Below are 114,153 nucleotides of genomic sequence, written 5' to 3' on the forward strand. Positions count from 1 at the left end.
TCGCGCCGCGTTCGCCCGCCGACCGGCGGACCCCTTTCGTACGGCACAATTCCCTGACAGTCGACATGACTTGAGGGAAGGGCGAGATTTCCGTGGCGGTGCAGGAGGCTCGGCAATGCGGTGGTGACTGCGGTCCCGGTGCGCGGAACGGCCACCGGCGCGCGGTGGCGGAGTTCCTGGCCAAGCGCGACGGGCTCGCCGCCGGGGAAGGGCTGCCCGCCGCCGTCGCGCACTCCGCCGGGGCGTCCCGCCAGTGGGTGTCGGACGAGCTCACCCAGTCCGCCCGGGCGCTCGCCGAACACGGCCGGGAGGCCGGGCAGGCCTGGCCGGGCGCGGTCTGGCGGGCCACCCTCGTGAGCGTGTGGGGGAGCGTCGCGGTGCTGGCGCTCGTGGAGGCCTTCACCGCGATCGGCGCGGGCTGGTCCCACGCCCGGACCGCCGGGCTGGTCGCCGCGCTGGTCGTGGCGGTCGCGCTGACCGGCGCGGGGTGGCTGCACCGGGCGCGCGGCGGACTGCTCGCGCCCGTCGTCGGCGAGGACAACCGGCTCTCCACCTCGCGCGCGGTGGCCGCCGCCTGGGTGCTGCTGGTGGCCTTCACGGTGCTCCTGCTCGCGGTACGGCTGGCCGGGGCGTCCGGGGCGAAGGAGCGCGACGCGCTGGTCGAAGGCCTAGGCCTGTCCCGTGGCGCGGGCCTGCTGGCGGTGGTCGCGCTGGTCAGCGCGGTGACCGTGGTGGTGCGCCGGGTGGTGGCCGTACGCATCGCGGGGCAGCGGCTCCAGAAGGTGCGCGCGGAGCGGCCGCGCGCCGCCGACCTGCTCACCGACGACGCCGGGCGCGGCAGCTTCGCGGACGTCCAGTACGTCCTGGTCTCCACGGTCGCCGTGCTGTTCGCCGCCGTACGGCTGGCCCGGCGGCCCGACCGGCTGCCCGATCTGCCGTGGGCGCTGGCCTTCCTGGTGGCCGTGTCCGCGCTGACGTACTTCGCCGGGAAGTACGCCGAAGGCGGTCGTCCCGTCGTGCTCTCGGTGGTCCGGGCGCGCGAGGCGGGCGATCTGGACGCGCCGATCCGTACCGGTGACGACATCGAGATCCGCGGCGCCGGATTCGTGCCGCCCGGAGCGGGCACCCCCGACCGGCTCGCCCGGATGGTCGTGCGGATCGGCGCGGTCCATGTCCATGTGCCGCTGATCCCGGTCACCGGCGGCTTCGCCAACCCCAGCGACACCGTGCTCACCGTGCCGGTCCCGGTGGACGTCGAGCCGGGCCGGGTGGAGGTGCGGGTGGTCACGGCCGCGGGCGTCGAGACGAACCGCGTCGTCATCGACGTCACCGGCGACTGACCCCTCGCTGGACCCGGATCACCGACCGCGACCCGGATCACCGACCGGACCATCACCGACCGGACCGGCACCGCCACCCACCGAAACCAGTTGAGGCGTGAACCGGTTGAGCCGTCCGCCCCTTCCGTACGTATGGTCAGGTGACAGGGGTTACGGAAGGCGGGAACGGCGATGGCACACGGAAATCTCACCCGGACGCGAGGCGGAGTGGCCACCGGCGGGGGCCTGCGGGGCCTGAAGGAGACGGCCGGCAGGTACGCGCTGCTGCCGCTGCGCGTCTTCCTCGGCGTCACCTTCGTCTACGCCGGGTTCGACAAGCTCACCGGCGGCACCACCACCCTCAAGGCGAGCGGCCCCGGCTCGCTCGGGGAGCTGATGCACTCGGTGCGCGACAGCTCCGCGATCCCCGCCCTCGTCGACCTCGCCCTCAAGAGCCCGGTCGGCTTCGGATACGCCATCGCCCTCGGCGAGATCGCCGTCGGACTCGGCATCCTGGTCGGCCTGTTCGGCCGGCTCGCGGCGGCCGGCGGCGCGCTGATCTCGCTGAGCCTGTGGCTGACCGTGAGCTGGGCGACCACGCCCTATTACTACGGCAACGACCTGGCCTATCTGATGGCGTGGCTGCCGCTGGTGCTCGCCGGGACGCCGCTGCTGTCCGCCGACGCCTGGCTGGCGTCGCGGCGCCGCCTGCGCACCTCGTAGGCGACCCAGCTGGCGAGCCCGGCCAGGCCGAGGCCGCCGCAGACCAGCGGGATCACCACGTACCAGGGTGTCTGCCACTCGTCGGCCGCGTCGCCCGCGAACAGGACGGCGGTCGCCAGCATCACCGTTCCGATGATCAGGCGGCCGGGGCGGAACTCATGACGCGGCACGGTCCACCTCCGCCTGGCCGATGGAGACGTGCAGATCGAGCTCCAGGGTCCCCGCCGGTTTCGCGCCCGCGGGCGGCGGCAGGGTCACGGTCTTCTTCTGGTTGGGCTGGATGTCGACGTCCTCCGGCTTCTCCGTCGGCAACTGGACGTCGCCGACACCGACCACGATGTGCGCCTTCACGGTCGCGCCCAGCGGCACGACCACCTTGAGCCGCCCCGCGCCGACCTCCGCGCGCGTCTTCACGCTCTGCCCCACGGGCACCACGACCTTGCTGAGATCGAGGGTGCCCTCGCCCGAACCCAGCGCGTACGACGGCTGTACGTCCGCCGCCGCGGCCGGGGTCCAGTCGGTCCTGGTCCACTGGGTCGTGATGGTCTTGGGCATCGCCGAGGCCCCGGCGAGCAGGGCGGCCGTGAGCACCGCCAGGAACAGCGTGCCGAAGCCGGTGCGCCCCACGAACGCGCTGATCACCAGGCCGAGGCCGAACACCACCAGGGCCGCAGTGAGGCCGATCTGGAGCGCGGTGCCCAGCGGCTGGTGGTCCCAGGCGGCCGCGGTGCCGGCGCCGCCCGCGAGCAGCGCGAGCAGGAAGACGAACCCGCCGATGGAACGCGGGCCCCGGGTGGCCCGGTCGGCCGCCTTCTTGTCGCGGTCCTTCCTGGCGCGCGCGCCGGCGCCGAACGCGGGCACCGCGTCGGCGCCCTCGGCGCCCCACAGATAGCCGGTGCCGACCGGGCCGGTGGTGCCGTCCTTGACGATCGGGTCGCGCCACCAGGAGGGCGAGACGGGTGTGGGCGGCGCCTTGGTCTCGGGCGGGGCCGCTCCGGGGCCGAAGGCCGGGGCGGCCCCGGCCGCCGTCTGGGCGGCCGCCGGGTCCGGCGGGGCGTCCGGGGGCATGACCGAGCGGCGCTGGGACCAGACGCCGATGCCCGCGACCGCCAGCGTCAGCAGCGAGGCGAAGCTCATCACCGAGCCGTTGCTCAGCATGGTCAGGAAGATCCCGCAGCCCGCCAGCGCCATCAGCACGGCGGCGAGGGCCGGGCCCTCCACCCGGCCGGACAGCAGCCGCCGGGCCTCGTTCTCGTCCTCGTCGTCCAGCGGGAGCAGCAGCCAGGCGAACCCGTAGAAGACCAGGCCGAGGCCGCTGATGACGGTGAGCACGCCGAACGCGATCCGGAAGATCACCGGGTCGATGTCGCAGTACCGCCCGAGCCCGCCGCAGACGCCGCCGATCACCTTGTTGCGACCGCTGCGGCGCGGCGGCAGCGCGGCGGGCGCCGGGTCCGGATCCGGGTCCGGCGGCGCGACGGGGGTCTCGGTCGGCTGAGTCATGACTCCATGGTGACGGGCGGTGCGCGGGTCCGGCACCCGTCCTGACCCTGGCCTCTCCCTGAGATTGCCCCTGATGCGGAGCCGGGGCCTCCCCCGGGCGGGGGAGCACGGCTCCCCCGTGCGGGGATCGCGGATCAGGGGCGTCCTGGGGGCTTACCCTGATGCCCGCACCCGCACGGCCGTGTGACGATCGGTGCATGCCAGTCGCCGCTTCCCGAACCGTGCCCACCGAGGCCGACGAACCCCCCGTGCGCAAGCTCTACCGCTCGGCCGAGGGGCGGATGCTCGGTGGCGTGGCGCGCGGTCTCGCCGGACACCTCGGGCTGCCGGTCGTCTGGGTGCGGATCGTCTTCCTCGGCCTGTTCATGATCGACGGCCTCGGGGCGCTGCTGTACGCGGTGTTCTGGTTCGTGGTCCCGCTGGGCCTCGGCGGTACGGCCGCGGAGCCCCGCTCGGCGTTCGAGGTCAGCCCCGACGGCCGCAGACGGCTGCGCAAACCCGACAAGGGCCAGGTCGTCGCGCTGATCGCGCTCTGCGTCGGCGCGGGGATCTTCGCGAGCAATGTGAACGTGGGCGGCTGGGCCAGTCCGTACATCTGGCCGACGCTGCTGGTCGGCGCCGGAGTGATCCTGGTGTGGCGCCAGGCGGACAACGCACGGCGGGCCCGCTGGACCGAGGGCGCCCGGCGGCACCGGCTGCTGCCGGTGGCCCGGGGGCTGGCCGGGGTGGCGCTGGTCGGCGCGGGCTTCACCGGGTTCGTGGTGGTGCGCGGCTCGGCGGCCCAGCTCGGCAACGTACTGACGGCGGCGCTCGCGGTCATCGCGGGCATAGCCCTGCTGGCGGGCCCCTATCTCGTCCGGATGACCCAGGACCTCTCCGAGGAGCGCCTGATGCGCATCCGCGCCCAGGAGCGCGCCGAAGTCGCCGCCCATGTGCACGACTCGGTGCTCCACACCCTCACGCTGATCCAGCGCAACGCGGAGAACGTGGGGGAGGTGCGCCGCCTCGCCCGGGCCCAGGAGCGCGAGTTGCGCGCCTGGCTCTACAAGCCGGAGGGCACCGGCAAGGACGAGTCGGAGGAGCCGGAGACCCTGGCCGAGGCGGTGAAGAAGGCCGCGGCCGAGGTGGAGGACAAGCACGGAGTGCCGCTGGAGGTCGTGGTCGTCGGCGACTGCCCGCTCGACGAGCGGCTGTCCGCACAGATGCAGGCCGCGCGCGAGGCGATGGTGAACGCCGCGAAGTACGGTGGCGAGGGCGGCGCCGTCCAGGTCTTCGCGGAGGTCGAGGGCCGTACGGTCTTCGTGTCCGTACGGGACCGGGGCCCCGGCTTCGATCTGGACGCGGTGCCGGACGACCGCATGGGCGTACGAGAATCGATCATCGGCCGGATGCAGCGCAACGGCGGAACGGCGAGGCTGCGTTCGGTGCCCGGTGGGGGCACCGAGGTCGAGCTGGAGATGGAGAGGGCGGACGGATGACGACGGAGCAGACCCAGGGAGCCCAGGGCGGTGCCGAGCGGCGGGTGCGGGTCGTCCTGGTCGACGACCACCGCATGTTCCGCACGGGAGTCCAGGCGGAGATCGGCCGTACCGAGGAGACGGGCGTGGAGGTCGTCGGGGAGGCGGCCGACGTGGACCAGGCGGTCACCGTCATCACCGCGACCCGGCCGGAGGTCGTCCTCCTCGACGTCCACCTTCCGGGCGGCGGCGGGGTGGAAGTCCTGCGCCGTTGCGCCTCGTTGATGGCGGCCGCGGAGAATCCGGTGCGCTTCCTCGCGCTGTCCGTCTCGGACGCGGCGGAGGACGTGATCGGGGTGATCCGGGGCGGCGCGCGCGGCTACGTCACCAAGACGATCACGGGGACCGACCTGGTCGACTCGATCTTCCGGGTCCAGGAGGGCGACGCGGTGTTCTCGCCGCGGCTGGCGGGCTTCGTCCTGGACGCCTTCGCGTCGACGGACGCGCCGCCGGTCGACGAGGACCTGGACCGCCTCACCCAGCGGGAGCGGGAGGTGCTGCGGCTGATCGCGCGCGGCTACGCGTACAAGGAGATCGCCAAGCAGCTGTTCATCTCGGTGAAGACGGTCGAGTCGCACGTCTCGGCGGTGCTGCGCAAGCTCCAGCTGTCCAACCGGCACGAGCTGACGCGCTGGGCGACGGCGCGACGGCTGGTCTGACGGGGGCCCGAGCGAACCCCGGGGGGCGGGGTGGAACCGAGGTTGTCGGAACGGCGTCAATTCTCAACGTGCGCTCCTTGCACGGTAGTTGCGATGCGAAGGTGATCGTCGGACACGGGGAGGGGTCGGCCATGGGCTTCGACGAGGAGTGGGCGTCGAGCAAGGCGGCAGCGGCGCGGGAGCCGGGGGGTACGCGGCTCAACGGGGCGTACGACGGGCCGTTCCCGCCGTCGGGTCCGGGCGGTGACAAGGACCTGAACTCCAGCGCCGCGCGGAAGAACACCGCCGCCAACGACATCGAGACCGACTTCGAGCCGCACACGAAGACGGCCGGTGCCTGGGCGGACGAGGCCAACGGGACGGCGGTCAAGGCGTTGGCGGGCTGGGCGACCGCGGCCGGGCTGACCAAGGCCCAGGAGACCTGGGGGAAGTCGGTCACCGCGTTACTCGGCCGGCTGGCCGGGGAGAAGTCCGCGCTGCGCGGCACGGCGGGCTACTTCCAGAAGAACGACCTGGGCGTCGGCAACGACTTCGGGCCGCTCATCAGACCGTCCTCGCTCAGCCAGTTCTCGCCGCCGCCGCACGCGTAGGAGTCCCGTGATGCTGACCTACGAACTGATCATGAAGACGGACTTCTCGCAGCTCGCCACGGTCGCCACCAAGTGGGACGATATGGCCGGGGAGCTCAAGAAGCTCGAGGAGCGCTACAAGACCCAGGTCCAGAACGTGAGTCTGGACGGCACCTGGACCGGCCAGGCGTCGCAGTTCTCCCGGCCGAACTTCGCGGCGACGCACACGCAGTACGTCTCCGCGCAGACCGAGGCCAAGGCCGTCGCCTCGCTGCTGCGCGAGGCCCAAGCCCAGTTCGTGGACCTGAAGAAGAGAGTGGAGTCCGCGCGGGACGACGCGGTCAAGGCCGGGATGAAGGTCTCCGAGACGGGCGCCGCGACCTTCGACTACAGCAAGGTCAGCGCGACGGAGGCGGACGCGGTCCGCCACGACCCGGGCCTGCGCGCCACCGAGAACTCGTGGTCGCAGCACATCGCGCAGGCCGTGACGGCCATGAACGACGCCGACCAGGGCGTGAAGATCGCCTTGGAGGCGGTCGGCGCCGACATCGATATCTTCGACGAGACGAGGAACGGCTTCAACGCCAGGGCCAGCGGCGACGTGGAGTACTACGAGGCCAAGGCCATGATCCCGCTGGCCGAGAAGATCAAGGACGGCGACAAGCTGTCCCCCGAGGAGCTGGCCCAGGCGGAGTCGCTCCTCCGGGACAACTCCCACGACAAGGTCTTCACCCAGACCGTGCTGCAGAGCCTGGGCCCGGACGGCGCGATGAAGTTCACCCGGCACGTGAACGACTGGTCGCTCTCCGACAAGTCCCACAAGGCCGACTACGCGGCCCTGGAACGCGGCTTCGCCATGTCCCTGGCGACGGCGACGACGGTCCCGGGCAAGGTCGCGGAGATGCCGCCGGGCTCGGCCAAGTACAACGAGTGGCTGAACAGCCCCGACGGGACGTTCTACAAGGGGTGGATGGAGGGGATGGCGAAGGCGGGGACCCACAACTACGGGAAGAACGACCGGCCGCTGCTCGGCTACCAGCTCCTCACCACGCTCATGCAGAAGGCCGACGGCCCGTATGACGATCAGTATCTGAACGCGCTGGGCGGCCAGATGATCGCGGCGGAGCGGGGCGAGAAGTACAGCATCTTCGGCACCTGGGGCGCCGACTACAAGGGCGTCACCCCGGACCCGGTCGACGCGCTGCTCGGCGTGATGAGCAAGAACCCGGACGCGGCGACGTTCTTCTTCGACCCGGCGGACAAGACGGGCGCGGACCACCTCCACTACCTCGCGGGGCACGGGAAGGACACCCGCCACTGGCCGCAGCACATGGTGTCGGGCGGGGTGGCCACGAAGACCGACGACCTGCTGGACAGCCATGCCGGGCTGGGGCTCGCCCTGGAGGCCGCGGCGACCGGGCACCCGCCCTTCGACCCGAACCGGGACCCCTGGCCGGTGCCGACGCACACCGAGGCCCAGGCGCGCGTGATGAACGGGATCATCGGCACGCTCGACCAGGGCACCAGCACCGAGGTCCACAAGAACATGCAGGCGGCGGTGGCCAAGGCGCTGGCCGAGTACACCCCGGACACCCACCAGATCCTCGGCAACGCGGGCGGCGGCTACATCCGCGGGATGCACGACGGGTTCTGGGTGGACGACCAGGGGATGGCGCACCTGGCCACGTCACCGGACAAGCTCGTGCACGTGATGCGGGGGCTCTCCGAGGATCCGGCCGCGTACGCGGACCTCAGCAAGACGGAGCTGCGCTATCTGGACCAGGAGCTGGCCAAGCTCCCGAAGGGTGCCGGCCCGCTCGACCAGAACGACCTCATCGCCAAGTCGGGCAACGCGCTGGGCACGTACACGGCGATCCGCGAGGACGTGCTCAACGACGGTCGGGTGAACGCCTATTCGTCGGCGGACTGGAAGGCGAAGGTGGCGTACCACGTCATCGGCGGAATCGTGACGCCGATGACCATCCCCACGGCCGGGGGCGGGTCGATCGTCGTCGGAGACGCGATGCAGCGCGGTGTGGACACCCTGGCGTGGATGTGGGGCAACGAGATGAAGGCGGGCGCGGACGCCGAGGCCAACGCGAAGATCTCCGACACCTTCCTCAACGCCGACACCCAGATGCGTACGGTGGTGAACACCTGGGGGGAGGACCGCTACGGCACCGGTGACCCGGAGGCGCGGAAGCTGGTGGACGAGTACATCCGGCGTATGCACGACAGCCACACCACCGGCCTGTCCCAGGCAAAGGGCTATCTGACCGACACCACCAACTGACGCAGGACGCCACGGAGCCGTGACAGTGACGAACTCGCAAGCGCCGTCGGTACGGAGCGGGTCCCGACGCCCTCCGGCGCGGGTCCTCGCGGCTGTCGCGGCCGTCGTGGTGCTCGCCGCAGGGGTGGGGGCCTGGCTGGCCGTGCGGTCCGACGGCGACGCGCGGCCCTCGTGCGCCACCGTCGGCGAGGACCCCCGCATCCAGAAGGATCTGGCTCCCGGCGACACGAAGGACATGAACTGCCGGGAGCTGGCGGCCGCGTTGAAGAAGGCGGCGGCCTCGGACGGCTCCGGCCGCCACACCCTCGCGCAGGCCGGGGTGATGCGTGACCTCGTCAACGCGCTGGACGACGACTTCCGGGACCGCGCCGGGGCGGACATCGCGGCGCCCTTGCGGGAGACGGTCGCGGAGCTGCTGGCCGACTACTCGACGGACACGCACACCATGCTCGTGCGCTACTCCGATTCGACGGCCTATCTCCATCACGCGGGACGAAACGGCGGCCCGTGGCGCGACGAGAAGGGGGTCGTCCGCATGCCGGTGGACAACCAGTCGCTCATCCTGGTCATGCGGGCGGTCTGCGACGACCCCGCCGCGTACGCGACGCTCCGCAAGGCCGAGACCGGGCGCTCGGCGGAGGATCTGGCCCGTATCACCAGGACGTCGGCCGGGGAGTCGGTGACCGTCCCGGTCGGCGCCGCCGCCACCGCGCTGGGGCTGCTCGACGCCATGGCGGACGAGACCCTCGCCTCCCTCTCGAAGAGCGAGGCGGCCCGGTGGAAGGCGGACGTGATGACGGGCTTGTCGGACGGGAGCGGTGAGGTGCCGGCGTTCTCCGCCGATCCGGCGGGGCACATCGCCCGCACCTGGGAGCGTGGCACCGCCGGCCGCGGCTACCCGGCCCTGCTCGGGCAGACCCGGGACATGGTCGCCGTCCTGGCCCGGGCGCGTGGCCGTACGGACGAGTCCCTCGCGGAGCCCCTGCGGGAGGCCACGGCCTCCAGCGGCAGGGTCGGGCGGGGCTGGCTGGACGACGCGCTGATCAACATAGGTTCCCGGCCCAAGGGTCCCCGCACCTAGACCCCCGGCGGACCAGTCGGCGACGGCCTGGCGCTGCGGCGCCGCCGACTTCTGGCTCAGCGGCGTCGTGCAGGGCCCGGTGGCCGCGGAAGCAAGCACCAGGAAAGTAAAGGCCTAGCAAAGCGGGGCAACTCCAGTCGGCGCAACCGGCTCTTCCCCGGCGTGATGAGCCTGACCGGTACCCCCTTCCTGCTGACCGCCGTCGTCGTGGCGGTGGCGGCCCTGCTGCTGCCCCTGTTCCTGTGGAGCAGGATCGGCGGGCCGGCCGTGGTGCGCGGGGCCTCCCGGCTGCTCATGCTGCTGTTCGCGCAGTTCACCGCCATCCTCGTCGTCTTCGTGATGGTCAACAACGCCAACGGGCTCTACGACACCTGGGACGACCTGCTGGGCACCGGCAACCACGTCAACGCCGCCCCCGACCTCGGCCCGGACGGCACCGGCGGCAAGAAGGCCGCCTCCGCGCCCAAGGTCAAGCAGACCTTCAAGGAGTACAAGGGCAAGGTCGGCAACGGCGTCATGAAGACCACCCTCAAGGGCGCGATCTCCGGCGTCGAGGGCGACGTGGCGGTCTGGCTGCCGCCGCAGTACAACGACCCCGCGTACAAGGACAAGACGTTCCCCGTGGTCGAGCTGCTGCCCGGCTACCCGGGTTCCATAGGCGCCTGGTTCGGCTCGCTGCACACCCAGCGCCAGCTCACGCCGATGATGCAGCGCGGCGAGGTCGCGCCGTTCATCCTCGTCTCGCCGCGCACCACGCTCCTGGACGGCCGCGACACCGGCTGCGCCAACGTGCCGGGCACCGTCAACGCCGACACCTGGATCAGCGTGGACGTACGCAAGATGGTCACCGACAACTTCCGGGCCGCCACCGGGCCCGAGGGCTGGGCCGTCGCCGGATACTCGGCGGGCGGCCACTGCGCCGCCAAGCTCGCCATAGCGCACCCCGACCGCTACCGCGCCGGCGTCGACCTCTCCGGCTACAACGACCCGGCCGCCGAGGGCGCCTCGATCACCGCGCACGACCCGAAGCTGCGCCGCGAGTCCAACCCGCTGTGGATCCTCAAGAACGCCAAGACCCCGCCGCACACCTCGCTGTTCGTCTCCGGCGACCAGGGCGACGGCTACAACGACGGCCTGGCGCTGAAGAAGGCCGCCAAGGCGCCGACCACCGTCCACGTCGTGCGGCTGAACGGCGGTGGCCACCGCAGCAGCGTCTGGGAGCACCAGGTGCCCGACGTCTTCCGCTGGCTCACCAAGGAGCTCGGTCAGGCGGGCCGGGTCGCGCCCGCGAACGGCATCTGATCGATCGGCGCGATCCGCACCGGCGCCCCCGGGTGTGGCGCGTGGATCATCTGGCCGCCGCCGATGTAGAGCCCGACGTGGCTGATCCCCGAGTAGAAGAAGACCAGATCGCCGGGGGCGAGCGCGGAACGGGCCACCCGGGGGCCGGAGTTGATCTGTGTGTACGTGGTCCGGGGCAGCGCGACGCCCGCCGCGCCCCAGGCCGCCTGGGTCAGCCCCGAGCAGTCGAACGAGGACGGCCCGGTCGCGCCCCACACGTACGGCTTGCCGAGCGCGGTGTACGCGTACGCCACGGCGGCCGCCGCCCGGCCGCTGGGGGCCGGGAGCAGCCCGGCGGGGGCCGCGGGCGCACCGGGCCCGCCGGGGCCGGAGGAGCGGCTGGCGCGGCCCGGAGCGCTCGCGTCGGCCCGGTCGCCGTCCTCGCCGTCGTACGCCGCACGCTGCTCAGCGGTCAGCTGCGCCAGCAGCGCCTGCGCCGAGTCGATCTTCGACCTGATGGTCTCCTTCTGGCGCCTGAGCTCGGCCTGCCTCTCGCGCAGCTCGCCGAGCCTGCCGTCGGCCGCGGTGTGCAGCCGCTTCAGCTCGGCGAGCTGCTTGCGGACCCCGGCCACGGTGTTCGCCGTCCGGTCCCCGGCCCGCTCCTGGAAGGCCGCGTCGTCCAGGTACCGCTGCGGGTCGGACGACAGCATCAGCTGGAGCGCGGGGGCGACCCCGCCGGTGCGGTACTGGGCGGTGGCGATCGAGCCGAGCGCGTTGCGCGCGCTGTTCAGCCGGTCGGTCTTGCGCGCGGCCTCGTCCTGGAGCGAGGCGACGGACTTCTGGGCGTCGTCCGCCTTCTCCTTGGTGCCGTTGTACGCCTCGGTGGCGACCTCCGCGTCGTGGTAGAGCGCGTCCACCTTGGCCTTGACCTGGGCCGGGGTCAGGCGGGGCTCGGCGTGGCCGGAGCCCTCGAAGGCGGTGGCGGTGGCGGCTCCGGCCAGTGCGAGGGTCGCCGCGGTGCGGGCGGCGGGGCCGGTGAGCGGGTGCTGCCTGGGCTTTCGGTGTGCAGCCACTAGGGCCTTCACGTCCTTCCGTGCACATCCGGCGACGGACCGCACAGGGGGGACGGCCCGCCGCCGGATCTTTCGGCTTGGCGACCGATGACCGCCCTTGAGGGGGCGGCGATGGGGAGTCGGTCACCTGGGGGAGGACGCTAAACCTGGGTGACACGGGGGAGTGAAGCAAAGCAGTGAAGTGTTCTGTTCCGGCGCTCAAGTGACCGTATGCGACCGGTCGGCCGTCGAGCGGGCCCGCTTCCCGATGCCGGTGTGACCGAAGAGCCGGACGAGAGCACCTGCCCGCCGGGCCGTGATACGGGGTGGCTAGGCTCCCGGATCATGGACGTACTCATCAATGTCTTCGTCGCCCTGCACATCATCGGCATCGCCTCGCTGCTCGGAGGCTTTCTGACCCAGATGAAGGCGATGGGTGCCGGGACCGCGCGGTTCGTGCCCGCGATGCTGCACGGCGCGCTGACGATGCTGGTCACGGGCGTCGCCCTGGTCGGCCTCAACCAGGCCGACGACCACTCCGTGAACACCGCCAAGATCGGTCTGAAGCTGGCGGTCCTGGTGGTGATCCTTGGCCTCGTCTATGTGAAGCGGGACGACGAGAAGGTGGAGAAGGCGCTGTTCGGCGCGGTCGGCGGCCTCACCGTGGCGAACATCTTCATCGCGACGCTGTGGACGTGAGGCAGGCTCTGAGGCGCGCCGACGGCTACGCGGGGCGCACGCTCCCGTAGATCGGCATGTAGTAGATCGACTCCTCGCGCACATACGCACCCGGCTTCGGCGCGTGGATCATCATCCCGTTGCCGATGTACATGCCGACGTGGCTGATGTCGTCGTAGAAGAAGACCAGGTCACCGGGGCGCAGCTCGGACGTGGCGACCCGGGTGCCGACCTTCACCTGGTCCCAGGTGGTGCGCGGCAGATCGACCCCGGCGGCCTTCCAGGCGGCCTGGGTGAGGCCGGAGCAGTCGTACGAGGACGGCCCGGTCGCGCCCCACACATACGGCTTGCCGATCTGCTCGCGGGCGAACGCGAGCGCCTTGGCGGCCTTGGTGGAGGCGGACGGGGTGCCGGTGCCGGTACCCGGCGTCGTCGGAGGCTTCTTCGCGGCCTCCGCCGCCTTGGCCGCCTCGGCGGCCTTGCGGGCCGCCTCCTGCCGCGCGGCCAGCTCCGCCGCCTTCTTCCGGGCCTCCTCCTGCTTCTTCTCCTCCAGCGCCGCGAGGCGCGCCTTCTCCTGCGCGGTGAGCGTGCCGAGCAGCGTGCGCGCGGCCGCCAGCTTCGTCTGTACGTCCTGCTTGCCCGCCCGCAGCGCCTCCTGCGAGGCGGTCAGCCGCTCCAGACCCCGGGTCGCCTCCGCGCGCTTCTTCGCGATGCCCGCCCGCTCGGTCTCGAAGTCCCGCAGCGCCTGCTCCTCGCGGCCGGTCAGCTGCTTCATCAGGTGGTTGCGGTCGAAGAACGCCTGCGGGTCGTCCGCGAGCATCAGGGTCACGGTCGAGGCCATGCCGCCGGTGCGGTACTGCTCGGCGGCGTAGTTGCCGAGGGCCCGGCGGGTGTTGTTCAGCCGGGCGGTGCCCCGGGCGACCTCGTCGAGCAGCCCGTCGACCTTCTCGCGCTGGTCGTCGGTGGCCTCCTTGGCCCGGTTGTACGACTCGGTGGCCGTGCCCGCCTGCCGGTAGAGGTCGTCCACCTTGCGCTGGACCTCCTCGACCGTCGGCTTCGGCCTGCCCGGCGCCGCGCCCGCGCTCTGGGCCAGCAGGCTCACCGAGGCGAGCGCGGCCGTGGTGATGCCTACGGCGGGAGCGGCCGTACGAATGCGGGTGCGCGGCTTGCGGTGCGTGGGCAAGGCCGACACCTCCTTCCGGATCGTTCCGGACGGGGGCGGTCCCCGGACGGGTGCGTTCCCCGGTTGAGGCGGCACGCTAGCCAACTCGCGCGGCCGCTGGGAAGGTTGATGTCCGACAGGCCCGATACGTTCCCGTGACCTTTACGCTCCGTAGTCGTTGGGTCGTCTCTCCGGAGGCGGCAGCGCGCTGTCAGAGCGGGGTCCTAGACTCGGGAGACGATGAGCAGCCTCTTTGACGACAGCTTCCTGGCGGACCTCCAGCCCTCCGAGGAGGAGCACCCGCCGCCGCCCGAGGACGGCCCGGTCCGGGAGGAGGTGCCGGACGACCTGTTCCAGGGCCGTTTCGACGCACTCCCGAGCCGCGACGCGTACTACCGGGACGGCGCCCCGCGCCCGGTGGTCGACCCGGCGACCCTGCTGGAGGGGCTGAACGAGAACCAGCGCGCGGCCGTGGTCCACGCCGGTTCCCCGCTGCTCATCGTGGCCGGCGCGGGCTCCGGCAAGACCCGCGTGCTCACGCACCGCATCGCCCATCTGCTGGCCACCCGCGGCGTCCACCCCGGCCAGATCCTCGCGATCACCTTCACCAACAAGGCCGCGGGCGAGATGAAGGAGCGCGTCGAGCAGCTGGTCGGCCCGCGCGCGCACGCGATGTGGGTGATGACCTTCCACAGCGCCTGTGTGCGGATCCTGCGCCGCGAGTCCAAGAAGCTCGGCTTCACCTCGTCGTTCTCGATCTACGACGCGGCCGACTCCAAGCGCCTGATGGCACTGGTCTGCCGCGACCTCGACCTCGATCCCAAGAAGTTCCCGCCGAAGTCCTTCAGCGCCAAGATCTCGAACCTGAAGAACGAGCTGATCGACGAGGAGACCTTCGCCGGCCAGGCCGTCGACGGCTTCGAGAAGACCCTGGCGCAGGCGTACGCGATGTACCAGGCGCGGCTGCGCGAGGCCAACGCGCTGGACTTCGACGACATCATCATGACGACGGTCCATCTGCTCCAGGCGTTCCCGGACGTCGCCGAGCACTACCGCCGCCGCTTCCGCCATGTGATGGTCGACGAGTACCAGGACACCAACCACGCCCAGTACACGCTGGTACGGGAGCTGGTCGGCCCGGCCGGGCAGGACGAAGCGCCGGGCGAGCTGTGCGTGGTCGGTGACGCCGACCAGTCGATCTACGCCTTCCGGGGCGCCACGATCCGCAACATCCTCCAGTTCGAGGAGGACTATCCGGACGCGACGACGATCATGCTGGAGCAGAACTACCGCTCCACGCAGACCATCCTCTCCGCCGCCAACGCGGTCATCGAGCGCAACGAGAGCCGCCGCCCCAAGAACCTGTGGACGGACGCGGGCGCGGGCGCGCGGATCACCGGTTACGTGGCCGACACCGAGCACGACGAGGCGCAGTTCGTCGCCGACGAGATCGACCGGCTCACCGACGCGGGCGACGCCAAGGCGGGCGACGTCGCGATCTTCTACCGGACCAACGCCCAGTCCCGTGTCTTCGAAGAGATCTTCATCCGGGTCGGCCTGCCGTACAAGGTCGTCGGCGGCGTGCGCTTCTACGAGCGCAAGGAAGTCCGAGACGTCCTCGCCTATCTGCGCGTCCTCGCCAACCCGGAGGACGCGGTCCCGCTGCGCCGGATCCTCAACGTCCCCAAGCGCGGCATCGGCGACCGCGCCGAGGCGATGATCGACGCGCTGTCGCTGCGCGAGAAGATCACCTTCCCGCAGGCGCTGCGCCGCGTCGACGAGGCGTACGGAATGGCGGCCCGCTCGGCCAACGCCGTCAAGCGCTTCAACCAGCTCATGGACGATCTGCGCACCATCGTCGACTCGGGCGCGGGCCCCGCCGTCGTCCTGGAGGCGGTCCTGGAGCAGACCGGCTATCTGGCCGAGCTCCAGGCCTCCACCGACCCGCAGGACGAGACCCGGATCGAGAACCTCCAGGAACTCGCCGCCGTGGCCCTGGAGTTCGAGCAGGCGCGCGGCGAGGCGGAGGGCGCCGACACCGCCGCCACCCCCACCCTCGCCGAGTTCCTGGAGCAGGTGGCGCTGGTCGCCGACTCCGACCAGATCCCGGACGAGGACGAGGAGGGCTCCGGCGTCATCACCCTGATGACCCTCCACACCGCCAAGGGCCTGGAGTTCCCGGTGGTGTTCCTGACCGGCATGGAGGACGGCGTCTTCCCGCACATGCGCGCGCTCGGCCAGGTCAAGGAGCTGGAGGAGGAGCGCCGCCTGGCGTACGTGGGCATCACGCGCGCCCGCGAGCGGCTGTATCTGACGCGCTCCTCGATGCGCAGCGCCTGGGGCCAGCCCTCGTACAACCCGCCGTCCCGGTTCCTGGAGGAGATCCCGGCCCAGCACCTGGACTGGAAGCGGACCGGCCCGATGGCCGCCCCGGCCGGTCCGGTCTCGGGCAAGGGCCTGGGCGGGGGCGCGGGGCTGTCCTCCTCGCGGGCGCGCTCGGGACCCTCGGGCTTCGCGACCCGGCGCACCAGCGACAAGCCGGTGATCGCGCTGACCATCGGGGACCGCGTCACCCACGACCAGTTCGGTCTGGGCACGGTGGTGTCGGTGACCGGCTCTGGCTCGGACGCGCAGGCCACGATCGACTTCGGCGACGAGCGCCCCAAGAAGCTGCTGCTGCGGTACGCGCCGGTGGAGAAGCTGTAGCGGCCGAGGGACCGTGCCGGCCGGGAGGCCGCAAATCGTTTCTCTCCCGGCGCCGTGATGGGGCTCGGCCTAGGTCGGGTCGAGCCCGTGCCCGCGCAGCCACGGCAGCGGGTCTATCGGCGACCCGCCGCCGGGACGCACCTCGAAGTGCAGATGCGGACCGGTGGAGTTGCCCGAGTTGCCCGAGTACGCGATGACGTCACCGGCCTTGACCGGCCCCGACCGCAGCTTGGTGCTGGAGAGGTGGCAGTACCAGGTCTCGGTGCCGTCGGCGGCGGTCACTATGGCCATGTTGCCGTAGGCGCTGTTCCACTGCGTACGGATGGTGCCGTCCATCGCCGACATCACCGGAGTGCCGTACGAGACCGGGAAGTCGATGCCGGTGTGCACCGACATCCAGTTGACGCCCGCCTGGCCGAAGTACGCGCTCAGGCCCCGCTGCGCGACCGGCAGCAGGAACTTGGGGCGCGCGGCCTCCTTGCGCGCGGCCGCCTCGGCCTTGCGCTGCTTCTCCGCGGCCTGGCGGGCCTTGAGGTCGAGACGTTCCTGCGTACGGCTGGCGCGGTCGGCGAAGTTGCCCGCCTCCGCGCTGAGGTTGGCGAGCTGGGTGTCCAGCTTGCTGTTGGCGGCGACGGGCTTGACCGAGGACGGGTCGGAGGCGGTGACCGCCGTGGCGTCGTCCTTGGCCTCGCCGCCGAGCCCGCTGACGGACGCGGCCGCCACCCCGGCGACCCCCATCACGCACACGGACGGCACCGCGACGGTGAGCAGCGCGGACCGCTTGGCCGGACTGCGCCGACGGCTGCGGCTGCCTCCGGCGGGACGGCGGGGGGTGACGGGAGCGGCGGCGGCCAGGGGTTCGGCCGCGGGCCGGTCCTCCGACTCCCCTTCGGGGAGCGGCGTTTCGGGCTCGTCGGACTCCAGGTCGAGCGCCGGGAACTGGGCGGTGCTCTCCGCCGGGACCTCGACGTGCTCGTGCTCGTTCGCGTTCTCGTACGCCGGCTCGTAGCTCTGCTGCTGCTCGTACGCCTCGACGCCGACGTTCCAGGCGGCCGTGTTGTACGTCCCCGTCTCGTCGTAGGCACCCGCCGCGTACCCCGCGCCGGGCACGGTCCACTGCCCGGTCGTGTCGTAGGCGGCGCCGTACGCGGACGCGGTGGTCTCGAACTGCCCGGTCTGCTGCGCCTGGTTCCAGGCGCTGGCGTCCCACTGCCCGGTGACATCGGGCCCGGCCGACTGGGTCGGGATGGTCCACTGCCCGGTGGTGTCGTACGAGGTCTGCTGATGCTGGTACTGCTGCGCACCGTAGGCGTTCCACTGGCCCGTGTCGTACGTACCGGTGTGATCCGTGTCGTAACCGCCGGGCAGAGCACCGAAGAGCGGGTCGGTGTTGAGGGCGCCGGTGGCGTCCGCCGTGGAATAGCCGTCGTATCCGGCGTATCCGGCGTGGGCGTGCTGGTCAGTCACCAACTTCTCTCTCGCCTCGGCAACAGGACCTGGGTCCGGGGGCCCTGGGGAGGGGCTCCCGTGGGGGAAGCAGTGGCGTGACTGTACCCGGCGGTACGCGACAGCGACAATCTTCCGCAGGTTTTATTGGATGAGGAAACGGGCAATCAGCGTCTTTCGGCGGACTGCGGGCAGAGGCTTGGTCTTTCGTTCGAGAATTGTTCGAGAAAATGGGCGCTGAGCGGCCGATTCGGAGCCTCAGGCATCGGTAGATGCCGGTAGGTGGTGCCGGTAGGTGTCGGCTGCTCAGGCGACCGAGAACGCGCCGCGCGCGTCGGTCCCCTCCTGCTCCTGCGCCTTCTCCACGGTCAGCGCCTGACGTATGCCGGTCGCGACGGCCGGGTGGACGGGCAGCGCCAGGTGCCCGATCCCCGACACCCGTACGTTCTGAACGGTCAGATCGGGGTGGTCGATACGGGCCGTCTCCACCGGGACCATCAGCGTGTCGAGGTCGCTCCAGAAGCTCACGAACCGCGTCCGGCAGCCGGGGGCGGGCCGGTGCAGCTCCTCGACGACGTCGGAGCCGGGGCACATCTGGCGGACGATCGGGTGCGCGCTGATGAGCTGCGCCGAGCGGGTGCCCGCGTGCGGGGTGCCGAGCGTGACGAGCGTACGGACGCGGGCGTCGCCGCCCAGGCACTGGACGTAGTAGCGGGCGATCAGACCGCCGAGGCTGTGCCCGACGATGTCCACCTCGGCGTGTCCGGTGCGCGCGCAGATCTCCTCTACATGGCGGCCCAGCAACTCGGCGGCGGCGCGGATGTCGCAGGTCAGCGGCGAGTAGTTGAGCGATTCGAGATGGCGCCAGCCGTGCCGGGACAGCGTGCGGCGCAGCAGGACGAAGACCGACCGGTTGTCGATGAAGCCGTGCAGCAGCACGACGGGCGGCCGGGCGCGCCCGGCCGTGGGCAGCTGCGGTGGCCCTTCGGGGCGGGGTCCCTGCGCTCGGCCGCCATGCCCGAGGGGTAGAGGACGAGATGCCCGGCGAGGACGGCGAGCTCGAGCGCGGTGGCGCGCAGCATCGCGGCGGATACCCAGGCGCGGCGCAGACACAGCGGCAGGAGCGGAAAGAACTGCACGGACGACCTCCCGAACGGCGCGCCGGAAGGACGACTCTGTCCCCCGTGTGCCCTCATGGGGCGCCCCCGCGAAAACGCGCTCGTCCGGAACGCCGTGGGCCGGACCTCCGTGCTGTGCGGCTGACGGCACGGTGGTCCGGCGCCTCACGGTGGTCCGGCGCCTTCAGAGCGGCTCCCCTTGCGGCCGACCCCGCTGGTCCGGCCGACGGGCGGCGGACAATCGGGTACGGCGACGCAAAACGAACATGTCCCACCGTGTGATTTCCCCCTCCCCGGACACCGCGAAACTGCGGCGTGCGCGATGCTGTAGATAACGTTCGTTCACTTCAGTTCGTCCACTTCAGTTTGTTCACCTCGTGTGGAGGCAGTGATGGGTGTTACCGGTCCGATCCGCGTGGTGGTGGCCAAGCCGGGGCTCGACGGGCACGACCGGGGCGCCAAGGTCATCGCCCGGGCGCTGCGCGACGCGGGCATGGAGGTCATCTACACGGGCCTGCACCAGACGCCCGAGCAGATCGTCGACACGGCCATCCAGGAGGACGCCGACGCGATCGGCCTCTCCATCCTGTCCGGCGCCCACAACACGCTCTTCGCCAAGGTCCTGGAACTCCTGAAGGACCGCGACGCGGAGGACATCAAGGTCTTCGGCGGCGGCATCATCCCCGAGGCGGACATCCCCCCGCTGAAGTCCCTCGGCGTGGCCGAAATCTTCACGCCCGGGGCGACGACGACGTCGATCGTGGAGTGGGTCAACGCGAATGTGAGGGAGGGGGCGGGGGCGTAGGTTTTTGCCCGGGGTTCGTCTGCGGGTGTGTGGTGGGCTGGCCGCGCCGTTCCCCGCGCCCCTTTTCGGCCCGGGGTTCGTCTGCGGGTGTGTGGTGGGCTGGTCGCGCAGTTCCCCGCGCCCCTTTCGGCCCGGGGTTCGTCTGCGGGCCGGTGGTGGGCTGGTCGCGCCGTTCCCCGCGCCCCTAACCCCTCTTTCGTCTGCGGATCGTGGTCGGTTGCTCGCGCCGTTCCCCGCGCCCCTGGGGGTGCGGGCGGCGGGCGGTTGCGAGGGCGGAGCCGAGCATTTCAGGGGCGCGGGGAACTGCGCGACCAGCCCCCACCGGGGCCGCAGACGAACGGGGGCCGGGGCGCAGCCCCCGGGGGAGTCACGTCAGGGGGCCGTCGAGTTCGGCCAGCATCAGCCCCCGCAACCGCAACGTCCCCACCAGCCGCTGAAACGCCTCCGCCCAGTAACCCCCCGCCCCCGGCGACGCCCCCTCCTCCTCCACCGGCACAGCCGTGAGCGCATCGAGCCGCCCCGCCTCCTCCGGAGACAGGCACCGCTCCGCCAGCCCCATCACCCCGCTGAAGCTCCACGGATAGCTGCCCGCGTCCCGCGCGATCTCCAGCGCGTCGACGACGGCCCGCCCCAGCGCCGTCGACCACGGCACCAGACACACCCCCAGCAGCTGGAACGCCTCCGACAACCCGTGCGCGGCTATGAACGCGGCGACCCACTCCGCCCGTTCCTCCTCCGGCAGCGTCGACAGCAGCTTGGCCCGCTCGGCCAGCGACACCGTCCCCGCGTTGCCGCCCGGCGGGGCGGAGGGGACGCCCAGGAGCGCACGCGCCCACTCCGCGTCCCCCTGCCGCACCGCCGCCCGGCACCACGCCGCGTGCAGCTCGTCCCCCCAGTCGTCGGCGACCGGCAACGCCACGATCTCCCGCGCCGAACGCCCCCCGAGCCGCCCCGCCCAGCCTCCCAGCGGCGCAGCCTCCACCAACTGGCCGAGCCACCACGACCGTTCGCCTCGCCCGGTCGGCGGCTTGGGCGCAACCCCGTCGCGCTGCATCCCCGCGTCGCACTCGTGCGGTGCCTCCACCGCTATCCGCGCCCCGTCCCCGTCTCCCGACCGGTCGAGCGCGACGCACGACGCCGCCCGCGCCGCCATCCGCCCGGCCAGCGCGGACGCGGGCAGCGCCGAAAGCAGCTCGGCGGCCGTGGCCCGGACGTTGCGGCTGCGGTCGGCGAGCGCCCGCTCCAGGAACGGCTCGTCCTCCGCGCCGAGCCCGGTCCGCAGCGAGTCGAGGAACATCAGCCGGTCCTCCGCCCGCTCGGCCGCCCACGTCGTGGCGAGCAACTCGCGCGCCGCGCCCGGCTCGTACGCCCGTACCGCCGCGAGCACCGCCACCCGCTCGGCGAACAGCCCCTCCTCCCACAGCCGCCGCACCGCCTCGGTGTCCGAGGCCTCGGGCAGGACCGCGCTGCCGGACCCGCCGCGCAGCGCGAACCGCCACTCCGGGTTCAGCCGGGCCAGCCACGTCCCGCGCGGCCCGGCGAACGTCAGCGTCTGCGGCCGCAGATCCGTACGCGCCCGGGCCGCGTCCAGCAGCGCGGGCAGCAGGGCGGGCGGCGCCTTGAAGCCCCGCTCGGCCGCCGCGCTCAGCCACTGCGGCAGCAGCTCCGCCAGATCCGGCGCGGCCCCCCGCCGCCCCCCGGCGTGCGCCGCCGCCGAACGGTCCGCGAGCAGTTGCCCGAGCCGACGCCGCGCGGCCTCCGGCAGCTCCGCCCGCCCGTCGTCCGGCGCCCTCTCGGGCCGTACGGGCGCGGGTGCGGGCAGCAGTCCCGCCCGGCGGCGGACGGTGTGCAGCGCGGCTTCGTCGAGGAGCGCGGCGGGCTCCCCGGCGGCGGGCCGCCGCTCGGTGCCGAGCAACGCGGCGGTGACGAGCTCCTCCCAGGAACCGCCCCTGCCCCCGGCCTTGGCCGCCTCCCTGTGCCCGGTCACGGCAGCGGACATCGTGGCCCTCCCTCCGTCATACATATGCGCAACCTCCGTCACAGCGGCCCTCGAAACGGCAGCCGTCGAACCTGCTGTCCTCGAAACGGCAGCCCTCGAACCCGCACCCCGCGAACTCGCCGTCCTCCATCCCGCACCCCTCGAACCCGCACCCCTCACAGCAGCCGCACCGCCTCCGCCTCGCCCTCCGCCCAGCCCGCCAGCGGCGCGAACCCCCGGTGGCCGCACTCGCCGAACACCGTCACCGGGCCGCCGCCCGACAGCGCGACGAGCTTCCACAGGCCCGCCCGGTCGGCCGCGCCCGGGGCGACGGGGAGCGCCAACTCGCCGTCTCTGTCCGCGAGTTGCCACCCAATCCCGCCACCGCCCTCGCCCGGCGGCACCGGTATCACCCCGCTCAGCGTCACCGGCCACGCGTCCAGCCACGGGTCGTCCCGCAGTGCCCGTCCGTACCGCTCCAGTGCCTCGGCCGTCGTGCCGCCGGGCGGCGGGCCCCCGGCCGGCAGCGGCGCCCCGAACCGTTCGCCGAGCGCGGCACGCAGCTGTCCGCCGCCCGGGTACGGCGTGAGCTCGGCGTCGATCGCCAGGCCGACCGGCAGGGCGAGCTCGGGCGCCCGGCCCGCCGCGCCGAAGTCGAGCAGCATCGCCGAGCGGCCCGACTCCCGTCCGTACAGCCAGATCCGGCGCGTGGTCAGCTTGGCGTCGGCCGTGTCGTACTGGGCGAGGACCTGCCAGAGGTCCCGCACCGGCGGGCCCTGCGGTGGCGCGGGCACCCCGACCCGCGAGCGGACCGTGGCGGCCAGCGGCTCCGGCAGCCCCTCGCGGCCCAGCCAGGCCCGGTCGAGCAGATGCAGCAGCGCGCACTCCTCCAGGAGCCGCACCGGCCAGCCCGGCCCGGAGCCCGGTATCGACCCCAACTCCCTTACTCTGCCCGCAAGTCCAGGCGCCTGCGCGTCGACCATGCGGGCGGCCGTCTCCTCCCACAGCCCGTACCCGGGCCGCTCGGCCGCCGCCAGGCCGCCGCGCAGCAGGTCCTCCAGGCGCTGCTCCAGCTCGCTCGCCCCGGCCGTGACCCGCTCGGCGCGTTTCTCCGCGCGGCGCCGGGCCGCCTCGGGATCGGCGGTCCTCGCCTCGGCGGGACCCGCCGCCCCGCTCTCCTTCTTCTCCGCGCGCTCACGCCGCCCGCGCAGCCACTGCTCGGCCCAGCCGGGCACCTCGCCGTCCGCGACGGCCGGCACCGCCCGCTCGTCCGCCGACCAGAGCAGCAGCAGCCCCAGCGCGTGCTTGCACGGGAACTTGCGGCTCGGGCAACTGCACTTGTATCCGAGCCCGCCCGTGTCGACCACCGTCTGGTACGGCCTGCTGCCGCTGCCCTCGCACAGGCCCCACACGCTCGTGTTGTCGCAGCCGCTCTCCGACCACGGCCCGGCCGTGCCGAGCCTGCTGCCCGCCTTGCGTGACGCGGCGTCAGGAGCCAGAGCCAGCACCTGTTCCGCCGTCCAGCGCACCCCCTGCTGATTCATGGTTCCGAAGGTAGATGCCCCCACTGACAATCGCCCTGACCTGCGCTTTCCTCCTCGCCGAGGTCGATTGTCAGTGGCGTGGTGCACGGTGGAGTCACATCGGGTCGACTGATCTGGAGGGGGATCCATGACCGTGTCCGAAATCAACTCCGCGGGCGTCGGAAGCGGCGTCGAGGGAGCCGCCGCCGAGGCCCTGCGCCCGCACGCCGAGCACGCGTTCGCGCATGAACTCAAGGCGCTGGCGGCCGCCGACGACCGGCCCAGGCCCGCCCGTTGGCAGCTCTCACCGTGGGCCGTCGCCACCTATCTGCTCGGCGGCACCCTGCCCGACGGCACGGTGATCACGCCGAAGTACGTGGGTCCGCGCCGCATCGTCGAGGTCGCGGTCACCACGCTCGCCACCGACCGGGCGCTGCTGCTGCTCGGCGTCCCCGGCACCGCCAAGACCTGGGTGTCCGAGCACCTCGCCGCCGCCGTCAGCGGCGACTCCACGCTGCTGGTGCAGGGCACGGCCGGCACCCCGGAGGAGGCGATCCGGTACGGGTGGAACTACGCGCAACTGCTCGCGCACGGCCCCAGCCGGGACGCCCTGGTGCCCAGCCCCGTCATGCGGGCCATGGCCGAGGGGATGACGGCCCGGGTCGAGGAGCTCACCCGTATCCCCGCCGACGTACAGGACACACTGATCACGATCCTGTCGGAAAAGACGCTGCCCATCCCCGAGTTGGGCCAGGAGACGCAGGCGGTGCGCGGCTTCAACCTCATCGCCACGGCCAACGACCGCGACCGGGGGGTCAACGAGCTGTCGAGCGCGCTGCGCCGCCGCTTCAACACGGTGGTGCTGCCGCTCCCGGCGACCGCCGACGAGGAGGTCGACATCGTCTCGCGCCGGGTCGACCAGCTCGGGCGTTCGCTCGACCTGCCCGCGGCCCCCGAGGGCATGGACGAGATCCGCCGGGTCGTCACCGTCTTCCGCGAGCTGCGGGACGGCGTCACCGGCGACGGCCGCACCAAGCTCAAGTCCCCTTCGGGGACGCTCTCCACGGCCGAGGCGATCTCGGTGGTGACGGGCGGTCTGGCGCTCGCCGCGCACTTCGGCGACGGCGTGCTGCGCTCCGGCGACGTGGCGGCGGGCATCCTCGGCGCGGTCGTCCGCGACCCGGCGGCGGACCGCGTCATCTGGCAGGAGTACCTGGAGACGGTGGTGCGCGAGCGCGACGGCTGGAAGGACTTCTACCGCGCCTGCCGCGAGGTGTCGGCATGAGCGTCCTGTCCCCGGCCGCGCCGGACGCGGCCGTGCCGGACGCGGCCGTGCCGCCCGGCCCCTGGCTGCTCGGTGTGCGCCACCACGGGCCCGGGTCGGCGCGGGCCGTGCGGGCGGCGCTGGACTCGGCGCGGCCCCGGGCGGTGCTGATCGAGGGTCCGCCCGAGGCCGACGGGCTGCTCGCGCTCGCCGCAGACCCGGACATGCGGCCGCCGGTCGCGCTGCTCGCCCATGTGGTGGACGACCCGCGCCGGGCCGCGTTCTGGCCGATGGCCGAGTTCTCCCCGGAGTGGGTGGCGCTGCGCTGGGCCCTGGACGCGGGCGCGGAGGTCCGCTTCATCGACCTCCCGGCGGCCCACTCCCTGGCGGCGGGCGACGAACACCCGCAGGGCGAGCCGGAAGACGACAGCGCTGCACAGGACGAGCGGCCCGCCCTGCGGATCGACCCCATCGGCGTGCTCGCCCAAACCGCCGGATACGACGACCCCGAGGCCTGGTGGGAGGACGTCGTGGAGCACCGCGACGGCACACCGGGAGCCGATCCGTACGGCCCGTTCACCGTCCTGGGCGAAGCCATGACGGCGCTGCGCGAGGCGTACGGGGACGGCGGCCACGCGCGCGACCTGATCCGCGAGGCTCATATGCGCCAGCAACTGCGCGCCGCCCGGCGCGAGTTCGGGGACGACGTCGCGGTGGTGTGCGGGGCCTGGCATGTGCCCGCGCTGGCCGAACGGACCACGGTGGCCGCCGACCGCGCGCTCCTCAAGGGCCTGCCCAAGGTGAAGGCCGAGCTGACCTGGGTGCCCTGGACCCACCGCCGCCTGGCCCGGCACAGCGGCTACGGGGCGGGCATCGACTCGCCCGGCTGGTACGGGCACTTGTTCGGCGCCCCCGACCGGCCCGTAGAGCGCTGGATGACCAAGGTAGCCGGGCTGCTGCGCGAGGAGGACCGGCAGGTCTCGTCCGCCCACGTCATCGAGGCGGTACGGCTCGCCGGGACGCTCGCCGCGATGCGCGGCCGTCCCATGCCGGGCCTGACCGAGACGACCGACGCGGTGCGGGCGGTGATGTGCGAGGGCTCCGACGTGCCGCTCGCCCTCGTCCAGGACCGCCTCGTCGTCGGCGATGTGCTCGGCGAGGTCCCGGACGCGGCCCCGGCCGTCCCGCTCCAGCGCGACCTCACCCGCGCCCAGCGCTCCCTGCGGCTCAAACCGGAGGCGCTGGAGCGGGAGCTGGAGCTCGATCTGCGCAAGGAGACCGACGCCGCGCGCAGCCGGCTGCTGCACCGGCTGAGCCTGCTCGGCATCGGCTGGGGCGAGCGGTCGGCGTCCCGGGGCAGCACCGGCACGTTCCGGGAGAGCTGGCGGCTGCGCTGGGAGCCCGAGCTGTCGGTGCGGGTGGCCGAAGCCGGGGTGTGGGGCACCACCGTCCTGGCCGCCGCCACCGCGCGGGCCGAGTCGGAGGCCGCCGGGGCGACGGTCCTGGGCGAGATCACCGCGCTGGCCGAGCGGTGTCTGCTCGCCGAGCTCTCCGACGCGCTGCCGGTGGTGATGCGCGCGCTCGCCGACCGGGCCGCGCTCGACACGGACGTCGCCCACCTCGCCCAGGCACTGCCCGCCCTGGCCCGCACGCTGCGCTACGGAGACGTGCGGGGCACCGAGACGGCCGCGCTCGGGGAGGTCGCGACCGGGCTCGCCGAGCGGATCTGCGTCGGACTGCCGCCCGCCTGCACGGGCCTGGACGCGGACGGCGCCACCGAGATGCGCCGCCGCATCGACGACGTCCACACGGCCATGGCCCTGCTCCCCGAGGCGCCCGAGGGGCCGACGACCCTGCGGGACCGCTGGGCGTCGGTCCTGACCAGGCTGGCCGGGCGGGACACGGTGGCGGGGGAGATCCGCGGCCGTGCCGTCCGCCTGCTCCTGGACGACGGACGGCTCGACGATGCCGAGGTGGAGCGCCACATGGGCCTGGCGCTCTCGGTGGGGACACCGCCCGGCGACGCGGCGGCCTGGATCGAGGGGTTCGTCGGGGGCGCCTCGGGCGGCGGGATGCTCCTGGTCCACGACGAGCGGCTGCTCGCCCTGGTGGACACCTGGCTGACCGGCGTCCCGGCCGACGCCTTCATGGACGTACTGCCGCTGCTGCGCCGCACCTTCTCGGCGTACGAACCGGGTGTGCGCCGCACCCTCGGCGAGCTCGTCCGGCGCGGCCCCGGCACGGCGGGCCCGGCCCCGGCCGACGCGGGCGCCCCCGGCTTCGGAGCCGGGCTGGACGAGGAGCGCGCCGCCGCCGTGGAGCCGCTGCTGCGGCTGCTGCTCGGCGCGAGCACCCACGGCCCCGGCACCCCGCCGGACCCGTCCGACGATCCGGCATCCGACCACCTGGCAGGAGTGGGGAAGTGAGCACAGAACAACTCGATGCGGCCGCCGGGGAGCGGCTGCGGCGCTGGCGGATGGTGCTCGGCGGGGAGCAGGGCGCCGACGGCACGGGATGCGCGCTCGCCGGGCGCGACGCCGCGATGGACGGCGCCCTGTCCGCGCTCTACGGCGGCTCCGCCGGGCGCGGAACGTCGAAGGAGCGAAGCGCCGGGCTGGGCGCCTCCGCCCCGAGCGTCGCCCGCTGGCTGGGTGACATCCGTACGTACTTCCCCAGCTCGGTCGTCCAGGTGATGCAGCGCGACGCCATCGACCGGCTCGGGCTCTCCGCGCTGCTCCTGGAGCCGGAGATGCTGGAGGCCGTCGAGGCGGACGTGCACCTGGTGGGCACGCTGCTCTCGCTCAACAAGGCGATGCCGGAGACCACCAAGGAGACGGCCCGCGCGGTCGTCCGCAAGGTCGTCGAGGACCTGGAGAAGCGGCTCGCCACCCGGACGAAGGCGACGCTGACGGGCGCCCTGGACCGTTCGGCGCGGATCAGCCGCCCCCGCCACCGGGACATCGACTGGGACCGCACCATCCGGGCGAACCTGAAGAACTACCTGCCGGAGTACGACACGGTCGTCCCGGACCGGCTGATCGGGTACGGGCGGGCTGCCCAGTCCGTCAAGAAGGACGTCATCCTCTGCATCGACCAGTCCGGCTCCATGGCCGCCTCGGTCGTCTACGCCTCGGTCTTCGGCGCGGTCCTCGCCTCCATGCGCGCGATCGCCACCCGGCTCGTGGTGTTCGACACGGCGGTCGTCGACCTCACCGACCAGCTCGACGACCCGGTGGACGTGCTGTTCGGCACCCAGCTGGGCGGCGGCACCGACATCAACCGCGCCCTCGCCTACTGCCAGTCGCAGATCACCCGTCCTGCCGACACCGTCGTCGTACTGATCAGTGATCTTTACGAGGGAGGGATCCGGGACGAGATGCTGAAGCGGGTGGCGGCGATGAAGGCGTCCGGAGTGCAGTTCGTGGCCCTGCTCGCCCTCTCCGACGAGGGCGCCCCGGCCTACGACCACGAGCACGCGGCGGCCCTGTCGGCCCTGGGAGCGCCCGCCTTCGCCTGCACCCCCGACCTCTTCCCGGAGATCATGGCGGCGGCGATCGAGAAGCGGGCTCTGCCGATACCGGACCAGGTCTGAAACCCGGTGCCGGGGTCGGCCTCCCGGCTGGGGGGCCGGGGGTTGTCCCCCGGGAGATGCAGCATGGCGGCGGCGATCGAGAAGCGGGTGCTGCCGATACCTGACACGCTGTGAGCAGGTGATCTGTGACAGGTATCACCGCTCCGGTGTGATCTGCGATTTAGGGAGCTCGCTCTGGCGGGGATAACCTGCGAGACGGACATGCCGCGTACCCGGCCACCGTGTACGCCTCCCTCAGTGACAGCGCCGTCACGTTGCCCTTCGCGGCACGCCCACGCAGAAAACGAACCGCGAGACCACTGAAAAGGGACGGACGCGCGTGGACCTGTTCGAGTACCAGGCGAGGGACCTCTTCGCCAAGCACGGTGTACCGGTGCTGGCCGGTGAAGTGATCGACACGCCTGAGGCAGCCCGCGAGGCGACCGAGCGGCTGGGCGGCAAGTCCGTCGTCAAGGCGCAGGTGAAGGTAGGCGGCCGAGGCAAGGCCGGCGGCGTGAAGCTGGCGGCGAACCCGGACGAGGCCGTCGCCCGGGCGACGGACATCCTCGGCATGGACATCAAGGGCCACACGGTCCACAAGGTGATGATCGCCGAGCTGTCCCCGGAGATCGAGGCGGAGTACTACGTCTCGTACCTCCTCGACCGCACCAACCGCACCTTCCTGGCCATGGCGTCGGTGCAGGGCGGCATGGACATCGAGGAGGTCGCGGAGAAGACCCCCGAGGCCCTCGCGAAGGTCCCGGTCAACGCCGTCGAGGGCGTGAACATCGAGAAGGCCCGCGAGATCGTGGCCCTGGCGAAGTTCCCGGCCGAGGTGGCCGAGGGTGTCGCCGAGGCCATGGTGACCCTGTGGGAGACCTTCGTCGCCGAGGACGCGCTCCTCGTCGAGGTCAACCCGCTGGTGAAGACCAAGGACGGCCGCATCCTCGCGCTGGACGGCAAGGTCTCCCTCGACGAGAACGCCGAGTTCCGCCAGCCGGAGCACGAGGCGCTCGAGGACAAGGACGCGGCCGACCCGCTGGAGGCCGCGGCCAAGGCCAAGGGCCTCAACTACGTCAAGCTCGACGGCGAGGTCGGCATCATCGGCAACGGCGCGGGTCTCGTCATGAGCACCCTGGACGTCGTCGCGTACGCCGGTGAGAACCACGGCGGCGTGAAGCCGGCCAACTTCCTCGACATCGGTGGCGGCGCGTCCGCCCAGGTGATGGCGAACGGCCTGGAGATCATCCTCGGCGACGCGGACGTCAAGTCCGTGTTCGTCAACGTCTTCGGTGGCATCACCGCCTGCGACGAGGTCGCCAACGGCATCGTCCAGGCGCTGCAGCTCCTCGCCGACAAGGGCGAAGAGGTCACCAAGCCGCTGGTCGTGCGTCTCGACGGCAACAACGCGGAGCTGGGTCGCAAGATCCTGTCGGACGCGAACCACCCGCTGGTCCAGCGCGTGGACACCATGGACGGCGCGGCCGACAAGGCCGCCGAGCTCGCGGCTGCGAAGTAAGGGACGAGGGAAACCAGAGCCATGGCTATCTTCCTCAACAAGGACAGCAAGGTCATCGTCCAGGGCATGACCGGTGCCACGGGCATGAAGCACACCAAGCTCATGCTCGCCGACGGCAGCAACATCGTCGGCGGTGTGAACCCGCGCAAGGCCGGCACGTCCGTCGACATCGACGGCCACGAGATCCCGGTCTTCGGCACGGTCGCCGAGGCGATGGAGAAGACCGGCGCCAACGTGTCCGTCCTCTTCGTGCCGCCGGCGTTCGCCAAGGCCGCCGTGGTCGAGGCGATCGACGCCGAGATCCCGCTCGCCGTGGTCATCACCGAGGGCATCGCGGTCCACGACTCCGCCGCCTTCTGGGCGTACGCGAAGGCCAAGGGCAACAAGACCCGCATCATCGGCCCGAACTGCCCCGGTCTGATCACGCCGGGCCAGTCCAACGCCGGCATCATCCCGGGCGACATCACCAAGCCGGGCCGTATCGGCTTGGTCTCGAAGTCCGGCACGCTGACGTACCAGATGATGTACGAGCTCCGTGACATCGGCTTCTCGTCGGCCGTCGGCATCGGTGGCGACCCGGTCATCGGCACCACGCACATCGACGCGCTCGCCGCGTTCGAGGCCGACCCCGACACCGACCTGATCGTCATGATCGGTGAGATCGGCGGCGACGCCGAGGAGCGCGCGGCCGACTTCATCAAGGCCAACGTGACCAAGCCGGTCGTCGGCTACGTCGCGGGCTTCACCGCGCCCGAGGGCAAGACCATGGGCCACGCCGGCGCCATCGTCTCCGGCTCCTCCGGCACGGCCCAGGCCAAGAAGGAGGCCCTGGAGGCCGCGGGCGTCAAGGTCGGCAAGACGCCGACCGAGACGGCCAAGCTGGCGCGCGAGATCCTCGCGGGCTGACCTTCCGGTCGGTAGTTCTGTACGCGCGTGGGCCCGCACCCCTGAACGGGGGTGCGGGCCCACGCGCGTGTCACGGGGCTCAGCGGAACTCCGGGACCAGCCGTTCCGGCCCGTGGGCGGGCTCTTCGAGCAGCTGGCGGTGGAGCTCCACGTCCTCCTCGCCCTGCCGCTGCGGGCCGCTGTTGAGCGGGACGTCGCCGATGCGCTGGCCGGGGGCGATCGGCGGGATGTAGTGGGTGGGCGCGTGGGAGAGCGTGAAGGCCGTCGCGCCGACGATGACGGCGGTCAGGGTGACGGCGGCGCGCGTCCAGACCCGCACGCGCCGCTCGCCCCCGGTGCGTACGCGCCGGGGGCCCGGAAGGCGGGTCACGGCCTGGGGCCCGGCGAGGGCGAGTTCGCCGATGCGCCGCCGCAGCAGTGCGGACAGCGCCTCGGGGGTGGCGGCCGCGGCGAGCTCCGGTACGCGGACGGCGACGGCCTCGCGGGCGTGCAGCAGCCGGTTCGCGGCGGCCGGGGTGCTGGCCTCGGTCTCGGCGGCGGTCTCGGGCAGGTCGAGGCCGAGGCCGTCGTAGAGCAGGAGGGTGCGGCGGTACCGGGGCGGCAGGTCGAGCAGCGCGCGCAGCAGCGTACGGAGCTCGGGGTCGGCCGGGGGATGGTCGGGGTGTTGGTGCGCGCGGCGGAACCGGTGCCAGGGGGAGAGGGCGTACTCGTGCGCCGCCGCCCGCAGCCAGCCCGCCGGGTCGGGGTCGGTGGCGACCTCGGGCCACCGCTGCCAGGCGAGGTGGAAGGCGCGCTCGACGGCCTCCTTCGCCAGCCGCCGCCGCCCGGTGAGCAGATACGTCTGCTGGACGAGGGCGGTGGAGTGGGCGGCGTAGAGCGCGTCGAAGGCGTCGCCGGGGGTGTCGAAGACGGGGCGTGGAGGCGGGGGTTCCGCGGCGGCCGGGTCTTCGGGCACCTCGTCCGGCTCTTGCGGCTCCTCCGGCTCCTCCGGCTCCGCGGGCGCGTCGGCGGCTGAGGGAACCGGCGCCGGGGCGTGGGCGTGGGCGTGAGCCGGGTCGTGGCGGACCGGGGCCGTGGCCGGGGGCTTGGCGGCGCGCTTCGCGGCGGACCGGGGGCGGCGGGTGCTCAGGGGCTTGGCGGGCGCGCTGGGTTTCACCCGGGTGGTGGGGGCGCCGGGCCCGACGTCCGCGTCCGGGGCGGGCGGGGCTCCGCCGGGGCCCGTGCCGGACCGTTCCTCCGGGGTCGGCAGGGGCGGCGGCGACATGGCGGCACCGGTGTCGGACGTGCGCTCTGTCATGAAGGGCTCCCAGAACTCCCCGCGAAGGCCGAAACGGCCGTACCGCCCGCAGCCTTACCCCGGGCGTAAAAGTACATAAACGTATATTGAGCGACACGGCGGGCATTTTCGCCTTACGGGGAGAAAGCGCGTGTCGTTGGCAGCATGGCGGCGTGACACAAGTGACCGATCGCGGCCTGACGTTGCCTGCGGCCCAGGGCCGCTCGTCCGTGCTGGCCACCTGCGTGCTGCGCGGGGCGATGGCGGCCGGGCTGGGACTCGGCGTGCTCGCCGTGCTGGTGACGGTGGTGTGGATCAGCTCGCCGTACCCCGACAGCGGCCCCGGCGGCGCGCTGCGCGCGGCGGCCTCGATGTGGCTGCTCGCCCATGGAACGCGGCTGGTCAGACCCGACACGCTCAGCGGGGTGCCCGCGCCGGTGGGGATCGTGCCGCTGCTGCTCGTCGGGCTGCCGGTCTGGCTGGCGCACCGGGCGGGGCGGGACGCGCTGGCGTACGGCGAGGAGCCGGAGTACGAGGAGGGGGCGGAGGACGACGACGGGCAGCCGCCGTTGCCGCCCGCCTGGCTCCCCTTCGCGGCGGTGACGGGCACATATCTGCTGGTGGGCGGGGCGGCGGTGCTGTACGCGTCGGACGGGCCGCTGCCCGCCGCGCCGCTGAGCGCCGCGCTGCATCTGACCCTGGTGGCCTCGGGCGCGGTGGGCGCCGGGCTGTGGAGCGCGTACGGCCGTCCGCGCGCCCCGCTGCCGCGCTGGGCGCCCGCTGCCGTACGTCGGCTGCTGGTCCATCGTCGTACGAATGCGGCTGTACGAGCCGGGTCGGCCGGGGTTGCCGTGCTGCTGGCGGGCGGGGCGCTGCTCGCCGGGACGGCGCTGGTGTGGCACGCGGGTGCGGCCCAGGACGCGTTCCTGCGGCTGGCGCAGGACTGGCCGGGGCGGCTGGCGGTGGTGCTGCTGGCGCTGGCGCTGGTGCCGAACGCGGCGGTGTGGGGGGCGGCGTACGGGCTGGGGCCGGGGTTCCTGCTGGGCACGGGCGCGGTGGCGACGCCGCTGGGGGTGGCGGGCACGCCCGCGGTGCCGCACTTCCCGCTGCTGAGCGCGTTGCCGACGGAGCCGCGCGGAGGCTGGCCGAGCTGGTCGGCGGTGGTGCTGCCGGTGCTGGCCGGGCTGGCGGTCGGGTGGTGGACGGCGCGGCGGGCGACGGGCGAGGAGGAGGCGTGGGGGCGCGGGGAGACGGCGCTGACGGCGGCGTACGGGGCGGCGGCGTGCGGAGCGGCGCTCGCGCTCCTGGCCGCGCTCTCGGGCGGCCCCCTGGGCACGGAACGCCTGGCGGCGCTGGGCCCGGTGTGGTGGCGCACGGGCGGGGCGGCGCTGCTGTGGACGGCGGCGGTGGGGGTGCCGGGGGCGCTGGTGCTGCGGTGGTGGTGGGGGAGGGCGGTGACGTCCGATGCGCCTGGGGGTCGGTGGTCGCGCTTTGTCCGGTGGCGCCGGAAGGGCGAGGCGGTGGTGGATGCGGTGTCCGATGCGCCTCGGGTTCGGTGGTCGCGCCTCGCGTGGTGGCGGGGGAGGGGCGAGGCGGTGGCGGGTGCGGGGTCCGATGCGCCTCGGGTTCGGTGGTGGTCGCGCCTTGCCCGGCGGCGGCGGAAGGGCGAAGTGGTGGAGCGGGGGGAGGTCGGGCCGTACGACTTCCTGCCGGTGGGGTCGTGGCACGACAGCGGGGCGCGGGAGGTGCGGTGGGCTGCGCTGCGGGAGGCGTCGGGGGGCCTGATGCCGGACATCGCGCCCGGGGCGACTGTGCCGCCGGGGGACGTGGTGCCCGGGGTGGACGTGGCGCCTGGGGCGGACACGGTGTCCAAGGCAGACGTGGTGCCCAAGGCGGACGTGGCGCCCAGGGCGGAGGACCGGCCCGAGGTCGTCGTGTTGCCGGAGCCGGGCGGGCTGGTCCAGGCGGAACCGGATGCGCCGGAGGTGCCTGCGTCGGGGGACGGCGGTGACCCCCGGCCGGAGAGCTCACCCCTCCCCGCCCCGGAGGACGAGCCCCCGGCGCCCCACTAGCCACGCCCGCCCGCCCACCCGCCCGCCCGTTCAGCGGGGTTGGAGACGCCCGGGCCTCTCGTGGTGGGTCGCCCACCGTCGGCGTCTGCGGCCCGCCTGCGATCCTCCGTCGCGACCGCCCCGTGCGTCAGCCCTTCGGCGCCGCGCCGACCGCCCGCCCCGGCCCCCTCAACACCTCACCCCCACCTACTCCTTCACCCCGAACAACGGCTCCAACGGATCCGGCAGCAAGTCGTTGCACGCCAGGGAGCCCGTCTTCGTCAGGGCGTCGTCCACGCACGTGTAGTAGTCGCGGTACACGATCTGCATCGTGAACGTCGCCGCCACGATCGACAGGGACAGGATCGCCGTCACCAGGCCCGTCACCGCCGCCGTCGTCTGGGGCTTGGCGGGGGGCGGGGGCGGGGCCGACGCGGGGTGGGCCGGGGTCGTCTCCGGGGGCTTCGGCTTGGCGCGGAGGGAGCTGATCGCCCAGTACAGCGCCAGCGAGCCGAGCAGCAGCGCGATCTCCGTCATGTCGAACAGGGCGAAGAAGAACGCCCACATGCCCGAGAGCAGCGCGTAGCGCGCCCGGCGCTGGGCCGGGTCCGTGGGGTCCCAGCGCAGGGCGGGGCCCGGCGGCGGGTTCTGGCCGGGTCCGGGGGCGGAGCCGCGCTCCGGGTCCTCGGGGCGGTTGCCGAAACCACCCTGGCCGGGGCCGGGCTGGCGGCTGCTCCACTGGCTGCCCCAGGGGGACGAGCCGTCCGCCGGGCGGCGCGGCCGCCACGGCTGGTCCGGCCGACCCTCCGGCGGCGGCGCGAACGGGTTGTCGTCGGCGGGCGCCCGGTCCGAGCCCCCGCCGGCAGCCCCGCCAGCAGGGCTCTTCCCAGCGGAGTCCCCGTCAGCGGAGCCACCCCCGGTGGTGCCTCCGCCCGCAGAGCCCCCACCGGCGGTGTTCCCGCCCGCAGAGCCCCCTCCCTTGGAGCCCTCGGCGCTCCCGGCGCCCCCCGCACCCTCTCCCCGCTCCCCTTCTCCCCGCGCGTCCCGCGCGCTCCCCGCGTGCGGCGGCTGCGTCGAAGGATCCGTCGAAGACTCCGTCGAATCCGTCGTCGCGGGGGACTGCGCGGGGGACTGGCGTTCTGCGAACGGCTGGTCGCGTCGGTCCGGCATCTGGTGAACGTCTTCCCCTCGGACCCCTGGCCAAGGGGGTCGCATTCGTCGAGCATCCAAGCCGAGTGCCGAACGGCTCCCCGCGGGTTCCCGCGCGGGAGTCCGGCCGGGCTCCCGGCGTGCTCATATCCGTGCTCATGTCGTCGTCGCGGCGCCGTCCGGGGACCGCGCCTCCCCAGACGCTACCTGCCGGGCCTGCCCCCGTCCCGTGGGGGCGGTTCGGTGTGCCGGTATCGTTGCTGACGGTCGGCGCATTCGTAGGGTTCCCCGTATCGAGGGGGGCGACTCGTTCGTACGACCATACAAAGGTGCGTCGCGGGCGGTGTTCCGACCGGGCGCCAGGCCCCGCACGGCGGGGCGGACCGCACGCACCGGCACAGACCCACCACGCCTCACCCCGTACGCGAGAAAGGGCCCAGCCGTGGCCTCCCCGCCCCCCGCCGCCGCGCCGGCACGCCTCGTCGTGCTGGTCTCCGGATCCGGTACGAACCTCCAAGCCCTGCTCGACGCCATCGCCGCCGACCCGGACGGGTACGGCGCGCGGATCGTGGCCGTGGGGGCCGACCGGGACGGTATCGCCGGGCTGGAGCGGGCCGAAAAGGCCGGTCTGCCCACCTTTGTCTGCCGGGTGAAGGATCACCCCACCCGGGACGCCTGGGACCTCGCGCTCGCCGAGGCCACCGCAGCGTACGCGCCGGACCTGGTCGTGTCCGCGGGTTTCATGAAGATCGTGGGGAAGCACTTCCTCGCCCGGTTCGGCGGGAAGGTCGTCAACACGCACCCCGCCCTGCTGCCCAGTTTTCCCGGCGCCCACGGCGTCCGTGACGCCCTCGCGTACGGCGCCAAGGTCACCGGTTGCACCGTCCACTTCGTCGACGACGGCGTCGACACCGGCCCGATCATCGCCCAGGGCGTGGTCGAGGTCCGGGCGGACGACACGGAGGACGCGCTCCACGAGCGCATCAAGGAAGTCGAGCGAAGGCTGCTCGTCGACGTCGTGGGGCGGCTGGCCCGCGACGGATATCGCATTGAGGGACGAAAGGTTCTGTTGCCGTGAGTAGCAAGCGGGAGATCCGTCGCGCGCTGGTCAGCGTCTATGACAAGAGTGGTCTTGAGGAGCTGGCCCGGGGGCTGCACGCGGCCGGGGTCGAGCTGGTGTCCACCGGGTCGACGGCCGGGCGCATCGCGGCCGCCGGGGTGCCCGTCACCAAGGTCGAGGAGCTGACCGGCTTCCCCGAGTGCCTGGACGGCCGGGTCAAGACGCTGCACCCGCGCGTGCACGCCGGGATCCTCGCCGATCTGCGCCTGGACTCGCACCGCGAGCAGCTGGCGGAGCTCGGCGTCGAGCCGTTCCAGCTCGTCGTGGTGAACCTGTACCCGTTCAAGGAGACCGTCGCCTCGGGCGCCTCCGCCGACGAGTGCGTCGAGCAGATCGACATCGGCGGGCCCTCGATGGTCCGGGCCGCCGCCAAGAACCACCCGTCGGTGGCCGTCGTCACCAGCCCCGAGCGGTACGCGGACGTGCTCGCGGCCGTCGAGAGCGGCGGCTTCGACCTGGACGCCCGCAAGCGTCTGGCCGCCGAAGCGTTTCAGCACACCGCCGCGTACGACGTGGCCGTGGCCTCCTGGATGACCAACGTGTACGCGCCGGAGGACGGCGCCGCGCTGCCCGGCTTCCTCGGCGGGACCTGGGAGCGCAAGTCCACCCTGCGCTACGGCGAGAACCCGCACCAGGCCGCCGCTCTCTACACGGACGGGCAGCCGGGCGGCATCGCCAACGCCGAGCAGCTGCACGGCAAGGAGATGTCCTTCAACAACTACGTGGACACCGAGGCGGCCCGGCGCGCCGCCTACGACCACGACGAGCCCTGTGTCGCGATCATCAAGCACGCCAACCCGTGCGGCATCGCGGTCGACGCCGACCTCGCCGCCGCCCACCGCAAGGCCCACGAGTGCGACCCGCTGTCCGCCTTCGGCGGGGTCATCGCGGTCAACCGCCCGGTGACGGTGGCCATGGCCGAGCAGGTCGCGGAGATCTTCACCGAGGTCATCGCGGCCCCGGCGTACGAGGACGGCGCGGTCGAGGTCCTGGCGCGGAAGAAGAACATCCGTGTCCTCAAGGTCGACGGCACGCCGCACCAGCCCGGCGACCTCAAGCCGGTCTCGGGCGGCGCCGTGCTCCAGCAGACCGACGTGTTCCAGGCCGAGGGGGACGACCCGGCGAACTGGACGCTGGCCACCGGCGAGGCGCTCTCCGAGGCCGAGCTGAAGGAGCTGGTGTTCGCCTGGAAGGCGTGCCGGGCGGTCAAGTCCAACGCCATCCTGCTCGCCAAGGACGGCGCCTCGGTCGGCGTCGGCATGGGCCAGGTCAACCGCGTCGACTCGGCCAAGCTGGCCGTGGAGCGGGCCGGCGAGGAGCGCGCGCGGGGCTCGTACGCCGCCTCGGACGCGTTCTTCCCGTTCCCCGACGGTCTGGAGATCCTGACCGCCGCGGGCGTGAAGGCGGTCGTGCAGCCGGGCGGTTCGGTCCGCGACGAGCTGGTGGTCGAGGCCGCGAAGAAGGCGGGCGTGACGATGTACTTCACCGGCACGCGCCACTTCTTCCACTGATCGCATACGCGAAAGGCCGCACCCCGGGTGCGGGGTGCGGCCTTTCGCGAAGTGGTTCAGTAGCGCGGGCGGTTGAACCAGGCGCTGCCGTCCCGGGTCATCATGGCCGCCGCCATGATGCCGCCGAAGGAGATCCACAGGAGCGCCCAGATCAGCCCGCCCGAGGAGTCGTTGTTGGCGGACCCGACCAGGGCGAGCACGCCGACCACGGCGCCCAGGATGCCGTAGACCATCGTCGTGATGCGGACGCCCTGGCGGCCCCTCGACAGCCGTACGCCGAGCGTGATCGACAGCGCGGACAGGCCGAGGAAGAGCAGCGCGACGACGACCATGATCCCGGCGGCGGCGTGGCCGATGTCACCGAACGGGGTGTCACCGAAGGTGTCGTCCGACTTGTTCGACACGTCGTTGGCCGCGGCGCCGATGAAGAGGAACACGATGCCGATCAGCACCTGGACGGCGCCCACGATGAACAGCAGGACGCGGGCGGTCTGCATCAGGCCCGGCATCTGCGGCGCCATCATCATGCCGCCGGGGTAGGCCGGGTAGCCCGGCTGCTGCTGCGGGTAGCCGTACGCCTGCTGCGGGGGCACGCCCTGGGGGGCGGCCGGGTAGCCGTAGCCGGGCGGCGCCTGCGGCGGCGGGGGTGCCTGGCCGTACGGGTTGTTCGGGTCGCCGAAGCTCATGGCGGGATTCCTCCGTTGTTCCGTGCGGGGACGACGCGGCCCGAGCGGAGGAAAGGTGATGTGTGAGCGGTTCGCCCCCCGGCACTGCCCGCGGTACTGCACGGATCATCGTTCTAAACGAGACATAAGTTTGTCCAGCCGGAAGCTGGATGTGTTGTGCAAGTGCAACTTGGGCGATCATGAGTCGCCCTGGAAGAATGGGAAACATGACCGCCCAGATTCTCGATGGCAAGGCCACCGCCGCAGCGATCAAGTCCGATCTGGCCGTCCGCGTGGCGGCCCTCAAGGAGAGGGGCATCCACCCCGGTCTCGGCACCGTCCTGGTCGGTGAGGACCCCGCCAGCCAGAAGTACGTGGCGGGCAAGCACCGCGACTGCGCGCAGGTGGGCATCGCGTCCATCCAGCGCGAACTGCCCGCCACCGCCACGCAGGAGGAGATCGAGGCGGTCGTCCGGGAGCTGAACGAGGACCCGGAGTGCACCGGCTACATCGTCCAACTCCCGCTCCCCAAGGGCATCGACGAGAACCGCATCCTGACCCTGATGGATCCGGCCAAGGACGCGGACGGGCTGCACCCGACCAACCTCGGCCGCCTGGTGCTCAACGAGCCGGGCCCGCTGCCCTGCACGCCGTACGGGATCATCCAGCTGCTGCGCAAGCACGGTGTGGAGATCAACGGCGCCGAGGTCGTGGTGATCGGCCGCGGTGTCACCATCGGGCGCCCGATGCCGCTGCTGCTGACCCGCCGCTCCGAGAACGCCACGGTGACGCAGTGCCACACCGGCACCCGCGACCTCGCCGCCCATCTGCGCCGGGCCGACATCATCGTGGCCGCCGCCGGGGTGCCGCACCTGGTCAAGCCCGAGGACGTCAAGCCGGGCGCGGCCGTCCTCGACGTCGGCGTCAGCCGTGACGAGAACGGCAGGATCCTCGGCGATGTGCACCCCGGTGTCACCGAGGTGGCGGGCTGGATCTCCCCGAACCCCGGCGGCGTCGGTCCGATGACCCGCGCCCAGCTGCTGGTGAACGTCGTGGAAGCGGCGGAGCGCGGCGTGGCCGCGAGCTGACCGGAAGGGACCGAGGCATGGACGCCGATACGAGTACGGGGGACGGCGGCACCGGCGGGGGCGACCCCGCGGAGCCGCCGCCGAGCGGCGCCCAGCCGTCCCCGGGGGCCGGGCCGGCCCTGAACGGGGCCGGGCCCGCCACGAGCGGCCACGGCGGCCCGGCCGGGGCCTCCCCGAACGGGTCCTCCCCGAACGGGGCCGTGGCCGCAGCCACTCCCGCTCCCCGCAAGGCCTCCCGGCGCTTCCCCTCGGTCACGCGGGACACCGCTCGGCCCGAGGGCGGCGGGCGGGCCGCCTCCGGGGCCTCGCCCGCGCCCGCGCGCCAGTGGCCGCTGCTGACCGTGCTCGGGTCGACCGGGCTCGGGCTGCTGCTCGTCTCCGTGGACCTGTTCCGGGTCGGGCTGATCGTGATCGGCCTGGCCCTGCTGGCGGGCGGTGTGCTGCGCTGGATGCTGCCGTCGGTGGGCATGCTCGCGGTGCGCTCCCGGTTCACCGACATCACCACGTACGGCGTGATCGGCGTGCTGATCGTGCTGCTCGCGCTGGTGGCGCAGCCCCGGCCGTGGCTGGACATCCCGTTCCTGGAGGACGCGGTCCGGTTCACCGTGCGCTGAGCGTGGCGCGGGGCGCGGGTGAACGCCCGCGCGCCCCGGCGCGTACACCCGTACGTAAAACAGAACGGCGCCCGTCCTCTCCCCCGTGGGACGACGGGCGCCGTCTGTCCCCCGTGGACGTAAGAGTCATGGACGCGCCAAGGTCGCTACAAGGGAAACCGGAGGCCTGTGGCGCGGAGGTGACCGTTCCGCAACTGTGTGTGCGTCGGGCAACAGCCGGCCCCGGCCGACGGGGGCCTTGGTGACGGCACCCCCCGCCGATGGGAGGATGGGGGCGGAACAGGGGCCAAGGGTGTGTTGGGGGCGGCACCGGTCTCGGGGGCACATCGGGCACGTATGGGGGGACAAGGGGGAAGCACATGCCTCGCTGGAAGGCGCTGCCGGAGGAACTCGACCCGCAGGTGAGGGAGTTCGCGAGCCAGCTGCGCAGGCTGGTCGACCGCAGCGGACTGAGCCTGGCGGCGGTCGCCGACCGCACCGGGTACAGCAAGACATCGTGGGAGCGCTATCTGGGCGGGCGGCTGCTCGCGCCCAAGGGCGCGATCGTCGCGCTCGCCGAGGTCACCGGCACCAATCCCATCCATCTGACCACCATGTGGGAGCTCGCGGAGCGCGCCTGGAGCCGCGCCGAGATGCGCCACGACCTGACGATGGAGCAGATCCGGATATCCCAGGCGCGGGCGGCGCTCGGCGAGTTCGGCCCGGCCCCCGGGGGCGGCGGGCCGCAGACCCCGGTGGCCCAGCGCGCCGCCGAGCCGCTGCCGGCCGCGCCCCGGCCGTCCGGGCTCGGTGTCCCCATGGCCGAGCCGGGCGCGGGCCGACGCGTGCCGCCGCAGGGCCCGGACCGGGGTCCGGGCGGCGGGGGCGGCCCCGGGACCGGCGGGCGGCGCAGACTGATGATGTTCGTGGCGGGCGTCGTCGGCGCCCTGCTCGTCATCGCCGCGGCCGTGCTGCTCACCGATCTGGGTGGCGGCGACGACACGGCGGCCCCGAAGCCGTCGGTCACCCCCACCACCTCCGCGCCCTCGCTGCCCGCGGGCGTGAAGTGCGTACGCGACAGCTGCACCGGCCAGGACCCGGAAGTGATGGGGTGCGGCGGCGCGTTCGCCAAGACCGTGTCGTCCGCGAAGATCGGCGCCGCGCTGGTCCAGGTCCGCTACAGCCAGACCTGCCAGGCCGCCTGGGCCCGCATCCAGCAGGCCGCGCCCGGCGACAAGGTGACGATCGGCGCGGGCACCACGGCGGGCGGGTCCGGGACGGTGGACGCGGACAAGGAGGCGTACACCAAGATGCTCGCGGTGGACGGCCCGGAGTCGGCGAAGGCGTGCGCCACGCTCGTCTCCGGCAAGAAGGGCTGCACCGTACGGCAGTGACCCGGCCGGAGGACGGGGTGAGGCGTCCCACAGGGGGGTGGGGGTTCGAGGTGGCCGGGGTCGGATAGCCTGACCGCTGGATATCTCTTCACGTCAAGATTCAGTTCGGGTTCCCCCCTGGTGAGCCCGGGGGAGCGCCGAGCCGGACCTTGACGTGAAGAGATAGCCGGAACTAGGGGCCACCCCCCACCACCTGCTGTTCTAAACGGAGATCGCCATGACCCGCACTCCCGTGAATGTCACCGTCACCGGCGCGGCCGGACAGATCGGCTACGCGCTGCTCTTCCGTATCGCCTCCGGTCACCTGCTCGGCGCGGATGTGCCGGTCAACCTCCGTCTCCTGGAGATCCCGCAGGGCCTGAAGGCCGCCGAGGGCACCGCCATGGAGCTCGACGACTGCGCCTTCCCGCTGCTGCGCGGCATCGAGATCACCGACGACGCCAACAAGGCGTTCGACGGCGCCAACGTCGCCCTCCTGGTCGGCGCCCGCCCGCGCACCGCCGGCATGGAGCGCGGCGACCTGCTCTCCGCCAACGGCGGCATCTTCAAGCCGCAGGGCAAGGCCATCAACGACAACGCGGCGGACGACATCAAGGTCCTCGTCGTCGGCAACCCGGCCAACACCAACGCGCTCATCGCGCAGGCGGCGGCCCCGGACGTCCCGGCCGAGCGCTTCACCGCGATGACCCGCCTCGACCACAACCGGGCGATCTCGCAGCTCGCGAAGAAGACCGGCGCGGCCGTCTCGGACATCAAGCGTCTGACGATCTGGGGCAACCACTCGGCCACCCAGTACCCGGACGTCTTCCACGCCGAGGTCGCCGGCAAGAACGCCGCCGAGCTCGTCAACGACGAGGCGTGGCTGGCCGACACCTTCATCCCGACCGTCGCCAAGCGCGGCGCCGCGATCATCGAGGCCCGTGGCGCGTCCTCGGCCGCCTCCGCCGCCAACGCCGCCATCGACCACGTGTACACGTGGGTCAACGGCACCGCCGAGGGCGACTGGACCTCCATGGGCATCCCGTCGGACGGCTCCTACGGCGTCCCCGAGGGCCTCATCTCCTCCTTCCCGGTCACGGTCAAGGACGGCAAGTACGAGATCGTCCAGGGCCTGGAGATCAACGACTTCTCCCGCGCCCGCATCGACGCGTCGGTGCAGGAGCTCAAGGAAGAGCGCGACGCGGTCCGCGAGCTCGGCCTCATCTGAGCCCGGCACGTGCCGGCCGGAGGCCGGCCGACCCCACGAAGCCTGTGAGGCCCCCCGGGGCCGAGCAGTGCGAGCGGGGTCATCAAGGATCGGCGCGCGACGCGGTCCGCGAGCTCGGCCTCATCTGAGCCCGGCCATCCAGTAACTCCGAGCCTCGGCTCACCCATCACCCCCGGCAGCCCCACCAGGCCGCCGGGGGTGGTCTTTTTGGCGTACGACACGGAGGGTGCGCCTCCTCTACGCTGTGGCCTCCGTCACAGGCAACTCGCCTGTGCGCGTGGGGAGTTCGCTCATCGGGGGGACCGTTGACGCAGACCTACCTGCCGCAGCAGCCGGGCCCTCCCGGGCCCGACGGCCGGGCCGGTCCGAGGGCGCCCGGCGCGAGCGAGGCCACCCGGCTGCTGTGCGCCGGCACGTACCAGGACGCGGCCTTCCGTGACGCCGTCATCGACGAGCTGTACGTCCACGAGGAGCGCATCGCCGCCCCCTCGCTCGGCATCGACGCGGCGCGCGTGCTCGCGCACGCCCTGCGCGCCCGGCGCCTGGAACTCGGCTGGTCCGCCGCCATCGTGCTGCTGTGGATCGTGGCGGTGCCGCTCACCCGGTGGATGATCTTCTACTACCTGCCCGCGTTCCAGCTCCTCACCCTCGCCTCGACGGTCAGGAGGGCGGGCACGCGGACCACCTGGATCCGCCGGGCGGCATCCTGGTGCCTGCGCATCGGCGGGTGGGCGTTCTTCGTCTGGGTCATGTGGGTGCTCCTGGTGCCCGCCGTGCGGGGCGGCGCGCCGGACCTGGCCGGGGTCCCGGAACCGGTCGGCGAACACGCGGCGGGCGCGGGCCGCATCGAGGCATGGGTCACCCTGGTGATGCCGCTGATCCTCGCGTGGGCCGTCGGCATGCGGCACGGCCAGCTCACCAAGGCGCTCACCGAGGACCTCTCGCGGTCCCGTTTCGGGGAGGCGGCCGCCGATCCGGCGGAGGCGGACGAGGGGTTCCGCTTCCAGCGGCTCTCCCGGCGCATCCGGGCCGAGCAGCACGCGCCGCTGGTGCTCTACCACGTGAGTTCGCCGTTCTGCGGGGCCGGAGCCCCGTACGAGCCGTGGTCCCTCTCGGTCGAACTGCGGCCGGGCAAGGACCGGGAGCCGGACCCGCTCGACAACAGCGCGATCCTGCGCCGGATCGTCCCGCTACTGGAGGCGCTGCGCGTGCCCTCCCCGCACGGCTCGCCGGAGCTGGCGGCGGCGGTCCGGGACCGGCTGCGCGACCTGGAGCTCGACGAGATCGTGTTCCTGCCGGTGGAGGGCCTGCCGTCGCGCGCCGACGCGCCGTACACCCGGCAGGCGTTCGCGGACCACCGCGCCCGCGCGATCGAGGAGGGCGGCGAGACCCGCCGCCACTTCCTGCGGATCCGGGTCGGGGGCTGGGGCGAGGGGATCGTCACCACCGTCTACGTACGCGTCCACACCCAGGGCGGCATGCTGATGCTGGAGGTCGCCCCGCATGTGCTGCGGCCGGTCAAGCGGGCGTACGAGGACGCCGACCGGGTCGCCCTGCGCTACCGCCGCAACAGCCGCTTCGGCAAGGCCGCCTGGGCGCTCGCCCACACCCCGGGCGCCGGATCGCAGGCGCTGGTGACGCTGGGGCACGGGATCGCCGCGCTGTGGCGCCTGGCCACCGGCGGCTACGGCAGGGCGCTGCCGGAGGGGCCCAGCAGAGCGGTGCGCGAGCTCGGCGCCGAGACCGACGCCTCGCTCTTCCAGGAGATGGACGTCAGCCGCTATCTGAAGTCGATCCAGGACCGGGTGGCCAACGGCGTGCGGCTCGCGCTCCAGGAGGCGGGCTGGGAGACGGACGAGTTCGTCCAGAAGATCGTCAACGTCGCCGAGGGGGCGACGTTCATCGAGACCGCCAAGGGTGCCATCGCGATCGGCAACCGCAACACGGTGATCAATCGAACGGACAGCGCGAGAACGGGAGACGGACGTGGCAACGGATGACGGGCAGGACAAGCGGCCCGGCGGGATCAGCATCGGCAGTGTGGTGGGCGCGATGGCCATCGGCGACCACAACACCGTGACCAACCATCAGGGCGGCGCGCCGGACGACCCCGTACAGGCAGAACTCCTCGAAGCGATAAGGGAGTTGCGCACCGACCTCGCCCGGGTCGTCGCGGGCGAGCGCACCCGGGCGCTGGACGGCGCGGCGGCCGACGCGGAGGCCGAGATCGCCTCGGCGGGCGCGGCGAGCCCGGGGCGGCTGGCCCGGCTGCGCCAGGCGCTCGCCGACGCGGAGGGTTTCACGGGCGTCCTCGCCTCGGCGGCCGCCGTCGGCCGGACGGTCGCCACGCTCCTGGGCGGCTGAGCCATGAGCGCACGAAGCGGTGGGGGCGCCCACTGGAACGACGAGACGCAGAGCTGGGAACAGGACGAGCCGCCGCCGCGCCGGGGCGCCGGGGCGGCTCCCCGGCCACCGGATCGGCCCGCGGGCCCACCCCCGTCGCCGCCGATGTTCGGGCCGCCGCCGGAACCGCCGTACGTCGCGCCGCCCTGGCTGAGCCCGGCGTCCGGGCCGCCGCCGGGGGCGTACCACGACGCGGAGACCCAGGGGGCGTACGAGCTGCCGCGCGATCCGGCGCACCCGCCCCCGTACGCGCCGCCGGTGGACCCGGGGCGGCGCAGACAGCGGGCGATCGTGGCGGCGGTCGCGACCGCCGTCCTCGCGGGCGGGCTGGCGGGCGGCTGGCTGATGTGGGGCCGGGACGACGGGAGCGGGGGAACGGCGCGCGCCTCCTCCTCCGCGTCGGTGCCGGGGAGCGACTCCGGGACACCGACGGACAGCGCGACGGACACGGCCACGGACACGCCCACCGGGACGCCCTCCGAGACGCCCACGGAGACGCCCACCGACAGCGGGTCGCCCGATACGAGCACCGCAGCCGTGCCCGACGGCTTCCGCCGGGTGGAGGATCCCCTCGGCTGGAGCGTCGCCGTACCGGCCACCTGGACCCGCACCGAGGAGCGCAGCAGCGCCCTCTACCGCTCGCCCGACCAGCGGTATCTGCTCCAGATGTTCCGCCTCACCGAACCCGGCATCACCCCGTACGAGGCCCTGCGCATCACTTCGCACAACCTCGCCTTCAACCGCGGGTACGACGAGATCTCGCTGCGCCGGATGACCGAGGTGACCACCACGGACGCGGCCGAGCTGGTCTACGCGTACAACCGCACCGTCCAGACCGACCGCATCCAGGGCATCGCCCGCTCTTTCGTCGCCGCGAACGGGGTGCCGTACACCGTGCTCGTGTACGGCCCCGACGAGGACTGGCCCGCCCAGCTCGGCGTCCTGAACAAGGTGCTCGGCACGTTCACGCCGAACTGAGAGGGGGTTCGGGCTCAGCCCGCGTGCAGCTGCTCCGCGATCTCCCGTACCGCCTTCATCGCGCGGCGCTGGAGACCGGGGCCGAACGTGACGCGGGAGGCGCCCAGTTCGCCCAGGCGGCGCGGGGTCGGGCCGTCCGCGAGCGCGACCTGGTTGACCGGGGCCGGCACGGCGGCGGCGATCTTCGGCAGATGGTCGGCGGGCGCCCCGTACGGGTAGACGCAGTCGGCGCCCGTCGCCACATACGCGCGCGCCCGCGCGATCGTCTCGTCCAGGTCGGTGACGCCCTCGATGTACGTGTCCACGCGCGCGTTGATGAAGAGCCGGTTCCCGGCCTCCGCGCGCACCTCCGCCAGCCAGTCGGCGTGCCGTGCCGGGTCCTTGAGGGCGCCGTCGGCCGAGTCCTCCAGGTTGCAGCCGACCGCGCCGGTGTCGAGCAGCCGGGCCACCAGCTCCTTGGGGGCGAGGCCGTAGCCGCCCTCGACGTCCGCCGAGACGGGCACGGAGACGGCCCGGACGATCCGGGCGACCGCCGCGAACATCTCGTCCCCGGGTGTCTCGCCGTCCGCGTAACCCAGCGAGGCGGCGACCCCCGCGCTCGGCGTGGCGAGCGCTTCGAAGCCGGCCTCCTCGAAGGCCCGGGCGCTGCCCGCGTCCCACGGGCCGGGCAGGATCAGGGGGTCGCCCGGGGTGCGCCCGTGGTGCAGGGCGCGGAAGGAGGCGACGGGGGTCAGCTGTGCCATTCGGTCTCTCCGGGTGCGGTGCGGCGGGCCACCATCAGCCGGTTCCAGCTGTTGATGGCGGTGATCGCGGCGATGAGATGGGCCAGTTGGGTCTCGTCGAAGTGCTTGGCCGCCTGCGCGTACAGCTCGTCGGGAACGAAACCGTCGGTCAGGACCGTTATGCCCTCGGTGAGGGCGAGGGCCGCGCGCTCCCGCTCGCTGAAGCGGTCGCCCGCTTCGTGCCAGGCCGCGACGAGATCGAGCCGTCCCTCGGTCTCGCCGTGGTCGCGCGCGAGGTCGAGGTGCATGTCGAGGCAGAACGCGCAGTGGTTGAGCTGCGAGGCGCGGACCATGACCAGCTCCGTCAGGGTCGGGTCGAGCGCCTTCTTGGCGGCCGCGCTCACGCCCGCCAGCGCCCGGTAGACCTCCTGCGGAACCTGCCAGGCGCGGGCCGTCACTTGTACATCCCCGGGGTGTAGTGGCCCGGGGTCATCCGGGTGGTGACGCCGAAGCGGTTCCAGGCGTTGATCACCGTGATCGCGGCGATCAGATGGCCCAGCTCGGTCGCGTCGAACTGCGCGGCCGCCTTCGCGTACACCTCGTCCGGCACGAAGCCGTCGGTGAGGACGGTGATCGCCTCGGTCAGCTCGATCGCCGCCAGCTCCTTCTCGGTGTAGAAGTGCTGGGACTCCTCCCAGGCGCTGAGCTGCACGATCCGCTCCACCGACTCGCCCGCCGCGAGCGCGTCCTTGGTGTGCATGTCGAGGCAGAACGCGCAGTGGTTGAGCTGCGAGGCACGGATCTTGACCAGCTCGTGGATCACCGGGTCGACCCCGCGCCCGGCCGCGGCCTCCAGCTTGACCATGGCCTTGTAGACCTCGGGGGCGGCCTTGGCCCAGTGCAGCCGGGGGGCCTGCTCGGCCGCGTAAGGCGCTTCCTTGCCGTCCTTGCCCTCGTCGCTCTCGCCCACCGTGTTCCCGTTCGTCGTCATGGCAGTGACGGTACGCCGCACATGTCACACGGGTATGGTCCATTTTCATGGTGGAATCCTGGGCCACTTCTTCCGGAACTCCGGCCGAAGTCTTCGGTGTCGACCTCCATGTGGAGGTGGGCGCGGGAGGGCTGCGGGCCGGCCTCATGGACGCGCTGCGCGAGGCGGTACGCGGCGGCCGGCTCGCCCCCGGCGCCCGGCTGCCCTCGTCGCGCTCGCTCGCCGCCGACCTGGGCATCGCGCGCAACACGGTGGCCGACGCGTACGCCGAACTCGTCGCCGAGGGCTGGCTCACCGCCCGCCAGGGCTCCGGGACCCGGGTCGCCCAGCGGACCGCGCCGCGCCGCCCCCAGCCGACCGGCCCCCGGCAGTCGGCGCGCCGCACCCCGGCGTACAGCCTGATCGCGGGCAGCCCCGATCTGGCGTCCTTCCCGCGTGCCGAGTGGCTGAAGGCGTCCCGGCGGGCGCTGACGGCCGCGCCCCACGAGGCCTTCGGCTACGGCGACCCGCGCGGCCGCATCGAGCTGCGCACGGTCCTGGCCGACTATCTGGCCCGGGCGCGCGGGGTCCACGCGGACCCCGAGCGGATCGTCGTCTGCGCGGGCTTCGTGCACGGCCTGATGCTGCTGGGGCGGGTGCTGCGGGCGCGCCGGGTGCGGGAGGTGGGCGTCGAGTCGTACGGCCTGGACGTGCACCGGAACCTGCTGACCCGGGCGGGCCTGCGCACCCCGCCGCTCCCCTTCGACGAACACGGCACGCTGACGGCCGACTTGGGGGCGGCGAAGGGGCTGGGGGCGGTGCTGCTGACCCCCGCGCACCAGTTCCCGGTAGGGGTCGCGCTGCCGCCGGACCGGCGCGCCGAGGTCGTCGACTGGGCCCGGGCCACGGACGGGCTCATCCTGGAGGACGACTACGACGGCGAGTTCCGCTACGACCGCCAGCCCGTGGGCGCGCTCCAGGGACTGGACCCCGACCACGTCGTCTACCTCGGCACGGCCAGCAAGTCGCTGGCGCCCGGGCTGCGGCTGGCGTGGATGGTGCTGCCGGAGCGGCTGGCGGGGGAGGTGGCGGAGGCGAAGGGGGACGTGGACTGGTCCTGCGGCGCGCTGGAACAGCTGACGCTGGCGGAGTTCGTGTCCTCGGGGGCGTACGACCGCCATGTGCGCGGGATGCGCCTGCGCTACCGGCGCCGCCGGGACCAGCTGGTGGCGGCGCTGGCGGCGCGTGCGCCGGAGGTGCGGGTGAGTGGGATCGCGGCGGGGCTCCACGCGGTGCTGGAGCTCCCGCCCGGCACCGAGCGCGCGGTGATCCAGGCCGCGGCCTGGCAGGGCCTGGCCCTCCAGGGCCTCTCGGCCTTCCGCCACCCGCGCACGCGGACGGCGCGGGACGCGCTGGTCGTGGGGTATGCGGCGCCGACGGAGAGTGGGTGGGCGGGGGCGCTGGATGCGCTGTGCAGGGTGTTGCCGTAGGGCGGTGGGGGCTGAGGTGGTCTCCCGGGGGCTGCGCCCCCGGACCCCGTCTGCGGGGCCTGCGGCCCCTGCACCCCGCTTCGTTCGGCTGCGGACCGTGGGTGGCTGGTCGCGCAGTTCCCCGCGCCCCTTTCTTGCCCGGAGTTCGTCTGCGGGCCGTCCCCGACTGGGCGCGCAGTTCCCCGCGCCCCTGGGGGGTGGGGTCCGTCGGGGGTGCCGTGGGGATCGCCCCGCAGGGGCGCATTTAGGGGCGCGGGGCTGTGACACTTGCGGCTCCGCCGCGTGGGCGCGAGCAACCCAGCACGGTCCGCAGACGAAGGGGGGCCGGGGGCCGGGGCGCAGCCCCGGGCCACTACACCGCGTCCACTTCCACCGGCGCCTCCCCGAACCGCGCCAGCGCCAACGCGCCTGCCACGGCCACCGCGAACCCCGACACCGCCAGCCACCCCAGGCCGGGGCGTGTGTGGTCGCCCAGCCACACCACCCCCGCCAGCGCCGGGCCGATCGTCTCGCCCAGCACCATCCCGGCCGTGGCCGTCGTCACCGAACCCCGCTGGAGCGCCGACGTCAGCAGCAGGAACGCCGCGCCCCCGCCCAGCAGCAACGCGTACAGCGCCGGATCGGCGAGGTCGAAGGAGTCGATGAGCCGCACCGCGACCTCCACCACCCCGAACCCGCACCCCGCCCCCAGCCCGAGCACCAGCGCCCGCGCCCGTCCCGGCAGCCGCCCGGCGACCGCCCCGGCCAGCAGGATCGCGGCCGCGACCGCCAGCAGCGCCCAGGGCAGCGCGGCGGGCCCGTCCTCGTGGCCCTCCTCGCCGGAGGCGAGCCCCAGCATCGCGAGACCGGCGCAGACCACCCCGACGGCCGCCCACTCCGTACCGGACAGCCGCACCCCGAGCACCCGCGCCGCGACCACCGCCGTCACCGCGAGCGACGCGGCGAGCGCCGCCCCGACCGCGTAGATCGGGACCGCCCGCAGCGCCACGATCTGGAGGACGAAGCCGAGCCCGTCGAGCCCGAGCCCGGCGACGTAACGCCACTGCCGCACCGCCCGCAGCAGCAGCGCGGGATCGACCCCGGCATCCCCGGACCCCGAGGCCGACGCCGCCCGCGCCGCGACGGCCTGCAGAACGGTCGCGGTGCCGTAGCAGACCGCCGACCCCAGCGCGCAGATCATCCCAAAGAGCACAGACGGACTGTAGTGGACGGCAGTTCAGGGGGCTGGAGCGAACGGATTCCGCTTCCCGGACGGCCGGGAACTAGGGTGTGGCCGGATCACGTCCCAGACATACGTACGAGATCACGAGGGGGAGGCCCGCACATGCGCAGATTCCGGTCCACAACGGTGGTGCTTGGCGGCATGGGGGTGCTCGCCGCCACGCTGGCGGCCTGCTCCCACGAGCCGGACCGCCGCTGCGTCGACCCCGTCTCGCACAAGGAACTCCCCAAGTACGAGTGCAAGAGCGGCGGCAACGGCTCGTACTACTACGGCGGCTACGTCCGCAACGGCATCGTCTACGGCGGCTCCTTCAGGTCCGGCTCCGGCTCCGGATCCAGCTCCTCCGGTACCTCGGGTTCCGCCGCCTCCTCCGGCTCCTCCGGCGGCGTCGACCGGGGCGGCTTCGGCGGCCACTCGGGCTCGGGCGGCGGCTGACCGATGCAGCGGCACCGCATCGACCCGCGCCCCGGCTGGCAGCAGACCGTCGAGGCCCAGGGCCTGATCTACCCCCTGACCCGCTACCCGGACGGCTCGCTGCGCCCGTACTGGGACGAGAGCGCGTACTACTCCTTCACGCTCCCCGAGGTCGAGGCGCTGGAGGAGGTCGTCGAGGAGCTGCACGGGATGTGCCTGGCGGCGGCCGCGCACATCGTCGAGCGGAACCGTTTCGCCGACCTCGGCATCACCGACCCGCGCCTCGCCGCCCGGGTGGCCGAATCCTGGCACCGACGCTCCGAACTCCCGTCGATCTACGGCCGCTTCGACCTTCGTTACGACGGTATGGGCCCGGCCAAGATGCTGGAGTACAACGCCGACACCCCCACCTCGCTGGTCGAGGCCGCGAGCCCGCAGTGGTTCTGGATGGAGGAGCGCTTCCCCGGCGCCGACCAGTGGAACTCGCTCCACGAGCGTCTGATCGCCGCCTGGAAGCGGCAGGCCCCGCTGCTCCCGCCCGGCCCGCTCCACTTCGCCCACTCGGACGACGACGAGCTCGGCGAGGACCTGATGACCGTCGCGTATCTGCGCGAGACGGCGGAGCAGGCGGGCATCGAGACGGCGGCGCTGTCGGTGGAGCGGATCGGCTGGGACGGTCTGACCGGCCGTTTCGTCGACGACCGCCTCCGGTTCATCCGCAGCTGCTTCAAGCTGTACCCGTGGGAATGGCTGACCACGGACCGGTTCGCCCCGCACGTCCTGGAGACCCTGGACAACGGCGGCGGCACCGGCAGCACCTGCTGGATCGAGCCCGCCTGGAAGATGCTGCTCTCCAACAAGGCGCTGCTCGCCGTCCTGTGGGAGCTGTTCCCCGGCCATCCGAACCTGCTCCCGGCGTATCTGGACGGCCCGCGCGAGCTGGCGCACACCTGCGGATACGTCTCCAAGCCGCTGCTCGGCCGGGAGGGCGCCGGGGTCGAGATCCACACCCCGGGCGCGCCGCCCGTCCTGCGCGACGAACCCGCCTGCTACCAGGCCCTCTCCCCGCTCCCGGACTTCGACGGGAACCGGGTCGTCCTCGGCGCCTGGGTCGTCGAGGACGAGGCGGCGGGCCTGGGCATCCGCGAGTCGGCCGGGCCGGTCACGGACGAGTACGCGCGCTTCATCCCGCACGTGATCCGCTAGCGGGGGCCGGCAGGCGGCTACTCGGCGATGTAGTCGCGCAGCGGCGCGGGCTTCAGCCCCGCCGCGTCGGCCGCCGCCAGCACCCGCGTCAGGTCGGCCGTCACCGTGTCGTTGAAGTGCAGCAGCACGATGTCCCCGGCCTTCAACTCGGGCGTCGGCGGCGTCCACTGCCCCCAGGTCGTGAGGTCGTACGTCCAGGTCACCAGGGCCTTGGCCCCGCAGGCCCGGGCCATGGTCCGGGTGGTGTCGTCGTACGCCCCGTACGGCGGACGGGCCAGCCGGGGCCCGTCCCCGAACTGTGCGAGGTGCGCGTCCCGCGCCCCGCACAGCTGCGCCCGCTGGCCCGCCGCGTCGAGCGTCGTCAGGTTCGGGTGGTCGACCGTGTGGTTCTCGATCCGCGAAGGCCCGTGGTCGAGGAGCGTCCGGAAGTACCCGGCGTCGTACGAGTACGCCCCCGGCAGCACGAACAGTGAGGCCGGCACCTGCCGTTCGAGCAGCAGCCGCTGCGCGGCCGGGTCGTGGTTCCAGCCGTCGTCGATGGTGATGAAGACGATCGGCTTGTCGGTCCGGACATGCGTGACTACGGGCACCGGCTCGGGCCAGTCCGCCCGCGCGGGCCCGGCCGGCCCGGCGAGCACCAGCAGGGGAACGAGCAGGGCGAAGGCGGCGCGGGCCACGGAGGCGATGCGCGCTGTGCGGGGTCTCGGCATGGCCGCATCATTGGTCTGGACCATCGACCTTGTCAACGGCCCTGCCGCAGAAGCCGGTTGTGCCGGTGGCCGACCGAGCCCCGCATGACCCGCCCGGGACTACTCCCGCGCCAGCACCGCCCGCAGCTGGTCGAGCCCCCAGTCCAGGTCCTCCTTGCTGATCACCAGCGGCGGGGCGATCCGGATCGTCGAGCCATGGGTGTCCTTGACCAGGACGCCCCGGTCCATGAGCTGCTCGGAGATCTGCCGCCCCGTCCCGTACGACGGGTTGATGTCGACACCCGCCCACAGGCCGCGCCCGCGCACCGCCTCGACCGCGCCGGTGCCGGCCAGCAGCCCCAGCTCGTGGTGCAGGTGCTCACCGAGCTCGGTCGCCCGCTGCTGGTACTCACCGGTGCGCAGCATCGCGATGACCTCCAGACCGACCGCGCACGCCAGCGGGTTGCCGCCGAAGGTCGAGCCGTGCTCGCCGGGGCGGAACACCCCGAGCACCTCCGCCGAGCCCACCACCGCCGAGACCGGCACGACCCCGCCGCCGAGCGCCTTGCCCAGCACATACAGATCGGGCACCACATCCTCGTGCTCGCACGCGAACGTCTTCCCGGTCCGGCCGAGCCCCGACTGGATCTCGTCCGCGATGAACAGCACGTTCCGCTCGCGCGTCAACTCCCGTACGCCCGGCAGATATCCGTGCGGCGGCACCAGCACCCCGGCCTCGCCCTGGATCGGCTCAAGCAGCACCGCCACGGTGTTCTCGGTGACGGCCGCCGAGAGCGCGGTCAGGTCCCCGTACGGCACGATCTCGAACCCCGGGGTGTACGGCCCGTAGTCCGCGCGGGCCTCCGGGTCCGTGGAGAAGCTGACGATCGTGGTCGTCCGCCCGTGGAAGTTGTTGGCGGCGACCACGATCTTCGCCATCCCGTCCGGCACGCCCTTGACCCGGTACCCCCACTTCCGGGCGGTCTTCACGGCCGTCTCGACGGCCTCCGCCCCGGTGTTCATGGGCAGCACCATCTCCTTGCCGCACAGCTCGGCGAGCTGCCCGCAGAACTCGGCGAACCGGTCGTGGTGGAACGCCCTCGACGTGAGCGTCACTCTCTCCAGCTGCGCCTTGGCCGCGTCGATCAGCCGGCGGTTGCCGTGCCCGAAGTTCAGCGCCGAGTACCCGGCGAGCATGTCGAGGAAGCGGCGCCCCTCGACATCGGTCATCCACGCGCCCTCGGCCGAGGCGACGACTACGGGCAACGGATGGTAGTTGTGCGCACTGTGAGCCTCGGCAGAGCGGATGGCGTCCGATGTAGTAGACACGGGGTCTCCGTTTCATCGTGCGGCGTGGGACTGGGGTAACGCCAGTTTCCCTCGTCGCTCGGATGCTGGACGAGGAAACCTTGATTCTCGGCGCGCCCGTTAGGGTGGGTGGTACGTACGGCGACTGGCGCACGGGGAAGCGACCCCGGGGGAGCCGTACGTGACATGCGCACGAGGTGCCGCCCGCCTGGGCACCCGGGACCACGACGGACCCCGGAGGACGCCATGAGCCTGCCCCTTTCCCACCCGGCCCTTTCCGCCACCGACCCCGAACTCGCCGCGCTCGTCGCCGCCGAGGAACGGTTGCAGTCGGACACCCTGCGGCTGATCCCCAGCGAGAACTACGTCTCGCAGGCCGTCCTCGAAGCCTCCGGCACGGTGCTGCAGAACAAGTACAGCGAGGGCTACTCGGGGCGCCGCTACTACGAGGGCCAGCAGAACATCGACCTGGTCGAGACGCTCGCCGTGGAGCGGGCGAAGACGCTGTTCGGCGTCGAGCACGCCAACGTCCAGCCCTACTCCGGCTCGCCCGCCAACCTCGCCGTCTACCTCGCCTTCGCCGAGCCCGGCGACACCGTGATGGGCATGGCCCTCCCCATGGGCGGCCACCTCACCCACGGCTGGGGCGTCTCCGCGACCGGCAAGTGGTTCCGCGGCGTCCAGTACGGCGTACGCCACGACACCGGTCTCATCGACTTCGACGAGGTGCGCGAACTCGCCCTCAAGGAACGGCCGAAGATCATTTTCTGTGGCGGCACCGCCCTTCCCCGCACCATCGACTTCGCGGCCTTCGCGGAGATCGCCCGGGAGGCGGGCTCCGTCCTGGTCGCCGACGTCGCGCACATCGCGGGCCTGATCGCCGGTGGCGCCCATCCGTCCCCGGTCCCGCACGCGGACGTGATCTCCACGACCACCCACAAGACCCTGCGCGGCCCGCGCGGCGCGATGCTCATGTCCCGCGAGCAGCATGCCAAGGCCATCGACAAGGCCGTCTTCCCCGGCCTCCAGGGCGGCCCGCACAACCAGACCACCGCGGCGATCGCCGTCGCCCTCCGCGAGGCGGCCCAGCCCTCCTTCCGCGACTACGCGCAGGCCGTCGTCGCCAACGCCGGGGCCCTCGCCGAGCAGCTCCTTGCGCGCGGCTTCGACCTGGTCTCCGGCGGCACGGACAACCATCTGATCCTGATGGACCTCACCCCCAAGGACGTCCCGGGCAAGGTCGCCGCGAAGGCCCTCGACCGGGCCGGGATCGTCGTCAACTACAACACCGTCCCGTACGACCCGAGGAAGCCGTTCGACCCCTCGGGCATCCGGATCGGCACCCCGTCCCTCACCTCCCGCGGTCTCGGTACGCAGCACATGGCGGCCGTGGCCGACTGGATCGACCGGGGCGTCACCGCGGCCCGCACCGGCGACGAGGACGCCCTCGCGGCCATCCGCGCCGAGGTGGCCGAGCTGATGGCGGCGTTCCCGGCGCCAGGGCTTCCGACGGACTAGGGACCAGGGACTAGGGCCTGTCGGCGCCACCGCCCCAGCCGTCTCCGCCTTCCCGGTCGTCCACGTCCCGCAGTTCCTGGCGCGGCCCCTCGTCGCCACTTCGCCAGTAGGTGGTGACGGTGGCCGGGAGGCGGGTCGCCCACGGGCGTATGAGCAGGGCGAGTGCGGCGCCGACGGTCAGGCCCGGCAGGGCCCACCACCAGCCGGTCGTCGCCGAGTCGGAGACGCTCTTCCCGACCGTCACCGTCCCCGTCGCCGTCTCTTCCTGCCCCTGCCCCTGCTCTTGCTCCTGCCCCTCCTCCGGCTCGGCCGGTGGTGTCGTCCACTGCTGTGGTGCCACCCCGGGCGAGCCGCCGGCGGTGGCCGGGCCCATCACCCCCAGTTTCTTCAGCAGCGCCCGCAGTTCGGCGGGGTGCTGGGCGCGGTGCCAGCAGCCGTTGTAGGTGCGGGGGAGGTCGGCCGCCGTGTGTATCCAGACCGTGGTGGTGTCGTCGCTGGTGAAGACGCGGTCCAGCCTCCAGGGGGCCATGTCGTGGGCCAGCCACGTCACATTGATCTGGCGGGAGTGCATCGCCGCCTCCAGCGACGGCGGGCGCTCCTTCTGGCCCTGGTTCGGCTGGCCGAGCAGGGTCATGAGCGTCGAGTAGTCCGCGTCCGAGTGGTAGCGCGCGGCCGTCTGCTCGCTCTCCGGCGACACGATCAGCACGCTGGTCGGGCCACCCGCGTGGGCGGCCGGGGCGGCCGGCAGCCCCAGTGCCAGGGCCACGGCGAGGGACAGGAACCCCCGCACCACGGACCCGCCGCGCCTGCGCCCGCCCGGGCCCCGGCCCCGTACCGCCGAACCAGTCCCTGTCGTCCCCGCCCCTGTCGTCCCCGTCCCCGTCGTTCCCGTCTCTGTCGTCCCCGTCCGTACTCCTCGCCACCGCATGGGATCCCCCCAGCCGCTCCCGGTACGGGCCCTCCGTACCGCGTCACTTCTGGTACACCGCCCGAGGCGCCGGGGTTCCCGGTTTCAGGGGGTCGAATTCGCGATCTCCTGTGCCCGGGACTTCGACGACACGCCCTCAAGGCGCAGGGTCAGCTCGCCGCGCGCCCGCCAGACCAGCGTCGGGCCCGAGGTCCGCACCACCGGCTCGTACGGCCTGCCCTCCTCGTCCTGGAGGAGCATCCGCAGCTCATGGGGCTCGCCGAACCACAGCGCCGAGTCGTCGCCGTGCACCCGCGCCGACTCCCACGGCACATGGATCGTCTTGTAGAAGAGCGGGGCGGGTGTAGCCCGGAACTCGTCGACGCGGATCGTCCGGCCGCCGTCCGGGTGCCAGCACACCGACAGGATCCGGCGGTCCGCGGACACCGAGGCGCCCGCCGGTTCGCCCAGTGCCGACGGCAGCAGCGGGTCGAATCCGGCCCGCGCCGCCGCCTCCAGCACCGAGAGCGGCCCCGCCCCGTCCGCGCACTCCGGCGCCCCGCCGCCGGGCGCCCCGGCGCGCGTCGCCGTGGGGTCGACCCGGGCGGCCACACCGCCGAAGCCGAACCAGTCCGCCACCGCCGCGCGGACCGGGGGAGTGAGCACGAGGATCACCAGCAGGCCCGAGAGCGCGGCCGCCAGGGCGCGCCAACGGCGCCGGGCCCAGGCGCGGGCCCGTGCCCACCGGCCCGGCGGCTCGGCCACCGGCACCGGCACGTGCTCCGCGAGGATCCGGGCCAGCACCCGCTCGGCCATCGACTCGCCGTCCACATCGGGCACCCGTATGCCGCGGCCCAGCGCCCGCAGCTCCTCCGGCAGCGACGCCCGACCAGGGGTGTCGCCCGCCTCGCGGCGGTCGTCGGCGTCCTCACTCATGCTCCTTCCCACCTCCTCCCAGGACGTCCGGCGGCAGGATCCGGCCCAGTTTCCGCAGCGCCCGGTTGAGCCGGGACTTCACCGTGCCGCGCGCCCAGCCCAGCGCGGCCGCTGTCTCCGCCTCGTCCATCTCCAGGAGATAGCGGCAGGTCACGACCTGGCGGTGCTCCTCGCTCAGCTCGTCGAGCGCGGCCGTGAGCTGCGCGCGGCGCTCCTCCTCGACCGCGGCGACCGCCGGGTCCGCCGATTCCGGTATCAACGGCTCGGCCTCCGTCAGCGCCGCCTCCCGGCCCGTGGCGGCGCGGTGGCGGGCCGCGGAGCGCACTGTGTTCCTCGTCTCATTCACCACGATCCGTATCAGCCAGGGCCGGAACGGCGAGCCGTCCCGGAAGCGGCCCAGCGTGCGGTACGCCTTGAAGAACGCGGACTGCACCACGTCCTCCGCGTCCGCCCCCGCGCCGAACGCCGCGGCCACCCGCAGCGCCGGGGCCGTGTGGGCGCGCACCAGCTCGGCGTACGCCTCCGCCTCCCCGGCGCGTACGCGTGCGATCACCGCGGCCTCGTCGACGTCGATCCGGCCCCCCTCCCGCGTCCTCACACCTCACATACACCGCCCGCCGCCGATCGGTTCCCACTCGTTCAGGACACGTTCCCGGCGTTCCGGGCGTCCCGGTGCCCGCGCCGACTCGTTCGTCCGGCGTCCCCGATGCGGTCCTGAACCCGGTCCTCGATCCGCTCCTGAACCCGGTCCCGGATCCGGTCCTCGAAGCGTTCGTGGGTTCGTCCCTGGAGCCATGCGCCGGTTCGTATCCACAACCGTTTCCGAGCTGTCTGCGCCACCTGAGAGAATGATGAGCATGGCCTCTGATCGTCTCCGCGTGCTCTCCGGAATCCAGCCCACCGCAGGCTCGTTCCACCTCGGCAACTACCTCGGCGCGGTCCGCCAATGGGTGGCGCTGCAGGAGTCCCACGACGCGTTCTACATGGTCGTGGACCTGCATGCGATCACCGTTCCGCAGGACCCGAAGGAGCTGCGGGCCAACACGCGGCTCGCCGCCGCCCAGCTGCTGGCCGCCGGGCTCGACCCGGAGCGCTGCACGCTGTTCGTGCAGAGCCACGTGCCGGAGCACGCCCAGCTCGCCTGGGTCATGAACTGTCTGGCGGGCTTCGGCGAGGCGTCCCGGATGACGCAGTTCAAGGACAAGTCGGCGAAGCAGGGCGCCGACCGCGCCACCGTCGGCCTGTTCACGTACCCGATCCTCCAGGTCGCGGACATCCTGCTCTACCAGGCCAACGAGGTCCCGGTCGGCGAGGACCAGCGCCAGCACGTCGAGCTCACCCGTGATCTGGCCGAGCGCTTCAACGGCCGGTTCGGCGACACGTTCAAGATCCCCAAGCCGTACATCCTCAAGGAGACGGCGAAGATCTACGACCTGCAGGACCCGTCGATCAAGATGAGCAAGTCGGCGTCCACGCCGAAGGGCCTGATCAACCTGCTCGACGAGCCGAAGACCACGGCCAAGAAGGTCAAGAGCGCGGTCACCGACACGGACACGGTGATCAAGTACGACGCCGAGAACAAGCCGGGCGTCTCCAACCTGCTGACCATCTACTCCACCCTCACCGGCAAGACGATCGCCGAGCTGGAGACGGAGTACGAGGGCAAGATGTACGGGGCGCTGAAGACGGACCTCGCCGAGGTGATGGTGGAGTTCGTCACGCCGTTCCGGGACCGGACGCAGGAATATCTGGACGACCCCGAGACGCTGGACTCGGTCCTGGCCAAGGGTGCGGAGAAGGCGCGGGCGGTCGCCGCCGAGACGCTGGCCACGGCATATGAGCGGGTCGGGTTCCTGCCCGCCAAGCACTGAGCCGCGGCTCGGCGCGGGGTGTGGGGGGCGTGCGGCGCGCGGGCGTGGCCCGTGGGCCGGGCCGTGCCCCGGGCCGTGTGACCGGTGGCGCCGCCAAGGGCTCTGGCCAGAACGGCGGCGCGCCCGCCACACTGCACACTGACGGACACAGACGTACCCGGACAACGACGGAGGAGAACGACGTGGGGACCGTAACGCTCGGCGTTTCGATCGCGGTCCCGGAGCCGTACGGCAGCCTGCTCCAGGAGCGGCGCGCGGGCTTCGGGGATCCCGCCGCGTACGGGATTCCCACGCATGTCACCCTCCTTCCGCCGACCGAGGTCGACGCGGCGTGTCTGCCCGCGATCCGGGCGCATCTGGCCGAGGTCGCCGCGGCGGGGCGGGCGTTTCCGATGCGGCTGTCCGGGACGGGGACGTTCCGGCCGCTGTCGCCGGTGGTGTTCGTACAGGTCGTCGAGGGTGGGGCGGACTGTGCGTGGTTGCAGCAGCGGGTGCGGGATTCGGCGGGGCCGCTTGTGCGTGATCTTCAGTTCCCGTACCACCCGCATGTGACCGTGGCGCACGGGATCTCCGAGGAGGGGATGGACCGGGCGTTCGCCGAGCTGGCGGGGTTCGAGGCGGAGTGGACGTGTGGGGGGTTCGCTCTGTATGAGCAGGGTGGGGACGGGGTGTGGCGGAAGTTGTACGAGTACGGGTTTGGGTTGAGTGGGGTGCCGGTTCAGGGGGCGTCTCGGGATGAGCCGTCTGTTCGGGCCTGAGGGTTCCCCACCCCGCCCCTTCCCTTAACCCTCCGGGGGTGGGGGGTGGGCTGAGGCGGTCTCCCGGGGGCTTCGCCCCCGGACCCCGTTGCGGGGGCTCCGCCCCCTGCACCCCTGGCGGGGCCTGCGGCCCCTGCACCCCGCTTCGGGGCTTCGCCCCGGACCCCCGTTCGTCTGCCGGTCGGCTGTGGCCGGTCGCGCAGTTCCCCGCGCCCCTGGAGGGGGCTTCGCCCCCTCCCCCTCACACCGGCAGCCTCCGGAAAATCGGGCGCGGTACATGCCTCAGTGCCGACATCACCACCCTCAGTGCTCCGGGCACCCACACCACCTCCGACCTTCTCCTCAAGCCCGTCTCGATCGACTCCGCCACCGCCTCCGGGGTCGTGGCCAAGGGAGCCTCCGGGAGGCCCAGGGTCATCTTGGTGCGGACGTAGCCGGGGCGGACCACCATGACGTGGACGCCGGAGCCGTGGAGGGCGTCGCCCAGGCCCTGGGTGAAGGCGTCCAGGCCCGCCTTGCTGGAGCCGTAGATGAAGTTGGTGCGGCGGGCGCGTTCGCCCGCCACCGAGGAGAGGACCACCAGGGAGCCGTGGCCCTGGGACTGGAGGGCCTTCGCGCAGATCAGGGACGCCGAGACCGCGCCCGTGTAGTTGGTCTGCGCGACCCGTACCGCCGCCAGCGGCGACCCCTCGTCCCGTACCTGGTCGCCCAGGATCCCGAACGCCAGCAGGACCATGTCGATGTCGCCCTGGGCGAAGACCTTGCCCAGGACCGTCTCGTGCGACTGCGCGTCCAGCGCGTCGAAGCCGAGCGTGTGCACGTCCGCGCCCAGCTCCCGCAGCTCCGCCGCGGCGGCGTCCAGCGCGGGCGACGGTCGCCCCGCCAGCCAGACCGTACGGGTCCGGCGGGCCACCAGCCGGCGCGCCGTGGCCAGGCCGATCTCGGACGTACCGCCCAGGACCAGCAGGGACTGCGGGGTGCCGAATGCGTCCTTCATCTCTCAACTCCTCAGTGGATGGCGACCGTCAGAGGTTCAGGCGGCGGGCGAGGTCCGAGGTGAAGACCCCGTCGGGGTCCAGTTCGCGGCGCAGGGAGCGGAACTCCGGCAGCCGTGGGTACATCCCCTCCAGCACCTCCGGGCGCACCCGCGCGTCCTTCGCCAGGTACACGCGGCCGCCCGCGCCCGCCACCTCCTCGTCCAGCTCGTCCAGGAAGCCGCCCAGGCCCGGCAGGCCCGCCGGGATGTCCAGGGCCAGGGTCCAGCCGGGGCGCGGGAAGGAGAGCCAGCCGGGGTCGGACTCGCCGAAGCGTTTGAGGACCGCCAGGAAGGACGGGCAGCCCCGCCGCGCGATGCGGTGCACCACGCGGCGCAGCGCCTCCTCCTGGCCGTGGCCGACCACGAACTGGTACTGGACGAAGCCGCTCCTGCCGTAGATCCGGTTCCAGTGCGGGACGCCGTCCAGGGGGTGGAAGAACGTCGCGATCGACTGGAGTTCGCCCGTGCGGTGCCTCGGTGCTTTGCGGTACCAGAGTTCGTTGAACGCGGTGACCGTTGCCCTGGTCAGGAGGCCCTCTGGGAAGTGGCGCGGCACCCTCGGCAGACGGGGCGCACGGAAGCGCAGGGGGGCGCCTTGAGCGCGCCTCGGCAGTGCGTCCAGCGGCGCGTGGTCCCCTCTCGTCAGGACCGCTCGGCCCGTCCGCGCGCCGCGCGCCAGCAGGTCGATCCACGCCACCGAGTAGCGGTAGCGGTGGTCCGTCGCCGACAGCCGCTCCATCAAGTCGTCGAGGTCCGCCGCCCGTTCCGTGTCCACCGTCATCAATGACGTCTGTACGGGGTGGAGTTGGAGCTCGGACGCCAGGATCACTCCGGTCAGGCCCATTCCGCCAGCCGTTGCCCGGAACAGGTCGTCCGTCGGCCTCAGCGTGCGGACCTCGCCGTTCGCCGTCAGCAGGTCCAGCTCGCGCACATGGCGCGAGAACGCGCCCGAGCCGTGGTGGTTCTTGCCGTGGATGTCCGCGCCGATCGCGCCGCCGACCGTGACGTACCGCGTCCCGGGCGTCACCGGCACGAACCAGCCCAGCGGCAGCAGGACTTCCATCAGGCGGTGCAGGCTGACGCCCGCCTCGCAGACCACCACGCCCGCCTCGGCGTCGATCCTGCGGATGCGGTCGAGGCCGGTCATGTCCAGGACAGCGCCGCCCGCGTTCTGCGCGGCGTCGCCGTACGCCCGGCCGAGGCCCCGTGCGATGGACCCGCGCGCCCCGCCCGCGAGGACGGCGGCCACCGCCTCCTCGTACGTACGCGGGCGGACCAGCCGGGCGGCCGTCGGGGCGGTGCGGCCCCAGCCGGTCACGGGGGTCGGGGGAGTGGCGGCAGGCATGGGAGCGACCGTAGCGGGGGTTGTGTTCTCTGTGCGGTGCTATGCCCTATTCGTTGTGATACTCACCGAAATGGGTGATTGAGTGAGTGTCAAGCGGCATTGACGCGCATCTGGCGTCGCCGCCGGGGAGAGTCGCGTACGGCTGACGGCCGATCGGCGGGGCTGTCTCACGGAATTGGACGGAAGTGGGGTGGCGGATGCGGTACTCCGGCGCGGACCACCGGCTGCTGTCGGCGCTGCGCGACTGCGGGGCGCGGCCACGGGTGGCCGCCGTCGCCCGCGCGTTCTCGTTCGCCGGGGAGCACGGGGCGGTATGGCTGGCGGGCGGGGCGCTCGCCGCCGCCGTCGACCGGGAGCGGCGCGGGGGCTGGCTGCGGGGCGCGGTGGTGGTCGCGGGGGCGCATCTGGTCAGCATGGGTGTGAAGCGGGTGGTGCGGCGGCCCCGGCCGCGACTGGTCGCCCGGGAGCCGCTGGTGCGTACCGCCGGACGGCACTCGTTCCCCAGCTCGCACGCCACCTCGGCGGCCGCGGCGGCCGTCGCGTACGGCGCGCTGCGGCCCGCCGGGGCGCGGCTCGTGCCGCCGCTCGCCGCCGCGATGTGCGTGTCCCGGCTGGTCGTCGGCGTCCACTACCCCTCGGACGTGCTGGCCGGAGCCCTCCTCGGCGCGGCCACGGCCCGGCTGGGGGCGGGGTGGGTGGGCAGCCCGCAGCCCCTGGGCGACCGGCACCCCCTCGGCAACCGGCGGCCCCTGGCCGGCCCGCACCCCCTGAGCGCCCCCCAGCCCCCCACCCGCCCCCACCCCCCGGCACCCCCCGCCCCCCGGACCACCGGAGCCCCCGCATGACCCGCCCCGGCCTCGTCGTCCTCGAAGAGCAGGCGGCCTCGCAGCCGGGGCGGCGGGCGCTCGGGGTGCCCGCGGGTGTGCTCAGGACCGCGCGGCCCCGGCAGTGGATCAAGAACGTGCTGGTGGCCGCCGCGCCCGCCGCCGCCGGGCAGCTCGACTCGCGCCACACCCTGCGCCAACTCGCCCTGGTCTTCGTGCTGTTCACGGCCGCCGCGTCCGCCGTGTACCTCGTCAACGACGCGCGCGACGCCGCCGCGGACCGCGCGCATCCACAGAAGTGCCACCGGCCGGTGGCCACCGGGCAGGTGCCGGTGCCGGTCGCGTACGCCGTTGGGGGGCTGCTCGCCCTGCTCGCGCCGCTCGGCGCCGCCCTCACCTGCAACGCCATGACGGCGACGCTGCTCACCGGGTACGTGGTGATGCAGCTCGCCTACTGCGTCAAGCTCAAGCACGTCCTCGTCGTCGACCTCGTCGTGGTCACCTCCGGGTTCCTGATGCGGGCGATGATCGGCGGGGTCGCGCTCGCCATCCCGCTCTCGCGCTGGTTCCTGATCACCGCCGGATTCGGCGCGCTGTTCATGGTCGCGGCCAAGCGGTACTCCGAAGCAGTCCAGATGGAGGGGCGCGGCGGCGAGACCCGCGCGCTCCTCGACGCGTACACCACCGGCTATCTGCGGTTCGTCTGGCAGCTCGCGGCGGGCGTCGCGGTCCTCGCGTACTGCATGTGGGCGCTGGAGAGCGGCGGTATGGCGGGCGGCTCGCTGCTGCCGTGGCGGCAGCTGTCGATGGTCCCGTTCATCGGCGGGATCCTGCGGTTCGCCGTGTTCGCCGACCGGGGGAGCGCGGGCGCCCCCGAGGAAGTCGTCCTGCACGACCGGGCGCTGGTGGTCATCGGTCTGGTGTGGGTCGCGCTGTACGGGCTCGCGGTGGCCGACCTGTGAGGCGCGCGGCGGGGGCGGGAGCGCGGGCGCGCGGGGCGCTCGCAGGCGTGCGCCGGGCCGAGCTCATCGGGTTCGCGCTGGCCGGGATCTGCGCGTACGCCGTCGACCTCGGCCTCTTCGTGTGGCTGCGGTCGGGCCTGGCGTGGGACCCGGTCACCGCCAAGTGCCTCTCCTTCGTGGCGGGGTGCACCGTGGCGTACCTGGGCAATGCCTTCGGTACGTACCGGGGCAGCCGGGCCGGGGGCCGCGAGTACGCGGTGTTCTTCGCGGTGAACATCGCGGGGGCGCTGGTGCAGTTGCTCTGCCTCACCGTCACGCACTACGGCCTCGGCTTCACCTCGCCGCGCGCCGACACGCTCTCGGGCGCCGTGTTCGGCATGGCGCTCGCCACCTGCCTGCGCTTTTGGGGCACACGGACGCTTGTCTTCCGTGGTGAGGAGGGTACTCGGACGTCATGGACTGGCTGAAGAATCTTCCCGTCGTCGGACCGTGGGTGGTCCGGCTGATGCGTACGCACGCCTGGCGTTCGTACGAGAGGCTCGACCGGGTGCGCTGGTCCCGGCTCGCCGCCGCGATCACCTTCATCAGCTTTCTCGCGCTGTTCCCGCTGCTGACCGTGAGCGCGGCGATCGCCGCCGCCGTGCTGACCCCGGGCCGCGTCGAGAAGCTCCAGAAGACCCTCGCCGAGCAGGTCCCCGGCATCTCCGACCAGCTCGACCTCCAGGACCTGACCCGCAACGCGGGCACGGTCGGGGTGGTCGCCGGGGCGCTGCTGCTGTTCACCGGCATCGGCTGGATCAGCCAGATGCGCGGCTGTCTGCGGGTGGTGTGGGACCGGGACGACGAGGAGGGCGAGAACCCGTTCCTGCGCCAGCTCAAGGACGGCGGGGTGCTGGTCGGGCTGGGCGGCGCGGGGCTCGCCTCGTTCGTCGCGTCCTCGATCGGCTCGACGGCCGTCGGCTGGACCGCCGACCAGCTGGGCATCGACGAGAACGGCGTCGGCCGGGTGTTCCTGCGGATCGTGGCGATCGCGGTGGCGGCCGCCGCCGACTTCCTGGTCCTGATGTACGTACTGACCCTGCTGCCCGGGGTCTCCCCGCCGCGCCGCCATCTGGTGACCGCCGGGATCATCGGCGCGGTGGGGTTCGAGCTGCTGAAGGTGCTGCTCGGCGGCTATATGCAGGGGGTCGCCGCCAAGAGCATGTACGGGGCGTTCGGGGTGCCCATCGCGCTGCTGCTGTGGATCAACTTCACCGCGAAGCTGCTGCTGTTCTGCGCCGCCTGGACGGCCACCCCGGCCAAGGAGGACGACCCCGATATCACTTCTTCCGGCGCACCAGCTCAGGAAGAGGCCAGCGCCGGTTGAGCAGGAACACCCCGGCGGCGACGACCAGGAGCGCGCCGCCCGCGATGGCGAGCGCGGTGCCGATACCGCCGGAACCCGGCCCCTTCGTGGTGACCGCCGCCTTGGCGGTGTCGCCGGCGCCGGCCGCCGCGGGCGGCGAGCCCTGCGGGGCGCCGCTGGGCGCCGCCGACTTGGGCGGGACCAGCTCGCCCACCGGGGTGACCTTGCCGGCCGCCGCGAAGCCCCAGTCAAGGAGGCGGGCGGCCTCCTTGTAGACGGCCTGGCCCTCGGAGGAGTCCGGGTTCATCACGGTGACGAGCAGCACCCGGCCGTCGCGCTCGGCGACCCCGGTGAAGGTCGCGCCCGCGTTGGTGGTGTTGCCGTTCTTGACGCCCGCGATGCCCTTGTACGGGCTGAGGCCGTTGTCGCCGGTGAGCAGCCGGTTGGTGTTCTGGATCTCGATGTAGTCCCGCTCGGGGGTCTTGCCCTCGGCGGTCTTGCCTTCGGCGCCGGGGATCTTGGCGGTGGCGGTGGAGCAGTACTCGCGGAAGTCCTTCTTCTGCAGGCCCGAGCGGGCGAACAGGGTGAGGTCGTACGCGCTGGACACCTGGCCGGGTGCGTCGTAGCCGTCCGGCGAGACCACATGGGTGTCGAGCGCCTGGAGGTCGTCGGCGTGCGCCTGCATGTCCTGGACGGTCTTGGGCACCCCGCCGTTCATCGCCGACAGGACGTGCACGGCGTCGTTGCCCGAGCGCAGGAAGACGCCGAGCCACAGGTCGTGCACGGTGTACGGCAGGTTCGCGTGGAGGGGGACGATGCTGCTGCCCTCGCCCATCCCTTCGAGGTCGGCCGGGGCGACCGTGTGCACGTCCGTCTTGGGGAACTTCGGCAGTACGGTGTCCGCGAAGAGCATCTTCAGGGTGGAGGCGGGAGGCAGCCGCCAGTGCGCGTTGTGCGAGGCGAGCACCTGCCCGTTCTCGGCGTCCGCGACGATCCACGAGCGGCCCGTCAGATCCATCGGCAGCACCGGCGCGCCCGCGCCCAGCTTCACCTGGGTGCCGGGCTGCCCGAGCCGCGCGCCGCCGACCTTCGACATGCCGGCCGGCGGCGGGTCGGGGTCCTTGCGTGCCTTGCCCGCCTTGCCGGGGTCGGCCGGCTTGGCGGGCTGCCCCTGGGTGCCCGGTTTGTCATCGTTCGCCACGGCCGACGCGGGCGCGGCGGTGAGCGCGGGCAGCAGCGCGGCGACGGCGACCGCCAGTGCGATTTTCGCGGGCTTCTTCACAGCAGACACGGACGAGAACGTACAGGTCGAAGGTGGCGTTCCGAACACCGGAGGGGGGACCCGCCGGGAGCCGCCACCCGCCCGGCTGTGCCCGCTTCGCCCCGGAGATGCCGATTCCCCGACGCCCGCCCGGTCGTCGGCCGGGCGAAGGCGGCCGCGATACTGGGGGAGAAGCCCCTCCCCGCCTGAAGGAAGCCCCCCATGAAGCTCAGCCGTCGCGTCTCGTGGTTCCTGCTCGCGTTCGGCGCCTGGTCGTGGACGGTATGGGCGACCTTCGTCAAAAACCTGTGGAAGGACGCCAGCGGCCTGGCGTTCGATGATGGCCGTCCGACTGGCTATTTCTGGGTGCATCTGACTCTCGCCGTGGTCTCGTTTGTTCTAGGGACGGCGATTGGCGTGCTCGGGTTCCGCGGGGTGCGGGCGTCGCGCCGCGTGGAGCAGTAGCCGGCTCCGACCCGCCAAGCGGTTCCGGTGGTCCGGCGGGTCCGGTCCGTACGGCAGTCGTGTGCCGGACCGCCGCCGGCGCCGGGTCACGGACCGCTAACGAGTGGCGGCGCCCCCCTTGTCACGCGCGGCTAACGAGTAGCTGTGTAGTGAAGATTTCCTCTTCCGAATGTGAAACCCGTGTGATTGGGTGATCGCCATCACAGGTGTGCCCGGGGGGTCGGGCCGCCTGAAGGGGTGGGCGTTCCGAGGAGAGCACGGCGATGCGGTCGATCCGTATGCGGGTTCTGGCGATATGCGCGGTAGTGGTGGTCGCCGGTGTGGGGGGATGGCAGCTGCTGCCGTCCGATGGACAGAAGAAGGATCCGATCACGGTCGGGACGACGGACGCGATCACGTCCCTGGACCCGGCCGGCGCCTATGACGCCGGATCGTGGGCGCTGTACAGCAACGTCTACCAGTCGCTGCTGACGTTCAAGCCGGGCTCGGCGGTGCCGGTGCCGGACGCGGCCCGGGGCTGCAAGTTCATCGGGCTGAAGCTGACGACGTATCAGTGCGAGCTGCGCGACGGGCTGACGTTCTCGTCCGGCCGCAAGATCACCGCGGCCGACGTCAAGTTCTCCTTCGACCGGGTGATGAAGATCAAGAGCGATGTGGGGCCCGCCTCGCTGCTCTCCTCGCTCGGATCGGTCCAGGCCGACGGCGACACCGTCACCTTCAACCTGAAGACCAAGGACGCGACCTTCCCGTCGAAGCTCGCGACCGGCGCCGGGTCGATCGTCGACAGCACCGCGTACCCGGAGACGTCGTTGCGCAAGGGCAACAGCGTGGTCGGCTCCGGCCCGTACCTGCTCAAGTCGTACAAGCAGGGCCAGAGCGCGGTCCTGGAGCCGAACCCCGACTACCGGGGCGCGGTCTCCAAGACGGGCCTGCCCGTCGAGGTCCGCTACTTCGCCGAGTCCGACCAGCTCAACCAGGCGTGGACGGCCCGGCAGGTCGAGGTGGCGCACCGCCAGATGCCGCCCAAGGTGCTCGCCAAGCTGTCGCCCGGCGACCCGGACATACGCATCAGCGAGACACCCGGCGCCGAGACCCGCAACCTGAACATCAACGTCCGCCCCGGCCACCCGCTGGCCAAGATCAAGGTGCGCCAGGCGCTGGCCGCGCTGATCGACCGGCCCGCGCTGGCCTCGGGCGTCTACGACGGCACGGTCGAGCCGCTGTTCTCGCTGATCCCGCAGGGCTTCACCGGCCACAGCACGGCCTTCTTCGACGCCTACCCCAAGGTGGACGTGGCGAAGGCGAAGGCGCTGCTGAGGTCGGCGGGCGTGCAGACACCGCTGAAGTTCACGCTCGCCTACCGCAAGCTCGGGGCCAACGGCGCCGAGGCCGACATGCTCAAGAAGCAGTTGGAGAACGGCAACCTGTTCGACGTCGACCTGCTCGCCGAGGCCGACTGGACCAAGATGCAGAAGAACTACGCGGCCGGTGTCTACGACGCGTACACCGCGGGCTGGGTCGCGGACTTCCCGGACCCGGACAACTTCAGCCAGCCGCTCGTCGGCACCGGGAACAGCCTGCACACCGGGTACTCGGACAAGGACGTCGACGGCATCATCCAGCGCACCCAGCAGTACAGCGACCGGGGCCGTACCGCCGACGACTTCAAGGCGCTCCAGGACAAGGTCGCCGAGGACGTGCCGCTGATCCCGCTGTGGCAGGGCAAGGACTACGTGGTCAGCAGCCGCAGCGTCGGCGGCCTCCAGTACGTGTCCGACGGCACGGGCGTCTGGCGGCTGTGGGAGCTGGACTGGATCTGAGGGCCTGTTCTCGAAGCCGGGGCTAACGCTCCGGCTTCGCGGGCTTCTTGCGGGCCGTGGCCGCCTGCGCCATGCCCGGCAGGAAGTCCGTGAACAGCTCGTGCACCTCGTGGACGAGCGGCCGCAGCACCCGGAAGCGGGCCAGCGCCACACCGCGCGTGGTGAGCTTGGCGCCGCGCGCGGCCAGCCGGTAGCTGCGCTCGCGGCCCTCGGAGCGGTCGAAGACCCAGTAGAGGACCAGGCCCATCTGGGAGAGCCACATCAACTCGGGCAGTACGTCGACGAGTTCGGCCGGGACTTTGGTCTTCGTCCCGGCCAGCACCTCGCGGTGCACGTCGATGGCCGCCTCGCGGGCGTGCTCGGACTCCGGCGAGAAGGGGCTGAGCGGGCTGTCCGGATCCGCCGCGTTCTTGAAGAACTGCGCCGCGAACTCGTGGTACGGGGCCGCGATGTCCAGCCAGGCGCTGAGCACCCCGGCGAGGCGCGCCTCCAGATCGGTCTCGCGGTCGAGCACGTCCCGGACGGCCGCCTGGTGTTCGGCGGCGATCCGGTCGTAGAACCCCTGGATCAGATGCTCTTTGCCCGCGAAGTAGTAGTACGCGTTGCCGACCGAGACCCCGGCCTCCTTGGCGATGGCCCGCATGGTCGTCTTGTCGTAACCGAGCTCCTGGAACAGCCGCATGGCGGTCTCCAGGATCAGGGTGCGGGTCTGCTCGCCCTTGGCGGGACTCTGCTCGCTCTGGGCGACCTGGTTCTCTGCTGGCACGCCCAGAGCCTACGCATGACCGCGTTCAGACTTCCGCCCGGGTGAGTACGGGAGTGTCCTCCACCGGGCGGCCGAACCGGCGCACCCCCGGCACCGCCGCCGTCGCCAGACAGGCACCGCCCACCACCAGCGCGGCGGCCAGCAGCGGCACTTCGGGCCCCCAGGCGTCGGCGGCCAGCGGCCCGAGCGCGTACCCGACCGGCATCGCCGCCAGCGAGAGCAGCCAGTCGTACGAGGTGACGCGGGCCAGGGCGTGGCTCGGGATGGCCGACTGCACCGCGGTCTCCCAGACCGGCGAGAGGAAGCCGAGCCCGAGCTGGGCGACTCCGTACGCGGCGATACAGACCGGCGCCGGGGCGGACAGCGCGAGGAGCGTCAGCGGCAGGGCGTAGGTGGCCAGGCCCAGATTGGCGGTCAGGATGGGGCGCCTCGGCCTGGCGCGCCCGGCGAGCAGCGAGCCGAGCAGCAGGCCCACCGCGCCCGCCTGCATGAACGCCAGCCAGAACGTCTTGCCGTCGAACCGCTCGAAGGCGATGGCCGGTCCCAGCGTCATCAGGACGGCGGCGGCGCCGTTCCACGCGGAGTGGGCGAACAGGCTGGTCCAGTACCAGTCGCGCGACCGCATCTCGCCCCAGCCCTCCTTGAGGTCGGCGGCGAGCGAGCGCCGGGCCAGCGGCACGTGCCGCACCCGGATCGTGCTCAGCAGGGCCGCGCTGACCGCGAAGGAGGCGGAGTCGAGCACGAAGGCCCAGCCGGGTCCCGCGGTCAGGATGAGCACGCCCGCGAGCGCCGGGCCGCCCAGCCGGGTCGCGCTGCTGACCACGCCCATCAGGGCGTTGGCGCGCCGCCGGTTCGCCTCCTCGACCGTGCCGGTGATCAGCGGCGCCAGCGCGGGCATCGCGAAGGCGGAGGCGCAGCCGCCGATCGCCTCGGCGAGCGCGATCTGCCACAGCCGGGGCTCCCCGCCGAGCAGTTCGACGCCCACGAAGAGCTGGGTGGCGCAGCGGACGAGGTCGGTGCCGAGCGCGACCGTACGGGCGTTGACGCGGTCGCCCATGACGCCGCCGAAGGGCAGGAGCAGCAGCTTGGGGACCATCGAGCAGGCCAGCACGATCGCGAGCTTGGCGGTGGAGCCGGTGGCTATGAAGACGGCGAGGGAGAGCGCGGCCGGGATCACGGCGTCGCCGAGCAGGGACAGCGAGCGGCCGATGAACAGCAGCCGGAACGCGCGCGTGCGCAGCGGATGGGGCAGGGGAGGGGGCAGTGGTGGCATGGCGGCAATCTATTTCGGTTCCGAATAATTCGTCAACGAAATATTTCGCGGCCGAAGGGGCGGGGCGGGCGCCCGCGTACGTACGATCAGGACATGGAGCGCGCAGACGGAGCCGAGGAGCAGCGGGACTGGACCGACGGGCACGTGGAGCAGTGGCTGCCGGTGCTGCCGGGGCTCGACCCGGTGGTCGAGGGCGCGGTGACGCGGATGAAGAAGCTCTCCGTCCACCTCCAGCGCGTACGGGAGCAGTCCTTGGTCGACTTCGCGCTCGACCGGCCGGAGTTCGACACGCTGCACAAGCTGGCGGGGCGCGGGGGTACGGCGACACCGTCGCAGCTCGCCATGGACCTGGACCTGGCGCCCGCGTCCGTCACGGGCCGCCTCGACGCGCTGGAGCGGCGGGGGTTCCTGCGCCGTACGCCCTCCACGACCGACCGGCGGCGGGTCCACGTCGAGCTGACCGAGTCGGGCCGGGCGACGTGGCGGGGGGCGATGGACATGCTGGGGGACGAGGAGTCGCGGGTGCTGGGGGCGTTGTCGCTCGTTGAGCGGGTGCAGCTGAATGACATGCTGCGGCGGATCATGCGTGTTGCCGAGGGCCGTTGACCGCGTTCGGGGGGCCCGGTCTTCGTCTGCGGCCCGGTGGTGGGTTGCTCGCGCAGTTCCCCGCGCCCCTGAAATGCGCCCCTTCGGGGCGCCCATGGGATTGCCGCGCAGCGGCATTCAAGGGGCGCGGGGAACTGCGCGACCAGTTGGGGACGGCCCGCAGACGAATGGAAACCGCGCGGAACGCGAAAGCCCCGCCTCCCGGGAGGGAAGCGGGGCAGACGCAGAAGGAATTAGAAGCGGCGCGTGATCAGCGCGCGCTTCACTTCCTGGATCGCCTTCGTGACCTCGATGCCACGCGGGCACGCGTCCGTGCAGTTGAACGTGGTGCGGCAGCGCCACACGCCGTCCTTGTCGTTCAGGATCTCCAGCCGCTGCTCCCCCGCCTCGTCACGCGAGTCGAAGATGAAGCGGTGCGCGTTGACGATCGCCGCCGGGCCGAAGTACTGGCCGTCGTTCCAGAACACCGGGCACGACGAGGTGCACGCGGCGCACAGGATGCACTTGGTGGTGTCGTCGAAGCGCTCGCGGTCCTCGGCGGACTGCAGCCGCTCACGCGTCGGCTCGTTGCCCTTCGTGACGAGGAAGGGCATCACGTCGCGGTACGCCTGGAAGAACGGGTCCATGTCCACGACCAGGTCCTTCAGGACCGTCAGGCCCTTGATGGCCTCGACCGTGATCGGCTTCTCCGGGTTCAGGTCCTTGATCAGCGTCTTGCAGGCGAGCCTGTTCTTGCCGTTGATCCGCATGGCGTCCGAACCGCAGATGCCGTGCGCGCACGAGCGCCGGAAGGTCAGCGAGCCGTCCAGGTCCCACTTGATCTTGTGGAGACCGTCGAGCACGCGCTCCTTCGGGTCGATCTCGACCTGGAAGTCCTGCCAGGTGGCCTCGTCCGAGATCTCCGGGTTGAACCGGCGGATCCGGAAGGTGACCGTGATGTACGGGGAGTCGGCGAAGCCCGCCTCCGCCTTTTCCAGAGTGGGGGTGGCCATCAGTACTTACGCTCCATCGGCTGGTAGCGGGTCTGGACGACGGGCTTGTAGTCGAGTCGGATCGAGTCCTTGCCGCCGTCCGCGACCTCGCGGTACGCCATGGTGTGGCGCATGAAGTTGACGTCGTCGCGGTTGGGGTAGTCCTCGCGGTAGTGACCGCCGCGGGACTCCTTGCGCGCCAGGGCCGAGACGGCCATGACCTCGGCCAGGTCGAGCAGGTTGCCCAGCTCGATGGCCTCCAGGAGGTCGGTGTTGAACCGCTTGCCCTTGTCCTGGATCGAGACGTTCTTGTAGCGCTCGCGGAGCTCCGCGATCTTCTCCACGGCCGTCTTGATCGTCTGCTCGGTGCGGAAGACCATGACGTTGGCGTCCATGGTCTCCTGCAGCTCCTTGCGGATCACCGAGACCCGCTCGGTGCCGGTGGACGACAGCAGGTTCTTGACCTGGGTCTCCACCAGCTCCGCCGGGTTCGCCGGGAGCTCGACGTAGTCGTGCTTGGCGGCGTACTCGGCGGCGGCGATGCCGGAGCGCTTGCCGAACACGTTGATGTCGAGCAGCGAGTTGGTGCCCAGGCGGTTGGCGCCGTGCACCGACACGCAGGCGACCTCGCCGGCCGCGTACAGACCCGGCACGACGGTGGTGTTGTCCGCCAGGACCTCACCCTCGACGTTGGTCGGGATGCCGCCCATGGCGTAGTGCGCGGTGGGCTGGATCGGGATCGGGTCCGTGTACGGCTCGATGCCCAGGTACGTACGCGCGAACTCGGTGATGTCCGGGAGCTTCGCGTCCAGCTGCTCCGGCGGGAGGTGCGTGAGGTCGAGGTAGACGTGGTCGCCCTCGGGACCGCAGCCGCGGCCCTCACGGATCTCCGTGTAGATGGAGCGGGACACGACGTCACGGGACGCGAGGTCCTTCATGACCGGCGCGTACTTCTCCATGAAGCGCTCGCCGTCCTTGTTGCGGAGGATACCGCCCTCACCGCGGGCGCCCTCCGTCAGCAGGATGCCCATGCGCCAGATGCCCGTCGGGTGGAACTGGAAGAACTCCATGTCCTCCAGCGGCAGACCGCGGCGGTAGCAGGCGGCCTGGCCGTCACCGGTCAGGGTGTGCGCGTTGGAGGTCACCTTGAAGAACTTGCCGGTGCCGCCGGACGCGTAGATCACGGACTTCGCCTGGAAGACGTGGATCTCGCCGGTCGCGAGCTCGTACGCCACCACGCCGGCGGACGTCTTGACGCCGTCGACCTCGGTGATGAGCTGGTCGAGCACGTAGAACTCGTTGAAGAACTCCACGCCCTCCTTGACGCAGTTCTGGTACAGCGTCTGGAGGATCATGTGGCCGGTGCGGTCCGCGGCGTAGCAGGACCGGCGGACCGGGGCCTCGCCGTGGTTGCGCGAGTGGCCGCCGAAGCGGCGCTGGTCGATGGTGCCGTCCGGGGTGCGGTTGAACGGCAGGCCCATCTTCTCCAGGTCGAGGACCGCGTCGATGGCCTCCTTCGCCAGGATCTCGGCGGCGTCCTGGTCGACCAGGTAGTCACCGCCCTTGACCGTGTCGAAGGTGTGCCACTCCCAGTTGTCCTCCTCCACGTTGGCGAGCGCGGCGGCCATGCCGCCCTGCGCCGCGCCCGTGTGGGAGCGGGTGGGGTAGAGCTTCGTCAGCACCGCGGTGCGGCTGCGCTTCGTCGCCTCGATGGCGGCGCGCATACCGGCGCCACCGGCGCCGACGATGACGGTGTCGTACTTGTGGATCTTCATCAGAGAATTCCTCAGTCCCTCAGCCCGTGGCCTAGCGGATGTTCGGGTCGAAGGTGAAGATCACCAGCGTGCCCAGCAGGACGGTGAACACCGTGGCGGTGTAGAGCAGCATCTTCAGCCAGAAGCGGGTGTTGTCCCGCTGCGCGTAGTCGTTGATGACCGTGCGCAGGCCGTTGGCGCCGTGCAGCATCGCCAGCCACAGCATGGCCAGGTCCCAGACCTGCCAGAACGGATTGGCCCAGCGGCCCGCCACGAAGGCGAAGCCGATCTTGGAGACGCCGCCGTCGAGCACCAGCTGGATGCACAGGTGGGTGACGACGAGGACGACCAGGACGACGCCGGACAGCCGCATGAAGAGCCAGCCGTACAGCTCGAAGTTCGTGCGGGTCGACTTCGGCGTCTTCTTGGTCCGCTTGCGCGGGGCCTCGATGAGCGGCGCGGGGTTGTCGGCGTCGTAGAGGCCGGTGGCCTCGACCTCGCCGATCGCGGAAGTGGTTTCGGCAGACATGTCAGTCCTCAGCTCCCGAACAGTTCGCGGGCGGCGTGACCGAGCACCGGGTACAGCGCTCCGGCCATCAGGATCAGCCAGGTGATCACGACGGACCACAGCATCTGCTTCTGATAGCGGGGGCCCTTGGCCCAGAAGTCGACCGCGATGATGCGGAGACCGTTGAGCGCGTGGAAGAGGATGGCGGCGACGAGGCCGTACTCCAGAAGAGCCACGATGGGCGTCTTGTAGGTAGCGACGACCTTGTCGTAGTCCTCGGGGGAGACACGCACGAGAGCGGTGTCGAGGACATGGACGAACAGGAAGAAGAAGATGAGGACACCGGTGACTCGATGAGCCACCCACGACCACATGCCTTCCCGGCCGCGGTACAGCGTTCCAGCCGGCACGGAAAAACCCTCCGGGAGCGGGGACTAGGGCCGGCCGGCTTGACTGTCGGTCTGACCCGGCCGGGTACGGTCCACCGGCCCCGGTCATCGTAGCGACGAGATGTCGGTTCGTTCGCGCGGGGTCCTCAGGTGTGATCAAACAGGCAATCAATCTGCCACGGACGGGCTACGGAACGGCCCGGACGGGCCGTCACGGGGCCGGTGGTGGGGGCGGGTTCAGCGGGGTGCGCCCGCTGTGTCCGGTTCCGGGTGGTTGGTCAGGAGATGGGTGAGTCGGGCACGGGCGAGTCGCCGCAGCTCCTCGGCGGCGATGGCCCGCTCCTCGTCCCGCTCGTTGGTCATCCGCACCCGGATGCCCCCGAGCATCTCGTTCAGGTGTTCGGTGGGTCGCCGCCCCTCCAGACAGATCACGAAGGCGTGCCCGAACCGGCTCTCGTACGCGGCGTGCGCGGCCCGCAGCGCGGTGTGGGCCGCCGACGGGGCCGTGGGGTCCAGACCCGGCGAGCGCTCGCCGGCCAGCGCCTCGGTGACGTCGTCGTGGGTGAGGTCGTACCCGGCCTCGTCGGCCGCGGCGAGCAGGGCGTCCAGATCCGGGTAGGGGCGGTGGGCGGCCACCCGCAGGGCCCAGCGGCGGCTGGCGCAGCAGGCGAGCAGGACGGCTTCGGCGGCCGCCTCGGGGGCGTGGTTGAACCGCGCGAGCCCGTCCTCGACCGGCTCGTACGGGCCCGGGATGACCGGGTTGGTGTGGGTCTGACTCGATACCGCCGGGCGGCCTGCGGGGCGGGGAGTGTGATGAAGTGGCGGCGGTCGCTTCCGGGGGCCGGCGTGGGATTCGCTGGACAGCGTGGGCTCCTCGAACGAACGACGAACGACGGCCGGCGACGGCTTCGTGCGCGCGCCGGCGGAGAGACAGCAGAGAGGCGGGAGGTGAAGAAGAGGTGGGAGTGCCGCCACGCTATCGAGGCCCGGTGGAGGGTGCCCGACGGTTGCGCGAATTTCACCCGGACGTGAGGGGTGAGGTGCGCATGGTGGACGCCTCCCGGGTTCCTCGCCTCGCCTTCGCCGTGGTTGTTCCCGTATGGGAGGATTCAGAGTGATGTCGCAGTCCAGGAGTGCCGGCGGCGCCGACGGCGCCCGGGGTGACCGGACGGCCCGGATCGGCCGGGGCGCCCTGGTGGCACGCGTCGCCGTCGCGGCCGTGGCCGCCCTCGCGCTCACCGTGCTGGTCTGGCCCGAGGACGACACCCACGGCGGCCACGGCGGCCGCCTCGATCCGAAGCCCGGCGCCTCCTCCTCGCCCGCCCAGATCTACCCGCTCTCCTCGCCGCCCCGCACGATCCCCTCCGTACGGCAGCACGAGCCCGCCCGCGGACCCGGCTTCCGGCCCGTCGCGGCCACCCGTGTCGTCGTCCCCACCGGCAGCGAGGCGCTCGCGGACGAGGCCCAGCTGCTCGCGCAGGAGCTCGACAAGGAGTACGCGCAGGGCGCGGCGCCCCGGCCCGGGGACATCGAGCTCGCCCTGGACCCGAAGGCCAAGGCCACCCCCGAGTCGTACACGCTGACCGCCCGCGAGCGGACCGTGCGGATCACCGGCCCCGACGAGGCCGGGGTCTTCTACGGCACCCGCACCCTCAAGCAGGCGCTGCGCGACGGCGGGGTGATGCCCGAGGGCGTCGTCGAGGACTGGCCCGACCGCCCGCAGCGCGGCCTCAACCTGGACATCGCCCGCAAGCCGTTCACGGCGGGCTGGATCGAGGCGCGGCTGCGCGAGATGGCCGACCTGAAGATGAACCAGCTCGGCCTGCACTTCTCCGACGACCAGGGCTTCCGGATCGAGTCCGCCTCGCACCCCGAGGTCGTCTCGCGCGACCACCTCAGCAAGCGCGAGGTCGAGCGGATCGTGGCGCTCGCCCGGCGGCTGCACATCGAGGTGGTCCCCGAGATCGACTCGCCGGGCCACCTGGGCGCGGTGATCAAGGCCCACCCCGCGCTCGGGCTGCGCGGCACCACGGGCCGCGCCGTCCCGGGCGCCGTCGACATAGCGAACCCGGACGCGGCGCGGATCGTCGACGACCTGCTGCGCGAGTACGCGGACCTGTTCCCCGGCGCCTACTGGCACCTGGGCGGCGACGAGTACCTCGCCCTGATGGCCAAGAACCCCGAGGCCACCTACCCGGGCCTGGCCGCCGCCGCGCGCGCCAAGTACGGCCCCAAGGGCGATATAGCGGACCTGGCGACCGGCTGGCTGAACGACCGGGCGGCGGCGCTGCGCCCGTACGGCAAGAAGTTCAAGGCCTGGAACGACGGCTACTTCAAGGGCACCTCCGTCGCCCCCGACCCGGCCCGCGAGGTCGAGTACTGGACCGGCAAGGAGCTCGGCGCCCGCCCGCCGGAGGAGTACCTCGCCGAGGGCCGCAGGACGGTCAACCTCAACGACGAGTACCTGTACTACGTCCTGGGCGAGCCCAACGCCTTCAAGTACCCCACCGGGCGGCGCATCTACCAGGAGTGGACGCCGCTGGTGCTGCGCGGCACCAAGCCCGTCCCGGCCCGCTACTCCGACCAGGTGCTCGGCGCCCGGTTCGCCGTCTGGTGCGACCACGCCGACGCCCAGACCCAGGACCAGGTGGCCCGGGGCATCCGGATGCCGCTGCGCGCCACCGCCCAGAAGCTGTGGGACCCGCGCACTCCGGCCGTGGACTGGGAGGAGTTCAAGGAGCTCGCCGACAAGCTGGGGTGAGCCCCGTCCGGGCCCGGCTGTGACAATTCCGGCCGCCCGTGCGCAGAACAGACCATGGGGGACGGGGGCCGGCGGCATGGCCGGATACGGGCCGACGACGCGGAGCTCGGCGCGGCCGTCGCACGGGCACAGCAGGGGGACGAGCGGGCCTTCGCGGTGGTCTACCGGCTGGTCCACCCGGGGCTGCTCGCCCAGATGCGGGCGCTGGTCGCCGCCGAGGCCGAGGACGTGGCGTCCGACGCGTGGCTGGAGATAGCCCGTGACCTGGCCCGCTTCCGTGGCGACGGGGCGGGCTTCCGGGGCTGGGCCGCGACCATCGCGCGCCACCGGGCCCTGGACCATCTGCGCCGGCAGAAGCGAAGACCGCGCACGGTCGGCCTTGACCAGGAGGCGCTCGAACTGCCGGGCGGCCAGGACACCGCCGAGGCGGCCCTGGAGTTCCTGTCGACCCGCTGGGCGCTCCAGCTGATCGCCACCCTGCCGCGCGAACAGGCCGAGGCGGTGCTGCTGCGGGTGGTGGCCGGGCTCGACGGCGTGGCGGCCGGGCGGATCCTCGGCAAGCGGCCCGGGTCCGTACGCACCTCGGCGCACCGGGGGCTGCGGCGGCTCGCGCAGGGGCTCGGGCAGCAGACGGACCGGCCGTGAGGGCGGGGCGCGCTCCCAGGAGCGCGGGGGAGCCGGCGCGGAAGGACGGCCGGGGCCGCCACCCCCCACAGGAGAGGCCCCGGCCGTCTTCCGTCGGGGCCGTGTGGCGACCCCGTACTCCTCTCAGCGCCATGGCTGCGTTTTCTGTCACACCGCGCTGTGTCAGTGAATTGTTGCGGGTTGTACAAGTAATGGACTTAACGGCCGCCCAGGCCGTAGCGTGCTCCTTCGCGCCGGTCGGCGCGGCAGCGATGACCGGCTGCGACACCAGGGCAGGGTGCAGGGAGTGCAGGGGGAAGACGCGGAGCTGACCGCCGCGATACTCGCGGCACAGGGCGGCGACGAGAGCGCGTTCCGTGCTGTGTACCGCGCGGTGCACCCACGGCTGCTGGGCTACACCCGCACGCTCGTGGGCGAGGCCGACGCGGAGGACGTGACGTCCGAGGCGTGGCTGCAGATAGCACGGGACATCGAGCGCTTCAAAGGCGACGCGGACCGGTTCCGCGGCTGGGCCGCCACCATCGCCCGCAACCGGGCCCTGGACCACATCCGGATGCGCGGCCGCCGTCCCGCCGTGGGCGGCGACGAGACCGAGCTGACCGGCCGCCCCGCCGACTCGGACACCGCGGGCGAGGCGATGGAGTCCCTCGCCACCGGACGTACGATGGCGCTCATCGCGCAGCTCCCGCAGGACCAGGCCGAGGCCGTGGTGCTGCGGGTGGTGGTCGGGCTCGACGCCAAGAGCGCGGCCGAGACCCTGGGCAAGCGGCCCGGCGCGGTGCGCACGGCCGCGCACCGCGGCCTCAAGCGGCTGGCCGAACTGCTGGGTACGGAGAGCGCCCCGGCGGATCTCGGCGGTGTGCCGCCGCAACGGAACCGGTCGTGCGGTGTGACGCAATCGGGCGCGCCGACGCAGAAGGACATGTGATGGCCGACGAGCGCCACGAATGGCTGGACGAGGACGTCGCGGAGCGGCTGCTGCGCGGCGAGAACGTCGTTCCCGCCGACGACCGCGCCCGCGAGCAGGCCGAGCGGCTCTCCGCCGTGCTGCGCGCGCTGGCCGGTCCCGACGTACGGCAGACCATCGACGCCGCGGCCCCGGCCGCCCGCGAACTGCCGGGCGAGGCGGCGGCGCTGGCCGCCTTCCGCAGCGCCCGCGCCGAGGCGGGTGCCCCTTCCGGTGCCCGCGCCGACACCGTCGTACGGGTCGGACGCGCGCCCCGTGGCATCCGCGCGCCCCGACGGCTGCGGCCGGTCCGTTTCGGCCTGGCCGCGGCGCTCGCCGGGTGCGCCCTGGGCGGCGTCGCCATGGCCGCCGGGACCGGAGTGCTGCCGGGGCTCGGCACCGCGGGCCCCGGCCCCGAGTCGTCCGTGTCGGCCGCCGCGACCCCGGAGCCGATCGCCTCGCAGTCGCCGTCCGCGCGCACCGGCGCCCCCGCCACCCCGAAGTCGCCCACGCCGGGCCGCACTCCGTCGGGCGAGGCCACCGCCGGGGGCGCCACCACGCCGGGATCCGGCGGGACCCCGAAGGCGACGCCCAGCCCGGCGGCCCCGACCGAGGGGCCGAAGAACGACTGGGCTTCCAAGAAGGTCGAGTACTGCCGCGACTTCCGTTCGGGACGCCTCGACCAGAACCGTCGACAACGGCTGGAAATCGCCGCTCTGGGCGCCGAGCGCGTGAAGCAGTTCTGCGACGCCGTGATCGCGGAGGCCGACCGGGGCGGCAAGGGCGGCTCCGGTGGCAAGGGCGACTCGGGCGGCCGGGGCGGCTCCGGCGACGACAAGGGGGACGGCCATGGACGCCCCGGCGGCACGGGCGGCCGTGACGGCTCGGTCCTGAAGCTGCCCAGCGTCAGCTGGTCGACGCCGCCCGCGAGCGGCTCACCTGCGCTCCCCGGTCTGCCGGGCGTCCCGGGCACCGGCGACGCCGACCAGAGCGGCGCGACCCGGCCGCCCGCCGTGCCGGTCGTCCCGCCGGCCTCCCGCGCGCTCCCGGCGCCGCGCCCGCTCGCGCTGCTCGGCGCGGCCGTGACAGGCGCCGACCAGCGGCTCGCACACCGGCTCGACCGACTGGTGTGACACTTTTCGGCCCGCCGACGCAGTAGGAAGTGAGCCGACTGGTCATCGGCGGCGCAGTGAGCCCGGGCTCCCCCCGTACCCAGGGCTCGGCGCGAATGGCGCGGGCGGGAGACGTTCCCCCGATCCCGCCCGCGCCCTCTCTTCTCCGGCCGGGCCGCTACGGGCCCGGTGTCCGGATCACCAGTAGATGACGACCTTGTCGTTGACCTTCACCTGGTCGAAGAGCTTGGCGAGCTTGGCCTTGTCGCGCACGTTCACACAGCCGTGCGAGGCGCCCGCGTAGCCGCGCTTGGCGAAGTCCGACGAGTAGTGCACGGCCTGGCCACCGCTGAAGAACATCGCGTACGGCATGGGCGTGTGGTAGATCGACGAGACGTGGTTCTTGCTCTTCAGGAAGACCTTGAAGGTGCCTTCGCGGGTCGGCGTGTACTGCGAGCCGAACCGCACGTCCATCGACGACAGGACCTTGCCGTTCACCACCCAGTTCAGCGTGCGGGTGGTCTTGCTGATGCACAGCACGCGGCCGGTCATACAGCGCTTGTCCAGCTTGGTCTTCGGCTTGTTGACGGCCTTCCCGGCGAGCTCGTCGCGGGTCGGCTTGCTCGTCATGTCCGCCAGCCGCTGCCAGGTGGCGGTGTCGGCGGAGCCGGTGGTGGGCAGCCCGCGCTTGCTCTGGAAGCCCTTGACGGCGGCGACGGTGACGCTGCCGTACGTACCCGTCGGCGTGTCGTCGAACCAGCCGACCTGGGCGAGGCGGGCCTGGAGCTCCTGGACCCGCGCGCCCTTGGCGCCGGTCGCCATGAGGATCTTGGGGGCGGGCTTGGCGGCGGCGGACGGGGCGGACGCGGGGTCGGCCTCGGTGGCGCCGTCGGCGGTGCTGCCGTCGGCCTGGTTGTCGTTCGCGGTGCCCGTCGACGGCGCCGTGGACGGCGCTGCCGCCGCCGGCTTCTGGTCGGCGGCCCCCGACGCCTTGTCCGACTGGGCCCCGCACGCGGCCGTGACGGTCAGCACGGTCGCCGCGGCGAGCGTCCTGGCTATGACAGTGGTGAGATGGATCCGGCGCATCGTCGCCCCCCTGATGATTCCCTCTGGTTGACCCCAGAGACTGTTTCCCGGCCCGAACGGTTGCAAAAGCCGTCGAGGAAGCGAGGCGGAAAACATGGCGCGCGAGTCGGACGGTGCCCGGCGCACCGAGAGCGGTCTGCCCCTCGACCCGGTGTACGGGCCGGACGCCCTGGCCGGGTGGGACCCGGCCCGGCAGCTGGGTGAGCCGGGCGCGTACCCGTTCACCAGGGGCGTCTACCCGACGATGTACACGACACGCCCCTGGACGATGCGCCAGTACGCCGGGTTCGGCACGGCGGCCGAGTCCAACGCCCGCTACCAGCAGCTGATCGCCAACGGCACCACGGGTCTGTCGGTCGCCTTCGACCTGCCCACCCAGATGGGCCACGACAGCGACGCGCCGCTGGCGCACGGCGAGGTCGGCAAGGTCGGGGTGGCCGTCGACTCCGTCGAGGACATGCGGGTCCTGTTCGACGGGATCCCGCTGGGCGAGGTCTCGACGTCGATGACGATCAACGCGCCCGCGGCGCTGCTGCTCCTGATGTACCAGCTGGTCGCCGAGGAACAGGGCGTCCCGGCGGGCGAGCTGACGGGGACGGTCCAGAACGACGTGCTCAAGGAGTACATCGCCCGGGGCACCTACATCTTCCCGCCCAAGCCGTCGCTGCGGCTGGTCGCGGACGTCTTCCGGTACTGCCGGGCCGAGATGCCGAAGTGGAACACGATCTCGATCTCCGGCTACCACATGGCCGAGGCGGGCGCCTCGCCCGCGCAGGAGATCGCGTTCACGCTGGCCGACGGCATCGAGTACGTCCGCACGGCGGTCGCGGCCGGGATGGACGTGGACGACTTCGCACCGCGCCTGTCGTTCTTCTTCGTCTCCCGTACGACGCTGCTTGAGGAGGTCGCCAAGTTCCGGGCGGCGCGGCGGATCTGGGCGCGGGTGATGCGGGAGGAGTTCGGCGCGAAGGACCCCAAGTCGTGGATGCTGCGCTTCCACACCCAGACGGCCGGGGTGCAGCTGACCGCCCAGCAGCCCGAGGTGAACCTGGTCCGGGTCGCCGTGCAGGGCCTGGCGGCGGTGTTCGGCGGCACGCAGTCGCTGCACACGAACTCCTTCGACGAGGCGATCGCGCTGCCCACGGACAAGAGCGCGCGCCTGGCCCTGCGTACGCAGCAGGTCCTCGCGTACGAGACGGACGTGACGGCCACGGTCGACCCGTTCGCGGGGTCGTACGTCGTCGAGTCCATGACGGATGCGGTGGAGGCGGAGGTGCTCGCGCTGATGCGGCGGGTCGAGGACCTGGGCGGAGCGGTGGCCGCGATCGAGCACGGCTTCCAGAAGGCCGAGATCGAGCGGTCGGCGTACCGGATCGCTCAGGAGACGGACAGCGGGGAGCGGGTGGTGGTGGGGGTCAACCGGTTCCGGCTGGAGGCGGAGGAGGCGTACGAGCCGCTGCGGGTGGATCCGGCGATCGAGGCCCGGCAGGCGGCGCGGCTCGCCCGGCTGCGGGCCGAGCGCGACGGTGCGGCGGTCGCCTCGGCGCTGGCCGCGCTGCGGGCCGCGGCGGCGTCGTCCCAGGAGAACGTCCTGTACCCGATGAAGGCCGCGCTGGCCGCTCGCGCGACGGTGGGGGAGGTGTGCGGGGCGCTCCGCGAGGTGTGGGGGAGCTATGTCCCGCAGGAGGCGTTCTGAGGTCACGGGGTGCGTGCTGCTCGCGCCCCTGGGCGGTTCGTCGTCCGCGGGCCGGTGGGGGCTGGTCGCGCAGTTTCAGGCCCGGTCTTTGTCTGCGGCCCGGTGGCGGGTTGCTCGCGCCGTTCCCCGCGCCCCTGAAAACCCTCGTTCGTGTGCGGACCGTAGATGGCTGGTCGCGCAGTTCCCCGCGCCCCTGAAGGCCTGTGGCTGAGCTGGGTTCTCCGGCTGCGGCCGACTACCTAAGGGGCGCGGGGAACTGCGCGACCAGCCACCCACCGGGCCGCAGACAAAGACCGGGCCCAACGGCGGGCGCAGCCGGGATGGGGGTCAGACGCTACCCCCGTACACCACCTCGATCCCCGCGATCACCACCCGCAACCCCGCCTCGTACCGCCCCTCGTACCCCCCGAACAGCAACGGCCCCGCCGCCGCGGCCAGCGGGAAGTCGCCCAGCCGGACCGCGCGGGCGTCGATGTCCATGGGCTCGGGGCCCATTCCCTGTTCCTCGGCCACGAAGCCCATCGTGTAGGCGTACGCGGTCGTCCCGGCCAGCACCGCGTCGCCCGGGCCGATGCCCGCCGCGCCCATCGCGGTCAGCAGCGCCTCCAGCGACCGGGCGTGGTCGGTGCCGGTGAAGCGCGCGCCCCCGTACACCTTCGCCCCGTCGCGGTAGCTCAGCAGCATGGACCGCAACGCCCGGTTGAAGGCGGCCAGTTGGTCCTGCCAGGGCGCGTCGGGGGTCATGCCGGGGACGCCGTCCGCCGCCATGCGGCGGTACATCACCGTCGCCATCTCGTCGAGCAGCGCCTGCTTGTTCTTGAAGTGCCAGTAGAGCGCGGGCGCCTGGACCTTCAGCTCCTTGGCGATCGCCCGGAGGGTGAGCCCGTCCAGGCCCACCTCGTTCAGGAGCCGCAGCGCGGTGTCGGTGACCTGTGCGCGGTCGATTCTCGTCGTAGCCACCTTGACAATTTAACACTGTTAAGCGGATGCTTCCGGCATGGCACTTAACAACGTTAAGCAAGCGCCCGGAACGGCCGTCGACGTCCTCGTCGTGGGCGCCGGCCCCGCCGGGCTGGCCCTCGCCGTCGACCTCGCCCGGCGGGGCGTGGACACCCTGCTCGTCGAGAGGTCCGACGCGCTCTTCCCCGGCTCGCGCGGCAAGGCCGTCCAGCCGCGCACCCTGGAGGTGCTGTACGACTTCGGGATCCTGGACCGGGTCCGGGCGGCCGGGTGCGAGTACCCGCGGATGCTCACCTGGGAGGGCCCGCACGGCACCGTGCGCGGCCGCGAGTGGGACATCATGGAGTGCGCGGAGCCGACCGAACAGGCCCCGTTCCCCAACGCCCTGATGATCGGCCAGTCGCACCTCCAGGCGCTGCTCCACGACCATCTGCGCGGCCTCGGCGGCGAGGTCGTCTTCGAGGCCGAGCTGACCGGGCTCGACCAGGACGCGGACGCGGTCACGGCCCGGTTCGCGGACGGCCGCGAGGTCCGCGCCCGCTATCTGGTCGCGGCCGACGGCGGCAAGTCCACCGTGCGGCGGCTGCTCGGCATCTCCATGCGCGGCGAGCGCGTCGACCCCAAGCCCATGCTGGTGGCCGATGTCGTCCTCACCCCGGACGCGGTGCGGACCGTCGACGAGGACCACTGGCACATGTGGCCGGGCGCGAGCGGCGGCGGCGCCTCGCTCTGCCCGCTGCCCGGCGTGCCCCGGCTGTTCCAGCTGTACGCGCAGTACGAGGACGTGGACGCGGTGCCGGACGCCACCCCGGAGGGCGTACGGAAGCTGGCCGCCGCCCGTACCCCGGTCGCCGCCGACCAGATCGCCGAGGTCGTCTGGGCCTCGGAGTTCCGGCCGTGGGCCGCCCTGGCCGAGCGGTTCCGGCAGGGTCGGGTGTTCCTGGTCGGGGACGCCGCCCATGTGCACTCGCCGGCCGGTGCCCAGGGCCTCAACACCAGCGTCCAGGACGTCTACAACCTCGGCTGGAAGCTCGGCCAGGTGCTGCGGCACGGCGCCCCGGCCGAGCTGCTCGACACGTACGAGCAGGAGCGGCAGCCCGTCGCCGCCGGCGTCCTCGGCATCAGCACCCGGCTGCACCGCGAGGCGCGGTTCGGGCAGCAGCCCCAGCGCGGCAGCGAGGTCAAGCAGCTCGGCATCGGCTACCGGGGCGGCCCGCTCGCCTCGGGCGGCGCGGGCGGCACCCTGGAGCCCGGTGACCGCGCCCCCGACGGCGTCCTGCCGCAGGGCCGCCTCTTCGACCTCTTCCGGGGCCCGCACTTCACCCTGCTGGCCTTCGGCGCCGAGCCCCCCAGGGACCTGGGCGCCCAGGTCCACGTCCACGAACTGAGCCCGTACGCCCCCTACGGCCGCGGCCTGTTCCTGATCCGCCCCGACGGTTACGTGGGCTGGGCGGGGGAGACGGCCGAGGGGCTCGCGGAGTACCTGGCGAGGACCGGGGGCGCCGCCGGGTGATCTACGCGGCCCGGGCCCGCCGCGCCACGGCCCTGGCCCGGCGGGCCAGCTTCCGTACCGTCGCGTTGCGCGGGATGAAGGCGAGCTGGCCCGGGATCGCGCCCGGGAGGGCCAGGGACGTCAGGCGGCGGCGTTTGAAGTAGCGCCAGGTGTGCGGGGTCAGATGGCGGGAGAGGTAGCGCTCGGCCGCGGGGCGCAGATCGGGGCGGATCTCGGACTGCATCGCGTAGCCGACCGCCGCCACCAGGGCCGCCAGGTCGTGCGGCGGCTCGGGCGGCTCGCCCTCCAGCGGCGGCAGCAGCGCGTCCACCAGCGTCACCGGCACCCGGTTGCTGTTCTGGTACGGGGTGAGGCGGTCCAGGAGGAGGTCCGTGCCGGTGCGGGCGACCGGGATGCCGTAGAACGTCGACGCGGTCAGCAGCGCGGTGGAGAAGCAGCCGACCACCAGCGCCGGGGCGATGCGCTCGTAGAGCACCTCGGCCAGCAACGGGCTCTCCAGGACCGTGAGTTCGACGCCCAGGCCCTCCGCCTCCGTGCGCAGCGACTCCGACCAGGCGGGCGGCGCCGAGGGGTGCGGCTTGAAGACGATCCGGCGGTGGCCGCGCGCCGCCGCGCCCCGCACCATCGCGAGGTGCAGCCGCTCCTCCTCCGCCTCGGTGAGGATCGAGAGCGCGGCCAGGTACTGGCCGAGCAGCAGGGCCGCGCCCTCGGGCACGTCCAACTCGGCGTCCTGGGCGGCCAGTTCGCCCACCACCTTGGTGAAGGCCGCCGTCGGGATCACCTCCGCGCCCACCCCGAACTCGCCGAGCAGCAGCGGCTCAAGGCCCGGCACCAGGTCCAGGTGCAGGACGCGCCGCACCCGCGAACCCACCAGCGGATCCAGCTTGTTGCGGGTCGGGCCGTAGCTCATCAGCCCGTCCGCGTACACGTGCAGCGGCGCGTCCGGGAAGAGCTGGGCGACCGCGCCCGCCGGGTTGACCTGGATGGACTCGACGGCCAGCTCGATCCGGTCGTCCCCGAGGTCCCAGGCGCGCCGCAGCTGGCGCTCCCACAGCGGGACGTCGTCCGCGCGCGGCGCCCAGCCGCCCGGGTGCATCGGCGCGATGGTCTCGTTCCACGACAGCACGCCGTCGAAGCGCTCGCGCAGCGGCGCGAAGCCCGGCATCTCGTCGAGCGCGGGCGAAGTCTCCGGGACCGGGGCGTTGTTGCTGACCAGGAGCAGCCGACGGTCGGCCGGGCCGAAGCAGTCGCTGTCGATCGCGGCGGCCAGCGTCGCCACTCCGTACAACGTCGTCGCCAGGAAGATCTGAGTCGTACGCATCAGGCCGCGGCCCCCGCCGAGCCGAGGGAGGCCGTGCGTCCGCGCAGCCGTCGCAGCCGGGACGCGCGGCCCGAGTCCATCGAGTCGAGCGCCTCCTTGAGAATGTCCTGCGGCATCCTTTTCAGCGCTCCCGCACTCATTGTCCGCAGTTTCCGTGCCACGGCCGGTTCGAACCTTTCACTGTTTCCCAGGTGGTGGGAAATGATGGCGCAGTACGTCCGTACCGCCTTCGGCAGCAGTTCCGCGGAATTTGGATCTTGAGCTGTTTCCTCGATTACCTGGTCGAATGCCCGGATGAAATCGAGCTGGCGTACGTCACCGATCTGCGTCAGCGAAGTCGCCACTCCGCGCCGGTAGTGCACGCCGAGCAGACCCACCACCGCGAAGGATTCCGCCTGCCGGTGCAGCCGCCAGATCCACGGCCGGTCCTCGGCCGTGCGCAGCCCGTCCGTGAAGTGCAGCAGCCCCCGCTCCACCAGGCGCCGGTGGTAGATCCCGGCCCAGGCGAACGCGTAGTCCACCGAGGTCGAGCGGGTGGTCGGCAGGATCGCCGCGCGCGGGTCCATCGCCTCGCCCCGCCGCCCGTGCGGCACCCGCTGCACCGAGCGCTGGGTGCCGGTGCACTGCACGTGGTCGGTGCGCAGGAAGTCGCAGCCCAACTCCTCGATCTCGGCGACCAGTCGGGAGTAGTAGCCGGGCGCCAGCCAGTCGTCCCCGTCGAGGAAGGTGACGTACTCGCCGCGCGCCGCGTCGATGCCGGTGTTGCGCGCGGTGGCGAGACCGCCGTTCTTCTCGTGTCTGAGCACCACCGCCCCCGGCAGCTCGCGCTCGGCGCGGGCGAGGAGTGCGGCCGTACCGTCCGAGGAGCAGTCGTCGACCAGAAGGAACTCGAAGTCCTCACGCGCGTTGTCGCGCAGACTTCTCAGGGTGTCGGGGGCATAGGTCCGCACGTTGTAGAACGGCACGACCACGGAGAGCTTGACCACCCGGGTGACGCTAAGTGGCCCCGCGTCATTCGCCCTGTCCGTGCGAGGGATGTTGGGTGAACACTGGGCGACCGGGTTGTTAACCGGTTCGCTTTGCGGGCTCTTTCTTCATTCGTAGACGCGCTGTTAACCATCTGTTGCGGTCCAGTTGGGCCGCCAAACGGAATGGATTCCTAGCTTCTTCGACGTGCCATCACGTACGAACCCCAACGACACTCCGCCGCGGATCGCCGTTCTCGCCGATTCCGACACCCGGTGGAAATGGGGTGCCCTCACCGCCCGCCGGATCGCCGAGCGCCCGCCCGAGCTCAGCGGCTTCCTGCTGCGCGGCCGGGCCACCCCCACCCCGCGCCAGCTCGCCGAGGTCGGCGTCGACGCCGACGCCCTGCGCGAGGTGACGATGGCCGCGTTCCTGACGGCGGTCGAGCGCGAGCCGTACGACGTGGTGGTCCTCGCGCTGGTCGGCGGCGCGGCGCAGGCGGCCCTGCACGGCCTCGCCCGGCTGTGGCCGGCCGGCACCCGCAGGCCCGTCCTGGTCACCGGCTATGTCGGCGTCGTCTACGAGAAGCTCGCCGACGGCCTGCTGCTGCGCCACGGCGCCGACGTGGTCCTCGCCAACTCCCGGCACGACGCCGAGCGGTTCCGCGCGGTGTACGAGGGCGTGGGCGCCGACGCCTCGGCGGTGACCGAGGCCGCCCTGCCCTTCCTCGGCGGCGCGCCCTACACGCCCGAGCCGGGCCGCGACACCGTCGTCTTCGCCGCCCAGCCCTCTGTGCCCGAGAGCCGTGCCGACCGGCTCTACCTGCTGCGGCGCCTGATCGCCCACGCCCGCCGCCACCCCGAGCGCGAGGTGCTGCTCAAGCTGCGCTCCAAGCCCGGCGAGCACACGACGCACATCGAGGAGCAGCCGTACCAGAAGCTGGCCCGCTCCCTGGAGCTGCCGCCCAACTTCCGTCTGGTGTACGGGAACATGGGCGAGGTCCTGGACCGCACCGACCTGCTGGTCACGGTCTCCTCGACGGCCGCCCTGGAATCCCTGCACCGCTCGGTGCCCACCGCCGTCCTGACCGACCTGGGCGTGCGCGAGACCCTCGGCAACCACCACTTCGTCGGGTCGGGCTGCCTCGCCTCCTGGGACCAGCTGGACGAGGGCCACCGCCCGGCCCCCGACGCCGGCTGGCTCGCCGCCCAGGGGGTCGCCCCCGGCGACGCCTACGCCACCGCCTTCGACGCGGCCCGCGCCCGTATCGCGGAGCTCCTGGCCCGCCCCGGACTGCCGCCCGTGCGCCCCTACTACACGCCCGCCACCGCGCCCGGCTATCTGCCCGGCATCCTCGCCCGCCACCACCTCGCCCCCGACGGCACCCCGCTGCCGGGCGCCGCACCCGAGGCGGAGGCCACCGGCGTACGCCGTCTGGTGCGCGACGCCGTACGGGACGCGGCCCGCGGGGCCTACCGCCACGGCGTGCAGCGCGTGGCCCCGGTCATCCGCCGGATGGGAGAACTCTGATGAACGACCGGCCGTCCACGAACGCCCGGCCCAAGGTCCTGGCCGTCATCCCGGCCCGGGGCGGCTCCAAGGGGGTCCCGGGCAAGAACCTCGCCGCCGTCGGCGGCGTCCCGCTGGTCGTCCGGGCGGTGCGGGCCTGCCTCGCCGCGCGCCATGTCACCGACGTCGCCGTCTCCACGGACGACCCGGCGATCGCGGCCGCGGCCGCCGCGGCCGGGGCGCACGTCGTGGTGCGGCCCGCCGCGATCGCGGGGGACACCGCGACCAGCGAGGCGGCCGTGCTGCACGCCCTCGAAGGGCACGCGGACACCGACGTCGTCCTGCTGGTGCAGTGCACCAGCCCCTTCCTGACCCACGAGGACGTGGACTCGGTCGCCGCGGCCGTCGTCGTGGACGGCGCCGACACCGCCGTCACCGTCGCCCCCTTCCACGGCTTCGTCTGGCGCGAGTCCGCCCAGGACGGCGGCGAGGGCATGGGCCACGACAAGGCGTTCCGCCCGCGCCGCCAGGACCGCCCCCAGGACTTCCTGGAGACCGGCGCCGCCTACGCCATGGACGCCGAGGGCTTCCGCACCCACCGGCACCGCTTCTTCGGGCACACCGCGCTCGTACGGACGGACCCCGCGCGGGTCCTGGAGATCGACGACCCGCACGACCTGGCCCGCGCCCGGGCGCTCGCACCGCTGCTCGACCCGGCCCGCACCCCCGGCCACGCCGACGTCGACGCGGTCGTCCTCGACTTCGACGGCACCCAGACCGACGACCGGGTGCTCATCGACTCCGAGGGCCGCGAACTCGTCGCCGTGCACCGGGGCGACGGGCTCGGCGTCGCGGCCCTGCGCCGCGCGGGACTGAAGCTGCTGATCCTCTCCACCGAGCAGAACCCGGTGGTCGCCGCCCGCGCCCGCAAGCTCCAGATCCCCGTACTGCACGGCGTCGACCGCAAGGACCTCGCCCTCAAGCAGTGGTGCGAGGAGCAGGCGGTCGACCCGGCGCGGGTGCTCTACGCGGGCAACGACGTCAACGACCTGCCCTGCTTCTCCCTCGTCGGCTGGCCGGTCGCGGTCGCCGACGCCCATGACTCCGTGCGCGCCGCCGCGCGCGCGGTCACCGCCACCCCCGGCGGTGAGGGCGCGATCCGCGAGATCGCCGCCTGGCTCCTCGGACCCGAGCTCCACCACACCCCTTCGCTGAATCCCACGCTCCACAACTCCCCCGCCCAGTAAGGACACCCCCTCATGAGCAACCGTCTGCGCACCTTCGGCAGCCGTACCGCCGGACCGGGTCAGCCGGTGTACGTCACCGGTGAGATCGGCATCAACCACAACGGTGACCTGGGCAACGCCCTCGCCCTGATCGACGCCGCCGCCGACGCGGGCTGCGACGCCGTCAAGTTCCAGAAGCGCACCCCGGAGATCTGCACCCCGCGCGACCAGTGGGACATCGAGCGCGACACCCCGTGGGGCCGGATGACGTACATCGACTACCGCCACCGGGTGGAGTTCGGCGAGTCGGAGTACCGCACCATCGACGAGCACTGCAAGAAGCGCGGGATCGACTGGTTCGCCTCCCCGTGGGACACCGAGGCCGTCGCCTTCCTGGAGAAGTTCGACCTGCCGGCGCACAAGGTCGCCTCCGCCTCGCTCACCGACGACGAACTGCTGCGCGCCCTGCGCGCCACCGGCCGCACGGTGATCCTCTCCACCGGCATGTCCACCCCGAAGCAGATCCGGCACGCCGTCGAGGTGCTCGGCAGCGACAACATCCTGCTCTGCCACGCCACCTCCACGTACCCGGCGAAGGCAGAGGAGCTCAACCTGCGGGTCATCAACAGCCTGATGGCCGAGTACCCCAACGTCCCGATCGGCTACAGCGGCCACGAGACGGGCCTGCAGACCACGCTGGCCGCCGTCGCCCTCGGCGCCGCGTTCGTCGAGCGCCACATCACCCTGGACCGCGCGATGTGGGGCTCCGACCAGGCCGCCTCCGTCGAGCCGGGCGGTCTGCAGCGCCTGGTCCGCGACATCCGCACCATCGAGGCCGCGCTCGGCGACGGCGTCAAGAAGGTGTACGAGTCGGAGCTCGCCCCGATGAAGAAGCTGCGCCGGGTCACCGGTGTCGTCGCCGAGGCCGAGGCGGCCGACGCCGACCGCGCGCCGGTCTCGGTCTGAGCCGGGCCGGCCGCCGTGCCTCGGGACACCTCCGCCACGATCGCCTTCGTGGAGAGCCCGGTCCAGCTGCTCAACGTGCTGGAGTGGGCCCATTCCACACGCCCGCTGCTGAACGGCGTGCCGGCCCAGCGGTCCGGGCCCCAGGACGCGGCGGCCGCCCACGACGACCTCACCGTCGTCGTCCTCTCACCCACCGACCCGATGTCGCGGGGTCAGCTGCGCCGGATGGCGGAGCTGGCCCGCGAGGAGGGCATGCGGGTGCGCTGGGAGGAGGCGCGCGGCGGGCCCACCGCGCCGCTGCGCACCATCGGCGGGCTGACCTCGCTGCTGCGCCGCGCCGACCGGATCGTCATCGGCGACCCGTTCTCGCGCTATGTCCAGCTGCTGCTGACCGTGGCCCGCGCCCGTGAGCTGGTCGTCGTCGACGACGGTACGGCCACCATGGAGTTCGTCGCCCAACTGGGCAGCGGCGAGCGGCTGGTGCGCTGGCACCGGCGCGGCAGCCGGGCGGGGGCGCGCGACGTGCTCTTCGCCCCCTTCGCCGCCTCCGCCCGCCGTCGGCTCACGCCCTCGCGCGGGCGTACGGTGGAGGTGTTCAGTGCCATGCCCGTGCAGGCACCGGAGGCGGTCACGGTCACCCCGAACACCTTCGGCTGGACCCGGGCCAGATTCGGCCCGCCGCGTATCACCAAGGGCGCGGACATGGTGGGCACCTCGCTGGTGGAGACGGGCGTGGTCGACCCGGACCGCTATCTGGAGGCGGTCGCGGCGCTGGCCCGCACCCACGGCGTGACCCGGTACTTCGCCCACCGCCGCGAGTCCCCCGAGAAGCTGCGCACCCTGCATCTGCGGACCGGGCTGGAGATCGTCCGGCCGGACCTGCCGCTCGAACTCATCGCCCGCCGCGGGCCCGTCGGGCGGACGATCCTCAGTTTTCCCTCCACGGTCGTGCACACCCTGCCGCCCGCCCTGGCGGGCACCGACGTGCGCCTGCTGGTCTGCGACATCGACCCCCGCTGGCTCACCGACAAGGCGTCCCCGCGCGCCCAGGGCTTCCTCGCGGACGTCACCGGCTCGGCCCGGGACGCCCACGGGCTCCGCATGGTCGCCGCGTGAGCGGGCGCCCGGGCCGGGGCGCCGCCGGGGCCTCGGCGGGCCGTCCGCGCGTCCCGGACTGAGACGGCGCTGAGAGCGCGCTGAGAGAGCACTGCGAAACCTCTGCGACACGCCTGAGAAACGAGCGGCGAGTTTACCCAGCCCCCACGGCCGACAACCGTCGGGCGGGCAGATTTCTTTCCCCTATCGGGCTGAACTTTTGTTGATCGACGGTTAGTTGGCCCTTGAAGGGGCCTACTCTTCAACAGGTGAACCAGTTGATGTCGCGCGCCTCCGACGAACCCGAAGCCGATCTGCCCGGGGAAGCCCCGCTGCCCGGGTTGCTCCCCGAGCCCCTGGGCGCCGAACTCATCGCCTTCCGCCGGGACTTGCACATGCACCCCGAGCTGGGAAACCAGGAGTTCCGCACCACCGCGGCGATCAGGAAGCGGCTGGAGGCGGCCGGGCTCAAGCCCCGGGTCCTCGACAGCGGGACCGGACTCCTGTGCGATGTCGGCACCTGGAAGGGGGGACGGCCCATGCTGGCGATCAGGGCGGACATCGACGCCCTGCCGATCCCGGACGCCAAAGTCAACACTCCGTACCGCTCGACCGTCCCCGATCGGGCGCATGCCTGCGGCCACGACATCCACACCACCACCGTGCTCGGCACCGGTCTGGTCCTGGCCGAGCTCGACCGGCAGGGCCTGCTGCCGCACCCGGTCCGGCTGGTCTTCCAGCCCGCCGAGGAGGTGCTGCCCGGCGGCGCCACCGACGCGATCCGCTCCGGCGCGCTGGACGGCGTGGGCAGGATCATCGCGGTGCACTGCGACCCGCGCGTCGACGCGGGCCGGATCGGGCTGCGGGCCGGGCCGATCACCTCGGCCTGCGACCGGCTGGAGATCACCCTGGACGGGCCCGGCGGCCACACCGCCCGCCCGCACCTGACCACCGACATGGTCACCGCGGCCGCCCGGGTGGCCGTCGACGTGCCCGCGCTGCTCGCCCGCCGGATCGACGCCCGCGCCGGGCTCGCCGTCACCTGGGGCCGCATCGACGCCGGGCACGCCTGCAACGTCATCCCGATGCGCGCGGAGCTGGCCGGAACCGTGCGCTGCCTGGACCTGGACGCCTGGCGCGACGCGCCCGGCAAGGTGCACGCCGCGATCGACGAGGTGGCCACTCTGCACGGCGCGAAGTCCGAGATCAACTACGTCCGCGGCGTGCCGCCGGTCGTCAACGATCCGGCGGTGGCCGAACTCCTGCGCGAGGCTCAGACGGCGCGCCGAGGGGCCCTCGCGATCGAGGACACCGAGCAGAGTCTGGGTGGCGAGGACTTTTCCTGGTACCTGGAGCACGTGCCCGGCGCGATGGCCCGCCTCGGCGTGCGCACTCCGGGGTCCGACGCCCGTCTTGACCTGCATCGAGGTGATTTCGACGCCGATGAGGCGGCCATCAAGGTCGGTGTGGAGCTCTTCACTGCCGCAGCGCTGCTGGAAGGACACCGTTCGTAACCGGACACTTCATCGTCTGTTCGCGGCGATTCGATAACGGCTTCCGAACAGGTCTTTACGCGACATCTACGCGCGTTACGATCCGACGCGAAACCAGCGCCGGTAGGGGCGCTCTCGGTTCGTTTTGAAGGGACCTCCTCGTGCGCCGGGTATCCAAGATCGCTGCGGCCGGTATCGCCACCGCCGCGCTCGCGCTTTCCGCCACCGCGTGTGGCAGCACTTCCTCCGAGAAGGACAAGGACACCTCCGCGTCGTCCAGCGCGGGCGGCAAGGGCGTCAAGGTCGGTGTCGCGTACGACGTCGGCGGCCGTGGCGACCACTCGTTCAACGACTCCGCCGCGCGCGGCATCGACAAGGCCAAGGCGGAGTTCGGCGGTGAGATCAAGGAACTGACGGCCAAGACGACCGACACCGAGGCCGACCGCGTCGAGCGCCTCACCCAGCTCGCCCAGGCGGGCTACAACCCGGTCATCGGCATCGGCTACGCCTACGCGAACTCGATGAAGCAGGTCGCCGCCAAGTTCCCGAAGACCAGCTTCGGCATCGTCGACTCGGTCGTCGAGGGCGCCAACAACGTCGACAACATCGTCTTCACCGAGGAGCAGGGCTCCTACCTGGCCGGTGTCGCCGCCGCCCTGAAGACGAAGACCGACCACGTCGGCTTCATCGGCGGTGTGGACGTTCCGCTCATCAAGAAGTTCGAGGCGGGCTTCGTCCAGGGCGTCAAGGACACCAAGCCGGGCGTCAAGGTCGACCCGCAGTACCTGTCGCACGGCTCGGACACCTCCGGCTTCGCCAGCCCCGACAAGGGCAAGGCCGCCGCGCAGGGCATGCTCGACAACGGCGCCGACGTCATCTACACGGCCGCCGGCTCCTCCGGCAACGGCGCCATCGAGGCCGTCGCGGGCAAGAAGGGCGCCTGGGCGATCGGTGTCGACTCCGACCAGTACAACCAGGCCTCGCTGGCCAAGTACAAGTCCTCGATCCTGACCTCGGTCGTCAAGAACGTCGACATCGGCGTCTACGACCTGGTCAAGTCGGTCAAGGACGGCAAGCCGCTGACCGGCACCAACAGCTACCCGCTGGCCAAGGACGGCGTGTCCCTCGCCACCAGCGGCGGCTTCATCGACGACATCAAGGCCAAGCTCGACGAGGCCAAGAAGAAGATCGTCGACGGCCAGATCAAGGTCAAGACGACCCCGTGATCCGGGCCGTGACCCGGCCCCCTCGCGGGGGCCGGACCACGTCACGGCACTGAAGCAGTGACGGGCTCGGCGGGGAGGGAGAGCCCCCTCCCCGCCGAGCCCATAACGATGTGTCAACTCTACGCGCGTAGGCGGGAGTTGGCGCGCTAGCGTCACCACGCCCTCTGCCCCCACCCCCCTCCTTCTCGTAGGAGAGTGCGCCATCAACGCGTCCAGCCCTCCCGCCGTCGAACTGCGCGGCATCACCAAACGATTCCCCGGCGTCGTCGCCAACAAGGACATCGACATCACCGTCAAGAAGGGCACCGTCCATGCCCTCTGCGGTGAGAACGGTGCCGGCAAGTCGACCCTGATGAAGATCCTCTACGGCATGCAGAAGCCGGACGAGGGAACCATCACCGTCGACGGCGAGCAGGTGGTCTTCCACAGCCCCGCCGACGCCATCGCCCGCGGGATCGGCATGGTGCACCAGCACTTCATGCTCGCTGACAACCTCACCGTCCTGGAGAACGTGGTCCTCGGCGGCGAGAAGCTGTACGGCATCGGTGCCAAGGCCCGTAAGAAGATCAAGGAGATCTCGGACGCGTACGGCCTGGGCGTCCGTCCCGACGTCATGGTCGAGGACCTCGGCGTCGCCGACCGCCAGCGCGTGGAGATCCTCAAGGTCCTCTACCGCGGCGCCCGCACGCTCATCCTCGACGAGCCGACGGCCGTCCTGGTCCCGCAGGAGGTCGAGGCGCTCTTCGACAACCTGCGCGAGCTCAAGGCCGAGGGCCTGACCGTCATCTTCATCTCCCACAAGCTGGGCGAGGTGCTCTCGGTCGCCGACGACATCACCGTCATCCGGCGCGGCACCACGGTCGGCACCGCCGACCCGAAGAACACCACCACCAAGCAGCTCGCCGAGCTGATGGTCGGCAGCGAGCTCCCGTCCCCGGAGACCCGCGAGTCGACCGTCACCGACGTGCCGATGCTGAAGGTGGACGAGCTGAAGCTGGCCGCCACCGACCCCGACGGCGTGGTGCGCGAGGTGCTCTCCGGAGTGTCCTTCACCATCCACAAGGGCGAGGTGCTGGGCATCGCCGGTGTCGAGGGCAACGGCCAGGCCGAGCTCGTCGAGGCCATCATGGGCATGCGCGACCCGGACGGCGGTGTCATCACCCTCGACGCCACCGACATCTCCCACGCGCCCACCCGCAAGCGCCGCGAGGGCGGCATCGGGTACATCCCCGAGGACCGCCACCGCCACGGCCTGCTGCTTGAGGCCCCCCTCTGGGAGAACCGCGTCCTCGGCCACGTCACCGAGCGCCCGAACTCCAAGGGAGGGCTGCTCGACAACAAGGCCGCGCGCGCGGACACCGAGCGCATCGTGCGCGAGTACGACGTGCGCACCCCGGGCATCGAGGTCACCGCGGCCTCGCTCTCCGGCGGCAACCAGCAGAAGCTGATCGTCGGCCGCGAGATGAGCCACAACCCCAAGCTCCTGATCGCCGCGCACCCCACCCGGGGCGTGGACGTGGGCGCACAGGCGCAGATCTGGGACCAGATCCGCACGGCCCGCCGCGAGGGCCTCGCGGTACTGCTGATCTCCGCCGACCTGGACGAGCTGATCGGCCTGTCCGACACCCTGCGGGTGATGTACCGCGGCCGCCTGGTCGCCGACGCCGACCCCGCCACGATCACCCCTGAGGAGCTGGGCTCCGCCATGACCGGCGCCGCCGCCGGCCATCTGGAGCACCACGACAGCACCGGGGGAGAGGACCGATGAAAAAGTTCACCCAGCGCATCGACAAGGAGAAGCTGCTCCTCGCGATCGCGGCCCCCGTGCTCGCGGTGGTGGCGGCGCTCGTCGTCACCGCCCTGGTCATCCTGGCCACCGGCAAGAACCCGATGCCCGCCTTCGACGACATGCTGTCGTACGGCTCCGCCAGCGACAGCCAGGTCTACATCCTCAACAAGGCGACGACGTACTACCTCGCGGGCATCGCGGTGGCCATCGGCTTCCGGATGAACCTCTTCAACATCGGTGTGGACGGCCAGTACCGCATCGCGGCCTTCCTCGCCGCCGTCATCGGCGGCGCGGTCTCGCTGCCGGGCATCGTCGCCATCCCGCTGATGATCCTCGCGGCGATGGTGACGGGCGCCCTGTGGGCGGCCATCGCGGGCGTACTCAAGGTCACCCGGGGCGTCAGCGAGGTCATCTCGACCATCATGCTGAACGCCATCGCGACCGCGATCATCGCCTATCTGCTCCAGCCCGAGCGGCTCGGCCAGCTCGACCAGGCGGGCACGCTCGTCTCCACCAAGCCGCTGCCGCACAGCTCCTGGTTCTTCCACATCGACAACGGTGACGCCGGTCAGATCTGGGGCTTCGTCGTCATCGCGGTGCTCGTCGGCCTGGCCTACTGGTTCGTGCTCGGCCGCACCCGCTTCGGCTTCGACCTGCGGGCCGTCGGCCAGTCCGAGTCCGCGGCCGCGGCCAGCGGTGCCAACGTCAAGAAGATGATCATCACCAGCATGATCATCTCGGGTGCGGTGGCCGGTCTGGTCGGTCTGCCGACGCTGCTCAACGACAGCCACCAGTTCGACAACAGCTTCCCGCTCGGCCTCGGCTTCACCGGTATCGCCGTCGCGCTGCTCGGCCGCAACAACCCGGTGGGCGTCGCGCTCGCCGCGCTGGTCTGGGGCTACCTGGAGCGCACCACCGGCCACTTCGAAGTGATCGGCTACGACAAGGAGATCCTCGGCGTGATCCAGGGCGTCATCGTCCTGTGCGTCGTGATCGCGTACGAGGTAGTCCGCCGCTACGGCCTCAAGCGCCAGCAGCAGCGCGTCGGCGCCGAGCTCGCGGCCCAGGCCGCCAAGAAGCAGGAGGTGACGGCATGAGCGTCACGACGACCCCCGCCAAGACCCCGCCGCCCCCGGCCGGGCTCAAGGGCAACGCCAAGCGCAAGTTCTCCCTGGCGCAGATCCTGCTGATCATCGCGGGCGCGCTGATCCTGGTCTCCGCCGTGCGCGTCATCACCGGCGCCGACCAGCTGACCTCCACCGGCCAGATCAGCGCGGCCCTCGGCCTCGCGGTGCCGATCGGCCTCGCGGGCCTCGCGGGCCTGTGGTCCGAGCGGGCCGGCGTGGTCAACATCGGCCTCGAAGGCATGATGATCCTCGGCACGTTCGGCGCCGGCTGGGTCGGCTGGCAGTCCAGCCCCTGGCTCGGCCTGCTCGCCGGCATCGGCTTCGGCGTGCTGGGCGGCCTCGTCCACGCGGTCGCCACCATCACCTTCGGCGTCGACCACATCGTCTCCGGTGTGGCCGTCAACCTGCTCGCGCTCGGTGCCACGCAGTACATGGCGAAGCTCTTCTTCAACGAGGGCGACGCGGCGGCCAAGGGCGGCAACCCCAAGCAGTCGCCGCCCGCCGAGTCGCTGCCCGACTTCACGGTCCCGGGCCTGTCCTCCGGCCTGGAGTCGATCCAGAAGCACCACTGGTTCCTGATCTCCGACCTCGCCGGGATCCTCGGCGGTGTGGTCACCAACGTCTCCTGGGTCACCGTCATCGCCGTGCTCCTCTTCGTGGGCACCTGGTGGGTGCTGTGGAAGACCGCGTTCGGCCTGCGGCTGCGCTCCTGCGGCGAGAACCCGATCGCCGCCGAGTCCCTCGGCGTCAACGTGTACTCGTACAAGTACGCGGCGGTCGCCGTCTCCGGCGGTCTCGCCGGTCTCGGTGGCGCGTTCCTCGCGCTGGTCACCTCGCACATCTACCTGGAGGGCCAGACCGGCGGCCGCGGCTACATCGGTCTCGCCGCGATGATCTTCGGTAACTGGCGGCCGGGCGGACTCGCCATGGGCGCCGGCCTGTTCGGCTTCTCCGACGCGCTCCAGCTGCGCAACGGCGGCACCACCGTCCACGCCCTGCTGCTCCTGCTCGTGATCCTCCTCGTCGCCCTGGCGGCCTGGAAGGCGTACAAGAAGGCGATGCTCCAGGCGGCGATCAGCGCGGTCATGGCCGCCGCGATCCTGGTCTGGTACCTGGCCACCGACGACGTCCCGAGCGACTTCGTCGGCGCCACGCCGTACGTGGTCACGCTGCTCGTGCTGTCGCTCTCCGCGCAGCGCCTGCGGATGCCCAAGGCGGACGGCATGCGCTACCGCAAGGGCCAGGGCAAGTGACGCCGGACGCCCCCGGCACCGCCGTCGACTGGGAGGCCCTGCGCGAGGCGGCCCGGGACGCCATGTCCCGGGCGTACGCCCCGTACTCGGGCTACCCGGTCGGCGCGGCGGCGCTCGTCGACGACGGGCGCACGGTCACCGGCTGCAACGTCGAGAACGCCAGCTACGGCCTGGCGCTCTGCGCCGAGTGCGGGCTCGTCTCGGCGCTGCGGCTCGGCGGCGGCGGGCGCCTCACGCACTTCGTGTGCGTCGACGGCCACGGCGCCGTGCTCGTGCCCTGCGGCCGCTGCCGCCAGCTGCTCTTCGAGCACGGCGGACCGGAGCTGCTCGTGGAGACCCCGGAGGGGATCCTGCCGCTCTCCGCGATGCTGCCGCAGGCCTTCGGGCCGGACCACCTCAAGCAGCCGCTCAAGTAACCACCGCGGCCCCTCCGTTGCTGATCAGCAGGGAGGGGCCGCACCCTTCAGACCTCTCTATGCGCGTAGAGTCGCGTATACCGTACGGACGAACCGCACTTGCCGGAAGGAATGCCATGGACGTCATCTCCGTCATCCGCACCAAGCGAGACCGGGGCGAGCTGAGCCCGGAGCAGATCGACTGGGTCATCGACGCCTACACCCGTGGTGTGGTCGCCGACGAGCAGATGTCGGCCCTCGCCATGGCGATCCTGCTCAACGGCATGAACCGTACGGAGATCGCCCGCTGGACCGCCGCGATGATCGCGTCCGGCGAGCGCATGAACTTCGACGCGCTCTCGCGCCCCACCGCCGACAAGCACTCCACCGGCGGCGTCGGCGACAAGATCACGCTGCCGCTCGCCCCGCTGGTCGCCGCGTGCGGCGCGGCCGTGCCGCAGCTGTCCGGCCGGGGCCTGGGCCACACCGGCGGCACCCTGGACAAGCTGGAGTCCATCCCCGGCTGGCGCGCGCTGCTCTCCAACGAGGAGATGCTGAACGTCCTGGACACCACCGGCGCGGTCATCTGCGCGGCGGGCGACGGCCTGGCCCCCGCCGACAAGAAGCTGTACGCGCTGCGCGATGTCACCGGCACCGTCGAGGCCATCCCGCTGATCGCCTCCTCGATCATGTCGAAGAAGATCGCCGAGGGCACCGGCTCGCTGGTCCTCGACGTCAAGGTCGGCACCGGCGCCTTCATGAAGACCATCGAGGACGCCCGCGAGCTCGCCTCCACCATGGTCGCGTTGGGCACCGACAGCGGTGTGAAGACGGTGGCCCTGCTCACCGACATGTCCACCCCGCTCGGCCTCACCGCGGGCAACGCCCTGGAAGTGCGCGAGTCCGTCGAGGTCCTCGCGGGCGGCGGCCCCCAGGACGTCGTCGACCTCACCCTGGCGCTCGCCCGCGAGATGCTGGACGCGGCCGGGATCAAGGACGCCGACCCCGAGAAGGCGCTCGCCGACGGCTCGGCCATGGACGTCTGGCGCCGGATGATCGCGGCCCAGGGCGGCGACCCGGACGCGACCCTGCCGGTCGCCCGCGAGCAGCACGTCGTCACCGCCCCGCGGTCGGGCGTGCTGACCCGCCTCGACGCGTACGACATCGGCGTCGCCGCCTGGCGCCTGGGCGCCGGCCGGGCCCGCAAGGAGGACCCGGTGCAGGCGGGCGCGGGCGTCGAGCTGCACGCCAAGCCGGGCGACACGGTGACGGCGGGTCAGCCGCTGCTCACCCTGCACACGGACACGCCGGAGAAGTTCGAGTACGCCCTCCAGACGCTGGGCGACTCGTACGACATCGCCCCGGCGGGCACGTCGTTCACCGCGAACCCGATCGTCCTCGACCGGATCGCCTGACGCCTTCGCCCCACCCCGCGGACCCGCTCCCGGCCGATGACTTTCCCGGCCGGGGCGGGTCTGTTCCGTGTGACCCCCACCGAACCGGCCCGCCTCGTCGTCCCCGCCCCCGTCACCCTCGCCGACGTCCCCCCGCTCTGCGAGCGGCTGCGGGCGCTGTACGCGGCCGGGGCGCGGGAGGTGGTGTGCGATGTCGGTGCGCTGGTCCGGGCCGACCTGGCGGCGGTGGAGGCGGTCGCCCGCCTCCGCCTGACCGCGCGTCGCGCCGGGGGGCGCCTCACGATACGGAACGCCGGGCCGGGGTTGGTGGCGTTGCTGCGCCTTGCGGGCCTGGTGGAGTAGTTGCTCGTCTGCGGGCCGCTGGTTGGCTGGTCGCGCAGTTCCCCGCGCCCCTTATAGGACCCGGTGTTTGTCTGCGGGTTGTGTGTGGTTGCTCGCGCAGTTCCCCGCGCCCCCAGGGGGTACGGCCGAGGGCGACGGCGAAGCCGAGCCATCCAGGGGCGCGGGGAACTGCGCGAGAAGCGGCCACGGCCCGCAGACGAACGAGGGTTTCCAGGGGCGCGGGGAACTGCGCGAGCAACCCACGACCACCCGCAGACGAACCCCGGGCATCACCAGGGGCGCGGGGAACTGCGCGACCAGCCCGCCACCGGGCCGCAGACAAAGACCGGCCAAAGCGCTACAGCGCTTCGGGCAAGCCGAACATCGGGAACCAACGCGCCGTGTCCAGGAACGCGTTGAGCCCCACTATCTTGCCGTCGGCGATCTCCACCACCTGGAGCGCCCACGGCTCGTGACGGCCCCCGGGCCCGCTAGGCCGGTACTGGCCGAACGCGGGCGTGCCGTTGGCCACCGTCGGCACCAGGCGCGAGCCCCGGCAGCCCGCCCCCGTCCCCACGTGCCACGCCACGATCTCCTCGGGGCCCCGCAGCCACAGGTCGTACGGCGGCATGGACAGCGTCGCGTCCTCGTGCAGCAGGGACGTCAGGGCCGACATGTCGTACCCCTCGAACGCCGCCACATAGCGGGACAGCAGCTTCTGCTGCTCCTCGTCGAGCGGGTCCGCCGCGTCCGAGGCGCGCGGCTCCGACTCCGCCAGCGTCGAACGCGCCCGCTGGAGCGCGCTGTTGACCGACGCCACCGTCGTGCCGAGCAGCTCGGCCACCTCGCTCGCCTTCCACGCGAGCACCTCGCGCAGGATGAGCACCGCCCGCTGCTTGGGCGGCAGATGCTGGAGGGCCGCGACGAAGGCGAGCCGCACGCTCTCGCGCGCGACCGCCGTCTCGGCCGGGTCGTCCACCGCCGTCGGCAGCACCCGCGCGTCCGGCACCGGCTCCAGCCAGGTCACCTCCGGCCGCGAGCGCAGCACGGCCGAGGACGCCGTCTGCGGGGCCGTGAGGTCCATCGGGCGGGCCCGCTTGCCGCTCGCGGTCAGCATGTCCAGACAGACGTTGGTCGCGATCCGGTACAGCCAGGACCGCAGGGACGAGCGGCCCTCGAACTTCTCGTAGCTCCGCCAGGCCCGGACCAGGGTGTCCTGCACCGCGTCCTCGGCCTCGAAGGCCGAGCCGAGCATCCGGTAGCAGTACCCCGTCAGCTCGACCCGGTGTTTCTCCAGGCGGGAGTCGAGATCCGTCGCCGCCGACGGCTCCGTTGAAAGCTCAGACAGATCAGACCGATCACCCATCGCGTCCACCCCAGATCGCCCATGTGCTCCAGCTCTTCGGAAGCTACAGGAGCCCACTGACAATCGCGCCTCAGGCGGACGTTTTAGCAGGTCGCGTGGGGTGCGGCGAGTCGCGTCGCGGCGAGTCGCCGCTCGGTGCGGGCGGCGTGGCTGCCGTACAGCGTCACCGAGACGACGCCGAGGACGGCGAGCAGGCCGAGCAGTACCGTCGCGGGCCAGCCGCCCGCGTGGAAGGCGATCGCGCCGAGGGTGCCGCCCGCGCTGCTGCCCAGGTAGTACGCGGACTGGTAGAGCGCCGACGCCTGGGCGCGGCCCGTCTTCGCGGTGCGGCTCACCGAGGAGGAGGCGACCGCGTGGCCCGCGAAGAAGCCCGCGGTGATCAGCACCAGGCCCGCGAGCACCGCCGCCAGCGTGTCGAGCAGGCTCAGCACCAGACCGGCGGTCGTGGTCGAGACGGCCAGGTAGAGCGCGCCCCGGCGGCCGAGCCGGGCGACCAGCTGCCCGGCCGCGGCCGAGGAGACCGTACCGACCAGGTAGACCAGGAAGATCGAGCCGACCACGCCCTGCGGGAGGTGGAAGGGCGCGGCGGTGAGCCGGTAGCCGATCACCGTGTAGACGGCGCCGAACACCGTCATGAAGAGCGCGCCGATCGCGTACAGGCGCACAAGCAGCGGGTCCGCGAGGTGGCCGCGCACGGTCGCCGCGAGCGCCCGCGGGTCCAGGGGCGCGGCCTTGAAGTGGCGGGAGCGGGGCAGCAGCAGCCGGAACGCCACCGCGCACCCGGCGGCCAGCAGCCCGACCGCCGCCAGCGCCGCGCGCCAGCCCCACGCCTGGGCCACCCAGCCGGTCAGGATCCGGCCGCTCATGCCGCCGATGGAGTTGCCCGCCACGAACAGGCCGATGGCCGCGACCAGCGCCTTGGGCCGCACCTCCTCCGCGAGATAGGCCATCGCGGAGGCGGGCAGCCCGGCGAGCGCCGCGCCCTGGACCGCCCGCAGCGCCACCAGCCAGCCCACGTTCGGCGCGAACGGGACGAGCAGCCCCACCACGACCGCGACCACCAGGGAGACCGTCATCGTCCGGGACCGCCCGAACCGCTCGGACAGCGCGCTCAGCGGCAGTACGCACAGCGCCAGCGCGCCGGTCGCCGCCGACACGGTCCAGCTCGCCGCCGAGGCCGACACCCCCAAGTCGCCCGAGATCAGCGGGAGAAGGGCCTGGGTGGAGTAGAGGAGGGCGAAGGTCGCGACCCCGGCGGCGAAGAGCGCGAAGCTCATTCGGCGGTAGCCGGGAGCACCCGGGAAGAGCTGGTCGGGGGACGGCGCGGTGGAGGCACCCACGGTGGTGGGTGCCCCGGTACTGGCAGGAGGCATGCGTCGACCGTAGGCCCGGGAGATTTATGCGTCCAATGCATCGAGCGCGCATAATTGATGCGTGTACGCATAAGCACAGCTCAGGCGGGTGTCTGTCATTGAACAGTAACGAAGAAGACATTGTCACGGTGCTCGCGCCCCGCCTCGCGTACTTCGCCGCGGTCGCCCGCCACGAGCACGTCACGCGCGCGGCGCAGGAGCTCGGGGTGCCGCAGCCGACGCTCTCGCGGGCCATGGTCCGGCTGGAGGAGGACCTCGGCGTCGCCCTGTTCGCCCGCAAGGGCCGTACGGTCTCGCTCACCCCGGCCGGACGCACCTTCCTCGCCTCGGCCGAGCGCGCCCTGGACGGGGTCGAGCGGGCCGCCGAGTCGGTGCGGGCCGACGCCGACCCGGCCACCGGCAAGGTCGCCTTCGGCTTTCTGCACACCATGGGCTCCGAGACCGTGCCCGCCCTCATCCGGGCCTTCCGGGTCACCCACCCCCGGGTGCGCTTCACGCTTGTGCAGAACTACGGCGAGGCGATGATCGAGCGGCTGCGCGCGGGGGACCTCGACCTGTGCCTCACCTCGCCGGTGCCCGACGCACCCGACCTCGTGGCCCGGCGCCTGGACGAGCAGCGGCTGCGGCTCGTCGTCCCCGACGACCACCGCCTGGCGGCCCGCAAGCGGGTCCGGCTCGCGGAGGCCGCCGACGAGACGTTCGTGACCCTGGAGCCCGGCTACGGGCTGCGGCGCATCACCGACGACCTGTGCGCGCAGGCCGGGTTCACCCCGAAGGTCGCCTTCGAGGGCGAGGAGGCGGAGACCCTGCGCGGCCTGGTGGCGGCGGGCCTGGGCGTGGCCCTGCTGCCGCCGCCCGCGTTCGCCCGCCCCGGCGTCGTCGAGCTGACGGTGACGGCGCCGCGCGCGGCTCGCGAGATCGGCGTGGCCTGGCTGGACGGCCACCCGGACACCCCGCCGGTGGCCGCCTTCAAGGCGTTCCTGCTGTCGCGGCGGGGGCAGCTGCTGCCGCAGTGAGCCGTAACCGATGTGAACCGTAAGGGAGTTACGGCTTCCTCATACGTGCAGCGACTTCCCGAACCCCGCCGCCAGCGGCATCCGCAGGCCCAGCGGCGGCGGGGCGGCCAGGGCGTCGGCGACCGGACGGGCGTACGGGTGCGTGAAGAGCGAGCCCTTCACGAAGTCGGCGGCCAGGGCCAGGACTTCGGCCCGGTGCTGGCGCAGCCCGTGCCCGTCCGAGTGGACCTCGAAGCGGCAGGTGTCGCGGTTGGTCTTCTTCGCGCGCGCGGCGAGCCGGAACGACAACTCCGGGTCGCTGCAGGCGTCGTTGGTGCCGTGCACTATCAGCACCCGCCGCCCCACCAGCTGCTTCACCGGCTCCGGCTCGGCCGCCACGTCCTCCTCCGGCAGCCAAGGGGCCAGTGAGAGCACGCAGTTGACGGCCGAGTGCCCCGCCGCCCGCAGCGCCGCCCGCCCGCCCATCCCGTGCCCGGCGAGGCACACGGGCACGTCCCCGTACCGCCGCACCACCTCTTCGGCGGCCCACTCGGCGTCCGCCGCGAGCCGCGCGTCGCCGCCGTTCCAGCCCCGCCCCCGGTAGCGGACGAGATGTGCCACGAGCCCGTCGTCGCGGCCCGCCCGGGCGAGCCGCCGGGCCAACGGCAGCGCCGAGGCGTACGAGACGGGCGAAGGGCGGCGCGCCGAGACGGGATCGCCGTCCGGCAGCACCAGCACCACACCGCCGACCGGGGAGCCGGCGCCGCTCGCACCGACGGGCCGTCCGAGCCGGGCAGCAGGCAGGGAAGTCGCATGCTGTGCCATGACAGAACAGTCTCAGAAGCCGAGGTGTACTCCACCCGTCCGCGCGGTCACTGTTACGTATCGGCAACCGAGCGACTCCCGGCGATCTACGCGCGTAGGGGCTAGCATGCGCAGATGACGAGCCAGACCACCGACGTTCCGACCACGGACCAGATCCGCCGCGCCCCGAAGGTGCTGCTCCACGACCACCTCGACGGCGGTCTGCGTCCTGGCACCATCATCGAGATCGCTGAACAGACCGGGTACACCAACCTGCCCGAGACCGAGGCCGACAAGCTCGGCATCTGGTTCCGGGAAGCCGCCGACTCCGGTTCCCTGGAGCGGTATCTGGAGACCTTCGCGCACACCTGCGCCGTCATGCAGACCCGCGACGCGCTGTTCCGCGTCGCCGCCGAGTGCGCCGAGGACCTGGCGGAGGACGGGGTCGTCTACGCCGAGGTGCGGTACGCGCCGGAGCAGCACCTGGAGCAGGGGCTGACGCTCCAGCAGGTCGTGGAGGCCGTCAACGACGGCTTCCGGGAGGGCGAGCGGCGGGCCCGCGCCAACGGGCACCGGATCCGCGTCGGCGCGCTCCTGACGGCGATGCGGCACGCCGCCCGCGCCCTGGAGATCGCCGAACTCGCCAACTCCTACCGGGACTCGGGCGTCGTCGGCTTCGACATCGCGGGCGCCGAGGCGGGCTTCCCGCCCACCCGCCACCTGGACGCGTTCGAGTACCTCAAGCGCGAGAACAACCACTTCACCATCCACGCGGGCGAGGCCTTCGGCCTGCCGTCGATCTGGCAGGCGCTCCAGTGGTGCGGCGCCGACCGGCTCGGCCACGGCGTGCGGATCATCGACGACATCGAGGTCGCCGAGGACGGCACCGTGAAGCTGGGACGGCTCGCGTCGTACGTACGGGACAAGCGCATCCCGCTGGAGATGTGCCCGACGTCCAACCTCCAGACCGGCGCCGCCGCTTCGTACGCCGAGCACCCGATCGGGCTGCTGCGCCGGCTGCACTTCCGGGCCACCGTCAACACGGACAACCGCCTGATGAGCGGCACCAGCATGAGCGAGGAATTCGAGCGGCTGACCGAGGCGTTCGGCTACACGCTCGACGACATGCAGTGGTTCACCGTCAATGCGATGAAATCAGCGTTCATTCCTTTCGACGAACGCCTCGCCATGATCAATGACGTCATCAAGCCCGGCTATGCCGAGCTGAAATCCGAATGGCTGTTCAAGCAGACCGCCGCGACCAGCGGGTCTACCCCGCCCATGGGGTAATCGGGTAAATCGCTAAACGGCCGGGAGAAGCAATTCCCGGCCGTTTTCCGTGGTTTCGCGTGTTTGCGGGGCGAGTGGCGGCGTGACTAGCTTGCAGAGCCGCTCACATCCCCTTCCCTAGGATGAATTCCAGATGAAGCAGTCTGCCGTCAAGACGCTCGGTGCCACCGCTGTCGGTGTCGCCTTCGCCGCCGCTGCCGCCGGTACGGCCTCCGCCGCGCCCGCCATCGCGGGAGTGCCCGAGCTCCCCGCCCTCTCGGGCCTGACCAAGACGCTGCCCGTCGAGGGCGTCGCCAGCAAGCTCCCGGCGGGTGCCCCGCAGTCGCTGACCGCGGGTCAGAACGCCCTGGGCAAGGGCGCGTCCGGCCTGCCGACCGGGGACGCCGACCCGGTGAAGGGCCTCCTCGGCGGCCTGCCGGTCGGCGGAGCCCTGGGCGGTGGCCTGCCCGGCCTCGGCGGCTGATGGCCGAAACGTACCGCCTGGCGGTGCTTTGAGGCGTTGTGGTGGGGCGCACACCCGGTCGCGGGTGTGCGCCCCACCGCGTCTGTGTCAGGATCGCGGCTCGTACGCTGGTTATTGACAGGTGAGTAGGGTTCCGACGATGCGTGTGAAGGCGACTGGACGTGCCGTACTGGTGACGGCGTCTGCGCTGCTCCTCACCACCGCGTGCGGCTCGTCGGGCGGCGGGTCCGACGGCAAGGCCTCCGCCCGGAAGGGCTCTTCGTCGGCCGCGCGCACCGCGCTCCAGCGGGCCGCCCTCGAACAGGGCGACGTGCCCGGCTACCAGGTCTCCGCCGACACCACCGCCCAGGGCCGGTCCCGCCCCCAGGCCGACCGCAAGCCGTGCCAGCCGCTCGCCGACGTCATGGGCGACCAGCCGAACCCGCAGGCGCGCGAGACGGTCAACCGGGGCCTGGGCTCCCAGCGCAAGCTCGGCCTCGCGGTCGCGGCGTCGCTCAGTGCGTACACGCGCCCCGACGCCGAGAATCTGATCAGGGACCTGCGCGCGGCGGTCGCCGCCTGCTCCGGCTTCAAGGTCGACCTGGGCGGGACGAGCTCCAGGTACGGGAGCGTGCGGGCGCGGCCGTACCGGATCGGCGGTGACGAGTCGGTGAGCTGGTCCGCGTCGTCCACGCAGGTGAACGTGGAGACACCGGTCCACATCGTGGTGGTGCGCCAGGGCGCCACGATCGTGCGGTTCATGACGATCAACCTCGGCGCGCCGGTCCAGGGCAGGGCGCAGGAGCTGGTCGAGGTGCCGAGGGACGTGGCGGACAAGCAGCTGGAGAAGGTACGCCGGGTGCTGTCGGCCCCCTAGGGGGTCACCAGGCGGTGCTGGGGCTGCCGTGGGTGCTGGAGCTCTTCTCGTTCGGGAAGAGGATCCACAGCGCGATGTAGAGCAGGAACTGCGGGCCCGGCAGCAGGCACGAGAGCACGAAGATCACGCGCATCGTGGTGGCCGAGGTGCCGAAGCGCCGCGCCAGCGCCGCGCACACTCCGCCGATCATCCGTCCGTCGCGGGGGCGGGCAAGGGTGGCCATGAGGTGCTCCTTCGGTTCGGGGAGGCTGTGCTCCGATGCCTCGATCCTCCTGCCCCGAACCGGGCAAAGCGTCGGACTACGGGGCGATCCCGACCCTGGGAATCCTCGGGGTACGACCCTGAGCCGCCGCCGGTACGGGGACGCGCCGCCGCAGTGCGATGCGCCCGGCGGGGACGACCGCGATGTGCGCGAACGCGGCGCCCGCGGTGTTCAGGAGCAGCGCGTCCACGTCGGCGACCTGCCCCGGCACCGAGGTCTGGAGCAGGGCGATGCCGAGCGAGACGAGTGCGGCGGCGGCTGTCGTCCGCAGGAGCGAGCCCACGGGGGAGACGTCGAGCCGTCCCCCGACGAGCGGCAGCAGCACGCCGAGCGGGGCGAGCAGCAGGAGCCCCTCCCCGATGCGGTGCGCGGCCTCCAGGGAGCCCAGCGCCAGGTCGGCGCGGATGCCGGCGAGCGGGGTGAGGTTGGGTGCGGTCACCCACATGACGTCGCGGGGTCTCAGCGTGAGCCACGCGACCAGCGCCAGGTGAGCCACGAGGATCGCGCAGCCCGCCACGCGGAACCGGATGGCGGCGCGGCCGCCTGCACCATGACGCTGTTGCACGCCCCCCAAGACGCGCGGGGCTGCGCGATCGGTTCCGCGATCCTGGGGGCCCGGTTCTCGTCTGCGGGTGGTGGGTGGCTGGTCGCGCAGTTCCCCGCGCCCCTAGGGGGTACGGGCGAGTGCGATGGCGAAGCCGAGCATTTAAGGGGCGCGGGGAACTGCGCGAGCAACCCAGCACGGTCCGCAGACGAACGAAGCGGGGTGCAGGGGCCGCAGGCCCCGCAATCGGGGTCCGGGGGCGCAGCCCCCGGGAAGCGGGCCTCAACCCACCACCCACCCCCGGAGGGTTCAGGGAAGGGGCGGGGTGGGGGAATCCGCCCCCGTCGGATGCAGCGCTTCGCCCAGCGTCGGCGCCGCATCCGGCCGCGACTTCATCTCCGCCGTACAGGCGTACCCCCGCGCCGGATCCTCCCCGGGACCCCCCAGCACCACCTGCTGCGTCCCCGACGACGTCGGCGTGTTCTCGGCGTACGTACAGACGATCTGGGACAGCGCCAGCGCAGGCAGATCCTCCGGGCGCCGCGACAGGCGCAGCGCCCCCGCCGGATCCCCGCGCCGCGCGCCCGTCACCGTCAGCGGCCCCCGCACATCCGTCGTGTACCCGGCCGCCTTCTCGTCGCCCGACGGCGTGAGCTCCAGCTCCGAGAGCAGCGCCTCCGCGAACCGGAGGCGGTCGGCCGAGGCCCGGCCCTCCGGGATCCGTACCGACCGCTCGGCCGACACCAGCTGCGCCCCGCACACCAGGTACACCCGGACCGTCACGCCCTCGAACTGCGGCGCCACCGAGTTCCCCGGCACCTCGCACGGCACCCGCGACGGCGCGGGCCCCGCGTCCACCGGCACGGCGGTCGGCCGGATGCCGCACCCGGTGAGGGCGGCCAGCGACAGCAGCGCGGCGCCCAGCAGCTTCGCCCTCACGCCTCCTCACCCCCGCCGCGCGGCAGCCGCAGCACGAACACCGCACCGCCCTCGGGCGAGTTCGCGGCCGTGATGTCACCGCCGTGGATGTGCGCGTTCTCCATCGCGATGGACAGGCCAAGACCGCTGCCCTCCGAGCGCGGCCGGGACGCGCTCGCCTTGTAGAACCGGTCGAACACGTGCGGCAGCACCTCCTCCGGGATGCCGGGCCCGTGGTCCCGTACCGAGATCACCAGCTCCTCGCCCTCCACCCGCACCGACACCCGTACCGGGGAGCCGCCGTGCTTGAGCGCGTTCCCGATCAGGTTGGCCAGGATCACGTCCAGGCGGCGCGGGTCGAGCCGCGCCATGATGCCGCGTTCGGCGTCCAGGTCCACCGCGTCCAGCCAGGCCCGCGCGTCGATGCACGCGGTGATCTGGTCGGCGATGTCCACGTTGTCCAGGACGAGCCGGGCCGTACCGGCGTCGAAGCGCGTGACCTCCATCAGGTTCTCGACCAGGACGTTGAGCCGCCGCGTCTCGGAGACGACCAGTTGCACGGCCGGCGCGATCATCGGGTCGAGGCTGTCCGCCTCGTCCTCCAGGACCTCGGTGACGGCCGTCAGCGCGGTCAGCGGCGTACGCAGCTCGTGCGACATGTCGGCGACGAACCGGCGGCTCGCCTCCTCCCGCGCGCTCATGTCGCTGACCTTCTTCTCCAGGCTCTCGGCCGTCTTGTTGAACGTCCGTGACAGATCGGCCAGTTCGTCCGTGCCCGAGACCCGCAGCCGGGTGTCGAGCTTGCCCTCGCCGAGCTGGCGGGCCGCGTCGCCGAGCCGCTGCACCGGCCGCAGCACGGTCGTCGCGGCGGCCTGCGCGAGCAGCGCGGAGCCGAGCAGCGCGAGCCCGGTGGCGATGCCGAGCGACCAGGCGAGCGAGTTGAGGTCCTGGCGCTCCTGGTCGAGCGAGGCGAGCATGTAGCCGGTGGCGCCGCCCCCGATGATCCGTGTGCCGCCCACCAGGTACGGCTTGCCGCGCAGGGTCCGGCGCTGCCAGAACAGGTGGTACGGATAGTCGTTGCTGTCCGTGACCTTCTGCTTCTTGTTCACCGCCTCCTGGAGCGACTCGGGTACGTCGTCGAGGGTGAAGCGGTCCAGGTCGGACGCGCCGACGATCGGCTTGCCCGGGTCGCGCTGGTCCACCAGGAGCACCTGGTAGCCGGAGCTGACGTGGTAGCCGGAGCGGCTGCTGGCCGCCATCTGCTGGGCGGTGGTCTGCAGATCGCGGGCGGTGGGCCGGAGCGGCAGCGAGGCCGCCCGGTTCTGCATCTCCTGCCGGAAGTCGCCGAGCGCCGCGTCCTGCGTACGCACGAGCACGGCCTCGCGGTTGAGCCAGTACGCGATCCCCGACGCGGACACGGCGGCGGTCAGCGCGACGAGCGCGAACACGACGACCAGACGCAGGCGCAGACTGGTCCAGCGGAGGCCGGCGAGTATCGCCTTCTTCACGTTCCGAATCGCTGCTTTCTTGGGTTCGTCCGCGAGGGCGGGGTCACGACGGGGTGTCGAGACGGTAGCCCACGCCGCGCACGGTACGGATCAGGGTGGGGGACGACGGTACGTCCTCGACCTTGGCCCGCAGCCGCTGCACGCACGCGTCGACCAGGCGGGAGTCGCCCAGGTAGTCGTGCTCCCACACCAGCCGCAGCAGCTGCTGGCGGGAGAGCGCCTGTCCGGGCCGCCGGCTCAGCTCCAGGAGCAACCGCAGCTCGGTGGGCGTCAGTTGCAGGTCCTCGCCGCCCTTGGTGACCGTCATCGCAGCGCGGTCGATCACCACGTTGCCGAACGTCGCCGAGTCGGTGGCCTCGCGCTCGCCCCGGCGCAGCACCGCACGGATCCGGGCGTCGAGCACCCGGCCCTGCACCGGCTTGACCACATAGTCGTCGGCGCCGGACTCCAGGCCGACGACCACGTCGATGTCGTCGCTGCGCGCGGTCAGCAGGATGATGGGCAGCTGGTCCGTGCGCCGGATGCGGCGGCACACCTCGAAGCCGTCGATCCCGGGCAGCATCACATCCAGCACGACCAGATCCGGCCGCTGCTCACGGAGCAGCTTCAGGCCGTCCTCTCCCGTCGCCGCGGTGGCCACACGGTGGCCCTGGCGGGACAGGGAGAGTTCGAGCGCCGTGCGGATGGCGTCGTCGTCCTCGATCAGCAACAGGAAAGGCACGGAGGTCATTCTGACCCATGGGGGAGCGGAGTTCGACCTCCTGTGGACAACGCCCCTTCTCCGCTGCGCGCAGCCCGCTTTCTGCACTGTGCACAGGCCGCTGTGACAGGCCTGTGACAGTCGTCGGACACCGCGATGAAACTGGCCGGGCAAGCTCTTCCTCGTACCGACCGAAACAAGACTCCACCGACGGGGGGCGCGAGATGAACGCACTGCACAGCACCACCTCAAGCGCAGTTGTCACGCGTCTCCACGACGTCGTGCGGAGCGAGAAGTCCGGTGCCGTGAGCGGACGGGGGTGCGCTCGCGGCACCGGGCGCCAGCACCAGACGTACATGACGGTGCTGGAATCGGTACCGACCTCGCCCTTCAAGGGCGCGGGAGCCGGCGGGGATGCGGCGTACGGGGAGACCACGGGGGAGCGTTCCGCCTCCGAGGCCGAATTCACGGCCTATGTGCAGGAGCGCCGGGCCTCCCTGTACGCCACCGCCTACCACCTGACCGGCGACCGGTTCGAGGCCGAGGACCTGCTGCAGAGCGCGCTGTTCTCGACCTACCGGGCCTGGGACCGGATCAGCGACAAGGCCGCGGTCGGGGGCTACCTCCGCCGCACCATGACCAACCTCCACATCAGCGCGTGGCGCCGCCGCAAGCTGAACGAGTACCCGACCGAGGAGCTGCCGGAGACGGCGGGCGACACGGACGCGATGCGCGGTACGGAACTGCGCGCGGTGCTCTGGCAGGCGCTGGCGCGACTGCCCGAACTCCAGCGCACCATGCTGGTCCTG

At 72.4% G+C, this 114,153-nt stretch carries 102 protein-coding genes, 2 pseudogenes and 1 riboswitch (1 of these 105 only partly in view); of the genes and pseudogenes, 62 read left to right on the forward strand and 42 right to left on the reverse strand.

What is annotated here, in order from left to right; genetic code table 11:
- Positions 1-92 precede the first annotated feature (92 nt).
- On the forward strand, positions 93-1,340 hold the full coding sequence (locus BX283_RS24605; protein ID WP_373979287.1) for a hypothetical protein: 1,248 nt from the start codon (positions 93-95) through the stop codon (positions 1,338-1,340).
- Between the two features lie 171 nt (positions 1,341-1,511).
- The gene (locus BX283_RS24610; protein WP_101389664.1) at positions 1,512-2,042 is read left to right on the forward strand and encodes a DoxX family protein; all 531 of its coding nucleotides are present in this window, start codon (positions 1,512-1,514) and stop codon (positions 2,040-2,042) included.
- Here BX283_RS24610 and BX283_RS24615 read toward each other — a convergent pair.
- A complete protein-coding gene (locus BX283_RS24615) occupies positions 1,946-2,212 on the reverse strand; it encodes a hypothetical protein (RefSeq protein WP_101389665.1) in 267 nt (88 codons plus the stop codon). The two genes, BX283_RS24610 and BX283_RS24615, sit on opposite strands and share 97 nt — an antisense overlap.
- Positions 2,199-3,545 (reverse strand): PspC domain-containing protein, encoded by a 1,347-nt coding sequence (locus BX283_RS24620; protein WP_101389666.1) that lies wholly within the window; start codon positions 3,543-3,545, stop codon positions 2,199-2,201. The genes BX283_RS24615 and BX283_RS24620 overlap by 14 nt, the downstream gene beginning before the upstream one ends.
- A 197-nt stretch (positions 3,546-3,742) precedes the next feature.
- Here BX283_RS24620 and BX283_RS24625 point away from each other — a divergent pair, with 197 nt between their 5' ends.
- From BX283_RS24625 to BX283_RS24650, 6 genes are all read left to right on the forward strand, one after another.
- Positions 3,743-5,023 carry an ATP-binding protein gene (locus tag BX283_RS24625; protein WP_101389667.1) on the forward strand — a complete coding sequence of 427 codons (1,281 nt, stop codon included), beginning with the start codon at positions 3,743-3,745 and terminating at the stop codon, positions 5,021-5,023.
- Entirely contained in the window at positions 5,020-5,721 is a 702-nt protein-coding gene (locus tag BX283_RS24630) for a response regulator transcription factor (RefSeq protein WP_101389668.1), read from the forward strand. Before BX283_RS24625 ends, BX283_RS24630 begins: the two co-directional genes overlap by 4 nt.
- A 101-nt stretch (positions 5,722-5,822) precedes the next feature.
- Positions 5,823-6,311: a hypothetical protein gene (locus BX283_RS24635; RefSeq protein WP_257583756.1), complete on the forward strand. Its 489-nt coding sequence runs from the start codon at positions 5,823-5,825 to the stop codon at positions 6,309-6,311.
- Between the two features lie 10 nt (positions 6,312-6,321).
- Positions 6,322-8,583 carry a WXG100 family type VII secretion target gene (locus BX283_RS24640; RefSeq protein WP_101389670.1) on the forward strand — a complete coding sequence of 754 codons (2,262 nt, stop codon included), beginning with the start codon at positions 6,322-6,324 and terminating at the stop codon, positions 8,581-8,583.
- A 25-nt stretch (positions 8,584-8,608) separates the two neighbouring features.
- A complete protein-coding gene (locus tag BX283_RS24645; RefSeq protein WP_143676451.1) occupies positions 8,609-9,664 on the forward strand; it encodes a hypothetical protein in 1,056 nt (351 codons plus the stop codon).
- A gap of 165 nt (positions 9,665-9,829) precedes the next feature.
- Positions 9,830-10,966 carry an esterase family protein gene (locus tag BX283_RS24650; RefSeq protein WP_101392554.1) on the forward strand — a complete coding sequence of 379 codons (1,137 nt, stop codon included), beginning with the start codon at positions 9,830-9,832 and terminating at the stop codon, positions 10,964-10,966.
- Here the strand turns inward: BX283_RS24650 and BX283_RS24655 are convergent.
- Positions 10,930-12,018, reverse strand: coding sequence for an NlpC/P60 family protein (locus BX283_RS24655; protein ID WP_101389672.1), 1,089 nt, complete (start codon positions 12,016-12,018; stop codon positions 10,930-10,932). The two genes, BX283_RS24650 and BX283_RS24655, sit on opposite strands and share 37 nt — an antisense overlap.
- A gap of 324 nt (positions 12,019-12,342) precedes the next feature.
- Between BX283_RS24655 and BX283_RS24660 the strand changes: the two genes are divergently transcribed.
- Positions 12,343-12,696 (forward strand): hypothetical protein, encoded by a 354-nt coding sequence (locus tag BX283_RS24660; RefSeq protein WP_101389673.1) that lies wholly within the window; start codon positions 12,343-12,345, stop codon positions 12,694-12,696.
- A 25-nt stretch (positions 12,697-12,721) separates the two neighbouring features.
- Here BX283_RS24660 and BX283_RS24665 read toward each other — a convergent pair whose 3' ends face one another.
- Complete coding sequence (locus tag BX283_RS24665) at positions 12,722-13,858, reverse strand: NlpC/P60 family protein (RefSeq protein WP_101389674.1); 1,137 nt, start codon at positions 13,856-13,858, stop codon at positions 12,722-12,724.
- A 219-nt stretch (positions 13,859-14,077) separates the two neighbouring features.
- Here BX283_RS24665 and pcrA point away from each other — a divergent pair, with 219 nt between their 5' ends.
- Positions 14,078-16,543 (forward strand): DNA helicase PcrA, encoded by a 2,466-nt coding sequence (gene pcrA / locus BX283_RS24670; RefSeq protein ID WP_101389675.1) that lies wholly within the window; start codon positions 14,078-14,080, stop codon positions 16,541-16,543.
- Positions 16,544-16,612: 69 nt separating this feature from the next.
- Here the strand turns inward: pcrA and BX283_RS24675 are convergent, their stop codons facing one another.
- A complete protein-coding gene (locus BX283_RS24675; protein ID WP_101389676.1) occupies positions 16,613-18,010 on the reverse strand; it encodes a M23 family metallopeptidase in 1,398 nt (465 codons plus the stop codon).
- Positions 18,011-18,295: 285 nt separating this feature from the next.
- Positions 18,296-19,071, reverse strand: a pseudogene (locus BX283_RS24680) (esterase/lipase family protein).
- Positions 19,072-19,498: 427 nt separating this feature from the next.
- On the opposite strand from BX283_RS24680, the gene BX283_RS24685 reads away from it, so the two are divergent.
- Positions 19,499-19,912, forward strand: a complete 414-nt coding sequence (locus BX283_RS24685; RefSeq protein ID WP_101389677.1) for a cobalamin B12-binding domain-containing protein — start codon at positions 19,499-19,501, stop codon at positions 19,910-19,912.
- A gap of 367 nt (positions 19,913-20,279) precedes the next feature.
- On the opposite strand, the gene BX283_RS24690 is transcribed toward BX283_RS24685, so the two are convergent.
- On the reverse strand, positions 20,280-21,911 hold the full coding sequence (locus tag BX283_RS24690) for a DUF5691 domain-containing protein (protein WP_101389678.1): 1,632 nt from the start codon (positions 21,909-21,911) through the stop codon (positions 20,280-20,282).
- 155 nt (positions 21,912-22,066) lie between these two features.
- Entirely contained in the window at positions 22,067-23,434 is a 1,368-nt protein-coding gene (locus BX283_RS24695) for an SWIM zinc finger family protein (protein ID WP_101389679.1), read from the reverse strand.
- Positions 23,435-23,561: 127 nt separating this feature from the next.
- Here BX283_RS24695 and BX283_RS24700 point away from each other — a divergent pair, with 127 nt between their 5' ends.
- The 5 genes from BX283_RS24700 (at position 23,562) to sucD (ending at position 30,673) form a co-directional block, all read left to right on the forward strand.
- Positions 23,562-24,698, forward strand: a complete 1,137-nt coding sequence (locus BX283_RS24700) for an AAA family ATPase (RefSeq protein WP_101389680.1) — start codon at positions 23,562-23,564, stop codon at positions 24,696-24,698.
- Positions 24,695-27,103 carry a DUF5682 family protein gene (locus BX283_RS24705; protein ID WP_257583760.1) on the forward strand — a complete coding sequence of 803 codons (2,409 nt, stop codon included), beginning with the start codon at positions 24,695-24,697 and terminating at the stop codon, positions 27,101-27,103. The genes BX283_RS24700 and BX283_RS24705 overlap by 4 nt, the downstream gene beginning before the upstream one ends.
- Before the next feature lie 50 nt (positions 27,104-27,153).
- The gene (locus BX283_RS24710; RefSeq protein WP_101392555.1) at positions 27,154-28,269 is read left to right on the forward strand and encodes a VWA domain-containing protein; all 1,116 of its coding nucleotides are present in this window, start codon (positions 27,154-27,156) and stop codon (positions 28,267-28,269) included.
- 319 nt (positions 28,270-28,588) lie between these two features.
- On the forward strand, positions 28,589-29,767 hold the full coding sequence (gene sucC, locus BX283_RS24715) for an ADP-forming succinate--CoA ligase subunit beta (protein ID WP_101389681.1): 1,179 nt from the start codon (positions 28,589-28,591) through the stop codon (positions 29,765-29,767).
- A gap of 21 nt (positions 29,768-29,788) precedes the next feature.
- Entirely contained in the window at positions 29,789-30,673 is an 885-nt protein-coding gene (gene sucD / locus BX283_RS24720) for a succinate--CoA ligase subunit alpha (RefSeq protein WP_101389682.1), read from the forward strand.
- 79 nt (positions 30,674-30,752) lie between these two features.
- Here sucD and BX283_RS24725 read toward each other — a convergent pair whose 3' ends face one another.
- Positions 30,753-31,970, reverse strand: a complete 1,218-nt coding sequence (locus BX283_RS24725; protein ID WP_101389683.1) for a sigma factor-like helix-turn-helix DNA-binding protein — start codon at positions 31,968-31,970, stop codon at positions 30,753-30,755.
- A 152-nt stretch (positions 31,971-32,122) separates the two neighbouring features.
- Between BX283_RS24725 and BX283_RS24730 the strand changes: the two genes are divergently transcribed.
- A complete protein-coding gene (locus BX283_RS24730) occupies positions 32,123-34,021 on the forward strand; it encodes a DUF6350 family protein (protein ID WP_180357238.1) in 1,899 nt (632 codons plus the stop codon).
- 186 nt (positions 34,022-34,207) lie between these two features.
- Here the strand turns inward: BX283_RS24730 and BX283_RS24735 are convergent, their stop codons facing one another.
- Complete coding sequence (locus BX283_RS24735; RefSeq protein WP_257583761.1) at positions 34,208-35,170, reverse strand: hypothetical protein; 963 nt, start codon at positions 35,168-35,170, stop codon at positions 34,208-34,210.
- A 421-nt stretch (positions 35,171-35,591) separates the two neighbouring features.
- Between BX283_RS24735 and purN the strand changes: the two genes are divergently transcribed.
- Positions 35,592-36,227, forward strand: a complete 636-nt coding sequence (gene purN, locus BX283_RS24740; protein WP_101389684.1) for a phosphoribosylglycinamide formyltransferase — start codon at positions 35,592-35,594, stop codon at positions 36,225-36,227.
- A complete protein-coding gene (gene purH / locus BX283_RS24745) occupies positions 36,224-37,780 on the forward strand; it encodes a bifunctional phosphoribosylaminoimidazolecarboxamide formyltransferase/IMP cyclohydrolase (protein WP_101389685.1) in 1,557 nt (518 codons plus the stop codon). Before purN ends, purH begins: the two co-directional genes overlap by 4 nt.
- 56 nt (positions 37,781-37,836) lie before the next feature.
- Here purH and BX283_RS24750 read toward each other — a convergent pair whose 3' ends face one another.
- The gene (locus BX283_RS24750; protein ID WP_101389686.1) at positions 37,837-38,466 is read right to left on the reverse strand and encodes a hypothetical protein; all 630 of its coding nucleotides are present in this window, start codon (positions 38,464-38,466) and stop codon (positions 37,837-37,839) included.
- Between the two features lie 206 nt (positions 38,467-38,672).
- Here BX283_RS24750 and BX283_RS24755 point away from each other — a divergent pair, with 206 nt between their 5' ends.
- The 7 genes from BX283_RS24755 to BX283_RS24790 all read left to right on the forward strand — a co-directional run bounded on the left by BX283_RS24755 (position 38,673) and on the right by BX283_RS24790 (position 46,108).
- Complete coding sequence (locus BX283_RS24755) at positions 38,673-39,533, forward strand: bifunctional methylenetetrahydrofolate dehydrogenase/methenyltetrahydrofolate cyclohydrolase (RefSeq protein ID WP_101389687.1); 861 nt, start codon at positions 38,673-38,675, stop codon at positions 39,531-39,533.
- A 17-nt stretch (positions 39,534-39,550) separates the two neighbouring features.
- Positions 39,551-40,147, forward strand: coding sequence for a DUF3017 domain-containing protein (locus BX283_RS24760; RefSeq protein WP_101389688.1), 597 nt, complete (start codon positions 39,551-39,553; stop codon positions 40,145-40,147).
- A gap of 359 nt (positions 40,148-40,506) precedes the next feature.
- Complete coding sequence (locus tag BX283_RS24765) at positions 40,507-41,520, forward strand: XRE family transcriptional regulator (protein WP_101389689.1); 1,014 nt, start codon at positions 40,507-40,509, stop codon at positions 41,518-41,520.
- Positions 41,521-41,737: 217 nt separating this feature from the next.
- Entirely contained in the window at positions 41,738-42,727 is a 990-nt protein-coding gene (locus BX283_RS24770; protein ID WP_101389690.1) for a malate dehydrogenase, read from the forward strand.
- A gap of 305 nt (positions 42,728-43,032) precedes the next feature.
- Positions 43,033-44,727 (forward strand): hypothetical protein, encoded by a 1,695-nt coding sequence (locus BX283_RS40735; protein ID WP_257583763.1) that lies wholly within the window; start codon positions 43,033-43,035, stop codon positions 44,725-44,727.
- Positions 44,714-45,091, forward strand: a complete 378-nt coding sequence (locus BX283_RS24785; RefSeq protein WP_101389693.1) for a hypothetical protein — start codon at positions 44,714-44,716, stop codon at positions 45,089-45,091. The genes BX283_RS40735 and BX283_RS24785 overlap by 14 nt, the downstream gene beginning before the upstream one ends.
- Before the next feature lie 3 nt (positions 45,092-45,094).
- The gene (locus BX283_RS24790; protein ID WP_143676452.1) at positions 45,095-46,108 is read left to right on the forward strand and encodes a hypothetical protein; all 1,014 of its coding nucleotides are present in this window, start codon (positions 45,095-45,097) and stop codon (positions 46,106-46,108) included.
- 14 nt (positions 46,109-46,122) lie between these two features.
- Here BX283_RS24790 and BX283_RS24795 read toward each other — a convergent pair whose 3' ends face one another.
- The 3 genes from BX283_RS24795 to BX283_RS24805 are packed head-to-tail and all read right to left on the reverse strand — an operon-like array spanning position 46,123 to position 47,821.
- A complete protein-coding gene (locus BX283_RS24795; protein ID WP_180357240.1) occupies positions 46,123-46,851 on the reverse strand; it encodes an isocitrate lyase/phosphoenolpyruvate mutase family protein in 729 nt (242 codons plus the stop codon).
- Complete coding sequence (locus tag BX283_RS24800) at positions 46,839-47,288, reverse strand: carboxymuconolactone decarboxylase family protein (RefSeq protein ID WP_101389695.1); 450 nt, start codon at positions 47,286-47,288, stop codon at positions 46,839-46,841. The genes BX283_RS24795 and BX283_RS24800 overlap by 13 nt, the downstream gene beginning before the upstream one ends.
- Positions 47,285-47,821 (reverse strand): carboxymuconolactone decarboxylase family protein, encoded by a 537-nt coding sequence (locus BX283_RS24805; RefSeq protein WP_101392557.1) that lies wholly within the window; start codon positions 47,819-47,821, stop codon positions 47,285-47,287. Before BX283_RS24805 ends, BX283_RS24800 begins: the two co-directional genes overlap by 4 nt.
- Positions 47,822-47,868: 47 nt before the next feature.
- Between BX283_RS24805 and BX283_RS24810 the strand changes: the two genes are divergently transcribed.
- Positions 47,869-49,290, forward strand: a complete 1,422-nt coding sequence (locus BX283_RS24810; protein WP_101389696.1) for a PLP-dependent aminotransferase family protein — start codon at positions 47,869-47,871, stop codon at positions 49,288-49,290.
- A 352-nt stretch (positions 49,291-49,642) separates the two neighbouring features.
- Here the strand turns inward: BX283_RS24810 and BX283_RS24815 are convergent, their stop codons facing one another.
- A complete protein-coding gene (locus BX283_RS24815; RefSeq protein ID WP_101389697.1) occupies positions 49,643-50,470 on the reverse strand; it encodes a hypothetical protein in 828 nt (275 codons plus the stop codon).
- 144 nt (positions 50,471-50,614) lie between these two features.
- On the opposite strand from BX283_RS24815, the gene BX283_RS24820 reads away from it, so the two are divergent.
- Together BX283_RS24820 and BX283_RS24825 are read left to right on the forward strand one after the other, a co-directional pair.
- On the forward strand, positions 50,615-50,947 hold the full coding sequence (locus BX283_RS24820) for a hypothetical protein (RefSeq protein ID WP_101389698.1): 333 nt from the start codon (positions 50,615-50,617) through the stop codon (positions 50,945-50,947).
- Between the two features lie 3 nt (positions 50,948-50,950).
- Positions 50,951-52,132 (forward strand): glutathionylspermidine synthase family protein, encoded by a 1,182-nt coding sequence (locus BX283_RS24825; RefSeq protein ID WP_101389699.1) that lies wholly within the window; start codon positions 50,951-50,953, stop codon positions 52,130-52,132.
- A gap of 17 nt (positions 52,133-52,149) precedes the next feature.
- Here the strand turns inward: BX283_RS24825 and BX283_RS24830 are convergent, their stop codons facing one another.
- Both BX283_RS24830 and rocD read right to left on the reverse strand, forming a co-directional pair.
- Positions 52,150-52,842: a polysaccharide deacetylase family protein gene (locus tag BX283_RS24830; protein WP_101389700.1), complete on the reverse strand. Its 693-nt coding sequence runs from the start codon at positions 52,840-52,842 to the stop codon at positions 52,150-52,152.
- A gap of 99 nt (positions 52,843-52,941) precedes the next feature.
- A complete protein-coding gene (gene rocD, locus BX283_RS24835; protein ID WP_101389701.1) occupies positions 52,942-54,150 on the reverse strand; it encodes an ornithine--oxo-acid transaminase in 1,209 nt (402 codons plus the stop codon).
- A gap of 110 nt (positions 54,151-54,260) precedes the next feature.
- A riboswitch (ZMP/ZTP riboswitch) is annotated at positions 54,261-54,350 on the forward strand.
- Positions 54,351-54,375: 25 nt separating this feature from the next.
- Here rocD and glyA point away from each other — a divergent pair.
- The gene (gene glyA, locus BX283_RS24840) at positions 54,376-55,647 is read left to right on the forward strand and encodes a serine hydroxymethyltransferase (protein ID WP_101389702.1); all 1,272 of its coding nucleotides are present in this window, start codon (positions 54,376-54,378) and stop codon (positions 55,645-55,647) included.
- A 10-nt stretch (positions 55,648-55,657) separates the two neighbouring features.
- Here glyA and BX283_RS24845 read toward each other — a convergent pair whose 3' ends face one another.
- From BX283_RS24845 to BX283_RS24855, 3 genes are all read right to left on the reverse strand, one after another.
- A complete protein-coding gene (locus tag BX283_RS24845) occupies positions 55,658-56,440 on the reverse strand; it encodes a hypothetical protein (protein ID WP_257583770.1) in 783 nt (260 codons plus the stop codon).
- Positions 56,441-56,659: 219 nt separating this feature from the next.
- The gene (locus BX283_RS24850; RefSeq protein ID WP_101389703.1) at positions 56,660-57,490 is read right to left on the reverse strand and encodes a hypothetical protein; all 831 of its coding nucleotides are present in this window, start codon (positions 57,488-57,490) and stop codon (positions 56,660-56,662) included.
- Complete coding sequence (locus BX283_RS24855; protein WP_101389704.1) at positions 57,483-58,088, reverse strand: RNA polymerase sigma factor; 606 nt, start codon at positions 58,086-58,088, stop codon at positions 57,483-57,485. Before BX283_RS24855 ends, BX283_RS24850 begins: the two co-directional genes overlap by 8 nt.
- A gap of 259 nt (positions 58,089-58,347) precedes the next feature.
- Here BX283_RS24855 and trpS point away from each other — a divergent pair, with 259 nt between their 5' ends.
- Both trpS and BX283_RS24865 read left to right on the forward strand, forming a co-directional pair.
- Positions 58,348-59,361, forward strand: a complete 1,014-nt coding sequence (gene trpS / locus BX283_RS24860; protein WP_101389705.1) for a tryptophan--tRNA ligase — start codon at positions 58,348-58,350, stop codon at positions 59,359-59,361.
- Positions 59,362-59,543: 182 nt separating this feature from the next.
- Positions 59,544-60,119 carry a 2'-5' RNA ligase family protein gene (locus tag BX283_RS24865; protein ID WP_101389706.1) on the forward strand — a complete coding sequence of 192 codons (576 nt, stop codon included), beginning with the start codon at positions 59,544-59,546 and terminating at the stop codon, positions 60,117-60,119.
- 241 nt (positions 60,120-60,360) lie between these two features.
- Here the strand turns inward: BX283_RS24865 and BX283_RS24870 are convergent, their stop codons facing one another.
- Together BX283_RS24870 and BX283_RS24875 are read right to left on the reverse strand one after the other, a co-directional pair.
- Positions 60,361-61,116 (reverse strand): decaprenylphospho-beta-D-erythro-pentofuranosid-2-ulose 2-reductase, encoded by a 756-nt coding sequence (locus BX283_RS24870; protein ID WP_101389707.1) that lies wholly within the window; start codon positions 61,114-61,116, stop codon positions 60,361-60,363.
- A 28-nt stretch (positions 61,117-61,144) separates the two neighbouring features.
- Positions 61,145-62,500 carry an FAD-binding protein gene (locus tag BX283_RS24875; RefSeq protein WP_101389708.1) on the reverse strand — a complete coding sequence of 452 codons (1,356 nt, stop codon included), beginning with the start codon at positions 62,498-62,500 and terminating at the stop codon, positions 61,145-61,147.
- A 197-nt stretch (positions 62,501-62,697) separates the two neighbouring features.
- Here BX283_RS24875 and BX283_RS24880 point away from each other — a divergent pair.
- The 4 genes and pseudogenes from BX283_RS24880 to BX283_RS24895 all read left to right on the forward strand — a co-directional run.
- Positions 62,698-63,198: pseudogene (locus BX283_RS24880) on the forward strand (phosphatase PAP2 family protein); the annotation flags it as partial.
- Positions 63,199-63,341: 143 nt separating this feature from the next.
- On the forward strand, positions 63,342-64,286 hold the full coding sequence (locus BX283_RS24885; RefSeq protein WP_101389710.1) for a decaprenyl-phosphate phosphoribosyltransferase: 945 nt from the start codon (positions 63,342-63,344) through the stop codon (positions 64,284-64,286).
- A 47-nt stretch (positions 64,287-64,333) separates the two neighbouring features.
- The gene (locus BX283_RS24890; RefSeq protein ID WP_257583773.1) at positions 64,334-64,753 is read left to right on the forward strand and encodes a GtrA family protein; all 420 of its coding nucleotides are present in this window, start codon (positions 64,334-64,336) and stop codon (positions 64,751-64,753) included.
- Positions 64,741-65,652 (forward strand): YihY/virulence factor BrkB family protein, encoded by a 912-nt coding sequence (locus BX283_RS24895; protein ID WP_101389712.1) that lies wholly within the window; start codon positions 64,741-64,743, stop codon positions 65,650-65,652. Before BX283_RS24890 ends, BX283_RS24895 begins: the two co-directional genes overlap by 13 nt.
- Here the strand turns inward: BX283_RS24895 and BX283_RS24900 are convergent.
- On the reverse strand, positions 65,606-66,922 hold the full coding sequence (locus tag BX283_RS24900) for a D-alanyl-D-alanine carboxypeptidase family protein (RefSeq protein WP_257583774.1): 1,317 nt from the start codon (positions 66,920-66,922) through the stop codon (positions 65,606-65,608). The genes BX283_RS24895 and BX283_RS24900 overlap by 47 nt on opposite strands.
- A 192-nt stretch (positions 66,923-67,114) precedes the next feature.
- Here BX283_RS24900 and BX283_RS41685 point away from each other — a divergent pair, with 192 nt between their 5' ends.
- Together BX283_RS41685 and BX283_RS24905 are read left to right on the forward strand one after the other, a co-directional pair.
- Complete coding sequence (locus BX283_RS41685) at positions 67,115-67,357, forward strand: SCO4848 family membrane protein (RefSeq protein ID WP_257583775.1); 243 nt, start codon at positions 67,115-67,117, stop codon at positions 67,355-67,357.
- 263 nt (positions 67,358-67,620) lie between these two features.
- Positions 67,621-69,177, forward strand: a complete 1,557-nt coding sequence (locus tag BX283_RS24905) for an ABC transporter substrate-binding protein (protein ID WP_101389714.1) — start codon at positions 67,621-67,623, stop codon at positions 69,175-69,177.
- 22 nt (positions 69,178-69,199) lie between these two features.
- On the opposite strand, the gene BX283_RS24910 is transcribed toward BX283_RS24905, so the two are convergent.
- Positions 69,200-69,943 (reverse strand): TetR/AcrR family transcriptional regulator, encoded by a 744-nt coding sequence (locus BX283_RS24910; RefSeq protein ID WP_101389715.1) that lies wholly within the window; start codon positions 69,941-69,943, stop codon positions 69,200-69,202.
- 25 nt (positions 69,944-69,968) lie between these two features.
- Positions 69,969-71,216 carry an MFS transporter gene (locus BX283_RS24915; RefSeq protein WP_180357241.1) on the reverse strand — a complete coding sequence of 416 codons (1,248 nt, stop codon included), beginning with the start codon at positions 71,214-71,216 and terminating at the stop codon, positions 69,969-69,971.
- A 93-nt stretch (positions 71,217-71,309) separates the two neighbouring features.
- Between BX283_RS24915 and BX283_RS24920 the strand changes: the two genes are divergently transcribed.
- Entirely contained in the window at positions 71,310-71,822 is a 513-nt protein-coding gene (locus BX283_RS24920; protein ID WP_101389716.1) for a MarR family winged helix-turn-helix transcriptional regulator, read from the forward strand.
- 233 nt (positions 71,823-72,055) lie between these two features.
- Here BX283_RS24920 and BX283_RS24925 read toward each other — a convergent pair whose 3' ends face one another.
- The 5 genes from BX283_RS24925 to BX283_RS24945 all read right to left on the reverse strand — a co-directional run bounded on the left by BX283_RS24925 (position 72,056) and on the right by BX283_RS24945 (position 76,419).
- The gene (locus tag BX283_RS24925; protein ID WP_101389717.1) at positions 72,056-72,814 is read right to left on the reverse strand and encodes a succinate dehydrogenase iron-sulfur subunit; all 759 of its coding nucleotides are present in this window, start codon (positions 72,812-72,814) and stop codon (positions 72,056-72,058) included.
- Positions 72,814-74,568: a succinate dehydrogenase flavoprotein subunit gene (gene sdhA / locus BX283_RS24930; RefSeq protein ID WP_101389718.1), complete on the reverse strand. Its 1,755-nt coding sequence runs from the start codon at positions 74,566-74,568 to the stop codon at positions 72,814-72,816. Before sdhA ends, BX283_RS24925 begins: the two co-directional genes overlap by 1 nt.
- Positions 74,569-74,599: 31 nt before the next feature.
- On the reverse strand, positions 74,600-75,076 hold the full coding sequence (locus BX283_RS24935) for a succinate dehydrogenase hydrophobic membrane anchor subunit (RefSeq protein ID WP_101389719.1): 477 nt from the start codon (positions 75,074-75,076) through the stop codon (positions 74,600-74,602).
- 8 nt (positions 75,077-75,084) lie between these two features.
- Positions 75,085-75,465, reverse strand: a complete 381-nt coding sequence (sdhC, locus tag BX283_RS24940) for a succinate dehydrogenase, cytochrome b556 subunit (RefSeq protein WP_101389720.1) — start codon at positions 75,463-75,465, stop codon at positions 75,085-75,087.
- Between the two features lie 216 nt (positions 75,466-75,681).
- Positions 75,682-76,419 (reverse strand): 2-oxo-4-hydroxy-4-carboxy-5-ureidoimidazoline decarboxylase, encoded by a 738-nt coding sequence (locus BX283_RS24945; protein WP_373979288.1) that lies wholly within the window; start codon positions 76,417-76,419, stop codon positions 75,682-75,684.
- Positions 76,420-76,561: 142 nt separating this feature from the next.
- On the opposite strand from BX283_RS24945, the gene BX283_RS24950 reads away from it, so the two are divergent.
- The 4 genes from BX283_RS24950 to BX283_RS24965 all read left to right on the forward strand — a co-directional run bounded on the left by BX283_RS24950 (position 76,562) and on the right by BX283_RS24965 (position 80,929).
- Positions 76,562-78,205: a family 20 glycosylhydrolase gene (locus BX283_RS24950; RefSeq protein WP_180357242.1), complete on the forward strand. Its 1,644-nt coding sequence runs from the start codon at positions 76,562-76,564 to the stop codon at positions 78,203-78,205.
- Between the two features lie 54 nt (positions 78,206-78,259).
- A complete protein-coding gene (locus tag BX283_RS24955; RefSeq protein ID WP_101389721.1) occupies positions 78,260-78,850 on the forward strand; it encodes an RNA polymerase sigma factor in 591 nt (196 codons plus the stop codon).
- A gap of 286 nt (positions 78,851-79,136) precedes the next feature.
- Positions 79,137-79,778, forward strand: coding sequence for an RNA polymerase sigma factor (locus BX283_RS24960; RefSeq protein ID WP_101389722.1), 642 nt, complete (start codon positions 79,137-79,139; stop codon positions 79,776-79,778).
- On the forward strand, positions 79,778-80,929 hold the full coding sequence (locus tag BX283_RS24965; RefSeq protein ID WP_180357243.1) for a hypothetical protein: 1,152 nt from the start codon (positions 79,778-79,780) through the stop codon (positions 80,927-80,929). Before BX283_RS24960 ends, BX283_RS24965 begins: the two co-directional genes overlap by 1 nt.
- A gap of 177 nt (positions 80,930-81,106) precedes the next feature.
- On the opposite strand, the gene BX283_RS24970 is transcribed toward BX283_RS24965, so the two are convergent.
- A complete protein-coding gene (locus BX283_RS24970; protein ID WP_101389723.1) occupies positions 81,107-81,994 on the reverse strand; it encodes a L,D-transpeptidase family protein in 888 nt (295 codons plus the stop codon).
- A gap of 94 nt (positions 81,995-82,088) precedes the next feature.
- Here BX283_RS24970 and BX283_RS24975 point away from each other — a divergent pair, with 94 nt between their 5' ends.
- Entirely contained in the window at positions 82,089-83,690 is a 1,602-nt protein-coding gene (locus tag BX283_RS24975) for a methylmalonyl-CoA mutase (RefSeq protein WP_101389724.1), read from the forward strand.
- A 327-nt stretch (positions 83,691-84,017) separates the two neighbouring features.
- On the opposite strand, the gene BX283_RS24980 is transcribed toward BX283_RS24975, so the two are convergent.
- A complete protein-coding gene (locus tag BX283_RS24980; RefSeq protein WP_101389725.1) occupies positions 84,018-84,650 on the reverse strand; it encodes a TetR/AcrR family transcriptional regulator C-terminal domain-containing protein in 633 nt (210 codons plus the stop codon).
- Positions 84,651-84,687: 37 nt separating this feature from the next.
- Here BX283_RS24980 and BX283_RS24985 point away from each other — a divergent pair, with 37 nt between their 5' ends.
- On the forward strand, positions 84,688-86,163 hold the full coding sequence (locus tag BX283_RS24985; RefSeq protein ID WP_101389726.1) for an FAD-dependent oxidoreductase: 1,476 nt from the start codon (positions 84,688-84,690) through the stop codon (positions 86,161-86,163).
- 1 nt (position 86,164) lies between these two features.
- Here BX283_RS24985 and BX283_RS24990 read toward each other — a convergent pair whose 3' ends face one another.
- Together BX283_RS24990 and BX283_RS24995 are read right to left on the reverse strand one after the other, a co-directional pair.
- Positions 86,165-87,484: an alpha-2,8-polysialyltransferase family protein gene (locus BX283_RS24990; protein ID WP_101389727.1), complete on the reverse strand. Its 1,320-nt coding sequence runs from the start codon at positions 87,482-87,484 to the stop codon at positions 86,165-86,167.
- Positions 87,484-88,470, reverse strand: a complete 987-nt coding sequence (locus tag BX283_RS24995; RefSeq protein WP_101389728.1) for a glycosyltransferase family 2 protein — start codon at positions 88,468-88,470, stop codon at positions 87,484-87,486. Before BX283_RS24995 ends, BX283_RS24990 begins: the two co-directional genes overlap by 1 nt.
- A 187-nt stretch (positions 88,471-88,657) precedes the next feature.
- On the opposite strand from BX283_RS24995, the gene BX283_RS25000 reads away from it, so the two are divergent.
- From BX283_RS25000 to BX283_RS25055, 12 genes are all read left to right on the forward strand, one after another.
- Entirely contained in the window at positions 88,658-89,980 is a 1,323-nt protein-coding gene (locus BX283_RS25000; RefSeq protein ID WP_257583782.1) for a DUF6716 putative glycosyltransferase, read from the forward strand.
- Complete coding sequence (locus tag BX283_RS25005; RefSeq protein WP_101389729.1) at positions 89,980-91,206, forward strand: acylneuraminate cytidylyltransferase; 1,227 nt, start codon at positions 89,980-89,982, stop codon at positions 91,204-91,206. Before BX283_RS25000 ends, BX283_RS25005 begins: the two co-directional genes overlap by 1 nt.
- A 12-nt stretch (positions 91,207-91,218) precedes the next feature.
- Positions 91,219-92,151, forward strand: a complete 933-nt coding sequence (locus BX283_RS25010) for an N-acetylneuraminate synthase family protein (protein WP_101389730.1) — start codon at positions 91,219-91,221, stop codon at positions 92,149-92,151.
- 108 nt (positions 92,152-92,259) lie between these two features.
- The gene (locus BX283_RS25015) at positions 92,260-93,267 is read left to right on the forward strand and encodes a hypothetical protein (RefSeq protein ID WP_373979622.1); all 1,008 of its coding nucleotides are present in this window, start codon (positions 92,260-92,262) and stop codon (positions 93,265-93,267) included.
- Positions 93,268-93,527: 260 nt separating this feature from the next.
- Positions 93,528-94,760 carry an amidohydrolase gene (locus BX283_RS25020; protein ID WP_101389732.1) on the forward strand — a complete coding sequence of 411 codons (1,233 nt, stop codon included), beginning with the start codon at positions 93,528-93,530 and terminating at the stop codon, positions 94,758-94,760.
- Positions 94,761-94,900: 140 nt separating this feature from the next.
- Positions 94,901-95,965 (forward strand): BMP family protein, encoded by a 1,065-nt coding sequence (locus BX283_RS25025; RefSeq protein ID WP_101389733.1) that lies wholly within the window; start codon positions 94,901-94,903, stop codon positions 95,963-95,965.
- 232 nt (positions 95,966-96,197) lie between these two features.
- Positions 96,198-97,733 (forward strand): ABC transporter ATP-binding protein, encoded by a 1,536-nt coding sequence (locus tag BX283_RS25030; RefSeq protein WP_101389734.1) that lies wholly within the window; start codon positions 96,198-96,200, stop codon positions 97,731-97,733.
- On the forward strand, positions 97,730-98,851 hold the full coding sequence (locus BX283_RS25035) for an ABC transporter permease (protein ID WP_101389735.1): 1,122 nt from the start codon (positions 97,730-97,732) through the stop codon (positions 98,849-98,851). Before BX283_RS25030 ends, BX283_RS25035 begins: the two co-directional genes overlap by 4 nt.
- Positions 98,848-100,134 (forward strand): ABC transporter permease, encoded by a 1,287-nt coding sequence (locus tag BX283_RS41690; RefSeq protein ID WP_101389736.1) that lies wholly within the window; start codon positions 98,848-98,850, stop codon positions 100,132-100,134. Before BX283_RS25035 ends, BX283_RS41690 begins: the two co-directional genes overlap by 4 nt.
- Positions 100,131-100,550: a cytidine deaminase gene (locus tag BX283_RS25045; RefSeq protein WP_101389737.1), complete on the forward strand. Its 420-nt coding sequence runs from the start codon at positions 100,131-100,133 to the stop codon at positions 100,548-100,550. The genes BX283_RS41690 and BX283_RS25045 overlap by 4 nt, the downstream gene beginning before the upstream one ends.
- Positions 100,551-100,666: 116 nt before the next feature.
- Entirely contained in the window at positions 100,667-101,944 is a 1,278-nt protein-coding gene (locus BX283_RS25050) for a thymidine phosphorylase (protein ID WP_101389738.1), read from the forward strand.
- Between the two features lie 69 nt (positions 101,945-102,013).
- The gene (locus BX283_RS25055; RefSeq protein WP_257583788.1) at positions 102,014-102,286 is read left to right on the forward strand and encodes an STAS domain-containing protein; all 273 of its coding nucleotides are present in this window, start codon (positions 102,014-102,016) and stop codon (positions 102,284-102,286) included.
- 337 nt (positions 102,287-102,623) lie between these two features.
- On the opposite strand, the gene BX283_RS25060 is transcribed toward BX283_RS25055, so the two are convergent.
- Both BX283_RS25060 and BX283_RS25065 read right to left on the reverse strand, forming a co-directional pair.
- Positions 102,624-103,631, reverse strand: coding sequence for a sigma-70 family RNA polymerase sigma factor (locus BX283_RS25060; RefSeq protein WP_101392563.1), 1,008 nt, complete (start codon positions 103,629-103,631; stop codon positions 102,624-102,626).
- A gap of 83 nt (positions 103,632-103,714) precedes the next feature.
- Positions 103,715-105,004 carry an MFS transporter gene (locus tag BX283_RS25065; RefSeq protein WP_101389740.1) on the reverse strand — a complete coding sequence of 430 codons (1,290 nt, stop codon included), beginning with the start codon at positions 105,002-105,004 and terminating at the stop codon, positions 103,715-103,717.
- 35 nt (positions 105,005-105,039) lie between these two features.
- On the opposite strand from BX283_RS25065, the gene BX283_RS25070 reads away from it, so the two are divergent.
- Positions 105,040-106,020, forward strand: a complete 981-nt coding sequence (locus BX283_RS25070) for a LysR family transcriptional regulator (RefSeq protein WP_101389741.1) — start codon at positions 105,040-105,042, stop codon at positions 106,018-106,020.
- 39 nt (positions 106,021-106,059) lie between these two features.
- On the opposite strand, the gene BX283_RS25075 is transcribed toward BX283_RS25070, so the two are convergent.
- Positions 106,060-106,824: an alpha/beta hydrolase gene (locus tag BX283_RS25075; RefSeq protein WP_101389742.1), complete on the reverse strand. Its 765-nt coding sequence runs from the start codon at positions 106,822-106,824 to the stop codon at positions 106,060-106,062.
- A gap of 114 nt (positions 106,825-106,938) precedes the next feature.
- On the opposite strand from BX283_RS25075, the gene BX283_RS25080 reads away from it, so the two are divergent.
- The 3 genes from BX283_RS25080 to BX283_RS25090 all read left to right on the forward strand — a co-directional run bounded on the left by BX283_RS25080 (position 106,939) and on the right by BX283_RS25090 (position 109,412).
- Entirely contained in the window at positions 106,939-108,093 is a 1,155-nt protein-coding gene (locus BX283_RS25080; RefSeq protein ID WP_101389743.1) for an adenosine deaminase, read from the forward strand.
- A gap of 133 nt (positions 108,094-108,226) precedes the next feature.
- Positions 108,227-108,556, forward strand: a complete 330-nt coding sequence (locus BX283_RS25085) for an ATP-binding protein (RefSeq protein ID WP_101389744.1) — start codon at positions 108,227-108,229, stop codon at positions 108,554-108,556.
- 139 nt (positions 108,557-108,695) lie between these two features.
- Positions 108,696-109,412 carry a hypothetical protein gene (locus BX283_RS25090; RefSeq protein ID WP_143676453.1) on the forward strand — a complete coding sequence of 239 codons (717 nt, stop codon included), beginning with the start codon at positions 108,696-108,698 and terminating at the stop codon, positions 109,410-109,412.
- A gap of 4 nt (positions 109,413-109,416) precedes the next feature.
- Here BX283_RS25090 and BX283_RS25095 read toward each other — a convergent pair whose 3' ends face one another.
- The 5 genes from BX283_RS25095 to afsQ1 all read right to left on the reverse strand — a co-directional run bounded on the left by BX283_RS25095 (position 109,417) and on the right by afsQ1 (position 113,365).
- Positions 109,417-109,635: a PspC domain-containing protein gene (locus tag BX283_RS25095; RefSeq protein ID WP_101389746.1), complete on the reverse strand. Its 219-nt coding sequence runs from the start codon at positions 109,633-109,635 to the stop codon at positions 109,417-109,419.
- A gap of 76 nt (positions 109,636-109,711) precedes the next feature.
- On the reverse strand, positions 109,712-110,239 hold the full coding sequence (locus BX283_RS25100) for a VanZ family protein (protein ID WP_101389747.1): 528 nt from the start codon (positions 110,237-110,239) through the stop codon (positions 109,712-109,714).
- 288 nt (positions 110,240-110,527) lie between these two features.
- Positions 110,528-111,157 carry a hypothetical protein gene (locus BX283_RS25105; RefSeq protein WP_101389748.1) on the reverse strand — a complete coding sequence of 210 codons (630 nt, stop codon included), beginning with the start codon at positions 111,155-111,157 and terminating at the stop codon, positions 110,528-110,530.
- Positions 111,154-112,644, reverse strand: a complete 1,491-nt coding sequence (locus BX283_RS25110; RefSeq protein ID WP_101389749.1) for a HAMP domain-containing sensor histidine kinase — start codon at positions 112,642-112,644, stop codon at positions 111,154-111,156. Before BX283_RS25110 ends, BX283_RS25105 begins: the two co-directional genes overlap by 4 nt.
- 43 nt (positions 112,645-112,687) lie before the next feature.
- Positions 112,688-113,365, reverse strand: a complete 678-nt coding sequence (afsQ1, locus tag BX283_RS25115) for a two-component system response regulator AfsQ1 (RefSeq protein ID WP_180357244.1) — start codon at positions 113,363-113,365, stop codon at positions 112,688-112,690.
- Between the two features lie 203 nt (positions 113,366-113,568).
- Between afsQ1 and BX283_RS25120 the strand changes: the two genes are divergently transcribed.
- Positions 113,569-114,153, forward strand: partial view of a SigE family RNA polymerase sigma factor gene (locus BX283_RS25120; RefSeq protein WP_101389751.1) — the 5' portion only. Its footprint extends 165 nt past the window's final position; only the first 585 of its 750 coding nucleotides appear in the window; its start codon is at positions 113,569-113,571; the stop codon falls past the right edge of the window.

Source organism: Streptomyces sp. TLI_146, assembly GCF_002846415.1.
Classification (GTDB): domain Bacteria; phylum Actinomycetota; class Actinomycetes; order Streptomycetales; family Streptomycetaceae; genus Streptomyces.

Bases quoted from the DNA above. Each gene is read 5' to 3' on its own strand.
- BX283_RS24610 (WP_101389664.1), top strand. From the start codon at position 1,512: ATGGCACACGGAAATCTCACCCGGACGCGAGGCGGAGTGGCCACCGGC.
- BX283_RS24620 (WP_101389666.1), bottom strand. From the start codon at position 3,545: ATGACTCAGCCGACCGAGACCCCCGTCGCGCCGCCGGACCCGGATCCG.
- BX283_RS24625 (WP_101389667.1), top strand. From the start codon at position 3,743: ATGCCAGTCGCCGCTTCCCGAACCGTGCCCACCGAGGCCGACGAACCC.
- BX283_RS24630 (WP_101389668.1), top strand. From the start codon at position 5,020: ATGACGACGGAGCAGACCCAGGGAGCCCAGGGCGGTGCCGAGCGGCGG.
- BX283_RS24640 (WP_101389670.1), top strand. From the start codon at position 6,322: ATGCTGACCTACGAACTGATCATGAAGACGGACTTCTCGCAGCTCGCC.
- BX283_RS24650 (WP_101392554.1), top strand. From the start codon at position 9,830: ATGAGCCTGACCGGTACCCCCTTCCTGCTGACCGCCGTCGTCGTGGCG.
- BX283_RS24660 (WP_101389673.1), top strand. From the start codon at position 12,343: ATGGACGTACTCATCAATGTCTTCGTCGCCCTGCACATCATCGGCATC.
- pcrA (WP_101389675.1), top strand. From the start codon at position 14,078: ATGAGCAGCCTCTTTGACGACAGCTTCCTGGCGGACCTCCAGCCCTCC.
- BX283_RS24685 (WP_101389677.1), top strand. From the start codon at position 19,499: ATGGGTGTTACCGGTCCGATCCGCGTGGTGGTGGCCAAGCCGGGGCTC.
- BX283_RS24690 (WP_101389678.1), bottom strand. From the start codon at position 21,911: ATGTCCGCTGCCGTGACCGGGCACAGGGAGGCGGCCAAGGCCGGGGGC.
- BX283_RS24695 (WP_101389679.1), bottom strand. From the start codon at position 23,434: ATGAATCAGCAGGGGGTGCGCTGGACGGCGGAACAGGTGCTGGCTCTG.
- BX283_RS24700 (WP_101389680.1), top strand. From the start codon at position 23,562: ATGACCGTGTCCGAAATCAACTCCGCGGGCGTCGGAAGCGGCGTCGAG.
- BX283_RS24705 (WP_257583760.1), top strand. From the start codon at position 24,695: ATGAGCGTCCTGTCCCCGGCCGCGCCGGACGCGGCCGTGCCGGACGCG.
- BX283_RS24710 (WP_101392555.1), top strand. From the start codon at position 27,154: ATGGTGCTCGGCGGGGAGCAGGGCGCCGACGGCACGGGATGCGCGCTC.
- sucD (WP_101389682.1), top strand. From the start codon at position 29,789: ATGGCTATCTTCCTCAACAAGGACAGCAAGGTCATCGTCCAGGGCATG.
- BX283_RS24725 (WP_101389683.1), bottom strand. From the start codon at position 31,970: ATGACAGAGCGCACGTCCGACACCGGTGCCGCCATGTCGCCGCCGCCC.
- BX283_RS24735 (WP_257583761.1), bottom strand. From the start codon at position 35,170: ATGCCGGACCGACGCGACCAGCCGTTCGCAGAACGCCAGTCCCCCGCG.
- BX283_RS24750 (WP_101389686.1), bottom strand. From the start codon at position 38,466: ATGAGCTTCGGCGACCCGAACAACCCGTACGGCCAGGCACCCCCGCCG.
- BX283_RS24755 (WP_101389687.1), top strand. From the start codon at position 38,673: ATGACCGCCCAGATTCTCGATGGCAAGGCCACCGCCGCAGCGATCAAG.
- BX283_RS24760 (WP_101389688.1), top strand. From the start codon at position 39,551: ATGGACGCCGATACGAGTACGGGGGACGGCGGCACCGGCGGGGGCGAC.
- BX283_RS24765 (WP_101389689.1), top strand. From the start codon at position 40,507: ATGCCTCGCTGGAAGGCGCTGCCGGAGGAACTCGACCCGCAGGTGAGG.
- BX283_RS24770 (WP_101389690.1), top strand. From the start codon at position 41,738: ATGACCCGCACTCCCGTGAATGTCACCGTCACCGGCGCGGCCGGACAG.
- BX283_RS24790 (WP_143676452.1), top strand. From the start codon at position 45,095: ATGAGCGCACGAAGCGGTGGGGGCGCCCACTGGAACGACGAGACGCAG.
- BX283_RS24795 (WP_180357240.1), bottom strand. From the start codon at position 46,851: ATGGCACAGCTGACCCCCGTCGCCTCCTTCCGCGCCCTGCACCACGGG.
- BX283_RS24805 (WP_101392557.1), bottom strand. From the start codon at position 47,821: ATGACGACGAACGGGAACACGGTGGGCGAGAGCGACGAGGGCAAGGAC.
- BX283_RS24810 (WP_101389696.1), top strand. From the start codon at position 47,869: ATGGTGGAATCCTGGGCCACTTCTTCCGGAACTCCGGCCGAAGTCTTC.
- BX283_RS24815 (WP_101389697.1), bottom strand. From the start codon at position 50,470: ATGATCTGCGCGCTGGGGTCGGCGGTCTGCTACGGCACCGCGACCGTT.
- BX283_RS24820 (WP_101389698.1), top strand. From the start codon at position 50,615: ATGCGCAGATTCCGGTCCACAACGGTGGTGCTTGGCGGCATGGGGGTG.
- BX283_RS24825 (WP_101389699.1), top strand. From the start codon at position 50,951: ATGCAGCGGCACCGCATCGACCCGCGCCCCGGCTGGCAGCAGACCGTC.
- BX283_RS24830 (WP_101389700.1), bottom strand. From the start codon at position 52,842: ATGCCGAGACCCCGCACAGCGCGCATCGCCTCCGTGGCCCGCGCCGCC.
- glyA (WP_101389702.1), top strand. From the start codon at position 54,376: ATGAGCCTGCCCCTTTCCCACCCGGCCCTTTCCGCCACCGACCCCGAA.
- BX283_RS24850 (WP_101389703.1), bottom strand. From the start codon at position 57,490: ATGAGTGAGGACGCCGACGACCGCCGCGAGGCGGGCGACACCCCTGGT.
- trpS (WP_101389705.1), top strand. From the start codon at position 58,348: ATGGCCTCTGATCGTCTCCGCGTGCTCTCCGGAATCCAGCCCACCGCA.
- BX283_RS24870 (WP_101389707.1), bottom strand. From the start codon at position 61,116: ATGAAGGACGCATTCGGCACCCCGCAGTCCCTGCTGGTCCTGGGCGGT.
- BX283_RS24875 (WP_101389708.1), bottom strand. From the start codon at position 62,500: ATGCCTGCCGCCACTCCCCCGACCCCCGTGACCGGCTGGGGCCGCACC.
- BX283_RS24885 (WP_101389710.1), top strand. From the start codon at position 63,342: ATGACCCGCCCCGGCCTCGTCGTCCTCGAAGAGCAGGCGGCCTCGCAG.
- BX283_RS24895 (WP_101389712.1), top strand. From the start codon at position 64,741: ATGGACTGGCTGAAGAATCTTCCCGTCGTCGGACCGTGGGTGGTCCGG.
- BX283_RS41685 (WP_257583775.1), top strand. From the start codon at position 67,115: ATGAAGCTCAGCCGTCGCGTCTCGTGGTTCCTGCTCGCGTTCGGCGCC.
- BX283_RS24905 (WP_101389714.1), top strand. From the start codon at position 67,621: ATGCGGTCGATCCGTATGCGGGTTCTGGCGATATGCGCGGTAGTGGTG.
- BX283_RS24915 (WP_180357241.1), bottom strand. From the start codon at position 71,216: ATGCCACCACTGCCCCCTCCCCTGCCCCATCCGCTGCGCACGCGCGCG.
- BX283_RS24920 (WP_101389716.1), top strand. From the start codon at position 71,310: ATGGAGCGCGCAGACGGAGCCGAGGAGCAGCGGGACTGGACCGACGGG.
- BX283_RS24925 (WP_101389717.1), bottom strand. From the start codon at position 72,814: ATGGCCACCCCCACTCTGGAAAAGGCGGAGGCGGGCTTCGCCGACTCC.
- sdhA (WP_101389718.1), bottom strand. From the start codon at position 74,568: ATGAAGATCCACAAGTACGACACCGTCATCGTCGGCGCCGGTGGCGCC.
- BX283_RS24935 (WP_101389719.1), bottom strand. From the start codon at position 75,076: ATGTCTGCCGAAACCACTTCCGCGATCGGCGAGGTCGAGGCCACCGGC.
- BX283_RS24950 (WP_180357242.1), top strand. From the start codon at position 76,562: ATGTCGCAGTCCAGGAGTGCCGGCGGCGCCGACGGCGCCCGGGGTGAC.
- BX283_RS24955 (WP_101389721.1), top strand. From the start codon at position 78,260: ATGGGGGACGGGGGCCGGCGGCATGGCCGGATACGGGCCGACGACGCG.
- BX283_RS24965 (WP_180357243.1), top strand. From the start codon at position 79,778: ATGGCCGACGAGCGCCACGAATGGCTGGACGAGGACGTCGCGGAGCGG.
- BX283_RS24970 (WP_101389723.1), bottom strand. From the start codon at position 81,994: ATGCGCCGGATCCATCTCACCACTGTCATAGCCAGGACGCTCGCCGCG.
- BX283_RS24975 (WP_101389724.1), top strand. From the start codon at position 82,089: ATGGCGCGCGAGTCGGACGGTGCCCGGCGCACCGAGAGCGGTCTGCCC.
- BX283_RS24985 (WP_101389726.1), top strand. From the start codon at position 84,688: ATGGCACTTAACAACGTTAAGCAAGCGCCCGGAACGGCCGTCGACGTC.
- BX283_RS24990 (WP_101389727.1), bottom strand. From the start codon at position 87,484: ATGCGTACGACTCAGATCTTCCTGGCGACGACGTTGTACGGAGTGGCG.
- BX283_RS25005 (WP_101389729.1), top strand. From the start codon at position 89,980: ATGAACGACCGGCCGTCCACGAACGCCCGGCCCAAGGTCCTGGCCGTC.
- BX283_RS25010 (WP_101389730.1), top strand. From the start codon at position 91,219: ATGAGCAACCGTCTGCGCACCTTCGGCAGCCGTACCGCCGGACCGGGT.
- BX283_RS25020 (WP_101389732.1), top strand. From the start codon at position 93,528: ATGTCGCGCGCCTCCGACGAACCCGAAGCCGATCTGCCCGGGGAAGCC.
- BX283_RS25035 (WP_101389735.1), top strand. From the start codon at position 97,730: ATGAAAAAGTTCACCCAGCGCATCGACAAGGAGAAGCTGCTCCTCGCG.
- BX283_RS41690 (WP_101389736.1), top strand. From the start codon at position 98,848: ATGAGCGTCACGACGACCCCCGCCAAGACCCCGCCGCCCCCGGCCGGG.
- BX283_RS25050 (WP_101389738.1), top strand. From the start codon at position 100,667: ATGGACGTCATCTCCGTCATCCGCACCAAGCGAGACCGGGGCGAGCTG.
- BX283_RS25060 (WP_101392563.1), bottom strand. From the start codon at position 103,631: ATGGGTGATCGGTCTGATCTGTCTGAGCTTTCAACGGAGCCGTCGGCG.
- BX283_RS25065 (WP_101389740.1), bottom strand. From the start codon at position 105,004: ATGCCTCCTGCCAGTACCGGGGCACCCACCACCGTGGGTGCCTCCACC.
- BX283_RS25070 (WP_101389741.1), top strand. From the start codon at position 105,040: ATGCATCGAGCGCGCATAATTGATGCGTGTACGCATAAGCACAGCTCA.
- BX283_RS25075 (WP_101389742.1), bottom strand. From the start codon at position 106,824: ATGGCACAGCATGCGACTTCCCTGCCTGCTGCCCGGCTCGGACGGCCC.
- BX283_RS25080 (WP_101389743.1), top strand. From the start codon at position 106,939: ATGACGAGCCAGACCACCGACGTTCCGACCACGGACCAGATCCGCCGC.
- BX283_RS25085 (WP_101389744.1), top strand. From the start codon at position 108,227: ATGAAGCAGTCTGCCGTCAAGACGCTCGGTGCCACCGCTGTCGGTGTC.
- BX283_RS25090 (WP_143676453.1), top strand. From the start codon at position 108,696: ATGCGTGTGAAGGCGACTGGACGTGCCGTACTGGTGACGGCGTCTGCG.
- BX283_RS25095 (WP_101389746.1), bottom strand. From the start codon at position 109,635: ATGGCCACCCTTGCCCGCCCCCGCGACGGACGGATGATCGGCGGAGTG.